Source organism: Fuscovulum blasticum DSM 2131 (assembly GCF_003034965.1).
Taxonomy (GTDB): Bacteria; Pseudomonadota; Alphaproteobacteria; order Rhodobacterales; family Rhodobacteraceae; genus Pseudogemmobacter; species Pseudogemmobacter blasticus.
The window spans coordinates 1-115343 of record NZ_PZKE01000007.1 but is presented as its reverse complement, the minus strand read 5'-3'; the positions used below and the strand labels follow the sequence as shown (position 1 = coordinate 115343).

At 63.8% G+C, this 115343-nt stretch carries 95 protein-coding genes, 3 tRNA genes, 4 pseudogenes, 1 CRISPR repeat array and 1 riboswitch (1 of these 104 running past the window's edge); of the genes and pseudogenes, 56 read left to right on the top strand and 46 right to left on the bottom strand.

The genetic code is table 11. The features are described from left to right. From C5F44_RS09150 to tnpC, 12 genes are all read left to right on the top strand, one after another. On the top strand, positions 1-878 hold the 3' portion of the coding sequence (locus tag C5F44_RS09150; RefSeq protein ID WP_107673223.1) for a D-amino acid dehydrogenase. Its footprint begins 421 nt before the window's first position; the window shows 878 of its 1299 coding nt (coding positions 422-1299); the start codon falls outside the window, past its left edge; its stop codon occupies positions 876-878. A gap of 126 nt (positions 879-1004) precedes the next feature. Then, positions 1005-2207 (top strand): GTP-binding protein, encoded by a 1203-nt coding sequence (locus C5F44_RS09145; RefSeq protein ID WP_107673222.1) that lies wholly within the window; start codon positions 1005-1007, stop codon positions 2205-2207. Continuing rightward, entirely contained in the window at positions 2204-2464 is a 261-nt protein-coding gene (locus C5F44_RS18085; protein ID WP_107673221.1) for a DUF6525 family protein, read from the top strand. Before C5F44_RS09145 ends, C5F44_RS18085 begins: the two co-directional genes overlap by 4 nt. Positions 2465-2613: 149 nt before the next feature. Then, complete coding sequence (locus tag C5F44_RS09135; RefSeq protein ID WP_107673220.1) at positions 2614-2814, top strand: hypothetical protein; 201 nt, start codon at positions 2614-2616, stop codon at positions 2812-2814. Between the two features lie 326 nt (positions 2815-3140). After that, entirely contained in the window at positions 3141-5588 is a 2448-nt protein-coding gene (locus C5F44_RS09130; protein ID WP_107673219.1) for a type I restriction-modification system subunit M, read from the top strand. Then, positions 5576-6817 (top strand): restriction endonuclease subunit S, encoded by a 1242-nt coding sequence (locus tag C5F44_RS09125; RefSeq protein ID WP_107673218.1) that lies wholly within the window; start codon positions 5576-5578, stop codon positions 6815-6817. Before C5F44_RS09130 ends, C5F44_RS09125 begins: the two co-directional genes overlap by 13 nt. A 35-nt stretch (positions 6818-6852) precedes the next feature. Next, the gene (locus C5F44_RS09120; protein WP_107673217.1) at positions 6853-9939 is read left to right on the top strand and encodes a type I restriction endonuclease subunit R; all 3087 of its coding nucleotides are present in this window, start codon (positions 6853-6855) and stop codon (positions 9937-9939) included. Further along, entirely contained in the window at positions 9926-10696 is a 771-nt protein-coding gene (locus C5F44_RS09115) for a M48 family metallopeptidase (RefSeq protein WP_107673216.1), read from the top strand. The genes C5F44_RS09120 and C5F44_RS09115 overlap by 14 nt, the downstream gene beginning before the upstream one ends. Before the next feature lie 118 nt (positions 10697-10814). Continuing rightward, positions 10815-11372 (top strand): metallophosphoesterase, encoded by a 558-nt coding sequence (locus tag C5F44_RS09110; protein WP_107673215.1) that lies wholly within the window; start codon positions 10815-10817, stop codon positions 11370-11372. Positions 11373-11523: 151 nt separating this feature from the next. Further along, a complete protein-coding gene (tnpA, locus tag C5F44_RS09105; RefSeq protein ID WP_235822586.1) occupies positions 11524-11934 on the top strand; it encodes an IS66-like element accessory protein TnpA in 411 nt (136 codons plus the stop codon). After that, positions 11931-12284, top strand: a complete 354-nt coding sequence (gene tnpB, locus C5F44_RS09100; protein WP_107673213.1) for an IS66 family insertion sequence element accessory protein TnpB — start codon at positions 11931-11933, stop codon at positions 12282-12284. The genes tnpA and tnpB overlap by 4 nt, the downstream gene beginning before the upstream one ends. Positions 12285-12407: 123 nt before the next feature. Next, complete coding sequence (tnpC, locus tag C5F44_RS09095) at positions 12408-13895, top strand: IS66 family transposase (protein WP_412917540.1); 1488 nt, start codon at positions 12408-12410, stop codon at positions 13893-13895. Here the strand turns inward: tnpC and C5F44_RS18165 are convergent. Beyond that, entirely contained in the window at positions 13877-14101 is a 225-nt protein-coding gene (locus tag C5F44_RS18165; RefSeq protein WP_235822585.1) for a hypothetical protein, read from the bottom strand. The genes tnpC and C5F44_RS18165 overlap by 19 nt on opposite strands. Positions 14102-14138: 37 nt before the next feature. Beyond that, positions 14139-14297 (bottom strand): annotated as a pseudogene (locus C5F44_RS18325) (hypothetical protein); the annotation flags it as partial. A 245-nt stretch (positions 14298-14542) separates the two neighbouring features. On the opposite strand from C5F44_RS18325, the gene C5F44_RS09085 reads away from it, so the two are divergent. Then, positions 14543-15751, top strand: a complete 1209-nt coding sequence (locus C5F44_RS09085) for an anti-phage deoxyguanosine triphosphatase (RefSeq protein WP_412917539.1) — start codon at positions 14543-14545, stop codon at positions 15749-15751. Between the two features lie 207 nt (positions 15752-15958). Here the strand turns inward: C5F44_RS09085 and C5F44_RS09080 are convergent, their stop codons facing one another. The 13 genes from C5F44_RS09080 to C5F44_RS09020 form a co-directional block, all read right to left on the bottom strand. After that, positions 15959-17317 carry a ubiquitin-activating E1 family protein gene (locus C5F44_RS09080; RefSeq protein WP_107673209.1) on the bottom strand — a complete coding sequence of 453 codons (1359 nt, stop codon included), beginning with the start codon at positions 17315-17317 and terminating at the stop codon, positions 15959-15961. Position 17318: 1 nt separating this feature from the next. Then, positions 17319-17840, bottom strand: a complete 522-nt coding sequence (locus tag C5F44_RS09075) for an MPN domain-containing protein (protein ID WP_146161923.1) — start codon at positions 17838-17840, stop codon at positions 17319-17321. Next, positions 17794-18279, bottom strand: coding sequence for a DUF7665 family protein (locus C5F44_RS09070; protein ID WP_107673207.1), 486 nt, complete (start codon positions 18277-18279; stop codon positions 17794-17796). The genes C5F44_RS09075 and C5F44_RS09070 overlap by 47 nt, the downstream gene beginning before the upstream one ends. Further along, positions 18280-18768: a hypothetical protein gene (locus C5F44_RS09065; RefSeq protein WP_107673206.1), complete on the bottom strand. Its 489-nt coding sequence runs from the start codon at positions 18766-18768 to the stop codon at positions 18280-18282. Between the two features lie 83 nt (positions 18769-18851). Beyond that, on the bottom strand, positions 18852-22211 hold the full coding sequence (locus C5F44_RS09060) for an ATP-dependent helicase (protein ID WP_107673205.1): 3360 nt from the start codon (positions 22209-22211) through the stop codon (positions 18852-18854). A gap of 2 nt (positions 22212-22213) precedes the next feature. Continuing rightward, positions 22214-22831 (bottom strand): hypothetical protein, encoded by a 618-nt coding sequence (locus C5F44_RS09055; RefSeq protein WP_107673204.1) that lies wholly within the window; start codon positions 22829-22831, stop codon positions 22214-22216. Beyond that, entirely contained in the window at positions 22828-23481 is a 654-nt protein-coding gene (locus tag C5F44_RS17825) for an RNA polymerase sigma factor (RefSeq protein ID WP_146161922.1), read from the bottom strand. Before C5F44_RS17825 ends, C5F44_RS09055 begins: the two co-directional genes overlap by 4 nt. A 344-nt stretch (positions 23482-23825) precedes the next feature. Beyond that, complete coding sequence (locus C5F44_RS09045; protein ID WP_107673202.1) at positions 23826-25076, bottom strand: AAA family ATPase; 1251 nt, start codon at positions 25074-25076, stop codon at positions 23826-23828. Between the two features lie 184 nt (positions 25077-25260). Then, positions 25261-25452, bottom strand: coding sequence for a hypothetical protein (locus C5F44_RS09040; RefSeq protein WP_107673201.1), 192 nt, complete (start codon positions 25450-25452; stop codon positions 25261-25263). A 33-nt stretch (positions 25453-25485) separates the two neighbouring features. Then, on the bottom strand, positions 25486-28863 hold the full coding sequence (locus C5F44_RS09035) for an error-prone DNA polymerase (protein WP_107673200.1): 3378 nt from the start codon (positions 28861-28863) through the stop codon (positions 25486-25488). Next, complete coding sequence (locus C5F44_RS09030) at positions 28860-30344, bottom strand: Y-family DNA polymerase (protein WP_107673199.1); 1485 nt, start codon at positions 30342-30344, stop codon at positions 28860-28862. The genes C5F44_RS09035 and C5F44_RS09030 overlap by 4 nt, the downstream gene beginning before the upstream one ends. Continuing rightward, positions 30271-30873 (bottom strand): ImuA family protein, encoded by a 603-nt coding sequence (locus C5F44_RS09025; RefSeq protein ID WP_235822584.1) that lies wholly within the window; start codon positions 30871-30873, stop codon positions 30271-30273. The genes C5F44_RS09030 and C5F44_RS09025 overlap by 74 nt, the downstream gene beginning before the upstream one ends. Beyond that, positions 30863-31543: an SOS response-associated peptidase gene (locus C5F44_RS09020; protein WP_107673198.1), complete on the bottom strand. Its 681-nt coding sequence runs from the start codon at positions 31541-31543 to the stop codon at positions 30863-30865. The genes C5F44_RS09025 and C5F44_RS09020 overlap by 11 nt, the downstream gene beginning before the upstream one ends. Before the next feature lie 389 nt (positions 31544-31932). On the opposite strand from C5F44_RS09020, the gene C5F44_RS18320 reads away from it, so the two are divergent. The 6 genes from C5F44_RS18320 to C5F44_RS08990 all read left to right on the top strand — a co-directional run bounded on the left by C5F44_RS18320 (position 31933) and on the right by C5F44_RS08990 (position 39032). Continuing rightward, positions 31933-32178, top strand: a complete 246-nt coding sequence (locus C5F44_RS18320; RefSeq protein ID WP_107673197.1) for a helix-turn-helix domain-containing protein — start codon at positions 31933-31935, stop codon at positions 32176-32178. 210 nt (positions 32179-32388) lie between these two features. After that, positions 32389-33084, top strand: coding sequence for a hypothetical protein (locus tag C5F44_RS09010; protein ID WP_107673196.1), 696 nt, complete (start codon positions 32389-32391; stop codon positions 33082-33084). Then, positions 33081-35255, top strand: a complete 2175-nt coding sequence (locus C5F44_RS09005; protein ID WP_107673195.1) for a DDE-type integrase/transposase/recombinase — start codon at positions 33081-33083, stop codon at positions 35253-35255. Before C5F44_RS09010 ends, C5F44_RS09005 begins: the two co-directional genes overlap by 4 nt. Beyond that, positions 35252-36238 (top strand): TniB family NTP-binding protein, encoded by a 987-nt coding sequence (locus C5F44_RS09000; RefSeq protein WP_181318232.1) that lies wholly within the window; start codon positions 35252-35254, stop codon positions 36236-36238. The genes C5F44_RS09005 and C5F44_RS09000 overlap by 4 nt, the downstream gene beginning before the upstream one ends. After that, the gene (locus C5F44_RS08995) at positions 36235-38022 is read left to right on the top strand and encodes a TniQ family protein (RefSeq protein WP_107673193.1); all 1788 of its coding nucleotides are present in this window, start codon (positions 36235-36237) and stop codon (positions 38020-38022) included. Before C5F44_RS09000 ends, C5F44_RS08995 begins: the two co-directional genes overlap by 4 nt. A 230-nt stretch (positions 38023-38252) precedes the next feature. Continuing rightward, complete coding sequence (locus C5F44_RS08990) at positions 38253-39032, top strand: OmpA family protein (protein WP_107673192.1); 780 nt, start codon at positions 38253-38255, stop codon at positions 39030-39032. Between the two features lie 51 nt (positions 39033-39083). On the opposite strand, the gene C5F44_RS08985 is transcribed toward C5F44_RS08990, so the two are convergent. Next, positions 39084-39740: a peroxiredoxin gene (locus C5F44_RS08985; protein ID WP_107673191.1), complete on the bottom strand. Its 657-nt coding sequence runs from the start codon at positions 39738-39740 to the stop codon at positions 39084-39086. 238 nt (positions 39741-39978) lie between these two features. On the opposite strand from C5F44_RS08985, the gene C5F44_RS08980 reads away from it, so the two are divergent. Both C5F44_RS08980 and C5F44_RS08975 read left to right on the top strand, forming a co-directional pair. After that, positions 39979-41433: an aldehyde dehydrogenase family protein gene (locus tag C5F44_RS08980; RefSeq protein WP_107673190.1), complete on the top strand. Its 1455-nt coding sequence runs from the start codon at positions 39979-39981 to the stop codon at positions 41431-41433. Positions 41434-41594: 161 nt separating this feature from the next. Next, entirely contained in the window at positions 41595-43574 is a 1980-nt protein-coding gene (locus tag C5F44_RS08975) for an oxidoreductase (protein ID WP_107673189.1), read from the top strand. On the opposite strand, the gene C5F44_RS08970 is transcribed toward C5F44_RS08975, so the two are convergent. Further along, the gene (locus C5F44_RS08970) at positions 43571-44614 is read right to left on the bottom strand and encodes an NAD(P)/FAD-dependent oxidoreductase (protein WP_107673188.1); all 1044 of its coding nucleotides are present in this window, start codon (positions 44612-44614) and stop codon (positions 43571-43573) included. The two genes, C5F44_RS08975 and C5F44_RS08970, sit on opposite strands and share 4 nt — an antisense overlap. A gap of 43 nt (positions 44615-44657) precedes the next feature. Here C5F44_RS08970 and mnmC2 point away from each other — a divergent pair, with 43 nt between their 5' ends. Continuing rightward, on the top strand, positions 44658-45350 hold the full coding sequence (gene mnmC2 / locus C5F44_RS08965; RefSeq protein ID WP_107673187.1) for a tRNA (5-methylaminomethyl-2-thiouridine)(34)-methyltransferase MnmC2: 693 nt from the start codon (positions 44658-44660) through the stop codon (positions 45348-45350). Positions 45351-45359: 9 nt separating this feature from the next. Here mnmC2 and C5F44_RS08960 read toward each other — a convergent pair whose 3' ends face one another. From C5F44_RS08960 to C5F44_RS08945, 4 genes are all read right to left on the bottom strand, one after another. After that, the gene (locus tag C5F44_RS08960; protein ID WP_107673186.1) at positions 45360-46994 is read right to left on the bottom strand and encodes a DUF4139 domain-containing protein; all 1635 of its coding nucleotides are present in this window, start codon (positions 46992-46994) and stop codon (positions 45360-45362) included. A gap of 111 nt (positions 46995-47105) precedes the next feature. Continuing rightward, positions 47106-47930, bottom strand: a complete 825-nt coding sequence (locus tag C5F44_RS08955) for an aldo/keto reductase (protein ID WP_107673185.1) — start codon at positions 47928-47930, stop codon at positions 47106-47108. A gap of 160 nt (positions 47931-48090) precedes the next feature. After that, complete coding sequence (locus C5F44_RS08950; RefSeq protein ID WP_107673184.1) at positions 48091-49113, bottom strand: aspartate-semialdehyde dehydrogenase; 1023 nt, start codon at positions 49111-49113, stop codon at positions 48091-48093. Between the two features lie 92 nt (positions 49114-49205). After that, positions 49206-50384 (bottom strand): MFS transporter, encoded by a 1179-nt coding sequence (locus tag C5F44_RS08945; RefSeq protein WP_107673183.1) that lies wholly within the window; start codon positions 50382-50384, stop codon positions 49206-49208. Positions 50385-50515: 131 nt separating this feature from the next. On the opposite strand from C5F44_RS08945, the gene C5F44_RS08940 reads away from it, so the two are divergent. Continuing rightward, complete coding sequence (locus C5F44_RS08940) at positions 50516-51565, top strand: DUF4424 family protein (protein ID WP_107673182.1); 1050 nt, start codon at positions 50516-50518, stop codon at positions 51563-51565. A 4-nt stretch (positions 51566-51569) separates the two neighbouring features. Here the strand turns inward: C5F44_RS08940 and C5F44_RS08935 are convergent, their stop codons facing one another. Further along, complete coding sequence (locus C5F44_RS08935) at positions 51570-52808, bottom strand: MFS transporter (protein ID WP_107673181.1); 1239 nt, start codon at positions 52806-52808, stop codon at positions 51570-51572. A 227-nt stretch (positions 52809-53035) separates the two neighbouring features. Here C5F44_RS08935 and C5F44_RS08930 point away from each other — a divergent pair, with 227 nt between their 5' ends. After that, positions 53036-54628 carry an alpha-amylase family glycosyl hydrolase gene (locus C5F44_RS08930; protein WP_107673180.1) on the top strand — a complete coding sequence of 531 codons (1593 nt, stop codon included), beginning with the start codon at positions 53036-53038 and terminating at the stop codon, positions 54626-54628. A 9-nt stretch (positions 54629-54637) separates the two neighbouring features. Here the strand turns inward: C5F44_RS08930 and C5F44_RS08925 are convergent, their stop codons facing one another. Genes C5F44_RS08925 through C5F44_RS08890 form a run of 8 tightly spaced genes read right to left on the bottom strand, consistent with a single transcriptional unit; the run spans position 54638 to position 63137 of the window. After that, entirely contained in the window at positions 54638-55117 is a 480-nt protein-coding gene (locus tag C5F44_RS08925) for an RNA pyrophosphohydrolase (RefSeq protein WP_107673179.1), read from the bottom strand. 7 nt (positions 55118-55124) lie between these two features. Beyond that, entirely contained in the window at positions 55125-56477 is a 1353-nt protein-coding gene (locus C5F44_RS08920; protein WP_107673178.1) for a S41 family peptidase, read from the bottom strand. A gap of 7 nt (positions 56478-56484) precedes the next feature. After that, on the bottom strand, positions 56485-57609 hold the full coding sequence (locus tag C5F44_RS08915; protein ID WP_107673303.1) for a murein hydrolase activator EnvC family protein: 1125 nt from the start codon (positions 57607-57609) through the stop codon (positions 56485-56487). Next, on the bottom strand, positions 57609-59132 hold the full coding sequence (gene gpmI, locus C5F44_RS08910) for a 2,3-bisphosphoglycerate-independent phosphoglycerate mutase (protein ID WP_107673177.1): 1524 nt from the start codon (positions 59130-59132) through the stop codon (positions 57609-57611). Before gpmI ends, C5F44_RS08915 begins: the two co-directional genes overlap by 1 nt. A 60-nt stretch (positions 59133-59192) precedes the next feature. Beyond that, on the bottom strand, positions 59193-60080 hold the full coding sequence (locus C5F44_RS08905) for a DMT family transporter (protein ID WP_107673176.1): 888 nt from the start codon (positions 60078-60080) through the stop codon (positions 59193-59195). After that, entirely contained in the window at positions 60077-60958 is an 882-nt protein-coding gene (locus tag C5F44_RS08900) for a DMT family transporter (protein ID WP_107673175.1), read from the bottom strand. Before C5F44_RS08900 ends, C5F44_RS08905 begins: the two co-directional genes overlap by 4 nt. 60 nt (positions 60959-61018) lie before the next feature. Next, a complete protein-coding gene (locus C5F44_RS08895; RefSeq protein WP_107673174.1) occupies positions 61019-62458 on the bottom strand; it encodes a sensor histidine kinase in 1440 nt (479 codons plus the stop codon). Next, the gene (locus C5F44_RS08890) at positions 62448-63137 is read right to left on the bottom strand and encodes a response regulator (protein ID WP_107673173.1); all 690 of its coding nucleotides are present in this window, start codon (positions 63135-63137) and stop codon (positions 62448-62450) included. Before C5F44_RS08890 ends, C5F44_RS08895 begins: the two co-directional genes overlap by 11 nt. 109 nt (positions 63138-63246) lie before the next feature. Between C5F44_RS08890 and C5F44_RS08885 the strand changes: the two genes are divergently transcribed. From C5F44_RS08885 to C5F44_RS17985, 5 genes are all read left to right on the top strand, one after another. After that, entirely contained in the window at positions 63247-64326 is a 1080-nt protein-coding gene (locus tag C5F44_RS08885; protein ID WP_107673172.1) for an ABC transporter substrate-binding protein, read from the top strand. A 156-nt stretch (positions 64327-64482) separates the two neighbouring features. Next, positions 64483-65424, top strand: a complete 942-nt coding sequence (locus C5F44_RS08880) for a Bug family tripartite tricarboxylate transporter substrate binding protein (protein WP_107673171.1) — start codon at positions 64483-64485, stop codon at positions 65422-65424. Continuing rightward, entirely contained in the window at positions 65421-65921 is a 501-nt protein-coding gene (locus C5F44_RS08875; RefSeq protein WP_107673170.1) for a tripartite tricarboxylate transporter TctB family protein, read from the top strand. Before C5F44_RS08880 ends, C5F44_RS08875 begins: the two co-directional genes overlap by 4 nt. Beyond that, the gene (locus C5F44_RS08870; protein ID WP_107673169.1) at positions 65918-67441 is read left to right on the top strand and encodes a tripartite tricarboxylate transporter permease; all 1524 of its coding nucleotides are present in this window, start codon (positions 65918-65920) and stop codon (positions 67439-67441) included. The genes C5F44_RS08875 and C5F44_RS08870 overlap by 4 nt, the downstream gene beginning before the upstream one ends. Before the next feature lie 171 nt (positions 67442-67612). Continuing rightward, positions 67613-67768 carry a hypothetical protein gene (locus C5F44_RS17985; RefSeq protein WP_164681919.1) on the top strand — a complete coding sequence of 52 codons (156 nt, stop codon included), beginning with the start codon at positions 67613-67615 and terminating at the stop codon, positions 67766-67768. Here C5F44_RS17985 and C5F44_RS08865 read toward each other — a convergent pair. Further along, positions 67765-68526 carry a DeoR/GlpR family DNA-binding transcription regulator gene (locus tag C5F44_RS08865; protein ID WP_107673168.1) on the bottom strand — a complete coding sequence of 254 codons (762 nt, stop codon included), beginning with the start codon at positions 68524-68526 and terminating at the stop codon, positions 67765-67767. The genes C5F44_RS17985 and C5F44_RS08865 overlap by 4 nt on opposite strands. 271 nt (positions 68527-68797) lie before the next feature. On the opposite strand from C5F44_RS08865, the gene glpD reads away from it, so the two are divergent. The 9 genes and pseudogenes from glpD to C5F44_RS08820 all read left to right on the top strand — a co-directional run bounded on the left by glpD (position 68798) and on the right by C5F44_RS08820 (position 79156). Then, positions 68798-70393: a glycerol-3-phosphate dehydrogenase gene (gene glpD, locus C5F44_RS08860; protein ID WP_107673167.1), complete on the top strand. Its 1596-nt coding sequence runs from the start codon at positions 68798-68800 to the stop codon at positions 70391-70393. Between the two features lie 10 nt (positions 70394-70403). Next, positions 70404-71492, top strand: coding sequence for an ABC transporter ATP-binding protein (locus C5F44_RS08855; protein WP_107673166.1), 1089 nt, complete (start codon positions 70404-70406; stop codon positions 71490-71492). A 2-nt stretch (positions 71493-71494) separates the two neighbouring features. Continuing rightward, the gene (locus C5F44_RS08850; RefSeq protein ID WP_107673165.1) at positions 71495-72571 is read left to right on the top strand and encodes an ABC transporter ATP-binding protein; all 1077 of its coding nucleotides are present in this window, start codon (positions 71495-71497) and stop codon (positions 72569-72571) included. Beyond that, complete coding sequence (locus C5F44_RS08845) at positions 72571-73443, top strand: carbohydrate ABC transporter permease (RefSeq protein WP_107673164.1); 873 nt, start codon at positions 72571-72573, stop codon at positions 73441-73443. The genes C5F44_RS08850 and C5F44_RS08845 overlap by 1 nt, the downstream gene beginning before the upstream one ends. Then, the gene (locus C5F44_RS08840) at positions 73443-74246 is read left to right on the top strand and encodes a carbohydrate ABC transporter permease (RefSeq protein ID WP_107673163.1); all 804 of its coding nucleotides are present in this window, start codon (positions 73443-73445) and stop codon (positions 74244-74246) included. The genes C5F44_RS08845 and C5F44_RS08840 overlap by 1 nt, the downstream gene beginning before the upstream one ends. Then, on the top strand, positions 74246-74650 hold the full coding sequence (locus C5F44_RS08835; protein ID WP_235822582.1) for a DUF2160 domain-containing protein: 405 nt from the start codon (positions 74246-74248) through the stop codon (positions 74648-74650). The genes C5F44_RS08840 and C5F44_RS08835 overlap by 1 nt, the downstream gene beginning before the upstream one ends. A gap of 84 nt (positions 74651-74734) precedes the next feature. Next, positions 74735-76456 (top strand): ABC transporter substrate-binding protein, encoded by a 1722-nt coding sequence (locus C5F44_RS08830; RefSeq protein ID WP_107673162.1) that lies wholly within the window; start codon positions 74735-74737, stop codon positions 76454-76456. Positions 76457-76534: 78 nt separating this feature from the next. Further along, a pseudogene (gene glpK / locus C5F44_RS08825) lies at positions 76535-78020 on the top strand (glycerol kinase GlpK). After that, positions 78017-79156 (top strand): iron-containing alcohol dehydrogenase, encoded by a 1140-nt coding sequence (locus tag C5F44_RS08820; protein ID WP_107673161.1) that lies wholly within the window; start codon positions 78017-78019, stop codon positions 79154-79156. The pseudogene glpK and the gene C5F44_RS08820 overlap by 4 nt, the downstream one beginning before the upstream one ends. A gap of 21 nt (positions 79157-79177) precedes the next feature. Here the strand turns inward: C5F44_RS08820 and C5F44_RS08815 are convergent, their stop codons facing one another. Both C5F44_RS08815 and C5F44_RS08810 read right to left on the bottom strand, forming a co-directional pair. After that, the gene (locus tag C5F44_RS08815) at positions 79178-80563 is read right to left on the bottom strand and encodes a bifunctional enoyl-CoA hydratase/phosphate acetyltransferase (protein ID WP_107673160.1); all 1386 of its coding nucleotides are present in this window, start codon (positions 80561-80563) and stop codon (positions 79178-79180) included. 98 nt (positions 80564-80661) lie between these two features. Then, positions 80662-80737, bottom strand: a tRNA-Arg gene (locus tag C5F44_RS08810). Between the two features lie 270 nt (positions 80738-81007). Here C5F44_RS08810 and C5F44_RS08805 point away from each other — a divergent pair. Then, positions 81008-82033, top strand: coding sequence for a LacI family DNA-binding transcriptional regulator (locus tag C5F44_RS08805; protein ID WP_107673159.1), 1026 nt, complete (start codon positions 81008-81010; stop codon positions 82031-82033). Positions 82034-82041: 8 nt separating this feature from the next. Here the strand turns inward: C5F44_RS08805 and C5F44_RS08800 are convergent, their stop codons facing one another. The 3 genes from C5F44_RS08800 to dapF form a co-directional block, all read right to left on the bottom strand. Further along, complete coding sequence (locus C5F44_RS08800) at positions 82042-82464, bottom strand: GFA family protein (RefSeq protein ID WP_219908673.1); 423 nt, start codon at positions 82462-82464, stop codon at positions 82042-82044. Between the two features lie 82 nt (positions 82465-82546). Further along, on the bottom strand, positions 82547-83812 hold the full coding sequence (gene mtaB, locus C5F44_RS08795; RefSeq protein WP_107673157.1) for a tRNA (N(6)-L-threonylcarbamoyladenosine(37)-C(2))-methylthiotransferase MtaB: 1266 nt from the start codon (positions 83810-83812) through the stop codon (positions 82547-82549). Then, positions 83809-84645: a diaminopimelate epimerase gene (gene dapF / locus C5F44_RS08790; RefSeq protein ID WP_107673156.1), complete on the bottom strand. Its 837-nt coding sequence runs from the start codon at positions 84643-84645 to the stop codon at positions 83809-83811. Before dapF ends, mtaB begins: the two co-directional genes overlap by 4 nt. A gap of 92 nt (positions 84646-84737) precedes the next feature. Between dapF and C5F44_RS08785 the strand changes: the two genes are divergently transcribed. Together C5F44_RS08785 and C5F44_RS08780 are read left to right on the top strand one after the other, a co-directional pair. Further along, positions 84738-84813, top strand: a tRNA-Lys gene (locus C5F44_RS08785). A 71-nt stretch (positions 84814-84884) separates the two neighbouring features. Then, positions 84885-84960: transfer RNA gene (locus C5F44_RS08780), tRNA-Lys, on the top strand. Between the two features lie 173 nt (positions 84961-85133). On the opposite strand, the gene C5F44_RS17820 is transcribed toward C5F44_RS08780, so the two are convergent. Genes C5F44_RS17820 through C5F44_RS18315 form a run of 3 tightly spaced genes read right to left on the bottom strand, consistent with a single transcriptional unit; the run spans position 85134 to position 86801 of the window. Continuing rightward, positions 85134-85595 carry a hypothetical protein gene (locus C5F44_RS17820; RefSeq protein ID WP_146161921.1) on the bottom strand — a complete coding sequence of 154 codons (462 nt, stop codon included), beginning with the start codon at positions 85593-85595 and terminating at the stop codon, positions 85134-85136. Further along, entirely contained in the window at positions 85582-86040 is a 459-nt protein-coding gene (locus C5F44_RS17980) for a hypothetical protein (RefSeq protein WP_181318240.1), read from the bottom strand. The genes C5F44_RS17820 and C5F44_RS17980 overlap by 14 nt, the downstream gene beginning before the upstream one ends. Then, a complete protein-coding gene (locus C5F44_RS18315) occupies positions 85935-86801 on the bottom strand; it encodes a TniQ family protein (protein ID WP_107673153.1) in 867 nt (288 codons plus the stop codon). Before C5F44_RS18315 ends, C5F44_RS17980 begins: the two co-directional genes overlap by 106 nt. A 126-nt stretch (positions 86802-86927) precedes the next feature. Between C5F44_RS18315 and C5F44_RS08760 the strand changes: the two genes are divergently transcribed. Genes C5F44_RS08760 through C5F44_RS08750 form a run of 3 tightly spaced genes read left to right on the top strand, consistent with a single transcriptional unit; the run spans position 86928 to position 88345 of the window. Beyond that, complete coding sequence (locus C5F44_RS08760) at positions 86928-87116, top strand: hypothetical protein (RefSeq protein ID WP_107673152.1); 189 nt, start codon at positions 86928-86930, stop codon at positions 87114-87116. Between the two features lie 9 nt (positions 87117-87125). Further along, positions 87126-88133, top strand: coding sequence for a metallophosphoesterase (locus C5F44_RS08755; protein WP_107673151.1), 1008 nt, complete (start codon positions 87126-87128; stop codon positions 88131-88133). Then, positions 88130-88345 (top strand): hypothetical protein, encoded by a 216-nt coding sequence (locus tag C5F44_RS08750; protein WP_107673150.1) that lies wholly within the window; start codon positions 88130-88132, stop codon positions 88343-88345. Before C5F44_RS08755 ends, C5F44_RS08750 begins: the two co-directional genes overlap by 4 nt. 217 nt (positions 88346-88562) lie before the next feature. On the opposite strand, the gene C5F44_RS08745 is transcribed toward C5F44_RS08750, so the two are convergent. The 5 genes from C5F44_RS08745 to C5F44_RS18150 form a co-directional block, all read right to left on the bottom strand. Then, a complete protein-coding gene (locus C5F44_RS08745) occupies positions 88563-89762 on the bottom strand; it encodes an IS256 family transposase (RefSeq protein WP_107673149.1) in 1200 nt (399 codons plus the stop codon). Between the two features lie 602 nt (positions 89763-90364). Next, positions 90365-92905: a S8 family peptidase gene (locus tag C5F44_RS08735; RefSeq protein ID WP_219908671.1), complete on the bottom strand. Its 2541-nt coding sequence runs from the start codon at positions 92903-92905 to the stop codon at positions 90365-90367. Then, a complete protein-coding gene (locus tag C5F44_RS08730) occupies positions 92832-93884 on the bottom strand; it encodes an AAA family ATPase (protein ID WP_107673147.1) in 1053 nt (350 codons plus the stop codon). Before C5F44_RS08730 ends, C5F44_RS08735 begins: the two co-directional genes overlap by 74 nt. 332 nt (positions 93885-94216) lie before the next feature. Further along, positions 94217-94417 (bottom strand): metallophosphoesterase family protein, encoded by a 201-nt coding sequence (locus C5F44_RS18155; protein ID WP_235822579.1) that lies wholly within the window; start codon positions 94415-94417, stop codon positions 94217-94219. Between the two features lie 72 nt (positions 94418-94489). Further along, complete coding sequence (locus tag C5F44_RS18150; protein WP_235822578.1) at positions 94490-94774, bottom strand: metallophosphoesterase family protein; 285 nt, start codon at positions 94772-94774, stop codon at positions 94490-94492. A gap of 1072 nt (positions 94775-95846) precedes the next feature. On the opposite strand from C5F44_RS18150, the gene C5F44_RS17815 reads away from it, so the two are divergent. The 3 genes and pseudogenes from C5F44_RS17815 (at position 95847) to C5F44_RS08715 (ending at position 98351) form a co-directional block, all read left to right on the top strand. Next, entirely contained in the window at positions 95847-96335 is a 489-nt protein-coding gene (locus C5F44_RS17815) for a hypothetical protein (RefSeq protein ID WP_146161919.1), read from the top strand. Positions 96336-96489: 154 nt separating this feature from the next. Continuing rightward, positions 96490-97205: pseudogene (locus tag C5F44_RS08720) on the top strand (IS5 family transposase). A 111-nt stretch (positions 97206-97316) separates the two neighbouring features. Further along, positions 97317-98351 carry a restriction endonuclease gene (locus C5F44_RS08715; protein ID WP_107673146.1) on the top strand — a complete coding sequence of 345 codons (1035 nt, stop codon included), beginning with the start codon at positions 97317-97319 and terminating at the stop codon, positions 98349-98351. Here C5F44_RS08715 and C5F44_RS08710 read toward each other — a convergent pair. Beyond that, a complete protein-coding gene (locus C5F44_RS08710; protein ID WP_107673145.1) occupies positions 98331-100256 on the bottom strand; it encodes an Eco57I restriction-modification methylase domain-containing protein in 1926 nt (641 codons plus the stop codon). The genes C5F44_RS08715 and C5F44_RS08710 overlap by 21 nt on opposite strands. Positions 100257-100391: 135 nt before the next feature. Between C5F44_RS08710 and C5F44_RS08705 the strand changes: the two are divergent. From C5F44_RS08705 to C5F44_RS08665, 9 genes and pseudogenes are all read left to right on the top strand, one after another. After that, positions 100392-101464, top strand: a pseudogene (locus C5F44_RS08705) (IS3 family transposase). Between the two features lie 196 nt (positions 101465-101660). After that, a riboswitch (cobalamin riboswitch) is annotated at positions 101661-101847 on the top strand. Positions 101848-101982: 135 nt separating this feature from the next. Then, positions 101983-103305, top strand: coding sequence for a cobyrinic acid a,c-diamide synthase CobB (locus C5F44_RS08700; protein ID WP_107673144.1), 1323 nt, complete (start codon positions 101983-101985; stop codon positions 103303-103305). Between the two features lie 95 nt (positions 103306-103400). Next, a complete protein-coding gene (locus C5F44_RS08695) occupies positions 103401-104876 on the top strand; it encodes a cobyric acid synthase (RefSeq protein WP_412917538.1) in 1476 nt (491 codons plus the stop codon). Next, positions 104873-106327 carry a cobyric acid synthase gene (locus tag C5F44_RS08690; protein WP_107673142.1) on the top strand — a complete coding sequence of 485 codons (1455 nt, stop codon included), beginning with the start codon at positions 104873-104875 and terminating at the stop codon, positions 106325-106327. Before C5F44_RS08695 ends, C5F44_RS08690 begins: the two co-directional genes overlap by 4 nt. A gap of 181 nt (positions 106328-106508) precedes the next feature. After that, positions 106509-107462, top strand: a complete 954-nt coding sequence (locus tag C5F44_RS08685; protein WP_268876920.1) for a proline iminopeptidase-family hydrolase — start codon at positions 106509-106511, stop codon at positions 107460-107462. 67 nt (positions 107463-107529) lie between these two features. Further along, positions 107530-109191 (top strand): ABC transporter substrate-binding protein, encoded by a 1662-nt coding sequence (locus C5F44_RS08680; protein ID WP_228156723.1) that lies wholly within the window; start codon positions 107530-107532, stop codon positions 109189-109191. A gap of 9 nt (positions 109192-109200) precedes the next feature. Beyond that, a complete protein-coding gene (locus tag C5F44_RS08675; RefSeq protein ID WP_107673140.1) occupies positions 109201-110241 on the top strand; it encodes an ABC transporter permease in 1041 nt (346 codons plus the stop codon). Position 110242: 1 nt separating this feature from the next. Beyond that, positions 110243-111214: an ABC transporter permease gene (locus tag C5F44_RS08670; protein ID WP_107673139.1), complete on the top strand. Its 972-nt coding sequence runs from the start codon at positions 110243-110245 to the stop codon at positions 111212-111214. Next, positions 111211-113043 (top strand): ABC transporter ATP-binding protein, encoded by a 1833-nt coding sequence (locus tag C5F44_RS08665; protein ID WP_181318231.1) that lies wholly within the window; start codon positions 111211-111213, stop codon positions 113041-113043. The genes C5F44_RS08670 and C5F44_RS08665 overlap by 4 nt, the downstream gene beginning before the upstream one ends. A 34-nt stretch (positions 113044-113077) precedes the next feature. Here C5F44_RS08665 and C5F44_RS08660 read toward each other — a convergent pair whose 3' ends face one another. After that, the gene (locus C5F44_RS08660) at positions 113078-114580 is read right to left on the bottom strand and encodes a leucyl aminopeptidase (protein WP_107673298.1); all 1503 of its coding nucleotides are present in this window, start codon (positions 114578-114580) and stop codon (positions 113078-113080) included. Positions 114581-114776: 196 nt separating this feature from the next. Then, positions 114777-115328: direct repeats of the CRISPR family, unit length 31 nt; unit sequence GTTTCGATCCGCGCCCCCGGGTGGGGGCGAC. Positions 115329-115343 lie beyond the last annotated feature (15 nt).

Here is a 115343-nt window from a genome sequence, read left to right as displayed (position 1 = left end):
TCCGCAGCGAAAAGCAGGTGGCCGCGGCCGAGAAGGACATCGCGGTGCTGAAGGCCGATGGCGTGCCGTTCGAGGTGCTGGATGCCGACGGCTGCATCGCCGCCGAACCGGGTCTGGCCGCGAACCGCGACAAGATCGCCGGCGGCCTGCGCCTGCCGGGCGACGAAACCGGCGACTGCTTCCTGTTCACCAACCGGCTGGCCGGCATGGCCGCCGAACTGGGCGTCACCTTCCGCTGGGGCGTTGACATCCGCCGGCTGGACAGCGACGGCCACCGCATCACCGCCGTTGACACCAGCGCCGGCCCGATTGCCGCCGATGCCTTCGTTCTGGCCCTGGGCAGCTATTCGCCCGCGCTGGCCCGCCCCTTCGGGATGCGCCTGCCGGTCTATCCGATGAAGGGCTATTCGCTGACCATCCCGATCACCGACGAAACCCACGCGCCGGTGTCCACCGTGATGGACGAAACCTACAAGATCGCCATCACCCGGCTGGGCGACCGCATCCGCGTCGGCGGTCTGGCCGAAATCGCCGGCTTCTCGAACAGCCTGCCCGCCCGCCGCCGCGCCACGCTGGAACTGTCGGTCTCAGATCTGTTCGGCAAGGGCGGCGATTTGTCCCGCGCTACCTTCTGGACCGGGCTGCGCCCGATGACGCCCGATGGCACGCCGCTGGTGGGCCGTTCGACCGTGCCTAACCTGTTCCTCAACACCGGCCACGGCACGCTGGGCTGGACCATGGCCGCCGGGTCGGGCCGCGTGCTGGCCGACATGATGTCGGGCCGCACGACCGAGATCGACACCTCGGATCTGGGCTATGCCCGCTACCAGCGCAAATCGGCCCGCCCCGCGCCCCGCGCGCAGGCCGTTCCGGCCTGAGAGCCATCCCCCTACTCTGACCGCGCCCGTCCTTCCCCACCGGAAGGGCGGGTGCTGTCTTGTGGGCTTGCTTCTGCTGTGCGCCCCAGATATGTTATAGTATAACATATCCAGCATAGGCCACCCATGCCCGACACCCGCCTTCCCGTCACCGTGCTGTCCGGCTTCCTGGGGGCCGGCAAGACCACGCTGCTGAACCATGTCCTGAACAACCGTCAGGGCCGCCGCGTGGCCGTCATCGTCAACGACATGTCCGAGGTGAACATCGACGCCGACCTGATCCGCGAAGGTGCCGAACTCAGCCGGTCGCAGGAAAAGCTGGTCGAGATGACCAACGGCTGCATCTGCTGCACCCTGCGCGACGACCTGCTGACCGAGGTCCGCCGCCTGGCCGCCGAGGGGCGTTTCGATTACCTGCTGATCGAATCCACCGGCATCGCCGAACCCCTGCCCGTCGCCGCCACCTTCGATTTCCGCGATGATCAGGGCCGCAGCCTGTCAGACCTCGCGCGGCTGGATTGCATGGTCACCGTGGTCGACTCGGTGAACCTGCTGCGCGATTTCTCCAGCCACGATTTCCTGGCCGACCGCGGCGAAACCGCGGGCGAAGGCGACGAACGCAGCCTTGTCACCCTGCTGACCGAACAGATCGAATTCGCCGATGTGATCGTGCTGAACAAGGTCACCGACGCCGGCCCCGCCCGGGTGGACGCCGCGCGCAAGATCCTGCGCGCGCTGAACCCCGACGCCCGCGTGATCGAGACCGACCGTTCGCAGGTTGCCCCCGAGGCGATCTTCGACACCGGCCTCTTCGATTTCGACGCCGCCCACCTGCACCCGATGTGGGCAAAGGAGTTGTACGGTTTCGCCAACCACACCCCCGAGACCGAGGAATACGGCATCTCCTCCTTCGTCTACCACGCCCGCGCGCCGTTCCACCCCGCCCGCATCCATGCCGCGCTGAACGGTGACCTGCCTGGCGTGATCCGCGCCAAGGGGCATTTCTGGATCGCCACCCGCCCCGACTGGGTGGCCGAGTTTTCGCTGGCCGGCGCCCTGTCCACCGTGTCGCCGCTGGGCCGCTGGTGGGCCAGCGTCCCGCCCGACCGCCTGCCCACCCACCCCGAGGCGCAGGCCGAAATCGCCCGCCACTGGGCCGAACCCTGGGGCGACCGGCGGCAGGAAATCGTGTTCATCGGCGCCGGCATGGACCGCGACGCGATCTGCGCCCGCCTGAACGCCGCATTGGTGCAGGCCGCCGATTTCACCCCCGCCGCCTGGGCCACCCTGCCCGACCCGTTCCCCAACTGGCGGCGCACCGCGGCATGACCAACCTCACCTCTCCGCGCGCGCGATGGCGGAACGTCGATCCCATGGCAGCCTATGATCGCCTGCCCCCTGATCTGCGGCGATGGCTGGCCGGGGCCGCTCTTCCGTGGAGCGCGGCCTCGGTCCTTCGCCTGTGGAAAAGGGCGCTGAAGGAAACCGGCTGCCCCCAGGCCGCGCGCGACCGATTGGCCCGTGCCGAACAAAAGATCCTGGCGCAGGAGGCGGCAAGGGTCTGGGGGGCAGCCTATCCTGCATAAACGGGCGACGGTCGCCAAGCTGTCGTTCACACCTCTCAGGGGGGCGGCTTGCGTGCAGGAATTCAAGATGCGCGAACGGGTCATTTGCCCTAAGGATAGGGGGGTTCTGCTTTGGCGTTGCTTGCCAAGCGCATTGTGAAAGGTTCGACATGTCTTTGCGCCATTGGAAACAAGCCCTGATCGGCGCCGTGATCAGCAGCTTTTCCTGCCTTGTCCTGGCAAGTTCGGCCACCGCCCAATCCTGCCCGGACTTGCCCGGCTTTGCCCCGCTGGACAGCCTGCCCGTCTATGACGGCGCCTGTCTTTTCGGGGCCGAGGATGCAGGCTTCACTGTCAGGCGACACGGGTAAGTATCGCAGCCGGATTCTCATGACATTGATATTAAATGACTTTATTCCTTCTGCGACATGGTGGGTTATCTCAAACGACATCCGAATTTATCTCAGTTTGGAGATTTCCTCAGTCTTTGGCCAATGCCACCGACTGAATCCTCGGAATTGGAGTTGTAACGGGGCGGCCGTGTCGTGGATGCGTAGACCCGCTCCCCGACTCCGCCCAAAGCTTACGCACCGTATCTGTGCGGATCATGCAGAAGCGATGGTTTTGCGGTCTGTCAATCCTGCCCTTGAGCCCGTATCAATCTGGAAACTTGCGGGAATTCGAGCGGGAGCCATCCATGGCCATCAAGAAGAGCGACATCTACCGATCTCTTTGGCAGAGCTGCGATCAGCTCCGCGGCGGCATGGATGCCTCGCTCTACAAGGATTACATCCTCACCCTCCTCTTCGTGAAATACGTGTCCGACCGTGCTGGCCAGCCCGACGCGCTGATCGAGGTGCCGCCCGGCGCGTCCTTTGCCGACATGAAGACCCTGCGCGGGTCCAAGAACATCGGCGAGGGGATGGACACGATCATCGCCCGCATCGCCGAGGAGAACGACCTCAGTGGCGTGATCGACCGGGCCTTCTTCAACGATGCCGAGAAGTTCGGACGCGGCCAGAAGATGATCAACACGCTGACCGCGCTGATTAACATCTTCAGCAGAGAAGAGTTGAACTTCTCGAAGAACAGGGCCGACGGCGACGACATCCTCGGCGACGCCTACGAATACCTGATGCGCAACTTCGCGACAGAGGCGGGCAAATCCAAGGGACAGTTCTATACCCCGGCCGAGGTCTCGCGTGTAGTCGCCGCCGTGGCGGGCGTCAGCCGCGCGACCAGCCCGAAACAGACGGTCTATGACCCGACCTGCGGCTCGGGCTCGCTGCTGCTGAAGGCCGCCGAGACCGCCCGCGTGCCGATCACCGTCTTCGGCCAGGAGATGGACATCGCCACCCGTGGCCTCGCGCGCATGAACATGATCATGCACAACCGCGCCACGGCCGAGATCGCGCAGGGCGATGTCATCGCCGAACCGCACTTCCTGGCCGACGCCCACAGCCTCCAGACCTTCGATTTCGTCGTCGCCAACCCGCCCTTCTCGGCCAAGGCCTGGGCTGCGGGGCTGACGGCCGAGACGAAATACGGCCGCTTCGACGATGGCGAGCCGCCCGCCAAGAACGGCGATTTCGCCTTCCTGCTGCACATCCTCGCCTCGATGAAGGCCACAGGCTCGGGCGCGGTCATCCTGCCGCACGGCGTCCTGTTCCGCGGCAATGCCGAGGCGAAGCTGCGCGAGAAGATCCTGAAACGCGGCTACATCAAGGGCGTCATCGGCCTGCCCGCCAACCTGTTCTACGGCACTGGCATCCCCGCCTCTATCATCGTGCTCGACAAGGCGCAGGCCACCGCCAACCGACCCGTTTTCATGATCGACGCGTCCAGGGGCTTTATCAAGGACGGCCCCAAGAACCGCTTGCGCGAGCGCGACATCCACAAGATCATCGACGCCTTCACGCGCGAGCAGCTGATCCCCGGCTATTCCCGCCTCGTCCCCTTCGACGAAATCGGGCGCAACGACTTCAATCTGAACATCCCCCGCTACATCGACGGGTCCGACCCTGAGGATCTTCAGGACATCACCGCCCACCTCCACGGCGGCGTGCCGGAGCGGGACATCGACGCCTTGGGCGAGTTCTGGGCCGTCATGCCCACGCTGCGCGCCACGCTGTTCGGGCCGAACCTGCGCCCGGGCTATGCCGATCCGCTGGTCGCACCCGACCAGGTCCGCGCGACCATCCGCAACCATTCTGATTTTGCGGCCTTCCGCGCGCAGGTCGCGGCCATCCTGGACGGCTGGATCACCGCCAACACCCCCCTCCTGATGGGCATCAGACAGGGCGACCACCCGCGCGACCTGATCCACACCATAGCCGAGGACATGCTGATCCGTTTCGACGCGACCCCCCTCGTCGACAAGTATGAGGCCTATCAGCGGCTTATGTCCTATTGGGCCGCCACCATGCAGGACGATGTGTTCATCATCGCGGGCGGCGGCTGGCTGGTGGCGCGTGATCTGCGCGAGGCGCGCAAGGAAACCAGCGACGACGGCAAGGTGAAATGGCTGGAAGAGGGCGACCTGACGGTGAACAAGGTCCGCCTTGTGGCCGACGTGATCCCACCCGCCCTAATCACGGCGCGCTTCTTCGCGGACCTGAAGGCCGAACTGGATCAGGCCACGGCCCGGGCCGAGGAGCTGGGGCGCGAGATCGAGGAGCTGGCCGAGGAACACGGGGCCGAGGGCGGGCTGTTCGAGGAACTGATGGCCGATGGGGCCAAGCTGACGGCGGGCGGGGTGAAGGCGCGGCTGAAGGACAGGGGCCTGGAGCCGGATGAGAAGGCCCTGCTGAAACAGGCGGCCCGGCGGTTCGAAGATGAGGCCGAGGCGAAACGCGCGGCGAAAGAGGCCGAGGCCCGTCTGACCGAGGCCGTGCTGAAGAAATACCCCACCCTGACCATGGGCGAGATCCAGAACCTTGTGGTGCAGGACAAATGGCTGGCCGACATCACCGCCGCCATCGGGGCCGAGGTCGAGGCGCGGACGGAGACGCTCACCGCCCGCGTGCGGGTGTTGACCGAACGCTATGGCCAGACCCTGCCGCAGATCATGCAGGATCTGGCAGGGCTGGAGGCGCGGGTGGCCGGGCATCTGGCGGCGATGGGGGTGGCGGGATGGTTGAAGTAAGCACGCCGCCGCCGCTTCCAAGGGGCTGGTCATGTCGTCATATCGGCGACGTTTGCACCATCTTCGGTCGGATTGGCTTTCGAGGTTACACGGTTGAAGATATTGTCCCAGAGGGTCAAGGCGCAATTTCGTTAAGCCCTTCAAACATCCAAAGAAGCACACTCATCCTAGAGAAATGCACTTTCATTTCATGGGAGAAGTGGGAGGAGTCACCGGAAATAAAGATTGAGAATGGCGACATTTTAATCGTTAAGACCGGTTCAACTGTTGGAAAGACGGCCCTCGTCAAAAACCTTACCGAGCCTGCCACACTGAACCCGCAGCTTGTTGTGCTAAAAAAGCGCCGTATCAACGAAACCTTCTTGGGCTACGTTGCAGCTTCTGAGAATTTTCAGAACCAATTGGCTTCCACAGCGGTTGGCGGCGCACTGCCAACTCTGTCTCAGAAGGAAATCGCTTCTTATGTCTTTCTATGTCCCAACGACCCCAACGAACAACAGGCCATCGCCGCTGCGTTGTCGGATGCGGATGGGGTGGTGGCGGGGTTGGAGCGGGTGATCGCCAAAAAGCGCCTGATCAAGCAGGGCGCGATGCAAGACCTCCTCACCGCCCGCCGCCGCCTCCCGGGGTTCTCGGGGGAGTGGGAGGCGGCCACCTTATCAGAACTTGCCGACATTCGATCGGGAGGAACCCCGAGCACGTCAGACGCGACTTTGTGGGATGGTGACATTGCGTGGGTCACCCCGACAGACATCACGGCCTTGGATGGACGAAAGTTTCTGAGCGGCACGACCCGAACCATCAGCCGTGCAGGTTTGCGCCAGTCCTCAGCCGAACTGCTGCCAGAGGGCACCATCGTGATGACTTCCCGCGCCACGATTGGGGAATGCGTCATTTCGGCGATCCCCCTGACTACTAATCAGGGCTTCAAGAACTTCATTCCCAAGGATCGCGCCGACCGGGATTTCCTCTATTACTTGCTGATGAGCCAGAAAAAGGGGTTCATCGAATTGTGCTCTGGCAGCACCTTCCTCGAAATCGGCAAGACGCAGTTAACCGGCTACACGGTTCGGGTTCCTGAAACCAAGAAAGAACAAGAAGCTATCGCCGCCGTCCTCTCCGACATGGACGCCGAAATCCAGACCCTCGAGTCCCGCCTCGCCAAGGCGCGGGCGGTGAAGGAGGGGATGATGCAGAATCTTTTGACAGGGCGGGTCAGGCTGGTCTGACTCAGGTAACAGTATTTTAAGGGGGGGGTATTTCCATGGCCATCGGCGATCCGGAACGCGCCACACAGAACCGCATGATCGCGCAGCTGTGCGGCGATACCTCTGGCAAGGTCGGCGGCCTCGGCTGGCGTTACCTTGGCGACTGGCACAAGCGCCCCGAAAAAACCGGACAAGCCAACGCCAATATCGAACCCTCCCTGTTGCGCCCCTGGCTGCTCGCCCGTGGCCATGACCCCGAGGTTGCAACCAAGGCCATTGCCGAATTGCAACGCGCCGCCCGGATGGACGGGCTGAAGCTGTATGAGGCGAACCGCGCCACCTATGACATGCTGCGCTATGGCGTGCAGGTCACCCCCGGCCCAGGCGAGGCCCCTGTTACCGTGCGCTTTGTCGATTGGGACAACCCTGCCGCCAATGATCTGGGCGTGGCCGAAGAGGTGGCCGTCACGGCGAAGAACCCCAAGGCCTACAGCAAGCGCCCCGATCTGGTGATCTATGTGAACGGGATCGCTATGGGCGTGGTGGAGCTGAAGAAATCCACCGTCGATCTGGGCGAAGGCATCCGCCAGACGCTGGACAACCAACGCCCCGAGTTCATCCGGCATTTCTTCACCACGGTGCAGATCACGTTCGCAGGCAACGACATGCAGGGCCTGCGCTATGCCGCGATCCAGACCCCGCAGCCCTATTGGCTGGCGTGGAAGGAAGAGAGCAAGATCGTCAATCCGCTCGACCGCGATGTGGCGCAGATGCTGGCGCCCGCGCGGTTTCTGGAACTGATCAACGATTTCATCCTCTTCGATGCGGGGCAAAAGAAGGTCGCCCGCCCCAACCAGTATTTCGCCGTGAAGGCCGCACAGGTGGCCGTGGTTGCGAAGAAGGGCGGGATCATCTGGCAGACCCAAGGCTCGGGCAAGAGCCTGATCATGGTGATGCTGGCCCGCTGGATCCGCGAGGCGCGGCCCGATGCCCGCATCCTGGTGGTGACGGACCGCAAGGAACTGGACGAACAGATCGAGGCGGTTTTCGGCAACACCGGCGACAAGGTGCGCCGCGCGAAATCGGGCGCCGATCTGTTGGCGGCATTGGCCGACCCAAAGGACCGGGTAGTTTCTTCGCTGGTCCACAAGTTCGGGCGGCAGGAAGAGGATGAGCTGGGTGCGATGATCGCCGACATCCAGCGTGGCCAGATCGGCGCACCGGTGGGCGAGTTCTTCGTCTTCATCGACGAGGCGCATCGGACCCAATCGGGCAAGCTGGCCCGGGCCATGCGGACGATTCTGCCGGAGGCGGTGTTCTTCGGATTCACCGGCACGCCGCTCCTTAGGTCGGACAAGCAGACGTCGCTCGAGGTGTTCGGCCCCTACATCGGCACGCCCTATCGCTTCAACGAGGCGGTCGAAGATGGCGTCGTGCTGGATCTGCGATACGAGGCGCGCGACATCGACCAGCGCGTGGCCTCACCCAAGATGATTGACGAATGGTTTGAGGCCAGGACCAAGGGCCTGACCCCTGTAGCCAAGGCAACCCTGAAACAGCGCTGGGGCACGCTGCAGCGCGTGCTGTCCTCAAAGGATCGCCTGGAACAGATCGCCAACGACATCATCATGGACATGGAGCTGAAGCCGCGCCTGAAGGCGGGCCGCGGCAACGCCATGCTGGTGGCGGGATCGATCCCCGAGGCGTGCAGGCTGTTCGAGATCTTCCGCAATTCCGGCTCGGACTTGGCCCAGAAATGCGCCATCGTCACGTCCTATACGCGCAACGCCTCGGAACTGACAGGGGAAGAGGCCGGTATGGGCGAGACCGAAAAACAGTTCGTTTATCGCGTCTATGACCGGCTGATGACCGATCTGGGCACGGATGAAGAGGCCTACGAGGCCGAAGCGCTGCGGAAGTTCCGGAAGGAACCGGCGCAGATGAAGCTCCTGATCGTTGTCAGTCGCCTGCTGACCGGCTTCGATGCGCCGACGGCGACCTACATCTACATCGACAAGCAGATGCGCGACCACGGGCTGTTCCAGGCAATCTGCAGGGTGAACCGCCTGGACGGCGACGACAAGGATTACGGCTATGTCGTCGACTACAAGGACCTGTTCAAGAACATCGAGACGGCCGTCGAAGACTACACGTCTGGCGCCTTCGACGCTTTCGATGCGGCCGATGTCGAAGGGCTGATTTCCTCGCGGGCTGAAAAGGCGGGCGAGGCCCTGATGACCGCGCGCGATGCGTGGTTCGGGCTGCTGGACCCTGTGGAACAGCCCAAGGGCGACGACCAGGTGCTGGCCTATTTCTCCAGTCCCGGAGGGTGGGAGACCGATCCGCAGGCCGATGAAAAGGCACGGCGGCGTCAGGCTCTCTACAAGCTGGCCGGGGCTTATGCCCGTGCCTTTGCGTCGGTGGCGGATGATCCTGCAGCCTCGGGGGTCAATGACCTGCAACTGGCGCAGTACCGCAACGAGGTGGAACGGGCGATTTCGATCCGCGATGCGGTGCGCCTACACAGCGGCGATGCAGTTGACATGAAGCAGTTTGAGCCTGCGATGCGGCACCTGATCGACACCTACATCAAGGCCGACGAATCCGAGGTGATTTCGCATCTGGACGACATCAGCCTGATCGATCTGGTGGCGAGCAAGGGAGCTGCAGTCGAGGGAGAGTTGCCGAGCTCCCTGAAGAATAAGCGGGAGAACGTGGCCGAAGCCATCGAGAACAACGTGCGCAGACTGATCATCGACGAAACGCCGGTGAACCCGAAGTTTTACGAGCGGATGTCGGAGCTGCTGACCGACCTCGTCAAGAAGCGCAAGGACGACGCCATCGCCTACGCGGAATACCTGGAAAAGATCGCGGAATTGGTCAGGGCGGTAAAGGCGGGGCACGGCAGCGAATACCCGTCCACCATAACCACGCCGGGGCGCAAGGCGCTCTACGACAATCTCGGTCAGGATGAAGCCGCGACCATGGCGGTTGATGAGGCAATCCGAAGCACGGCCCAGACGGGATGGCGCGGCAACAAGATGAAGGACCGGATGCTGCGGCGAAAGCTGCTCGAGATCCTCGACACGGAGGATGCGGTAGATAACATCATACAGATCATCCGGTCGCATGATGAGTACTGAAGTTATCGAGATCGCGGGTCTTTCTGTGGAACTGGTCCGCAAACCGATCAAGAACCTGCATATTGGAGTCTATCCTCCTGCCGGTCGCGTGCGGGTCGCTGCGCCTCCAGCAATCAGCGAAGACGCTGTCCGCGTCGCGGTAGTGACCCGGCTCGACTGGATCAAGAAGAAGCAGCGCGAGTTCGAAGGCCAGGCCCGGCAATCTGAACGCCGGTTTGTTTCTGGGGAAACCCATTACCTGTTTGGAAAACCGCTTCGACTTCTGGAAAAGCCGACGACAACGAAAAGTTGGATGATCCTGCCCGAAACGTCAGGTCGATTGACAATGGTTGTTCCCGAAGGGGCAACTGCTGATCAGAAAGCGCGGTGGTTTGCAGTCTGGTCACGGGAACAATTGAGAGAGCGGGCAGAGCCGCGCATCGCGAAATGGGCGGATCGGCTGAGCCTCCCAAGGCCCTGGTGGGGAATGAAGCAAATGCGAACAAAGTGGGGAAGCTGTAATCCTGACAAAGGGTTGGTTTGGATCAACCTAGAGCTTGCCAAAAAGCCGTTGTCTGCCCTGGATTACGTCATCTTGCATGAAATTGCGCATTTCATATCCCCTCGTCACGATGCTGCTTTCGTGAATCTTCTGGACCGGAACATGCCGGGATGGCGGCAGATCCGGGCTGATCTCAATGCTCTGCCTTTGCCTACCCAACTAAGCCAGCAACGCCGGGCATCACAGGTTGGGAGCGTTAATCTGGTAGGAGCATGATGGGCAGCACGAATGGCGTAGAAAGTGTGGCCTGATTCACGTCTGGCCAGAAACAAAACGAACCGGCGGCGAGCTAAAGCTGTCCCGGCAGAAGGCAGGCTCCGGCCTGATGTGAGTGATGGACCATTGGTACACCGCCGACCTGCATTTTGGTCACGACAGCATCGTCACGAACGCGCAGCGCCCGTTCCGCGACACCAGCCACATGGACTCTGTTCTTGTTGAGCGGCTTTGGGACAAAGTCGGCCCCGGGGATGACCTCTGGATCGTTGGCGACTTCGCTTTCGGCCCGAAGGCGAAGGACGAGGACTGGTTGCTGAGCCTCTTCGGCCAACTGCCCGGCGCGCGACGGCATCTGATCGTCGGCAATCATGATGGCCCGCTGACGCAGGCGCTGCCGTGGGACAGCGTCTCGTGGCTGGCCGAGGTTGATGATCCCGCAGGCGACAAGCCTGTCACGCTCTGCCACTACCCGATGATGACCTGGAACCACGCCCGGAAAGGTGCGCTGCATCTGTTCGGCCATGTGCATGGCAACTGGCAGGGCACCACCAACAGCGTGAATGTCGGTGTCGATGTCTGGGGCTTTTACCCTGTCACCCTGATTGACGCCGCCCGCCGCGCAAAATCCTTGCCGCAGCACAGACACTGGAAGGATGTGGAGCCGCGCGCCTAGAGAGCGGACTCAATTGATCGCAACCAGATCCTTGCGGAGGCGAGGGCGACGGCGGCGAGGAAGTTGGTCGCATGTTTGTCGAAGCGGGGTAAGCGTTTCCAGCCTCCCACCTTCCGGCTCTCATCCTGATCGGTTCTTTGGACTTTGGTGATTGTTGGAATGGATTTTCTCCATGGAGACTACATTGGAGGTTTTCCCGGTTGGCGGTCGCGGCCGTCGGAACCGGAAGTGGCCTGATGAGGTGAAGGCCCGGATCGTGGCGGAGACGCTGACGCCGGGTATCACGGTGAATTCTGTCGCGCGGCGTCATGGTGTTCCGGCGAACCACGTTTCGGCGTGGCGGACGCTGGCGCGCAAAGGGCGGCTGGTGCTGCCGGCGCCGGAGGATCCGGTGGAATTTGCATCGTTGATGATTGGCCCGGTTGGTGATGGACCGCGTTGTGCCGTGGGCGCCGCGGACCGGCCTGAGATCATCGCGGGCGCGGTGGCTATCCGTCTGGAAACCGGAGCCTCGGCGGAGCGGATTGCGTCGGTCGTGCGCGCCTTGGCTGCCAGCCCATGATGTTCCCGTCGAACCGGGTTCGGATCATGGTCGCGACAAAGCCCATCGACTTCAGAAAGGGTCATGATGGCCTGGCAGCGCTGGTGTCGTCTGTGCTGCGCAAGGATCCGTTCACCGGGGCGGTCTTTGTCTTCCGCTCGCGTAAGGCGGACAGGCTGAAGCTCTTATACTGGGACGGCACCGGCCTCGTGATGGCCTACAAAAGGCTGGAGGATGCGACGTTCACCTGGCCCGCGATCAAGGACGGGGTGATGGCGCTGAACCATGCCCAGTTCGAGGCGCTGTTTGCCGGGCTGGACTGGCGCAAGGTAAAGGCGCTGGAGGGGCGTCCACCGGCTGCGGCAGAGTGAACCAACCATTTGGTTTTGCGTGTTTTTGCGGGGATATTATGGTAGCTCCAGCCCATGCAAACCGCACCCGTCATCGACCTTTCCACCATCCCTGCCGCGCAACGTGCGGCTGTTCTGGCGTTGATGGAAACCGTGGCGGCGCTGACGGAAATCACCCGTCGGCAAGAGCATCTGATCGCTGAGTTGAACCATGCCCTGCATGGCAAGCGGTCGGAAAAGCTGTCTGAAGATGAACGGCAGTTGGCATTCGAGGATCTGTCCATCGCGCTGGCCGAGGTTGAAGCGGAAAAGGAAACCCGCGCCGCCAAAGCAGATGACAAGGCGAGCAAACCCGCCCCCAAGCGCACTATCGGCAATCTGCCGGCCGCGTTGCCGCGCATCGAAGAGATCATCGAACCCGCCAGCCTGATCTGCCCCTGTGGCTGCGGTGTCATGCACAAGATCGGCGAAGACCGCAGCGAACGGCTGGACATCGTGCCGGCCCAGCTGCGCGTCATCGTCACCGTGCGTCCGAAGTATGCCTGCCGGTCCTGCACCGACGGGGTGACCCAAGCCCCTGCGCCGTCTCACCTGATCATGGGGGGCCTACCGACCGAAGCGACGCTGGCCCATGTGCTGGTCAGCAAGTATGCGGACCATCTGCCGTTATATCGGCAGAGCCAGATCCTGGCGCGCGCGGGCCTTTATCTGCACCGCGCAGTCTTGGCCGACTGGGTCGGCAAGGCTGCGTTCCACCTGAAACCCATTGTCGACCGGCTGGCTGAACATCTGAAGCGGTCATCCAAGCTGTTCATGGATGAAACCACTGCCCCGGTGCTGGATCCGGGGCGCGGTGTGACAAAGACCGGATACCTTTGGGCGCTGGCCCGCGATGACCGACCGTGGGGCGGCGAGGACCCGCCCGGCGTGGTCTACTTCTATGCCCCCGGCCGCGCGGGAGAGAATGCCGAGACCTTCCTCACCGGCTTCGACGGCATCCTGCAGATTGACGGTTACACCGGCTACAACCGCCTGACCAAACCATCCCGCAAGGGCGGCGCGCCCATTCGGGTGGCCCACTGTTGGGCGCATGCACGGCGCAAACTCAAGGAAGTCTTTGACCGCGACGGATCGGAGATCGCCGCCGAGGGGCTGCGCCGCATCGCCGAACTCTATGCCGTCGAGGCCGACATCCGCGGCATCTCGCCCGGCCAGCGCCTCTCCGCCCGTCAGGCCCGCACCGCGCCGCTGGTGGCCGCCTTCGGCGACTGGCTGCAGGCACAACGCCGCAAGATCTCCGCCAAATCCCGGCTCGGCGAAAAGCTCGCCTACATCCACAATCACTGGGACGGGCTGCAAACCTTCCTGACCGACTGCCGCGTCGAAATCGACTCCAACAGGGTCGAAAACCTGATCCGCCCGATAGCCCTCAATCGCAAAAATACGCTCTTCGCCGGCCATGACGAAGGCGGCATCGCCTGGGGCCGCATCGCCTCGCTGATCGAAACCTGCAAGATCAACGGCATCGAGCCATTCGCCTATCTCAAGGCAACCCTGACCGCGATTGCCAACGACCATCCGCAAAGCCGCCTCGACGATCTGCTACCGTGGAACTACACGCCGTCAAGATAAGCTACCCGTGATCCCCAGCGAACGCTTACGAAGCGGGTGGCGATACGGCGGAATTGCTTGAGTTTGCAGAAGAACCGCTCGATCAGGTTGCGTCGGCGGTAGGGGTCCGGGGGCACGCTGCGTTGCAGGCGGACGCGGCTCTGGGTGGGGATATGCGCCGTGCCGCCGCGGGCCGCCACGGCGTTCGACCAGCGCGAGGCTGTCATAGCCGCGATCCGCGACCACGATGCCTAGCGGCAGGGCGTCCAGCAGGACGGGCGCCGCAGTCTTGTCCGATGCCTGCCCCGGCGTGAGGTGAAGTCGGACCGGCTGGCCGTCGAGGATCGCACGGAGCGTGGCATCGATGTAGTCGACCGGGTTAACCGCATCCCGCTTGAACTCGTCGCTGTGTATCGCTGCCATATCCGGTCTCCTTTATGGCGAGTATCGCTCTCAAAAGACCGGAACGAAACCGGTGCAGGTCCACTCCGGACGCTCGCCCGCAATAGAGATGTTGCAACGCAGCTTCCTCATCACTGCCATTGAAGGGATTTGCTATTCGATCTAGAATCTACCTCGAGTATTTGCTCTAGGACATCCCTATGACCTCTAATGTTGCCTTTTTCCAAGAACGTCTGCACGAAGATCAGCCCAACCGTTCAAACGATATGCGGTCACCATTTCAGAGGGACCGCGCGCGCATAATGCATTCGGCGGCATTTCGGCGGCTGCAGGGTAAGACACAGGTGATGGGTGCTGGCGAAGGTGATTTTCATCGAACTCGCCTGACACACTCCATCGAAGTGTCCCAGATCGGCTATGGTCTACTCGAAGCTCTAAATTTCAAGAAAGCCACCTTCTCCAAGGATGTGCAAGATTGGCTGCCTGCGCGTGATCTGATTGAAGCAGCGTGCCTCGCTCACGATCTTGGGCATCCGCCCTTCGGGCACAAAGGAGAACAAGCGCTGCACAGGGCCATGTTGTGCCATGGTGGATTCGAAGGAAACGGGCAGACCCTTCGCATTCTCACGAAACTTGAGAAGTACAAGGCGCGAGGGAAAGGGCTGTATCCGACGCGTCGTTTGGTTCTCGCGGTGCTGAAATATCCGCGCTCGATGAAATCTTTCAACCTCGCTGACTATGTGAAGAAGCCGCCTAAATCGTACCACGAAGACGAGGAAAGCGTTGTGGAATGGGCGCTTGATGGGTTTTCCGTTGCCGATCAAAAGCAACTGGTAACATCAGCCGACGGCAAAGGGGCCCATCATAGCCTTGACTGCAGTATTCTCGAACTCGCTGATGACATTGCCTATGGCATTCATGACATCGAGGACATTGTCGCGAGGCGTTTGGCAACTGAACGTGAAGTCAAAGAAGAGATAACCAAAGCGTTCAAAATTGACGGCAGTTGCCTGCCTGGACTTGATGCAAATGTGGTCTGCGAAGGCCTGCTTTCTGACAGCTTCCGCAGAAAGCAGATAATTGCTGAGCTTGTGAATCTGTTTATCACCAATGTGACGCTTACAAAGCACAGTTCATACGACCACCCGCTTTTGATGTTCAACGCGGCTCTTCCGGAGCCTCATGCAAGGCTGTTGGATGCCTTAAAGGGGCTGGCCTACGAACTCGTGATCCGGAAGGCGAAGGTGCAGCAGCTTGAGCGTCGCGGTCAAATGATCGTGGCGCGTCTGTTTGATACGTTGATCTCAGATCCAGAGAGACTCATTCCTCAGTCATCTTGGCAAGATGGGTGTCGGGAAAGCTCCACAGAGCGTCGTGTATGTGACTACGTCGCTGGGATGACTGACAGCTACGCCGAGCGTCTCTACAAGCGCCTTTTCCACCCGGGTTTTGGTAGTAGCGGAGACGAATTATGAACGCGTCTGGCTGGGTGAAGAAAGAGTGGATCGACCAGCCTACGGCCGATACACGACATCCTCAAGAGCGACGTCTGCTTCGCGCCGCCGTGCCGGCCTTATAGCCATAGGTCTGAGAGTCCTGAAAATCAGACATTTGCGCGGCGCTGTCCAAACTGCGCCTAAGCACTAAGAATGGAAATTGGTTGCTCCGTTTAATTTGCATGCTCAGCTTGCAGCTCGGCAGAAGGCGAATTCGTAGACTTTTGGCGTCCCGAAGCAAACCTCAATGTCCTCAAGGCAGTTAGTGGAACCAGCGATCACCTCGTAGGACGCCCCCCCATTCAGGCGGCGCAAAAGTTCTGAGATCACTAGCGTCGCGGCCACTAGGCCGACGAACGGAACTCCGACGGTTCGTGACGCCAGCTGCGCGAGGCCGCATGCATCAACGCCCTTGTCCTTGAGGTTGGCGTAGGCCGGCATGTGCGATACGTCCGGCGTTTCCACGGACAGCGTCGTCGGCCAAAGTTCACTTGCTCGGTGAGGCCCGGGAAAGGTGTGCATGGCAAAATTGCGGAAGCTCTGCGGGCCAGCACCCAACCCGGACTCGAAAACCAGGTCGAACCCCGCATCTTCCAGAGCGGCACGGGCGGTTGCGTTGTCCACCCCGCACAGCGCCACGGCGGGTTCATCGGCCTGACGCTGCGTCCAAGCGCCGAACCGGCGCTCTTCGAGATACGTCGTGAAACCCCGCGCCTCCAACCACTCCGCCCCGCGCCGCGTCTTCATCCCACCCAGAACATCTAGGTTGGTGAGAATGGAGGTGCTGTCATTGGAAAGGGCCAAGCGGTCGAAATCCTGCAACACTAGTTCCAGCCCGCCGGGCGGGTAAGGCAGGCAAGCCAAGAGCCAAGAATAGGCCTGACCGAGATTCCCCAGACCGATGAGCCACAATCGCGAGGGCAGGAACGCCAGAGCTGGCTCCGTCTCGTCGGCCTCGGTCCAATCGGATCCCGGACGCCAGAGCGAGAGACCTGAGGCGCGTTTCCCGGCCAGCGTGTGATCACCAGCATGAAATGCGAAAACCTCGGCCGCGCATACTGCCGACGCCAGGGCCGGCGCCAGCGGCATGACCACATCATCATTCATCGCCCAACCATCTCGGACGGGGACGACGCCGGCGCGCCAGCCCTGCCAGGTCACGCGCCAAGCGCGTGCCCGAGGCGTCTGCATTTCGACTGAACCAATGACCGCCACTGGCCAGTCGGACCGGGCATGCGACGCAATTCGCCCGCCAAGGTTCGATACCGCATGGGCCAGGCTGGTCTCCAGCGCGAGCCCGGTAAGGACCGGCGTATCGGCCAACCCGACGATCTCCACGCCCGCCAGGAACGTGCGACGCGCCAGGTTCACCAGGGTAAGCAGGGCAACCTGCGCGGCCTGGCTCGTCTGGATTTCGGGACCGACAGCGATGGTGAGCCCGAAGGACTTCAGGAGATCCATGGCCTCCTCGGTCGTCTGCACGCGCCCGCTGTCCATGAAATACTTGGCGGTGCGGTGCAGGGAGATGTGAAGCGGGTCAGTCATGTCAGCTCCATAGGCCGGTGTAGAAGAATCCACGGCGCACCCGTGGGGAGCGGTCGTGCCATTGGTGGTCGCCTCGGTATTCGTAGATACCCACCTGATCCCAGCGGATCGGCGCGATCGCGAAATCGGGCAGGATCAGACCGACATGGCCGGCACGGGCCACCATTGGGTTGGTTCTGTCCGCTTTGCTCTGGATCGCCCGCCCACCATGCGTGTGGACGTCAGCCACAACGGTAAGCTTGCGCTCCCGGCAGAGCGACCAGAGCTTTGCGAAAGCGGGGGCGTGCAGGACGCAGACGCCGGTCGAATACGCCTGCGGTTCGAGGTCATCGTAGAAGACGACATCGGTCACTTCCCGACGGTCACCGTTGGCGTGACCCAGAAGGAAGGCTCCTGCTTCATGGACCCGCTCTCCCCGGCGGTCGAGCTCGTGCGTTACCGCCTCCCACAGCCGCCGGGGGCAACTCACGCGGTGACTAGGCGCTACGAACGCCCGAATAGTCGCCTTGATGGAAAAGGTCATAGATTTGCTCCAGGTAACAGATGATCCCGCGGCGCGGCTGCCAGAGCCGACTGGGATGTTCGTTGCGCCAGTTGTCATGGCCTTCGATGGAGAGGCGGTCGCAGGGCAGGTAAAGGCACTGGCCGCCCTTCCAATCGGGCCGAAAGATGGACGGAAGGATTGCTCTGCCCGTCGGCCACTGGCTGAATGGCAGTGGCCGGTTAGCCAGGACGTCCCACGGCTGAGCCGTCGCCGGGTTCTGGCGATAGCCCGAACACTCGAAGCGGAACCCGTACTCGCCGGGCGCGCCAGGCCGTGCATCCGCAGTTACAGCGATGATCACCTGCGGCCAGGTGGTGGACACATGTCTCCAGCGGCCCTCGATCTCGCCGCACCGGAACTCCGGCGCGGCGAGATCTTGTTCGAGGAGCAGCCGGTCCGGTGAGACCGCGACGTTCATTTAGCCCTCGACGCGCTTTTCGGGGACGAGGTCGAAGCACACCGAGCTGGCCGAGGCCTTGGTCAGCTTGTGCAGCGGCGTGTCGGTCGCCGGCCGGTCCGTCGAGTTGCAAAGCTGGAGCACGTGCTCGGCGGCGTCGTGGTGGTTGAGTTTGAACTTCTCCACCGCCCAGGACTTAACCTTCTTGACCCGCGCGCCTGGGGCGAAGGTTCGCTCCTCGGTCTTGTCGAGGTAGTGCGCCGTCACATTAATCTTGCGGCACTTGGTGACGTGGATGCGGCAGCCGCGCTTGATGGGCGGCAGGGGCTCGTGTTGCTTGTGCATCAGCGGCTCTTCCTCCTCATCAACGAAGATGAAGTTGTCCTCGGCGAGTTCGATCCCGAGCGCGGCGATGGCGCGGTGCAGATGCTCGTGGGTCGGGTCCTGCGGCAGTTCGGCCTCGATGAGGCCTTCCCGCTCATGAACCTGGATGAAAACAATGGTCGCCATGGTCGATCCTTTCCGGCGCCTGGATGGCGTCCTGTGAAAGGAGCGAAGTCAGTGAGGAAAAACCGGAAGCAGTGCTGGCGGGCTCACGCGCCGCAGATGAAATAGCACTGGCAGTTCGGACATTGCCGCGCTTCGGGGGTCGCCGGGAACTCACCGCGCTCAATGGCAGTAATAGCCTCGGCATATTCCCGCAGCAGTTTATCGTCCCTCATGGCCGCCATCGGAACGCATTCGTCCGTGGCTGGATAATAGGCTCCTACCGAGATGGAGCGACCTGGATAACGCTGAGCGGCGCCCTTTCGGATCAGCGCATAGACGCGGTTGTCCTGCTCGGACTTCGTCTTGCGGCCAGTACGGATTCGCTGAACGCGCACCCGACCATCCGGCGCGATGACGACCCGGTCCGGCGTGTAGGTGATCGTCCTGCCATCGACTTGCACCGACCACGGCTCCCGGTCATACGTCCCTGTTTCGGAGGCTATCAAACGGGCGATGGACACCACCATCGTCTCCGCCGCGGCGCGGTAGTAACCCTCGAACCCGTGACCGCCAGGGCCGTGCTCTGCCCATTGGCGGGCGAGTTCCTGTAATGCCTGGTCGGGGCTCGCGGTCTGGCCTCTTTCGGCTTGCTGTTCAAGCCAGCCCATCGTGCGGTGGACGCAGCGATGGAACCGCAAATAGGCGGACGAATCCCGTCCCCCGCGCAAACCATCCAGTACCTCATAGCGATAGCGCGCCGGGCACCTCAGATAGACCTCGAGTTCCCTCTCGTCATAACCGTCGCGCGGGGCAAGAGGCGACCAGACCAGCGCAGCTTTGAGCGCAGGCACCGGACCACTGAAACGCCTCACCTGAAGATGACGAGAGACGGTGTCGAGAAACTTCGACCCGCTGGCATTGACTTGGGTATAGCGCTCGGCCCGGGTCAGGCAAAGATGATCTCGCGCACGCGAGAGGCCTACAAAGAACAGGCATTCCTCTTCTGCGTCGTGGTCCTCTTTCTGCATAGTGAGCTTGCCGAGTGTCGCCGGCGGGGGACAGCGCACCCATTGACGATTGGTCGGCATGTAGCGGGTCGCAAGCGCCGGGAGATGCACCCCGCGGAACTCCAACCCTTTGCTCCCATGGATCGTCATCACCCGCACCGCGTCGAAATCCGCAGCTTCCGAGACGACAGCCCGATACCGGCTGTCCTGGCTTAGCGCTTCAATGCGGCGGATGCGTTCGAGCAAGGCTTTGCGGCCCGGGTCGCGCAGATCGGCGTGTCCTTCGACATCATGTTGCTCGCTGCACACCTTGAGTAGCTGATAGATCGCGATCAGCTTCTGCTGCGCCTGGGCGTCCGGAGCCTCCAGCAAGGGCCGAAGATAGTTACTGCGTTCGAACAGCCAGGTCGTGAGCAGCACCCATGGCGAGGTGGTTGGACCCATGCCGGCAAGATGCTCCGCCAGCTTCCGCAGACCCGCGCGGCCGGTCTCGCTCAGGCCCTCAATCTCGTCCAGTCGAGCAAGAGCTTCATAGACGGTATGGCCTTGGTCCTGAGACCAGCGAATGACCACAAGTGCATCGTCCTTGGACGCCGCATACTGTGGCAGTTGTGCGACACGGACCAACCCAATGCCACCGAACTCGGCGTCGATGGCGACGAGGGAGAGTAGATCTCGGACATCGTCCCTTTCGAACAGGTCCCCAAGATAAAGGAGAGGAACGCCGAGCTGCTCCAGCACATCGGTGATGCGCGAAAGCGTGAGGTGGCTGCGCGCGAGGATCGCCTGATCTCGGTAGGCAATACCGCTCGCACGAAGGGCTTCGATCTGATCGCGGATGGCAGCAGCCTCTTCCGCGACCGTGCCTGCCACGGTGAGCGACACCTCGCCAAGCTCACCGCGGAACGCACCCCAGTTCGCCGCCGCGCCGGGGGCGGCCGCCATGTGGCGCGAGAACTCTGAGAACGCGCGCACCACCGGCCCGCCTGAGCGGTAGTTGCTGGCAAGCGATACCTTCGAACCGTTGAAATCCGTCTGGAATCGCTCGACGTTGGCCGGCGACGCTCCACGGAATCGGTAGATTGACTGACGCTGATCGCCGACCACCCACACGTCCTGGCAGCCGCCGGCCAGCAACTGCAATAGCCGTGCGCTCGCAAAGTTCACATCTTGATATTCGTCAACTAGGATGTGTTGGAAGCGCTGCTGGAACTCCACGCGGATGTCTTCGTGTTCCGCCATCAACTGCGCGGGCATCATGACGAGATCGCCGAAATCAACGGCGTCCGCCTCACGCAGTGCATCCTGATAGATTTTATAGATTTCGCCGATTTCGACCGCTTTCTCGGCAGCCTCGACTTCGTCAGGTGTCGCATTGGCAAGCGCGGCCCCCGCCTCGGCCAGATAGTTCTCCGGCGAGATCAGCTCATCTTTGCAGCGCGAGATTGCTTGGAGGACGTAGACCAGCTCGTAGGCGGGCTCGAACAGGTTCTGATAGTAGCGCAGCGGAAGGCGCGAGAGGTTCGCCTCGAGAAGCGCGAGCTGGGCAGTCTGATCGAGAATTTTGACGTCGGCCGTGCGTCCGAGACGGCCAGGCCATTTGGTGACCATCTCCAGACCGAAGCCGTGGAATGTCCCGACCCACATCTCGATAGCCGCGTCACGATGGGAGTCGGAAAGCCGCTCACGCATCTCTTCGGCAGCCTTTTTCGAAAAGGTGAGTGCCAGGATCGAACCTGAAAGGGCGCCCTGGGCGAGGACATGCCCGATCCGGTGCACGAGCGTGCGGGTTTTGCCCGTCCCCGGCCCCGCATCAACGAGCAGAGGTCCACCATCCCAGGTCGCAGCCTGCTTCTGGCTTTCATCAAGCTCGATCAGAACGGCCGGGCCACGCTCGCCCGGTTCGCGAAGGGGCGGCAGCAACAGGGCGCGAATGGCCTGGTTGAGGACGAGACCGTAGGGAAGGCCCAGCTCCTCGGCGACTTCCGAAGGGCGACGCGCCTTGTCCACAATTTCGGTGCGCAGCCAGTCGGCAGGGCACAGGAATTCGCCGGCAAAGATATCCGCCTGCATCTCCTTGCGCTCGCGCGGCGAGTAGCCCTCTACCACACCCGCGCCGCTGTCGATCGGGTCCCCGCCAAGCTGCGCTTGGACGTTTCGTACCTCGTTGCTCGGATCGTGATGGAGTTCCGAGTGACCGATCTCGTGAGCGATCACGACCACCTCGTCCTTCGGGTCCTGGCCACTGACAACGTACACGAGCCCATCCGCACGTTCGAAAGACCCGTGCACGCCAACTCCGAACACTTCACCGGGCTTGCAATAACGCAATTCCAGATCGGCATCTTTCAGGACGGCATCGACGAGAGCACGACTGCGGCGGTCACCCTGGGCGACACTCAACGCTTTTAAATGGCAAGCGCGTGCCTTCAGCCGAATGTCGCGCCAGGCGTCCATGGTTAGTCCTCCTCAAGCCAGTAGGACTTGCGCTCCGGAGACATGCTGCTTCGCCGGATGCTCTCCTCATAGCTGCACTGCACGATCGTGGGCTGCTGCGACGCCTTGGCGTGGCCCATGGAAGGATGGGACTGCGCATAGGCAAGCGCACGGTCGAACTGCACACGGGTCGCCTTAAGCTGGTCAAGCAACGCCTTTACCAATCGCGGCCCAATAGGGGGCGACATCCGCCCACGAAAAAGGTCTGACAGGACATCGCGGCCGATGTCGATGGCGCGGCCGAGCTGCCGTGTATCCAATCCCGCACCGGACAGCAGTTGGTCGAACGTCGTCTCCGGCGCAGCTTGAATGTTGTTCTGTTCGATCGCCTGAGCATTGTAGATGGCGTTGAGTGCACGGCTGCGGGCACGGTTCATCATCAGTTCGTCGAACACTTCCTCCTCCGCTTCTTCGTTAGCAGCCCAATCACGCATGACCCCGGCATGCGCGCGGATGTCGTCAGCGAACTCAGGGTAACGCTGCGTCCAGTTTATGATCTGATTTAGCGTCGGGATGGCGCATTCCCGGTGGAATGCGAACAAGACCTCGTCCCGCCTCGTGGCTTTGGTTTGGTCCGTCATGACTTAGCTCCAAGAATGGTTCTGATCTCTTCCTCTGTCTCCTTGACCCAGGTCTCAGCGGTCTTCGCGCTCACGCCAAGCGCCGAAGCGATAGACTCGACCTTAGTGGAGTTGCGTGGCACGCCTTCCATATGAAGACGGAAGGCGAGAACCTTCCGCGGATCGGAGATCCGCTTCAGCACGCTCTCGACGTGAGAGCGCTCCTCGTCATCCGTCCCCAGGGCCCTATGTCCATTCGGGCGCTGCTCTTCGTCCTCGGAATAGACGTACCGTTCCGAATGCAGTTGCTCACGGCGGATAGCGTCGGCGGCGCGGAGTTTGATTCGGGCAACAAACGCTGTCCGCATCCCAATGCCGTCTGCTGAGGTCGGCTTGAGGACCGCCTCGATCAGTTGGTGATGGACCTCTTCGATCATGTCCCACCCCTCGTTGCGATGGTTCTTGCCGATGTGCTTGCGCAGGATGCGCATCATGCGTTCGGCTATTTCATTCATGAGGGGATTGATAACGCGTGGATCGCCAAACGCACCAACTTGCTGAGCCGCAGCAACTAATTGGCGGCCCTGAATCTTTCCAAGCGACTGGTTCTTTATGACCTGCCGCCAGGCCGCAATATCGTCGGGATCAGGTCCCTCTTCCAGTTTGTCCATAGTCCTTCCCCAAGAGTCCTGGCGACGCGGTTCAGAGGTGAAGCGAAGCCAGATCGAAAAAACCGGAAGCGCTCCGCAAGATATATCTATCGTTAGTAGTCCGACCGAAATTAACATTGAAAAATCAGAGAGCGAAGGGGGCTCTATGAAGCTGGCTGTTCGTACGGCATGCGGAGAATCTGTTGTTTCGATCGTCTGTACGGCCGCGCAAACCCGCAATCATAGGAAAGCTCGTCTGCCATGAAGATCCCCATGTCGACGTTGCTACGTGTTCGGCTCGACTGCATCGACGCCCCAAATGGTGAGAATGGCGTCGGTAACTGAATGGCAGCTTACCGCCCTTATCATCCTCGCGGGGTCACCATGCAAACCGGCTGTAGTCCTTCGGCGCGGGCGGCCAGGGCGGGATCGTCGCGGTTGGCAAGCAGCCAGCCCTGAACTGCAGCCGGGCTGAGCCTTGCAGCGCCGAGCGTGCGCTCGAAACTTTCTGCCAGCGACATCTCCCCGGGAAAGAACCGTTCGTAAAGCCTGCGGGCAGCGAGGGCCGAGATCCGGGGCAGTTCGACATGCACATCCGCACGGCCGGGCCGGATCAGGGCCGGGTCCAGGCGTTCGATATGATTGGTCGTCATCACCAGGGCCCGGCCCTCCTGTGCCCCGACGCCATCAATGGCGTTCAGCAGGCCGGAAAAGCTGATGCCGCCGCGCGGATCACCGGCCTCGCGCTGGCTGAAGACCGCATCGACATCCTCGATCGCGATCAGGCAGCGCTTCGGTGCCGACATCATGGCCTCGCGCAGTGCGTCGTCGGTCAAGGATGCGCGGCCGATGTCCAGCGTGGCAATGTCGAGCTCCAGCTCCGAGGCCAGTGCCCGGATCAGGCTGGACTTTCCGGTGCCGGGCGGGCCATGGAACAGATAGCCCCGGCGCCACGGCACTCCGCGCTGGCCATACCAATCAGCCGCCCGGTAGAACCACCCCATGTCCTCGAGCACGCGGATGGCGCGATCATCTTCGGTCACCACGCTGTCGATCGCCCGACGCGGCACCTCGCCAATCTCTTCCCAATAGTCGCCGCGCAGGCAGTGCAGGACCGGGCCTTTGCGATCACGTAGTTCCGCGAGGCGGCGGCCTTCGCTGATCCATCCGCTCAGCATGGAGACGGTGCCAAACAATGCGCCGATCTCGAGCACCTCCATCGGGCGTTGGCTGCTCGCATTGATGACGCCTGCCTTGTCGCTGATCGAACGCTGAAGGCGGCACAGGTGGCCCTCGTGCCAGAACCAGTGTTTGCCAGGGGCGGGCGCGTAGCCTCCGCCCCCCGTTTCGTCCCAGTGGGCATCTGTCAGCCGCAACTGCCGGACATGGGCCAAGGCACCGCTCGCCTCCAGCCAGAGCGAAAGATGACGATAGGCGGGGGAACGGTTGTCGAGTGTGATCTGTGTCCAGAAGCGGCGACCCATGAGGCGGATGGCTGCACGGCCGGCGGCCCCGGCCGCAGCCATGGCAAGACCCAGACTCCCGAGCGCAAGACCTCCGGCGAATACATCGCTTTGTGATGCGTTGGCGATCCAGGATTGAAGGGTGGCAATCATGCTGCGTCCCTCCCGAGAGCGCGGGAGGGCGCGATGGTGTTATGCGCGATGCGGACGGCCCCCGCCGCACCTGCAGCCGGGAAACCCTCCAGGACGGGATAGTCCATGGACTTGCCTCGATAGAATTTGGAGAGGCCGATCCTGGATCAGCCCTTTGGTCTGCTGCCGCGCCGGAGGATCCGGTTCAGGCGGTGTGCCCGCGAAGGGCGCTGCGAATGACGATCATGAAGGCCCTCCTTTTGTTCGGGGTTGCAGAATGAGGCATTGCGCCGGGAGCGTTCGGATAGGGGACATCGACGATTCGCGCAAAGGGGGGCGTATCGGAGAGCCGGAGCCTGTTGCGGAATTGTTGCGCCTCGGCCTCGGTCTTGGCCATGTCTTGCGGCTTCGATGCGATGGCATGTCCCCCTCAATGGAAATCCCGGCTTGGGAACAGCTTTCTGGCCTGTTCGCGGGGGTGGCGGGCGGTTGGGCGCATGCTGGCGCCGACGGGGCGCTTTGCCTCATCGGCGCGGCCATCGTTGACGGAAATCACCACCGGACGGCCGAGGGTGGCCAGGAGGTGTGACAGATCCTCCACCCTCTCGGCGATCAGGTGGGTCACGGGGCCGTCACGTTCGATGCGGCCGGAGACGCGGATCAGACGGCCGCCGATCACCGCCTTGCGGAAGGTCTCGTAGACGCACTTCCAGACCACGATATTTGCGGTGCCGGTTTCGTCTTCCAGTGTCAGGAAGATCACCCCCGAGGCGGTGCCGGGGCGCTGGCGGGTGATGACGAGCCCGGTGACGCAGACACGGCCCTTCGCGGTGCCCAGCCGGTCGTGCGGCAGGCTTTCGGGCAGACGGGGGCGCAAAAGCTCCAGTGGATGGGCACGCAGCGACAGGCGCAGGGAGAGGTAATCCTCAATCACCTCCTGCCCGAGCGTCATCGGTGGCAGGGCGACGGCGGGTTCCGCGCCGCCCTCCCCATCCGGCCCGAAGAGCGGCAAGGGTGCGGGGGCCTTCAATGCCTTGGCGGCCCAGAGCGCGTCGCGGCGGGTCAGGCCAAGGGGGGCGAAGGCATCGGCTTCGGCCAGCCGCTCCAGCGTGTCGGGGGCCACCCCCGCCCGCCGCCACAGGCTTTCGACATCGGGATAGCCATTGCCACGGGCGGCAACGATCCAGTCGGCATCCTCCGCGCGCAGCCCCTTGATCTGGCGAAACCCCAGGCGCAGGGCCAGGGCCCCGTCGGGGCGGGGTTCCAGCGTGCAATCCCACGCGGAATGGTTAACCGAGACCGGGCGCACTTCCACGCCATGGTCGCGGGCATCGCGCACCAGTTGGGCGGGGGCGTAAAAGCCCATCGGCTGGGCGTTCAGCAGGGCGCAGGTGAAGATTGCCGGATGATGGCACTTGAGCCAGGCCGAGATATAGACCAGCCGGGCGAAGCTGGCGGCATGGCTTTCGGGAAAGCCGTAGCTGCCGAAGCCCTCGATCTGGGCAAAGCAGCGGCCCGCGAAATCGGCATCATAGCCGCGCGCCAGCATGCCCGACACGAAGCGGTCGCGGAACGATCCGATGGTGCCCATGCGCTTGAAGGTGGCCAGAGACCGGCGCAGGCGGTCGGCTTCGGCGGGGGTGAAGCCTGCGGCGACCACGGCAATCTGCATCGCCTGTTCTTGATAGAGCGGCACGCCATAGGTGCGGCCCAGCACCTCCATCATCGCCGGGCCAAGGTCTTCGACCTTCTCCTTGCCCTGACGACGGTTGATGAACGGATGGACCATGCCGCCCTGGATCGGGCCGGGGCGGACGATGGCCACTTCGCAGACGAGGTCATAGAAGGTGCGTGGCCGCATCCGGGGCAGGAAGTTCAACTGCGCCCGGCTTTCCACCTGAAACACCCCGATCGCATCGGCCCGGCAGAGCATGTCGTAAACGCCGGGATCTTCGGGCGGAACGCTGGCAAGGGTCAGGCGCTGCCCCCGATGGTCGGCCAGAAGGTCGAACGCCTTGCGGATGCAGGTCAGCATGCCCAGGGCCAGGATATCCACCTTGAGAAGGCCAAGGGCGTCGATGTCGTCCTTGTCCCATTCGATGATGGTGCGGTCCTCCATCGCGGCATTCTCGATCGGGCACAGCTCGTCCAGCCGCCCCTGGGTAATGACGAAGCCGCCGACATGCTGGCTGAGGTGGCGCGGAAAGCCGATGATCTCGCCGATCAGGCCGGTGGCCAGCCGCACACGGGCATCACGGGGGTCAAGGCCCGCATCGCGCAGCCTGTCCTCGCCAGGGGCGGCCGAGGACCAGCCCCAGATCTGCCCGGAGAGCCGGGCAATCACGTCCTGGCTGAGGCCCATGACCTTGCCCACTTCGCGGATGGCGGCGCGGGAGCGGAAATGGATCACCGTGGCGGTCAGCCCGGCACGATGGCGGCCGTAGCGGTCATAGATCCACTGGATCACCTCTTCGCGGCGTTCGTGTTCGAAATCCACGTCGATGTCGGGTGGCTCGCCGCGCTCCTTCGAGATGAAGCGCTCGAAGATCAGGGTGATGCTCTCGGGCGGCACCTCGGTGATGCCGAGCAGGTAGCAGACCACCGAATTGGCGGCCGATCCGCGGCCCTGACAGAGGATGCCCTTCGACCGGGCGAACTGCACGATGTCATGCACGGTCAGGAAATAGGGCGCGTAACTCACCTCGCGGATCAGGGTCAGCTCCGTCTCGACGCGGTGCACGATCCTGGGCGGCGGCCCCGAGGGATAGCGCCAGGTGAGCCCGGCACGGGCCAGCCGTTCCAGCCGTTCCTGCGCAGGTTCGCCGTCTTGCGCCTCGTCGGGATATTGATAGCGCAGGTCGTCCAGCCGGAAGGCGCAGCGGTCGGCTATCTCCACTGTGCGACGCAGGGCGGCGGGATGACGGTGGAACAGTCGCGCCATCTCGGCGCCCGACTTCAGGCGCCGCTCGCCATTCGGCAGCCGCCGCGTGCCGATGGTGTCGATGGTGCAGCCGGTGCGCAGGCAGGTCAGCACATCGGCAAGCGGGCGACGGGCGGCACGGTGCATCAGCACATCCCCCACGGCCAGCATTGGCAGGTTGACGGTCTGGGCAAGGGTTGCCAGCCGGTCCAGCCGCGGCTGATCGCGCCCGTCATAGCGCGGGGCGGCGCCCAGAAAGCACTGCCCGGGAAAGGCGCGGGCGAGTTGACGAAGATCGGCGCGGCTGGCCGTGGGGTTCGCCTCATCAAGTGGATCGGGCGGCAGCGCAATCAGGATCATGCCTGCCCCCCATTCCAGAAGGTCAGCCCGGTGCAGATGACATTCCCCCTTGGGTGCCCGGCGCTTGCCCAGTGACAGGAGCCGGGTCAGCCGCGACCAGGCGGCAAGATCGGTGGGCAGGGCAATCCAGTTGACCGCGGAATCGGTCAGAACCAGCCGTGCCCCCGCAATCAGCCTGGGCAAGGGCGTGCCTGATCGCGCCGGGGCCGGGCCTTCGCCGGTGAAATGCGGCACGGTCTGGCGGCTGGAGGGATCGGTCACCTTCTGCGACCGGATCGTGGTTCCTGGCGGTGCGCTGGTCTGACCGGTCTCGGCCTCGGCGCGCAGCCGGGTCAGTTCCTTCAATGCTGAAAACGCCCGCACCACGCCTGCCACCGAATTGCGGTCGGTGATGGCGATGGCGGTCAGGCCCAGTTCGGCGGCCCGCGTCACCAGTTCCTCGGGGTGCGAGGCCCCGGTCAGGAAGGTGAAGTTCGAGGTGACGCAGAGTTCGGCATAGGCCGTGTCAGCCGTGTCAGGGGCAGTCATGCGAACTCTCCCTGCACATACCAGTTGCGGCCAGCGCCCGGTGCCTGTGGCGTTGCAAACAGCCACAGTCTTGGCCCTTCGCGGGTCTCGATCCGCCAGTAGTCGCGCAGGCCAGAGCGCCAGGCCGGGTCGTCGAACCACCATTCCGGGGCGATCCGTTCCGGGCCGGTGGCGCGCAAGGTGGTGAAGCGCATCCGTCTCCAGCGGAAGCTGGCGGGCGGGGTGCCGGCCGTGACGGTTGCGGGTTCGGGCGGGAACAGCGTGATCGGGCGGGCAGGCCCGGCGCGTGACGGTCCGGGTTCCGCGTCGGCATAGGCGGCAGGCACGAGCAGGTAGCTGCGTTCGGGGATCAGGCTGTCGGCAGGTAAAAGCCGCTGGACGCGATCGAAGCCGATCCGGTTGCCAAGCGAGGACAGCAGATCGGCCAGAGCATCATCCTGGCGCAAGGCGGGACTGCCGCCGATCTGTTCCGGGGCCAGGGGTTCGGTCAGAGGGGCGCTCAGTCGCAGGGCGTCAATGCCGAAGCCGGCGTCGATCTCTTCCACGCCTCGGGCGAAGAGGGCTACCATCCGGGTCGGATCGCGCATCGGCCGGGCCAGCCCGATCTCGACCTGCGCCGCGCCGCTGTCCACCCGTCGCAGCTCCAGCCGCAGCCGGCGTGCGCCCCTTTGATGCAGGGCGAGGCTGGCGCAGAGCCGGTCAAGCAGCCGCGTCAGCCCTGCCATCACATCCGATTGCAGACCGATCGGTTCCGGCAGCGTCATCCTGACCCCAAAATGCGGGGCCTCGGCTTCTGCGGCCACCGGTTCGGATTGCACCCCCAGCGCCTGGTCAAGCCGCATCACCAGCCCCGGCCCGAACCGCCGTGCCAATGGCGCCCGCGGCAGCCCGATCAGATCGGCGATCCGCGACAGGCCCACCCGGGCCAGCGCCTCGGCCGTGTCAGGGTCAATCCGCAGCGCACTGACCGGCAGCGATCCGATTCCGTCTGCGATCCGGCCTTCGGCCAGGATGCCGCCGCCATGACGGGCCAGCGCATGGGCCGCGCCACGGGTTCCGGCAATGGCGCTGGCGGCAGTCAGGCCCGCACGTTCCAGTCGGGCATGCAGGTCGTCGCGCAAGGCGGCCTCGCCTCCGTAAAGATGCGGCACGCCGGAGATGTCGGCCATCAGCCCATCCACCCCGTCTCTTGCCACCATCGGTGCGTAGCGGCTGGCCCAGCGGCGCAAGGTGCCGAGAGCGGCCGCTTCGCGGGCCAGATCGGCGGGACGTGTCGCCAGATCGGGACAGATCGCCCGGGCATCGGCCAGCGCCATCCCGCGGGAAAGCCCCATCGCAGAAGCGGCCGGGTTGAGGCAATGCAGGTGATCGGCATTGCCCGACCGGTGGGTCAGGGCGAAAGGCCCGTCAACGGGCCGGCTCCGCAGGCTGATGTCGCTCGCCAGCCGCGGCAACCAGATCGAAAGCAGCCGACGCGCCATCCCAGTTCAAGACCCAGCTTCCGGTAGTTCCCTTTTTGTTCTTGTTAAGACTCCAACGATGCGGAGTCGAGTCCGCTGCCATCGCGGGAAGGGGCTCACACCTCCAGCGGGTCTCGGTGGCATTGCTGCCCGCATCGCGGCGGATAAGCAGCAGGCCGGTGGTGCGCCCGGCTTCGGCCGCCAGTTGCAGCCGGCGACCTGCGGTCAGCGACACCGGCTTCTCCGGCTCGGCAATGACAAGGCTGACAGGCGCGGAGCGCAGCGCCTCTTCCACGCACCACAAGAGATCGGTCTCGCCTTCGGGGCGCAGCAGATGCAGACGTTCGCCCACGCCTTCTGGCAGGCCGCGCAGCATTGGCCGTTCGGGAATGTGCGCAGGCAGGATCCAGACCAGCGGTCCCTTGTGCCGCGCCGCCTGGAACAGAGCAAAGGCGCGCCGGCCATGCCCTTCCGCCTCATGCACCCGCGCAGGGGCAAGGCTGAACGGCATATCCGCCTGGTTCGAATGCCGCAGCCGGTCATGCAACATCCTCGCGCGCCCCCTCCAACACGATCTCCAGCTCGCCATCCGGCAGGGGGCGCTGCAAAAGCAGGGCCTCCTCGACGGGCGCGGTCAGCCAGCGACGCCAGTCCTCGGGCCGGGTCAGGATCACCGGCATGGCCTTGGGGTGAACGGCCGCTACCTCGCGGTTGGGCGGGCAGGTCAGGAAGGCGAAGAGATCGGCCGTCACCTCGCCCTCCTTCAGCTTGCGCACCGAGGTCCATTCGGTGCGCAGACCGGCAAAGAAGCCCAGTGGCCGGTCAGGGCCAAGGGCGAACCAGATCGGATGATTGCGCGGAGCTCCAGGCCTGCTGTCGATCTCGGAAAAGCTGGTGAAGGGCACAAGGCAGCGATGTTCGACCCCCAGCCAGCGCCGCCAATGCGGCGAGGCGGTGTTGCGGATATTGGTCACGCCGGGATCCGTGCGCTTGCCTGCAAGAAACACCGGCGGCGTTGGCATGCCCCAGCGCGCCCGGCTGAACTGCCAGCCACCGCCCGCACGGCGCCGCAGGATCGGGGCGGGATAATCCGGGAAGATTCCCGGCATCGGCGGCAGGTTCCCTGCCAGATCCTCGACAACCTCACCCTCCGCGACCGCGTCATCAAACACACGCCGCATCGCATCCTGCGCCTTGGTCTGGGAGTAGAGGTTGCACATCGCTGTAACAGGACTCGCCGAATGGGTCGGATGGCCCGGAACATTGCCAGAACAAAGGGCTGCTGGGAAGGGGGGCGCCTTAGGCTAACGCGATGCCCAATTAGTTTTCAAACATGTCTCTACTGGCATTAGCCTCTCTACGGCGCGGTGAGGTTGGACGATCTGAAATAATGCCTAGATTGATCTTCTATTAAGGTATTGAGATGGAAGAAAGAAATTCTCATCAGAACAAAATTGGTTCACAGCAAAAGTTCAATACGATTGGCATTGGACAATGCCGCTTTGGTGTGGTTCTTTTTGCTGCAATATTAGTCAAAATATATTGACAGACTGATTCGTAAGAGCCTAGGCTTGCTGCATCTTGTGCGAACCAGCAAGGCTTGACCCAAATGTTCTTCTCTCCACTGCAGTCGAGCCACAGCCGGCGAGAGTCAATCAAATATGCGCTTCGCCTTCGAAGTGTAACGCTGAATGATGTTGCAAGAGAGCTGGGCGTTTCGAATGCAACTGTATCTGTTGTTATTTTGGGCCGCCGCCGCTCTCGCAGGATAGCTACACACGTAGCCAATTTGCTTGGTTCAAATTTGAATGAGCTTTGGCCCAACATGTACCCGGAGCCTGAGGTGCAAGAATGACCTGATACTACTATAAAATCAATAAATGGGTGACTGCTCGGCACAGCCAGGAAAAGAAAGCGGGACTAGAAGCTTCCAACAACTAGCCCCGCCATGGATCTCAGAAAGACCCTCTCGTCCTCTCTGAATCCCTCTTTTCCCAAGAAAAGTCAAGCCTCCGCAGGCGGTCTGCGGAGGGTGGCCAGACATTGTGATTGAAGGAGTTCCGAGATGCAGAACGCACTCGAGGCAAACGTCTTTGTTCCTCCGCTGAACACCACGACGACCCGCCGGATCAGCAAGCGATCACGGACCAGTGTCAGAAGTTTTCTGACTATTCAGGTGCCTGCGGACGGCGGGCGCGCGCGACGCGTTGAGTTGGAAAGCAAAGGGGAGGCAGACTGCCTGTTTCTGACTTTGGCCTCAGGAAACGTTTTCGATGTCCGTGAGCAGGCAGGGCCGGTCACCTATCAGTCATGGGACGGCGCCTGGCACAGCCACACGTTCGATCTTCTGTTCACGTTGATTGACGGCACCAAGATCGCGAAGGCGGTAAAGCCTTTTGAGCGGGTTATCGCAACTAGCTTCGACCGCGAACTCGCTCTGATTGCTCGGGCGGCAGTTCCATCTTTCTGTGACAAGGTGGTACTTTTTACTGATCGCGACTATGCGCCGGCCGCTGCGAAAGATGCGCGACGTCTCTACTATGCCAGTTTACAGTCCGACCCTGAAGCGGACGCTGTCCTCGCGCACCTGTGTACCAATCTCTACGGACGCGTCCAAATCCGTGCTCTGGCCGCGCAAGCGGCGGATGTCGGCGGGCGCCTGTTTGGTGCGATTCTGAGGGCGATTTACTCCGGCCAGCTCCGGCACTTGTCAATTGGGCAAGTATCGCCATTGTCCTTTGTAGGGCGGTCAGCGACATGACCCTTTCATACAAATTCAGCGCGAAGGACCGGTTCACGATTGGCTCCAAATCCTACCGGTTCATCAAGTTCGACGCGGCCACACACGACTACTATTTCACCGCTGAGGATCCTGACGGCTTCGTCGAAATCATCCCCGGCGAAAAACTATCTGAGCTCATGGCGTCGCCGGCGTGGCAGCACGATCCGGGGTACTTCGATCTCGATAATAGGCGTGGTGGGCGGACCTCTGAGATCAGGCTCGCACTCACCCCCACCCGACAACGCCATCGGACCGTCTTCAGTCACTATGTGGCCGGCTTACTTCACCTCGAAATCCAAAACAGAACAGCGACTCTGTCGGATGCATCGCTGACCGCATTCCGCTGCCGTCTTCAAAGGCAGTTTGCCGAGAATCCGACAGATCTTCGCCGAAAGCTTGGGCGCCTTCGCGCAGGCGACATTTATTCTGTGCCGAAAGTGCCCGGAATCAGCACGTTGCGCAAACACTACAGAATTTACATGAAATTTCAAGGAGATGTGCTCGCCCACAAACCGAAGCAGCCGCGTGTGCTGAAAATGCGCCGGGCTGCATGCTCCGAAGGGCTTGCCGTCACTCAAGACCTGATCCGCAAGGCTCTGACACCAGAAACGCGCGGTAAGGCGGCCCCGGCAAACGCGGTAGTATCTGCGATGCGGGCGTTAAATAAACAACGCGGAGCTGAGCGGTTGCCGAGCTTCTACGTCTATTCGGAGCGGCAGATCCAAAGAATGATCGCCAATTTGCCCCCCTTCGAGGTGGCCTGTGCGCAGCTCGGGATCGACAAGGCTCGACATCAATTCAGCTCTTACCTGAGCGGCTTGGCACCCGTCTGCTTGCTCGAACGGGTCGAAATTGACGATTGGGAGGTCGATCTGATCACCTGGTTCCGGATGCTAGGACTCACTGAGCTCCTTCCAATCGAAACGCTTGAGAAGTTGCCCATCGGGCGACGATGGATTTGTGTTGCTCTCGACGTTGCCTCGCGCTGCGTTCTGGGCTTGCGGATCGCTGCGGCTCCATCAGCGGAAGAGTTCCGGAAGCTCCTGGAAATGGTCATCTCAGACAAGACTGATCTTGCGCAGGCCTGTGGTGCTAAAGGAGCATGGGCCCAGTACGGACGACCAATGTCGATCGCCGCCGACACCGGCGCGAGTTTCATTGCTACGGCGACCACCGAGCGCGTGACCGACCTCAACTGCTGCATAGAACATGCCCCAGTGAAATGCGCCGAGTTGAGGGGCACCGATGAGAGATTCTTTGGCACTATCGGGAGGACTTTGATGCACCGCTTGCCAGGACACACGCAGTCCGGCCCCGAGAACCGGGGCGATTATGATGCGGGTGCGAATGCCTGTCTCGACGATGACGACCTGATCCGGATTCTGGTCTGCTACATCGTTGATGAGTATCATCGAAGTCCACATCGTGGCCTCGGCGGGCAAATGCCTGTCTCAAAGTGGAACGACTTGGAAAAAGAGGCTGGCTTTCTTCAGCCCCCAGTGGATCGCATGACGCGCTGCGCCGCGCTTGGCATTGATATCAATGCAAAACTCGGCAAGCAGGGCGTCCTTGTGTTCGGCAACCATTACAGTTGCGACGAACTGAGACAACGCTATGCCGAAGGTCGGAACCGCGATCTCAGGGTGCGGGTCGACACCGCTAATCTTGGATTGGTGGCCGTTGCAATCGACGAAAAGTGGGTGGCAGCCCGCCCGCATACGCGCGATATGGAGTGCATTTCTCTGTCGGAATGGGAGGAGCAGTGCGTTGCGCTGCGAACCCGGTTCAAGAATGAGGCCGATCTGTCGGCTGAATACCGAAGCCATGCAGTCAAAACGATCCGAGACGTCACCACGACCGCACGGGCGCGGCTGCGCCGCCAGCAGGCTACACCCTTTGGTCATTCGACTTCCTACGTGCAACACCTTCAGAATACGCTATTTTCGGGCTTTCGGTTCCGCGAGGAGGTCAAACCCACATTCGGACCGGCGCCAGACGGCCTGGGGCAGGAGATATTGCCTGCCCCCGACCCAGCACTGCCAGTTGCAGTAACAGACTTGTCAAGAGCTCCCGACGTCGATGACGAGAATCAATGGGACGATTGGCAGGAACAGCCAGAAGAAGAGTGGCGTCTGGAGGAAGAGAAATGACCGCAGCACAAGCTCGCGTCGCAGAGGCGGTGCGCGTCACCACCGCGCTAAAGGGCCACTTCTTCCCGACACCAACCTTCCGCGAGGTCCAGCGCGAGTTCGACCTTCTGTTGGCCGAACGCCGAGCCAACATTGAGGCCAGGCGTCAGAGGGAAACCCGCGGATTGCTGCTGGTCGGCGCGTCCGGGGCGGGCAAGACCACCCTTGTCGAGGCGGTCCTCCGCCAGCACACCACTGACCTAAGGATGCTCTCCAAAGAGCAGGAACAAGCTGATGTCATCAGCATGAAGGTCCCATCTCCGGCTACGCCGAAGGGGGTGGGGTTGGCAATGCTAGAGGCACTCGGCTATCACCTGCGGCGTGACCGATCGGCGCATATCATTTGGCAACTGATTAAATCGCAGTTTGCCGCTCGCCAAGTATTGTTCCTGCATCTCGACGAGGCGCAGGATTTCGGTCAACACAACAACCGAAGCGATCAATATGCGGTGATCAGCACTTTGAAATCCCTAATGCAATCGCCGGAATGGCCGGTTGGGCTAATCTTGAGCGGCATGCCCCGGTTGCTTGATTTGGTGAACATGGACACGCAACTGGCTCGAAGATTGAAGCCCGTCGAAGTCCACCCTCTGAAGGCCAGTGTTGATGGTCGCATGATCGTCAGTGCGCTCCGGCAATATGCAGTAGCGGCGCAGGTCGCCGTCGAAGATAGTTTGTACACACCCCGATTCGTGACGCGGCTGGTACATGCTTCGGATTACTGTTTTGGTATCCTCGCAGAATTGATCTGCGAAGCGATTGGCCAGATGCTCATGGCCGGAGAAGGCGAGCTTTCCGAAAAATCCTTTGTGGCCTGTTACGCACGGCGATCCGGCTGCCCGGAGGGGCTGAACCCGTTCATAGCGGAAAACTTTCGAGCGATTAATGTCCGTGAGCTTTTGCAACCTGCCCCAGGGCTAGGTGACATTCGGAGGCGGGCATGAGGCTTGGCCTGACCTTATCCATGCTGCCGCAGGAGACTCTGCCATCCTTTGTTTCGCACGTTGCCCAGAAGAACGGCTCGCGTTACGTGCAGGACTTTGTCCAAGATATGGGTTTATCCTGGAGCAGCATCTTGCAGCTGGAATTGGAAGCAGTCCAAGATTTGGCTGATTTAACCGGGGTCGATCCCGAGGAGCTGACTTCGCACAGCTATAAACCCCTCGGCTCGGGTTTCTTCGGCTTGATGGGCAACAGGCTTCCTGTTTCCTTCCTCGATCGTTCGAGGCTGAAGTTCTGCCCTGCCTGCTGTGAAGATGACATCGGCCATCAGGGCAGAACTTGGGGGCGCCCCTTATGGCAACTCGATTCGGTGAATTGCTGTCCGATGCACGGCTTGCTTCTTCATAGGCTTGCGATACCGTGCTATCCACGTAGCCCACATGACTTTGCAGGTCGGATGGCCGAATATGGTGGTATTGCAGCACTCCGCCGCGAACTGGGGTCACAGCCCTCGCAGTTTGCTCGCTATCTATCTGAAAGAATTTACGAAAATGCGCATGATATTCGCTGTGCGTGGCTGGATGATCTCTCAATCGATGTAGCCGCGCGGCTGTGTGAAAACGTTGGTGTTTTGCTGCTCAAGGGGCCATCTGTGCGATCAAACACACTGGATTCAATGACTTTGGCAGAAGCTTGTGGCGTCGGCTTTTCTGTCTGTGTCAAAGGGCGGGACGAGCTTCGGAATGCGTACGAATCTGTACGGTGTCGCTCGCAAAGTCGAAATGGTGGATTTTATACCGACTTTGGATTCTTTACCCGCTGGCTACAACGCCTAACTTACCCAGATCGCTACAGGACGGTGCTGGATCACTTTCAGAACTTTGTTCTTGCAAGCTACCCCATCGCGCCAGGACAAATGGTGCTCGGTCGGATGTGTGCCGAGCGGCGATGGTACAGTTGGAACGAACTTGGCAACGAATATGGTCTGACCCCAGGTCGGATCTCAAGGTTTCAACGTGCAATCGTAGTAGCTGATGACGAGCATCGGCGAGTTGCAAAGGGTTCTTACACGAAGGAACTTGAGGTCCTTGCGTCCGGCCTCGATCGAGTCGAAGCAAGCCGGAAGTTTGGAGTTCATGTCTCTCTTATCGACAGACTGGTTGACGCAGACCTGCTGCAATATTCGCTGTCATTGCCAGGCCTTGGCAAACTCTTTCGACGTGAAGATCTCGACGCGTTCTGGAACAGTGTCACTTTTCGTGCTCCCCTTGCAGATAACGTGCCAGCCGGAGCATTTGCCTTGCAACACATAGGTCGTAGGGCAAAAGTCCAGAGTGTTGAACTGCTTCACGCTTTGGCAAAAGGGACGTTCAAGAAAGCGTTTAGGCTTAGGGGCGCGAAAGGGTTTCGTGCGATTCATCTGGATCTGAACGAAGTGTTGGATGTTTTCGCAAGCCGGCCCGTCGAGGGCTTGAGTCGAAAGCAGGTTCGTAAGGCGTTGCACATAAACTGCCAGACCATCAGCGTAATCTTCCGTAAAAAAATGATCGAAAGCACCCGCGTTCGATCGCCGCGATCACGAAAGTGGATGTCAATCGTCGCGCCGGAACAACTTGATTGGTTCCTATCGCGTTATCTCCCGCTCGGATTGATGGCTTACGACATCGGGACACAAGCTAGGCATGTCTCCTCCAGGCTAGAGAGGGCTGGCATCCAACCGATCCCCCTTCCGCCGCAATGCAGCAAAATCTATCTGCGGGAGGAAGTTTCCCCCGTCATCGCGTGATCTGGTAAGCACCTCCGCCCTCCCCCGCCGGTCATTCGGCGGGGTTATCTTTTGTCATCTGAGATGCCGGCAGCAGCTCAGGCTGACGCGCAGACATCAGGGTTGAGATAGATTCGCATGTCGTTTGAGATAATCTCAGCGTCGTTTGCGATACTTACCCGTGTCGCCTGACATTCACCGCCCTTGACCTGATCACCGGCCCGCTGAAGGGCCGCGCGAAGGGCGACACTGTGGCAATCGAAGGCACACTGCAACGCAGGCTTTATGTTGGCCCCGAAGGGACCAGTGCGTTTGACCTGTTCAGCAACTACCGCAACGCGCTTGTGCAGGGCGGCTTCGACATCCTGTTCGAATGCGTCGAGCGCGCCTGTGGCAGCCCGAACGCCCTGCTTGGCAAGACGGTGATCTATGGTCCCGACCGAAAGCTGAAGAACCTGAAGGCGCAGTCAGAGTTCGCGCTGTATATCGCGGGAGAAGAGCATTATCTGGCGGCCCGTTCCGCCGATGGCACCCGTCATATCGCCGTCTATGTCGCTCAGAACCAGGAGAGTTCGATCTCGGGTCAGGCCGCAGGCCGCGCGGCGGTGCATATCGACCTGATCACCTCAGCCGCACTGGCCGAAAAGATGATCGACGCTGCGGCGATGGCAAAGGGCATCACGGACGAAGGGCACGTCGCGCTGGACAATGTATACTTCGATTTCGGCACGGCCACCCTGACGCCCGAAGCCAAGCCTGCCATTGCCGAAATGGTCAAGCTTCTGACCGAAAACCCGGGCCTGAAGGTCTATATCGTCGGCCACACCGACTGGGTCGGTGATCCCGCAACCAATCAGGCCTTGTCCGAACAGCGTGCGCAGGCGGTGGTCGCGGCGCTGGTTCAGGCCGGGATCGCCGGGGAAAGGCTGGGCGCGGCCGGGATGGGGCTTTACGCACCCCGCGCCAGCAACACAACCGAGGCAGGGCGCAGCCTTAACCGCCGGGTCGAGTTGGTCGAGCGCGCGGACTGACCAAAGCCCGCGCCAGAGGCCCGCGCCAGTCCAAGGCGCGGGCCGCCCGGTTCAGACCGGGCGCTTGGCGAAGCGCAGATAGGGCAGCTTGATGTCCAGCTCGCCATATTTCGCCCGCGCCTCGTCCGTCGGCACCGACAGGGCGACAATCACGTCCTGCCCCGGCACCCAGTTCGCGGGCGTGGCAAAGGGTACGCCATCGGTGGCCTGCACAGCATCCAGCGCGCGCAGGATCTCGGCAAAGTTGCGGCCCACGCTCATCGGATAGGTCATGGTCAGCCGCACCTTCTTGTCCGGCCCCACGATATAGACCGTGCGCACCGTCGCGGTGTTCGCCGGGGTGCGGCCTTCGGTCGGCAGGTAGTATTCCGCCGGCAGCATGTCATAGGCCTTGGCCACGGTCAGGCTGGTGTCGTCGATGATCGGAAACTCGGCCGGGGCGCCGCCAAAGGCCTCGATGTCGCGCTTCCACTTCTCGTGGTCGGCCACGCTGTCCACCGAAACGCCGATCACCTTGGTGTTGCGCTTGGCGAATTCGCCCGCAAGCTGTGCCACGGCGCCGAACTCGGTCGTGCAGACCGGGGTGAAATCGCGCGGGTGGCTGAAGATGATGGCATAGCTGCCGCCCAGCCAGTCATGGAACCGGATCGTCCCGGCGGTCGATTCGGCGGTGAAGTCGGGGGCGATGTCATTGATGCGAACGGACATGATGTTCCTCGGTCAGATTCCGGCCTTTCAGATAGACCATTCGGAACGCGGTTTCACCCCCCCCGCCGGAGTTGCCGGGAAAAGAGAACACTGTTCCGCCCAAACCCGCCAAGGCATCACGCCCGTTCCCGCAACCCCCCGGCCAATCCCGACGCGGCGGCGTCGGTCCCCGGCTTGCGAAAGCGGGGCTGACACGCCATGTTTGATCAAATCCCCTTCCCGCCCCCTCGAGGATGCCATGCTTACCAAGCGCGATTTCTATATCAACGGCCGCTGGGTCGCCCCGGCCAAGCCCCGCGACTGTCAGGTCATCAACCCCTCGACCGAGGAACCCTGCGCCGTCATCAGCCTGGGCGATCAGGCCGATACCGATGCCGCCGTCGCCGCCGCCAAGGCCGCCTTCCCGGCCTGGGCCGCCACGCCGCCCGCCGAACGCGCCCGCCTCGTGCGCGGCATCCTGGTGCAATACGAAAAGCGCCTGCAGGAATTTGCCGAAGCCATCAGCATGGAAATGGGCGCGCCCATCGACTTTGCCCTGTCCGATCAGGCGCCCTGCCTGCCCTGGCACACCGGCAACTTCCTCAAGGCGTTCGAGCATATCGAATGGATTCGCCCGCTTGACCCCAGCCTTCCGCGCGACCGGCCGCAACCGGCCGTGGCGCTGGAACCGATCGGCGTTGTCGGGCTGATCACGCCCTGGAACTGGCCGGTGAACCAGATCGCGCTCAAGGCCATTCCGGCCATGCTGGCCGGCTGTACCTGCGTGCTGAAACCGTCCGAGGAAAGCCCGCTGAACGCGATGCTCTTCGCGGAATTCTGCCATGATGCCGGCATCCCGCCGGGCGTGTTCAACCTGGTCAACGGTGATGGGCCGGGCGTCGGCACCCAGCTTTCCACCCACCCCGATGTCGAGATGATCTCCTTCACCGGCTCCACCCGCGCCGGCCGCGCCATCTCGAAGGCCGCCGCCGACACGCTCAAGCGCGTCACGCTGGAACTGGGCGGCAAGGGGGCGAACCTGCTGTTCGCCGATGCCGATGACAAGGCCGTGGAACGCAGCGTGCGCCGGATGATGGAAAACACCGGCCAAAGCTGCAACGCGCCCTCGCGCCTGCTGGTGGAACGGTCGGTCTATGACCAGACGGTCGCGAAGGCCGCCGAAGTGGCCAACAGCATCAAGGTCGGCCCCGCGCATGAACGCGGCCCCCATATCGGCCCGGTGGTGAACAAGCGCCAGTGGGACCAGATCCAGGGCTATATCGAAAAGGGCATCGAGGAAGGCGCCCGTCTGGTGGCCGGCGGCCCCGGCCTGCCCGATGGCTTCAACCGTGGCTTCTATGTCAAGCCCACGATCTTTGCCGATGTGAAGCCCGGCATGACCATCGAGCGGGAAGAGATCTTCGGCCCGGTCCTGTCGATCATCCCCTTCGAGACCGAGTCCGAGGCCGTGCAGATCGCCAATGACACGCCCTATGGCCTGACCAACTATGTGCAGTCCGGCGATCCCGCCCGCACCAACCGGCTGGCCCGCCAGTTGCGCTCGGGCATGGTGGAAACCAACGGCAAGTCCCGGGGCGCCGGCAGCTTCTTCGGCGGGGTCAAGCAATCGGGCCGGGCCCGCGAAGGCGGCATCTGGGGGCTTGAGGAATTCCTCGAACCCAAGGGGATCTCGGGCTACGATTTCACCCTGTAAGGCGGCTGCGCTGACGTATGGCTGTCTGCCATACGTCAGTCATACGCAGGGCAGACGTGCCGCAGACGCAAGTGATGGGCCTTTTGCGGCCATTCCATGCCGTTTTCGGGCAACCCCGCGGCACCCCCCGCGCTAGCCTTCGGACAAGCCGGAGGCCGCCCATGACCCAGCATCGCCACCTCACCTCGCCACTGTCGCTGCGCGGCCATACCCTGCGCAACCGCATCGTGTTCGGGGCCCATACCAACAACATGTCGGACATGGGCCTTCCCGGCCCGCGGCAGGGAAAATACCTTCTGGAACGGGCCCTTGGCGGGGCGGCCATGGTGGTCTGCGAACCCGTCCCGGCGCATCGCACCGGCGTTCTGACCCGGGGCAACCTTCTGCCCGAGTCTGACCAGATCATCCCGCATTTTCAACGCATTACCGATGAAGTCCGCGCGGCCGGGGCCGTGGTGATCCAGCAGATCTACCACGTTGGCGCCCATGGCGATTCCGACCTGTCCTTCCAACCGCATTTCAGCCCCTCGGGCGGCCCCTCCTACCATGACAGCGACGGCAGCCACCGGATGACTGTCAATGAAATCAACGAGGTGCTGGATGCCCACGTCGCCGCCGCCGTCCGCGCCAAGGCCTGCGGCTTCGACGGGGTCGAGGTCTGGGCAGCCTATCACTCCCTGCTTGACCAGTTCTGGACGCCCTGGTCCAACACCCGCGATGACGACTGGGGCGGCAGCCTTGAAAACCGCACCCGCTTCTCCCGCACCCTGATCGACCGCATCCGCCGCACCTGCGGCGAAGACTTCGTGATCGGCCTCGCCATCAGCTATTCCGAGGTGTTTTCCGAGGTCACGCTTTCAGCGGAAAACCTGTGTGAAATCATTGCCCTGCACGATGCCACCGGCCATGTTGACTATGTGACGGTGGGCGCCGGCAGCTACCTGGATTTCGAACGCATCATCCCGCCCTTCACCCATGCCGAAAAGCTGACCACCCCGCTGACGGCCCGGTTGAAAGGCATCGTCAAACACGCTCTCATCACCTCGGAAGCCGGCATCCGCACCCCGGACAACGCCGAAACCATCCTCGCATCCGGCGAGGCCGATCTTGTCTCCATCGTTCGCGGCCAGATCGCCGACCCCCACCTTGCCCGCAAGGTGATGGAAGGCCGGGCCGAAGACATCCGCGGCTGCATCTCCTGCAACCAGATGTGCTGGGGCCGCCGCTCGCGCGACTACTGGATTTCCTGCCTGATCAACCCCTCGGCCGGCCGCGAATTCGAATGGGGCGGCGACCGCTTCCCCCCCGCAACCCAAAAGCGCAGCCTTCTGGTCGTCGGCGCCGGACCGGCAGGGCTTGAAGCCGCCCGCGCCGCGGCCGAGCGTGGGCACAGCGTTGAAATCGTTGAGGCTTTGCCGGTGATCGGCGGGCAGTTCCGGCTGGCCGGGCAACAGCCGCGCCGGGCGCAGATCCTGGACCTGATGGAGTGGTATGAGCGCCAGTTCGCGAAACTGGGCGTCACCCTGCGGCTCAACACCTTCCTCGACGCGGACGAAATCGCCGCCCACCCCGCCGATACTGTGATCTTGGCCTCCGGCTCGCTGCCGGAGGAGGGCGGGTTCCAGCGCTGGCTCCCGCACGAACCCATGCTTCCCGGCCTTGAAAACGGCCATGTCCACAGCCCCGAGGCCATTCTGCGGCGCGAGGTGCGGCCCGGAAACGAGGTGATGCTGTATGACGAAGGCAGCAACTGGCGCGGCGTCGGCACCGCCTGGTGGTTGGCGGAACAGGGCCATCGGGTGACGATCGTCACACCGGAACCCTATGTCGGAAAAGAGATTTCCCGCACCGCCGCCGATGGCGCCGCCCGCCGGGCACTGGCCGCCAAGGGCGCGCGCTTTGTCACCGAAAGCCTGATCGCCCGCTGGCACGGCAACGGCGCCACCGTCCGCAGCCTGCTGACCGGCGAGGAAACCCAGATCCCCGCAAGCGCGCTGGTGATGTGCACCACCAACCGCAGCTTCGACCCGTTCCCCGAATCCTTCCCCGGCAAGGAAACCCACCGCATCGGCGATTGCGCCGCGCCCCGGCTGGCCGCCTATGCCTTCCACGAAGGCCGCAAGCTGGCGCTGGCGCTTTAGGCCAGCAGCGCCTCGATCCGCATCGCCTCGGGGATGCCGGTCTCGCGCCCGTCCAGCACCAGATCGGCCAGCACCTCGCCCACCTTGGGCGCGACGCCAAAGCCGATCTTGAAGCCGCCATTGGCGATGAAATGCCCCGCCCGCCCTGGCCATGCCCCCAGCACCGGCCCCCGCGTTTTGGCGCGCGGCCGCACCCCGGCCCAGCGTTCCAGAACCTCGGCCCCGGCCAGAACCGGCATCATCGCCACGGCACGGGCCAGAACGGCATCAAGCTGTTCGTCCGGCCCGTCCGTGGTCCAGGTATTCTCGGCGGTGGAACCTATGGCCACGGTGCCATCGGCATGGGGCACGGCAAAGGTTCCGGCGGCAAAGACCTGCGGCTGATCGCGGGCGTCGAACCGCAGGCGCAGCGCCTGCCCCTTGACGCCCGCCCCCAGCTTGCGGCCAAAGGCGGCGGACAGTTCGTTCAGCCCGGCCAACCCGGTGGCATGGACCACGGTGCCGGCCTCTTCCCCCTCCCCCAGCACGATCTCGGCCCCGTGCGCCCGCAAGGCCGCCTCAAGTGCCGCCGCCGCCCCGCGCGGCGACAGGCGCGCGGTCAGCGTGTCGCGCACCAGCCAGCCCGAGGGCGAGACCGGCTCCCACGCGGCGCCGGTGGCGGGCACCACCTGCCAATCGGCAAAATCGCCCCAGAACTGCGCCGCAGCGGCCACCCGGTCCCGTGCGGCGGCCACCGCGGCCTCATCCGCCAGCGGCTGCAACCGGCCCGACCGCAGATAGCCGGGGTCTTTCCCGCCCGCCTGCGCCACGGCCTGCCACCAGCCGGGCGCCAGTTTCAGCGCCTCGAACTGAAACTGCTTCAAGGGGTTCCATGCCTCGGGCGCGTGGGGCGCCAGCGCCCCCACCAGCCCGCCGGTGCAGCCACCGCCAATGCGCCCCGTCTCGATCAGCCGCACCCTTGCGCCACGCCGGGCGCAGGCCCAGGCCACCGACAGGCCAAAGATTCCACCGCCCCGCACCGTTACATCGACGCTTGCCATTGCCCGTCTCCTGCCGCATCCAAGGCGCCGAAGGACTAGGCCCATGCCCAACGAACCGCAACCGGAACTGGACTGGAAGGACGGGGTGATTCCCGTCGCACGCGCCTTCGACGACCCCTACTTCTCGCTTGCCGGCGGGTTTCAGGAAACGCGACATGTGTTCCTGTCGGGCAATGGCCTGCCTGACAGGCTGTGCGACGGGTTCCATGTGGCCGAACTGGGCTTCGGCACCGGGCTGAATCTGCTGACGCTGGCCTTGGCCTGGGCGCAAACCGGGCGGCCGGGCCAACTGCGCTTTACTACCTTCGAGGCGTTTCCGATGGCGGCCGAAGACATGGCCCGCGCGCTGGCGGCCTTTCCCGAAGCGGCGGCGATTGCCGCGCCGCTGATCGACGCCCGCCGCGCCGGAAAGACCGAGTTCACCCTTCCCGGCATCGCGGTGCGCATCCTGCTGGGCGATGCGCGCGACACCCTGCCCCGCTGGGAAGACCGGGCCGATGCGTGGTTTCTGGACGGGTTTTCCCCCGCGAAGAACCCGCAGATGTGGGGCGAGGATCTGATGGCCGAAGTGGCCCGCCACACCGCACCCGGCGGCAGCTTTGCCACCTATACCGCCGCAGGCCATGTGCGCCGGGCGCTGGCCGCCGCCGGCTTTGCCGTGGAACGTGCGCCCGGTTTTGCCGGCAAGCGCCACATGACAAAGGGGCGCCTTGCCGGCGCCCCCGAACCGGCCTGAGCCGCGCCGTTATTGCAGGATCATCCCGTCGGGCCAGCGCATGTTGTAGCCCAGGCTGATTTCCTGCTTGGCCCCGGCGGGAAGATCGAATTCCCAGGCCAGAATCCCGCGCTGGCCATCCAGATCGGTCTTGGTTGGCGCGGGCTTGGCATCGACCGAAATTTCAAGGTCTTCCTGTTCCGAATAGGGGATCTGGTCGATCACCCGCAGCGGCCAGGACTCGTCCCCAAGGTTTTCAACCTTCAGCACCGCCACTTCGCTGGCCTCGTTCGAGGTCGAGATGAAGCCGCGCTGCCCCGAATCGCGCACCGGCATGTCACGGCTGACCTGAACCGTTTCCAGCGCCCCGAAGGCGATCTCGGCTTCGGCGCCGGGGGCGACGGGTTGCAGCGACGTGCCGCCGACAAGCACGCCTTCGCGGAACAGCAGCGCCTCACCGGCCAGCAGCGGCTCGGCCGATGTGTTGACGAACTCGGCCACGACAAAGGCAGTGCTGTCCCAGCGGGGCACGGCAACCGCTGTCACGGTCGGTGCAGCCTCGATCCGGTCAAGCGACAGGCGCAGGTCTTCCACACCCGAGGCGACATCGACCGCGCGGGGGTAGTGATAGACCACCGTATCGCCTTCCATCCCGGCGGCGGCGGTCACCGGGGCCGGCATCGCTTCGGCCACCGGGGCTGCGGCTACGGCCTCATCCGCCGCCGTCATCCGGGCGCCCCCCTTGGCCAGTTCGCTTTCAGATTGCTCGGGCACGATCCAGCGCTGTTCGGGCCAAAGCGTGCTGGGGGCCGCCTGATCGGCGGGGCGGGATGTGGACAGGGTCAGATCGACCCCGGTCCAGTCTTCGCCCGTGGCCTGGCTGACCAGAACGCTGCGCTCGATGGTCAGCTTGTTGCCGCCTTCGCGGGTGAGGTTCAGGTCATAGAACGGCCGCCAGCTTGCGCCGGAAATGTAATGGGTGACGGTCAGCTTCGACTCGCCGGCGGCGGCATCCACCGCCACGGCCAGCGCGGTATAATCGGCATCGCGGGCGGGCAGCGCGTCAAGGGCGGCCTGCGCCTTGGCCAGGTCTTCCTGCGCCGTCTCCAGCGCCTTCTGGGCCGGCCACAGATCCAGCCGCGCCGCAGCCGCAGCCTCGCGGGCGGTGCGGGTCTCGGTCTCGATCATGTCGGCCATCGCCTTCACGCCCTCGGGCGTGGCATTGTCGGGCAGGCCGCCGTTGAAGGACGCCAGAAAGGCCGCGCGGGCATCGGCCGCGTCGATCCGGGCCTGAACCGCCTCAACCCCCGCCAGTGCCGTGCGCTCGGCGGTTTCCAGACGCTCGACCTCGGCCTTGGCGGCCTGCTGGTCGGGTGTCAGCGGGTCTTCACGCGGGGGCAGCCGGTCAGCCCGCAGGGAAAATGCGCCGAAGGTGGTGCCTTCGTCGCCTTGCAACCGCATCAGCCCCGGTTCGGTTGAGGCGGGCATGTCGGTGACCAGCAGCTCATGCGACCCGGCCGAAGGGGCGGTGAAGGTCACTTCGCGGGTGATCTTCGCCCCGTCGGGGTAAACGGTGACGGCAGTGATGGTGCTGGTGGCGGGAATGACATCGGCCAGCGCCGGCAGGGCGGTGGTGGCCAGAAGAACGGCAAGAAGGGCGCGCATGGCGATGGCCTTTGGTTGGGGTCCTGCGCGGACCCTAAGTCCGCCGCACGCATCGCGGCAAGGCGGGAAAACCCGGCCCAAGGATCGCGGGCCGGGCTGCGTCTTATCCGGTCAGACCATCTCGAACGTGGCCGGATCGGGGCCGCAGCGCACCCCTTCGTCCAGCGTGGCAAGGGCGGCCATTTCTTCGGGCGTCAGTTCGAAGTCGAAGATGTCTAGATTCTCGATCTGCCCGGCCTCTCGGGTGGACCGTGGAATGACCGAGACGCCGATCTGCACATGCCAGCGCAGGATCACCTGCGCGGGCGTCTTGCCGGCCCGTTGCGCCGCCGCCACAACGGCAGGGGCATCGAAGCTCTTGCCCTGCCCCAGCGGTGTCCAGCTTTGGGTGACGATGCCAAGCTGGTCATGCAGGGCGCGCAGTTCGCTCTGTTGCAGGCGGGGGTTCACCTCGATCTGGTTCAGCACCGGCACCACGCCGGTTTCACCGATCACCCGTTCCAGATGCGCCGCGTTGAAGTTCGACACGCCAATCGACCGGCAGTGACCTTCTTCACGCAGGCGGATCAGCGCGCGCCAGGTATCGACATACAGATCGCGCGCCGGGCAGGGCCAGTGGATCAGGCACAGGTCCACCTGATCCAGCCCCAGGCGGGCTAGGCTTGCCTCCATCGCGCGCAGCGTGTTGTCGTGGCCCTGATCGGCGTTCCAGATCTTGGTGGTGATGAACACCTGATCGCGCGGCAGGCCCGATTGGCGGAAGCCTTCGCCCTGCCCCACCTCATTGCCATAGATCGCCGCGCCGTCAATCAGCCGGTAGCCAAGGCGCAGGCCGGTGGCCACGGTTTGCGCCGTGATGTCGGCAGGCACCTGCCAGAGGCCAAGGCCGATTTGCGGGATCGTATTGCCATCGTTGAGGCGGAGACGGGTTGCCATGAGAAGGTCCTTTCGTTCGGGCGCGAGAAAACTCTGCCAGCGGGAAAGGTGCAAGGCGAAATCGCCGCAGTTTCAAATGCGCGAGATCGCCGCGTCGCAATGAAAAGGGTCTTGGTCACAGCCATGACCAAGACCCTTCCCGAACAGGGTTGAAGACCCCTTAGCCCTTTTTCAGCACCCGCTGACCCAGCACTTCCGCGATCTGCACCGCGTTCAGCGCCGCGCCCTTGCGCAGGTTGTCGGACACGCACCACAGGTTCAGCCCGTTCTCGACGGTCGAATCCTGGCGGACACGGCTGATGTAGGTGGCGAATTCGCCCACACATTCGATGGGGGTGATGTAGCCACCGGCCTCACGCTTGTCGACAAGCATCACGCCCGGCGCTTCGCGCAGGATGTCCTGCGCTTCCTGCCAGTCCAGCGGCTCCTCGAACTCGATGTTGATCGCCTCGGAATGGCCAACGAACACCGGCACCCGCACGCAAGTGGCGGTCACCTTGATCGCGGGGTCGAGAATCTTCTTCGTCTCGGCCACCATCTTCCATTCTTCCTTGGTCTCGCCCGAGTCCAGGAACACGTCGATATGCGGAATCACGTTGAAGGCGATCTGCTTGGAGAACTTCTTCGGCGGCACTTCCTGCACGGGGTTGTAGACCGCCTTGGTCTGATCCCAAAGCTCGTCCATGCCTTCCTTGCCGGCGCCCGACACCGACTGGTAGGTTGAAACGACAACGCGCTTGATCTTTGCCCGGTCATGCAGCGGCTTCAGCGCCACCACCATCTGCGCGGTGCTGCAGTTGGGGTTCGCGATGATGTTCTTGTTCTTGTACATGTGGATCGCATCGGCGTTCACTTCCGGCACGATCAGCGGGATTTCCGGGTCGTAGCGGTAGAGCGACGAGTTGTCGATCACGATGCAGCCGGCCGCTGCGGCCTTGGGCGCGTATTCCTTGGTCGGCCCCGACCCCACCGCGAACAGCGCGATGTCCCAGCCGGTGAAATCGAAGGTGGCCAGGTCCTTGGTCTTGATAGTCTTGTCGCCAAAGCTGACTTCAGTGCCCAGAGATTTGCGCGACGCCAGCGCGGCAATCTCGTCCACCGGGAACTCGCGCTCGGCGAGGATGTTCAGCATTTCGCGGCCCACGTTGCCCGTGGCACCCGCGACGACGACCTTATAGCCCATCGGGGTATCTCCATTCACCGTTCCCAAGGCGGGAACGGGCGGCTGTTAGCGTAATAGGGGGCGCGGGGAAAGGGCGGAATCGGGCCGCGCCCTCAGTCGGTGCGATCCTGTGACAAAAGATAGATGGCCAGCCCGACCGCGGTGGTGATCGCGAAGAAGGCGAACACCGCGGCAAAGGGCGCCGCAGGGGCCGGCTGGGCGGGCGTTGCGGCGAACAGATAGCCGGTGACATGCTGCGCGATGCCGACCGAGGCGATGCCGAACAGGTTGACCAGCGTCACCCCGCGCCCCACCAGATGCGGCGGGAAGAAGGCCCGCGCATGGGCAATGACGATGGGGAAGGTTGATCCGAACAGCCCCACGCCCACGAACATCAGCGTCGAGAACAGCGCCGATTGCTGCGGCGCCAGCCAAAGCGCGGTGATGAAGCACAGCATGGCCGCATTGCCGCCGAAGATCACCCATTTGCGGGTGCCCAGCCAGCGGTCCATCGGGCCGATGGCAAAACTGCCGATGACCATGGCAATCCCCATCCACAGGCCCGCCATGCCGACTTCGGGCCGGGAATAGCCCCAGACATCGGTGAAGTAGGGCCCCAGCCACAGCCCGCGCAACCCGCCCGGCGGGGCATAGCAGACCAGCATCATCGCCAGGATCGGCCAGATCGCCGGCATCTTCAGCAGCGTCAGAACCGAATCCTTCGGCCCCTCGGGCGTGGCCACGCGAACCGGGTCGCGCACCAGAACCGCCACCGCCGCCGCAATCAGCGCGGTGATGCCCGCCAGCGCCCAGACGGTTTCCCGCCAGCCGAAGGCTTCGGCCGCAGCGGTCAGCGGCAGCGAGGCGGCGATGTTGCCCAGACTGCCGATGCCGATCACCATGCCGGCCAGCGTGCCGAAGACCGCGGGCGAGAATTGCCGGGCGAAGATGTAGTAGCTGGCCATCAGCACGGGCGAGCAGCCCACCCCGATCAGCGCCATCGCCACCTTGATCACGAAGGGCGAGCCCGCCATGGCAAACAGCGCCGCGCCACCCGCGCCGATCAGCAGGCAGAAGGCGGCGGTCCGGCGCGGACCGATCCGGTCCAGCGCGATGCCGACGGGAATCTGCATCGCCCCGAAGGCCAGGAACCAATAGCCCGAGGCCGAGGCCAGATCGGCCTTGGTGGCACCAAGTTCGGCTTCAAGCACCGGGGCAAGCACCGCAAGGAAAGCGCGGTAGAACTGCGACAGCACATAGCCGGCGACCAGACTGGCGATGCCAAGGCGCATGAAATCCTCCCTTGTGACAAGGGTTTGTCGCAAGCCCGCACAGCGCCCGCAAGGTGGCGGGGAAGAAAAACCCGCCTTGCGCAAAACCCGGCACAGGCGTCTGATACCTTCATTCGGAACCGGAGGTTTTCATGCGCCCCTTGCTTGCCGCCCTGCTTGTCTCCACCGCCCTGCCGGCTGCCGCCAATGACGGGTTCGGCGGGCTGTCATCGACCGGGCTGACCTTCAGCCAGACCGATGCGGTGGCCATGCTGCAGGAAGACCTGTTCATCAGCGTCGACAAGGTTTCCGTCGATTATGTGTTCAAGAACACCACCGCCACCGATGTCACCGGCGAGGTGATCTTTCCCCTGCCGCCGGTTTCGGTCTGGGCGTCGTGGGAATCGATGATGAACCTGCCCGAAGACCTGACCAAGCCCGATCTGGTGGATTTCCGCGCCCTGGTGGACGGCAAGCCGGTTCAGGTGACCATCGACCGCATCGCCGTGATCGAGCCGCCCTATGACGAGACCCGCCCCGTCAGCGAACAGTATGACAGCCCCGGCCGCGATGTGACGGCCGATCTGGAACGGCTGGGCCTGCCGATCACGCTGGATGCCGGGTCGTTGCGCACCGCCCTTCTGGCCCTGCCGCCCGAGAAACAGGCCGAAGCCAAGGCCGCCGGTCTGGCCGATTTCTACGAAGGCGATCCGGCGCAGAACATCCCCGAGGATGCCACAGCCAGTTGGTCCATCGTCACCCGCTATCACTGGACCCAGACCTTCCCCGCCGGGGCCGAGGTCAAGGTTCACCATGAGTATGTGAACCGGCCGGCGGGCGGCATATTCTACTGGAGCGAGCCGCCCGAAGACTATCAGACCTATCTGGTCAATCAGTATTGCATCGACGCGGGCACCTCGAAGGCCCTGATGAAAGCCCTGTCTCGCACAGATGAGACGGGCGAGACCGCCGCCTATGGCACGGCTTTCAACATCGACTATGTGCTGCGCACCGCCAACAGTTGGGCCGGCCCGGTCGGCAAGTTCCGCCTGACGCTGGACAAGGGCGACTCGCGGAACGTCATCTCGCTTTGTGCCGACGGGGTGAAGAAGACCGGCCCGACGACCTTTGTCATCGAAAAGACCAATTACACCCCGGACAAGGATCTGGCGGTTCTGCTGGTCATGCCGATGACGGACTGACGGCTCAGGCCGGCTGCACCTGCATCGGGCGTTCGCGCACGGGCAGGTGCACCAGCGCCGAGAAGGCCCCGACGCCGACACCGATCCACCAGACCAGGGTGTAATCGCCGTTCAGGTCATACATCTTGCCGCCCAGCCAGACGCCCAGGAAACCGCCGATCTGGTGCGAAAGGAAGACAAAGCCATAAAGCGTGCCCATGTAGCGCAGCCCGTAGATATGCGCGACAAGGCCCGAGGTCAGCGGCACCGTGGCCAGCCACAGCGCCCCCATCACCGCCGAGAACACCAGAACCGAGGTCGGCGTGATCGGCAGCAGGATGAAGGCCGCCGCGGCAATGGTGCGGGCGGTATAGATGCCGGCCAGCAGGTATTTCTTGGTGTATCGCTTGCCCAACCAGCCCGCCGTGACGGTGCCCACGATGTTGAACAGCCCGATGGTTGCAATCGACAGCGCCCCAAGCGCGGATGTGGTGGTGATGCCGATCATCGACAGCATTCCGCCGGGGTCGATCGGTCCGCACAGTTCGGTCACGAAGGCCGGGAAATGGGCGGTGATGAAGGCCAGTTGATAGCCGCAGGAAAAGAAGCCCAGGAAGATCAGCGTATAGGACGGATCGCGGAACGCCCGCACCAGCACCTGACCCAGCGTTTCCTCAAGCTCGGCCCGGGTTGCCACGCGGGGCGAGCGGATGAAGGGCAGCGCGAACAGCGAGGCGAGGATCACCCCGGCAAAGACGATGAACACCGATTGCCAGGGCATGAACTGCATCAGGAATTCGGCCGCGGGGGCGCCGAACACCTGCCCGGCCGACCCGGCCGCCGTGCCGATACCAAGCGCCATGCTGCGGTGTTCGGGCGCGGCGGCCCGGCCCACGATGGCCAGGATCACGCCAAAGCCGGTGCCCGCGATGCCGAAGCCGACCAGGATCGCAAGCAGTTGATGCTGCCCCGGCGTCACCGCAAAGGCCGAAAGCACCAGCCCCGCCGCATACATCAGCGCGCCTGCGACAATCGCCTTCCGGTCGCCGAACTTCTCGGCCAGCATCCCGAACAGCGGCTGGCCGATGCCCCAGGCCAGGTTCTGGATCGCGATGGCCAGGCTGAATTCCGACCGGGCCCAGCCAAATTCCTGCGCCACCGGAATCTGGAACACCCCGAACGAGGCGCGGATGGCAAAGCCCAGCATCAGGATGATCGACCCGGCAATCAGCACGGGCGTAATCAGAGGGGCCTTGGCCTGCATCAGGGACTCCGGGTTTTACGCAAGGCGGCCAAATTGCGATGCCCCGCGACATAGGTCAAATGCCGTTTTGTGATGCACACAATCGCGGCGGCAGGGGCCAGCGGCGATAGGGGCTTGCGCCCGGTGAATCCGGCCGGGATGATCGGCCGCGCAACCGGGCTGGTCCCTGCCGTCTTCGCGGCGCAAGGGCCGGAACCGGAGCAAGTTGAATTCATGTGAGGGCGGGAATGGGTAACGACTGGTGGAAAGGCGCGGTGACCTATCAGGTCTATCCCCGGTCATTCCAGGATTCCGATGGAGACGGGGTTGGCGACCTGAAGGGGATCACCGCCCGCCTGCCCTATCTGGCCGACCTTGGGGTCGACGCGGTCTGGCTATCGCCGTTCTTCCGCAGCCCGATGAAGGACATGGGCTATGACGTGTCCGACTATACCGATGTCGATCCGGTGTTCGGCACCCTGGCCGATTTCGACGCGCTGGTCGCCCGCGCGCATGGCCTGGGCCTGCGCGTGGTCATCGACCAGGTGCTGTCGCATTCGTCGGATCAGCACCCGTTCTTTGCCGAAAGCCGCGCCAGCCGCAGCGGGCCGCGGGCGGACTGGTATGTCTGGGCCGACCCGCGCCATGACGGCACGCCGCCCAACAACTGGCTGTCGGTCTTCGGCGGCCCGGCCTGGACATGGGACGGACGCCGGCGGCAGTATTACCTGCACAACTTCCTGACCGAGCAGCCGGATTTCAACTATCACAACCCGGCGGTGCAGGACTGGGCGCTTTCGGTGCTGCGGTTCTGGCTGGAACGGGGGGTGGACGGGTTCCGCTTCGATACGGTCAACTACTTCTTCCACGACCCGCTGCTGCGCGACAACCCGGCCGATTACCGCGACAAGACCGAACCGGAAAGCAGCCCCTACGGGATGCAGTATCACCTGTTCGACAAGAACCGCCCCGAGAACCTGGCCTGGCTGGGGCGCATCCGGGCGCTGCTGGATGATTACGGCGCCGCCTCGGTGGGCGAGGTGGGCGAAAGCCACCATGCCATTCAGATGATGGGCGACTATTCGGCCCCCGGTCGCCTGCACCAGTGCTACAGCTTCGAAATGCTGGGGCGCGATTATTCCCCCGCCGTGTTCCGCGACCGGATCGAAGGCTTCTTCAAGGGCGCCCCCGACGGCTGGCCGATGTGGGCCTTTTCCAACCATGACGTGCCACGGCAGGCCTCCCGCTGGGCGGGGTTCGGCGTTGATACCGACACGCTGGCGAAGCAGGCGGCGGCGCTGCTTCTGTCCTTTGAAGGCTCGATCTGCCTGTGGCAGGGCGAGGAACTGGGCCAGACCGATACCGAACTGGCATTCGAGGAACTGACCGATCCGCAGGGCATTGCCTTCTGGCCGGCGCCGGTGGGGCGCGACAACACCCGCACCCCGATGGTCTGGGACAGCGGGCCGCAGGGCGGGTTCACCACCGGCACACCCTGGCTGCCGGTCAAACCGCCACAGGCGGCGCGCAATGTGGCGGGGCAAGCCGGCAAGGCCGGGTCAGTGCTGGAGTTCTATCGCGCGATGCTTGCCTTCCGCCGCGCCACCCCGGCGCTGCGCCAGGGCAGGACGCAGTTCCTGGACACCCCCGCGCCGGTTCTGGCCTTCCAGCGCGGCGAAGGGTCGGGGGCGGTGCTGTGCCTGTTCAACCTGTCACCGGAAACCGTGGCGCTGGCTTTCGAGGCCCCGCTGGTGCCGGCAGGGCCGCAGCAGAACGCCACGCTGGCCGACGGGGTGCTGACACTTGGCCCGAACGCGGTGATCTTCCTGCCCCTGCCCTGAACGGCAGGGTCAGGCGAGATAGGCCCGGAAGCTGCGGACCACTTCTTCATAGACCGCGCGCTTGAAGGGCACGATCTCGGTGATCATCCGGTCCACGTCGATCCAGCGCCAGGTCGAAAACTCGGGGTGTTCGGTCTGGATGCGGATCTGGTCGTCGCTGCCCAGAAAGCGGAACAGAAACCACTTCTGTCGCTGGCCGCGATACTTGCCACCCCAGACCTTGCCCAATAGCTCGGGCGGCAGGTCATAGGTTACCCAGCCATGGGTCTTGGCGACGAATTCGACCAGATCGGCCGTTACCCCGGTTTCTTCCCACAGCTCGCGCAGCGCGGCCGCCTTCGGCTTTTCATCGCCGTCGATCCCACCCTGCGGCATCTGCCAGGCGGGCGACGGGCTGTCGATGCGCTGGCCCGCGAAGACCAGGCCTTCGCGGTTCACCAGCACAACACCCACACAGGGCCGGTAAGGCAGATCCTTGTCCTGCGACATGGCCGCCTCAGGGCTTGGCATGGGCAATGGTCGACAGCCCGGTCAGAATGTCCACGGCATAGGCCAGTTGGTAATCCTCATCGCGCAGCTTGGCCGATTCCACGGCCCGGGCCTGTTCTTCCTGATAGACGCGCTTCTCGTCCTCGGTCATCGAGTCGTTCGAGATCGCGCCGCGCAGATCGGCCTCGGACCGCTCCTTCATCGCGGCCGATTCTTCTGCCTTCGCTTCGGTTTCAGCCGAGCCCGGGGTGGGCGGTTCGGGCTGCTTGACCACGATGTCGGGCGAAATTCCCAGGGCCTGGATCGACCGGCCCGACGGCGTGTAATACCGCGCCGTGGTCAGCCGCATCGCGCCGTCACCCTTCAGCGGGATCAGGGTCTGGACCGAGCCTTTGCCAAAGCTCTTGGTGCCCACGACGATGGCGCGGTGATGGTCCTGCAACGCGCCGGTGACGATTTCCGACGCCGAGGCCGAGCCGCCGTTGATCAGTACCACGATCGGCTTGCCGGCGATCAGATCGCCCGGAGTGGCGTTGAAGCGTTCACCATCCTGCGGGTTGCGGCCGCGGGTCGAGACGATTTCCCCTTTTTCAAGGAAGGCGTCCGAGACACTGATCGCCTCGTTCAGCAGGCCGCCGGGGTTGTTGCGCAGGTCGATGACCACGCCCTCGACATTCTCGATGCCGCCCAGTTCCTCGATGCCCTTCTTCAGCGCCTCTTGCACGCCAGAGGTGGTCTGGTCGTTGAAGGTGGTGATCCGCAGCACCACCGCCTTGCCGACAACACGGCCCTTGACCGCCGTCAGCTTGATGGTGTCGCGCAGGATCGACACGTCGAACGGGTCTTTGGTGCCTTCGCGCACCACGGTGATGATGATCTCGCTGCCGACCGGGCCGCGCATCATGTCAACCGCCTGGTCGAGCGTCAGGCCCAGGATCGATTCCCCGTTCACATGGGTGATGTAGTCGCCGGCCTTGATGCCGGCCTTGTCGGCCGGGGTGCCATCCATCGGCGAGATGACCTTGACGAAGCCTTCCTGCTGGGTGACCTCGATGCCAAGGCCGCCGAACTCGCCCTTGGTCTGCACCTGCATGTCCGCAAAATCCTTGGCGGACAGATAGCTGGAATGGGGGTCAAGCGAGGTGAGCATCCCGTTGATCGCGGCCTCGACCAGCTTGTCCGTCTCGACCGGCTCAACATACTGGGCGCGGATACGGTCGAAGATGTCGCCGAACAGATCAAGCTGTTCATAGACCGAGCTTTCCTTCGACGCTTCCTGCGCGATCAGCGGCCCGACCTGACTGGTCAGAATAACGCCGGCCAGTGTCCCGCCCGCGGCGGCCATCACGAGTTTCTTCATCGGTCTCTCAGTCTCCCGTTGCCGCGGTTGCGGCGAACCATTCTGTCGGGTCCACCGGCGCGGCCCCCAATCTCAGTTCCAAGTAAAGCGTTTCCGTGTCACGCGCGCCAGTGCCCTTGGGTTGCTCGCCAGCCAGTTCGGCGGTGATCGCCGCATCGCCCCCCATCAGCCCCAGCGGTGCCCCGGCAGCGACGACTTCCCCCACTTCTCCGTATAGTGTTCCCAAACCTGCCAACACCATGAGATAGCCGTCACCGGGTTCCAGCACGATCACATTTCCGTAGTCGAGCAGCGGGCCAAGATAGCGGATCGTCGCAGGCCAGGGCGCGGTGACCAGCGCCCGCGGGCGGGTGGCCAGCGCCATGCCGGGCCGGCGCACCCCGGCGGCATCGGGTTCGTCCGGGCGGCGGATCAGCGTTCCCATCGCCGGCAAGGGCAGCGTGCCCATCGAACTGGCAAAGGTGTTGTTGCCGCTTTCCGCCGTGCGCAGCGCCAAGCCGGCGGCAAAGGCCTCAAGCGTGTCCGAGGATTCGATCAGCCGGTTCAGCTCATCAGCATCCTCGGCAAAGCGTTTGGGCAGGTCGGTGCGGTCCGAGATCGCCTTCGAAAGCGCGGTGCGCGCGGCCTGCGCCTCGGCCAGCCCGCGCGACAGCATCCCCGCCGAAGCCGCCTGCAAGGCGCGCAGTTCGGACAGTTCCTGCAATTCCGCCTTCAGGGTTTCGACTTCGGCCTGAAGGGCGGGGGTGACATCGGCCAGCATCATGCCCGACCGCGCGGTGCCCACCGGCCCCGAGGGGTGCAGCAGCAGCATCGGGCCGGGCGATTTCTCCATCCGCTCCAGCACCACCAGAAGCTGGGCGATGCGTTCCCGCTTGGCGTTGAACTGCAACATCAGCGTGGTCTGCCGCAATTCGCCCTGACGCAGCGCCTCGCGCAGGGCGGCAAGGCCCGTCTCATAGGCGCGGATGGTCTGGGTCAACGCCGCCACCCTGTCGCGCGAGGTGTCGGCGGTCTGCAGGGCCTCGATCGCGGAATTGAGATCGGCCGAAGCCTTGGCCGCCTGTTCGGCCACCGTCGCCGCCGCCAGGGGCGCCGCCGTCAGGCACAGGACAAGGGCCGCCGTGCGCAGGATCATGCGATCAGGCTTTCCCCGGTCATTTCCGGCGGCTTCGGCAGGCCCATCAGCTGCAGGATGGTGGGCGCCAGATCCGCCAGCCGCCCGCCGCTGCGCAGGGTTGCCCCCTTCGGCCCGCCAAACAGGATGACCGGCACCGGGTTGGTGGTATGGGCGGTGTGCGGACCGCCGGTCACCGGATCGACCATCAGCTCGCAATTGCCATGGTCGGCGCAGACGATCATCGCGCCGCCCGCCTTTTCCAGCGCGGCCACGGCGCGGCCAAGCCCCTGATCCACCGCCTCGCAGGCCTTGATGGCCGCGGGCAGGCTGCCGGTGTGGCCCACCATGTCGGGGTTGGCATAGTTGACCACGATCAGGTCATAGCCCTTTTCGATGGCAGCCACGAACTGGTCGGAAACCTCGGGCGCGCTCATCTCGGGTTGCAGGTCATAGGTGGCGACCTTGGGCGATTTCGGCATGAAGCGATCTTCGCCCGCGAAGGGCACCTCGCGCCCGCCGTTCAGGAAAAAGGTGACATGCGGATACTTCTCGGTTTCCGCCAGCCGGAACTGCGTCAGCCCCTGCTTCGCCACCCATTCCCCCAGCGTGTTCACGATATCCTGCTTGGGGAAGACGGTGGTCATATAGGCGTTATGGGCGGTCGAATAATCCACCATCCCCAGCATCGCTGAAAAATGCGGCCGCGGTCCGGTTTCAAAGGCGGTGAAATCCGGGTCGCCAATGGCGGCCAGAATCTCGCGCGCGCGGTCGGCGCGGAAGTTGATGAAGAACAGGCCGTCGCCGTCCTTCATGCCGGTGTAGCCGTCAATCACCGTGGCGGGCAGGAATTCATCGGTCACATCCCGCGCATAGCCTTTGGCAATGGCTTCGGCCGCGCTGGCGGCGGTGGCAATGCCCTTGCCCTGCACGATGGCGCGGAACGCCTGCTCGACCCGTTCCCAGCGGTTGTCTCGGTCCATCGCGTAATAGCGGCCGGTGACGGTGGCGATCTTCGCCTGCGGCGGCAAGGCCGCCTCCAGCGCCGCCACCTGTTCCCCGCCCGACCGGGGCGGCACATCGCGCCCGTCGGTCAGCGCATGGATCAGCACCGGCACGCCGGCGGCGGCAATTACCCGCGCCGCCTCGACAATATGAGCCTGGTGGGAATGAACCCCGCCGGGCGAGGCAAGGCCCGCGATATGCGCCGTGCCGCCCGCCGCCTTTACCCGCGCGATGAAATCCTGCAACGCCGGTTCGCGGGCAAAGGTGCCGCGTTCGATGGCAAGGTCGATCATCCCCAGGTCCATGGCCACCACCCGGCCCGCGCCGATGTTGGTATGGCCCACTTCGGAATTGCCCATCTGCCCGGTCGGCAGGCCCACATCGGGACCGAAGGTCACCAGCGTGGAATTCGGGCAGGTCGCCATCAGGCGGTTGAAGGTGGGCACCTTCGCCTGCGCCGGGGCCGAATATTCGGGATATTTCCCGAGACCCCAGCCATCAAGAATGCACAGGACAACAGGCTTGGGCACAGGCATGGGAAATCTCCTCAGGGTGACGCCGCGGTTTTACGCCCGGCCACCGGGCGGGGCAACGCCCTAACCCCCGGCCGTCTGCTTTTCGCGCACCCGCTGCCGCCACAGCGTGAACAGCCCCGCCGCCACCACGATGGCCGCGCCGACCGGCACGTTCGGGCGCAGCGTTTCGTTGAACAGGAACAGCCCCAGGACTGACACGATTGGCAGTTGGAAATAGGCGAAGGGCTGGATGGCCGAGGCTTCGGCCACCGCATAGGCCTTGATCATCAGCCAATGCCCCAGTGCCGCCGAACAGCACAGCGTTGCCATCCACAGCCAGTCCATCGGCAGCATGGTCTGCCAGTGCCACAGCCCGATGGGCGTCATCACCACCGCGCCGACGATTCCCGTCCAGAAAAAGCTGACCGAGGCCGCATCCTTGCGGGCGACATAGCGGGTGAACAGGCCGTAAAGCGCGAACATCAGCGCCGAGATGAAGGGCACCAGCGCCCAGGGTGAGAACACGCCCGCCCCGGGGTTCAGGATGATCAGCACCCCGACAAAGCCCACCAGAATGGCCAGCCAGCGCCGCCAGCCGACCTTTTCCCCCAGCACCGGGCCGGACAGGGCGGCCACCAGCAGCGGATAGCAGATAAAGACCGCGTGGCTTTCGATCAGCCCAAGCGCCACGAAGGACAGCACCATCAGGCAGACCTCGGCCACCAGGATCACCCCGCGCGCGATCTGCAACAGCGGATAGGCGCTGCGGGTGGCCGCCCGCAGCCCGCCCGGCGCGCGGGCGGCCAGCAGCATCACGAAGACCGCGAAGAACCAGAAGCGGATCGTCACCACCATGTAGACGTTCGTCGCCTCGGCCAGATGGCGCGAGACGCCATCCTGCGCGGCAAAGACCGCCGCCGATGCGATCATCAGCCAGATTCCAAGGCGGGTGTTCTGCGGGGTGGTCATGGGGCGCGGCCTTCCGGGCGTCTTTCCAGCGACAGGGCGAAAAGCCCCGCCGCGATCACGATAGCCGCTCCAAGCGCGACAGGAAGCGTCAGCACCTCGTCATAAACCGAAATGCCGATGCCGGCGACAAAAACGATCTGCAGATAGGCATAGGGCTGCACCCGCGCCGCCTCGATCTGTTCATAGGTCTTGAGGATCAGCCAGTTCGACAGGATCGCGATGGCGCAATAGGCCGCCAGCGGGGCGATGTCGTCAGGGTGGACGGGTTCAAGGTTCGGCAGGCCGATCACGGTCATCAGCACAGCGCCGGCGATGGCGGGCCAGAAGAAGGCCGGGAAGGTTGGCTCGTCCCGCGTGGTTAGCCGGGTCAGGACCGAAAACAGCGCGAAGAGAAGGGCCGAAGACAGCGGCAACAGCGCGGCCCAGGAGAAAACGCCGGCGCCGGGGCGCAGCAGGACCAGCACCCCGACCATCCCCGCCGCCACCGCCATCCAGCGGGCGGGGCCGATCCTTTCGCCCAGAACAGGGCCGGACAACGCAACCACCAGCAGCGGGCAGATGGCGAACAGGGCATGGCTTTCGATCAGCCCGATCAGCGTGTAGCCCCAGACGATCAGGCAGATTTCGGCCACCAGCAAGGTGCCGCGCAGCAGATGGGCCGGCAGGCGGCGGGTGCGGGTGGCGGCACGCAGGCCTTCGGGGCGGCGCAGGGCGGCAACCAGGACAAAGGCCGCGAAGGCCCAGTAGCGGATCATCACCACCATCAGCGTGTTGTATTCCCCGGCCAGCCCGCGGGAAAACCCGTCCTGCGCCGCAAAAGCGGCGACCGAGGCGATCATCAGGAAGATGCCGAGACGGGGATTGCGCGAGCCGGTCATGGTGCCGGCTGGGTAGCACGGGCCTGACCGGGGCGACAGGGGGCGCGGCAGGACCTGTGCCTATGCCGCCCCGACCTCGGGCAGCCAGATCCGGGCGGACAGGCCCCGGTCCGACGGCCCGGCCGCAAGGTCCAGCCGACCGCCGAACAGATGCGCGATTTCCTGCACCACGGGCAGGCCAAGCCCCATGCCCGGGGCGTTTGCATCCGCCGCGCCCCGGTCAAAGCGCGACAGAACCCGCGCCCGCGCCGCCGGGGGGATACCCGGCCCGTCATCTTCCACCGACAGGCGGATGCCGCCTTCGGCCCGTTCCAGCCGAACGGTGACCACGGCGCCGGACCCGGCATGGATCACCGCGTTCGACACAAGGTTGTGCAGGGCTTCGCCGAACAGCATCGGTTCCAGCAGCACGGAAAACCGGGCGTCCGCGGGGCCGGCAATCTCAAGCCCCAGATCCACGCCCGCCTCGGCAGCGGCCGGAATGTGCCCGGCCACCAGATCGCGCACCAGGGGGGCCAGATCCATCACCTCTGCCTGCGTCACCCCATGGCCCTGCGCCGCATCCACCCGCGCCAGCGCCAGCAGTTGCGCCAGCACCCGTTCAGCCCGGGTCAGCGCGGCATCGGCGCGCTGCACGGCGGCGCGGGCGGTCGCGGTATCCTCGGCCCGCCCGGCCAGCGCCAGTTGGGTGCGGATCACCGTCATCGGTGTGCGCAACTGATGCGCGGCATTGCCGGTAAAGTTGCGCAATCCGGCCAGTGCCCCCTCCAACCGGCCCATCAGCGAGTTGACCGCCCGCACCGGCGCCCGCACCTCGGCCGGAACCGCAGTTTCCACCGGGCGCAGGTCGCCCGGATTGCGGCTGGCGATGGCTTCGCCCAACCGGGCCAGCGGGCGCAGGGAAACCGTCACCGAGATCCAGACGATCAGCGCCGCGCCCAGGATCATGCCCGCCAGCCGCAGCGCCGACCGCAGCAGGATGTCGCGCGCCAGCACCTCACGCGCCAGCGTGGTTTCGGCCATGGTCACGGTGAAGGGCACCTCGTCGATGCCGGTCGAAACCGCGCGGGCCAGACTGGCGATCCGCACGGGAACGCCGCGATAGACCACATCGGCAAAGGCCGGCCCGCCGCCGGGCGTTGCAGGGGCGACCGGCAGATCGCCATAGCCGGTGACCAGCCGGCCGCCCGCCGCCGGGCTGTCGATGCGATAGAACACCCGGTCCTGCGCGGCCGAGGTCAGCATTTCCAGCGCGCCATAGGGAATGGCGATTTCCAGCACGCCCTGCCCGTTCAGCGCCGCGCGTTCCGCAATCACCATCGCAGACCCGGCCAGCACCCGATCTGCCAGTTCGTCGGCGGTGCGCTGTGCCTCGGCCCAGGTGTCGGCCAGCGCCAGCGCCCCCATCAGCAGCGTCGCGATCAGCAGCCAGGCCAGAAGCCGCCGCCGGATCGACCAGACCCGCCCCGCCGTAACCGCCGCCTGCGGATCAGCCGGCATCGGCGGCCCCCGGCGGCAGGTGGTCCAGATAATAGCCGATGCCACGCGCGGTGCGCAGGGTCAGCCCCGCCGGCGCCAGCCGCTTGCGCAGCCGCGAGACATATTGCTCGATCGCATTGGCCGACAGTTCGTCCTCAAGCGAGGTCAGCGATTGCACGATCACCTCGCGCGCGACGACCTTGCCCGCCTTGCGGATCAGCAGTTCCAGAAGGCCCCGTTCGCGGGCGGGCAGGTCCAGCAGCGCACCGTCCAGCGTGAAGCTGCGGGTGGTCAGGTCCAGCACCAGCGGGCCGAAGCTGACGGTCGCGCTTTTCAGCCCGGCCTGCCGGCGCAACAGCGACCGCACCCGCGCCTCGAACTCGCCCACGTCGAAGGGCTTGATCAGATAGTCGTCGGCCCCGAGGTCCAAGCCGCGCACCCGGTCTTCGGGGGCGCCGCGGGCGGTCAGGATCATGACCGCCGCCGTGTTTCGCCGGCTGCGCATGGCGCGCAACACCGAAAGCCCGTCCATTTGCGGCAGATTCAGATCAAGGATCACCAGATCGAAATTTTCCGCCGCCGCGACGGCCTCGGCCGAGGCGCCGTCATGCACCAGATCGACCGCATAGCCCGACTGGCGCAGCAGCGTCATCAGCCCTTCGGCCAGCGACCGGTCATCCTCGACCAGAAGGATGCGCATGGCCTTTCCCCCCTCGTGGTGCCCCGTGCCGGCCAAAGACTAGAGGGCGCGGACCGGCTTGTGAACATCGCGCTTGTGCCGGGCGGGGGATTGACCGCAGTCTTGGGCCATGCGCGCGCGCCTTACCCATGTCCTGCTGCCGGTCCTGCTGCTGGTCGCCCCAGCCCTGCGGGCAGAGGTCACGCTGTTTCCCGCCGCCGACCCAGCGGCGCCGCCGACCGAGATGGTGGTCTATTCCTCGCTTGATACCGCGCTGGCAGCGCCGTTGCTGGCGGCCTTCCAGAAAGCGCACCCCGGCCTTTCGATCCGATACGAGGATCTGCTGACCGGCGAAATCCATGACCGCATCGTTGCCGAAAGCGATGGCCCAGGGCGCACGGCCGATTTCGTGTTCTCTTCGGCCATGGACCTTCAGGTCAAGCTGGTGAATGACGGCTACGGTCGCCGCACGGTAACACCCGACACCGCCGACTGGCCCGATTGGGCCATGTGGCGCGAAACGGCTTATGCGCTGACCTATGAACCGGCGGTCTTTGCCTGGCACCGCCCCAGCTTTGCCAACCACCCGCCGCCCGCCACCCGCGCCGATCTGATGCGCTGGATGGCCGACCACCCGGATGAGGCGCGGGGGCGCATCGGCACCTATGACATCACCCGGTCGGGTGTGGGCTATCTGTTCCTGGCGCGGGATCAGGATCTGTTCCCCGGCATCTGGCAGGTGATCGCCGCCATGGGGGCCTCTGGCGTGCAGCAATATCCCACTTCGGGCGACCTCCTCAGCCGCATCTCGACCGGAGAAATCGCGGTTGGCTACAACCTCCTCGGCTCATATGTCGCCGAATGGGCCCGCCAGCACCCCGATACCGTGGGCATGACGCTGCCGCGCGATTTCACCGTGGTGGTGTCGCGCGTCGCGCTGGTGCCGCGCGCCGCCGCACACCCCGATCTGGGCGAAGCGCTGCTGGCCTGGCTAATGTCACCCGACGGCCAGGCCGAGCTGTCACACAGCCTGCGTCTGCCCGCAGTCAGCCTTGAGGTTGCCGGCGGGCAAACCCCATCGGGCGCGCTGGATGATCTGACCGGGCTGCGGCTGAAGCCGGTTCCGGTGGGGCCGGGGCTGCTGGCCTATCTTGACCAGGCCACCCGCGCCCGCCTGATCGAACGCTGGCAACAGGCCCTTTCGCCCTGATGACAGGTTCGTGACAGCTTTCTGTGCTGATGTGCCTCATGCAGCCCCGGAGGAGGGGCGGCACGGGGACGGCTTTGGGAGAGGCCGGCACCCCTTCACACAAAGGCAAGACACAGGACACGGCCCCGACACGGCGCCGGTCCAGGGGAGGATGCAATGCGGAATTTCGCACTCGGGGCGCTGATGCTGGGCGCCATGGCGTTGCCGGCGGCGGCTGATTACACCATCATGGCGCCGGCCAATCCGGGCGGCGGCTGGGACCAGACCGCCCGCACCATGCAAGAGGTGATGCAGGCCGAAGGCATCTCGCCCACCGTGCAGGTGGTGAACGTGCCCGGCGCGGGCGGCACCATCGGCCTGGCGCAATTCGCCAGCCAGAACGCCGGAAACCCGGATGCGCTGATCGTCGGCGGCTATGTCATGGTGGGCGCCATCCTGACCAACGCCTCGCCGGTGACGCTGGCCGACGTGACCCCCATCGCCCGCCTGACGGGTGAATATGAGGCCATCGTGGTTCCCGCCTCGTCGCCGATACAGACGATCGAGGATCTGGTTGCCGCGCTGAAGGCCGATCCCGGCGCCGTGTCCTGGGGCGGCGGCTCGGCCGGTGGCACCGACCACATCGCCGTGGGCCTGATCGCCAAGGCGGCCGGCGTTGACCCGACCAAGATCAACTACATCGCCTTCTCGGGCGGTGGTGAGGCCCTTGCCGCCATTCTCGGCGCCCAGGTCACGGCCGGCGTCTCGTCGCTGGGCGAATTCCAGGCCCAGGTCGAAGCGGGCACCCTGCGCCTGCTGGCTGTTTCCTCGGCCGAGCGGATTCCGGGCGTCGAGGCGCCGACGCTCAAGGAAGCCGGTCTTGATGTGGTGCTGCAGAACTGGCGCATGGTTGCGGCCGCGCCGGGCCTGAGCGACGAACAGAAGGCCAAGGTTTCGGCCGACATCGAGAAGCTGGTGAAGTCGAAGGGCTGGCAGGACCAGCTTGCCCAGAAGGGCTGGGCCGACACCTACCTGTCCGGCCCCGAGTTCGATGCCCAGCTTCAGGCCGACATCGCCGCAACCGCGGCTGTCCTCAAGGACATCGGCCTCGTGAAATGAACGGGGATGATCTCCGCTTCCAGCGCCGCCCCGACCGGGCGGCGCTGGTCATCGCCCTGATTCTGGCCGGTCTGGGCGGTGTGCTGCTGTTCGATGCGGCCCGTCTGGCCGATGTCGGCGGCGGTTATTCCGGTGTTGGCCCGGCCAGTGCGCCGCGCGTGGTGGGCATCGGTCTTGTCCTGCTTGCCATCTGGACGGCGGTCGAGGCGGTGCTGGGCAAGTTTCCCGCCCGCCCGCGGCAAGACCCGGTGCCCCTGTTCTGGATCGTCGGCGGTCTGGCGTTCCAGCTTGTCACCCTCAAGATCGCCGGTTTCTCGATTGCAACCGGCGTCATGTTCGCCTTCACCGCCCGCGCCTTCGGCAAGCGCAACCTTGCCTTCTCGATTCCGGTCGGCATCGCCGCCTCATTCCTTGTCTGGCTGGTCTTCGCGCAGCTCCTGATGCTCAGCCTGCCCGCCGGCCCGCTTGAACATCTGTTCTTTCCGGGGGTGAAATGAGTTCCTTCGATTTCCTGATGCAGGGCCTCGGCGCCGCGCTGGACCCGATGCTGCTGCTTTATGCGCTGATCGGCGTCACGCTGGGCACCATGGTCGGCGTTCTGCCGGGCATCGGCCCGGCGCTGACGGTCGCGCTTTTGCTGCCCGTGACCTACGGGCTGGACCCGGCCGGTTCGCTGATCATGTTCGCCGGCATCTATTACGGCGGCATGTATGGCGGATCGACCACCTCGATCCTGCTCAACACGCCGGGGGAAAGTGCGTCGATCGTCACCGCGCTGGAAGGCAACAAGATGGCCCGCCGCGGCCGGGGCGGCCCGGCGTTGGCCACCGCGGCCATCGGCTCTTTCGTGGCGGGGCTGATTGCCACGCTGCTGCTGGCCTTCCTTGCGCCGCATGTGGTGAAGCTGGCGCTGGTCTTCGGCCCGCGCGACTATTTCGCGCTGATGGTGCTGGCCTTCGTGACGGTTTCGGCCGCCTTCGGCGATTCCACCCTGCGGGGGCTGACCTCGCTGTTCGTCGGGCTTGCGCTGGCCTGCATCGGGATCGACCAGTTGACCGGACAGGCCCGCCTGGCCTGGGGCGTGCCCGATCTGCTGGACGGGATCGAGGTCACCACCCTGGCCGTTGCCATGTTTGCCGTGGGCGAGGCGCTGGCCATTGCCGGCAACCATGCCGGCACCGATGACGAGGTGATTGCCGTCAAGGGATCGGTCTGGATGAACCGCAGCGACTGGAAGCGGAGCTGGGTGCCCTGGCTGCGCGGCACCTTCATCGGCTTTCCCATCGGCTCGATGCCGGCGGGCGGGGCCGACATCGCCTCGTTCCTCAGCTATTCGACCGAACGCAAGCTGGCCAAATCGCCGGGCAAGGAAGAGTTCGGCCATGGCGCCATCGAAGGCGTGGCCGGCCCCGAGGCGGCGAACAATGCCGCCGCAGCGGGCACGCTGGTGCCGCTTCTGACGCTGGGCCTGCCGACCACGGCCACCGCCGCAATCATGCTGGCAGGCTTCCAGCAGTTCGGGCTGCAACCGGGGCCGCTGCTCTTTGCCACCAATCCCGGTCTGGTGTGGTCGCTGATCGCCTCGCTTCTGATCGCAAACCTGATGCTTCTGGTGTTGAATCTGCCGCTGATCGGGCTGTGGGTCAAACTGCTCAGCATCCCGCGGCCCTGGCTTTATGCCGGCATCCTGATGTTCGCCACGCTGGGCACCATCGGCGCCAACCCGTCGGCCTTCGAACTGGGCCTGCTGCTGGTCTTCGGCATCATGGGCTATGCGATGCGGCTCTTCGGCTATCCGATCGCGCCGGTCGTGGTAGGCCTGATCCTTGGCCCGATGGCCGAACAGCAGTTGCGTCGGGCGCTGTCGATCAGCCAGGGCGACTGGACGACACTGTTCCAATCCGGCGTTTCGGCCACGCTGCTGGCCCTGTCGGCGATTGCGCTGCTTCTGCCGCTGGTCCTGCGCGCCATCGGCCGGGGCAAGGCGCTGTCACAGTTCGGGGGCGACGAGGACTGACCGCCCGACATGCTGCGGAAAGACCCGGCCCGCGACTGCCGCGCGCCGGGTCTTTTCTTGTGCGGGCCATGCGTCGGTGTCATGGCGGACATTCGCGTTGCTGCGTTGCAGCATGACGGTCAGCCCCCCATGTTGCAGGCAGAACGATCTGCAACCAGAAGGCCCTTGAAAATGCTCCGCCTGTTCCGCTTCCTCGGGAACGCCGCCTCGACCCTTGCCGCCGCCGGCGAAGCCAGCGCCGCGCTGCGCCAGCACCGGATGCCCGACGAGGCCGCCCTTGCCCGCCTGGGCATCCCGGCCAGCGACATGCGCGCCGTCCGGTTCTAACCGGCGACCACCACCTGCGTGCCCCAATCGGCACATTTCTGCGCCAGATCCGGCGGCAGCGGCTGATCGGTAAACAGGACCGTGATTTCCGACAGCGACGCCAGCCGCGCCGGGGCGGAGCGGTCAAGTTTTGAATGGTCGCAGACCAGGAACACCTTCCGCGCCTGCCGGATGATGGCCTTCGACACCCGCACTTCCGCAAGGTCGAAATCCAGAAGATCGCCATCCCGGTCCAGCGCCGAGGTGCCGATGACGGCAATATCGACCTTGAACTGTTCAAAGAACTGCGTGGTCAGTTCGCCCACAAGGCCGCCGTCCGACCGCCGCAGCGCGCCCCCGGCCACCATGATCTCGCAGCCCGGGTTGACGGCCAGAGAATTGGCCACGTTCATGTTGTTGGTGACCACCGTGATGTTGCGATGGGTCAGCAGTTCCTGCGCCACCGCTTCGGTCGTGGTGCCAAGGTTCAGGATCAGCGAACAGTTTTCCGGGATCGCCGCCGCGCAGGCCCGCGCGATGGCGGCCTTGGCCCCTTCGTTCATGCGGCGGCGTTGTTCATAGCCAAGGTTCGCAACCCCCGTGCGCGCCACCGCGCCGCCGTGCACCCGGTCCAGATGCCCCAGATCCGCCAGTTCCGACAGATCGCGCCGGATGGTCTGAAGCGTCACGTCGAAACGGTGGGCAAGATCCTCGACGACCACGCGCCCCTCGGCGCGGGCGATTTCAAGGATTTCGCTCTGGCGGAAGCTGAGCGCCATGGTGCGTTCCTTTTGCTTCGTTTCTGGTGGCTTACCTTCGGCCGCGCGGACCGCTGGTTCAAGGCAGAAAATGGCCTGCCCATCCCCTTGGAAAACATGCCGCAGCGCGGCATCTGGTCCTGTGCCCCATGGCCCCTCTCCGGGGCCGGCCCAACCAGAAGGCAGCGGCGCGTCATAATTCGTTTTATTTCATTTCGCGCATAAACGAAAGAAATGGATTGACCGGCTGCCCGGATTCGCTTCAACCTCTCCCCACTGGGAGGAGATTGGCGTGACTCAGACGACGCGGCCCGATGTGGCCGATCTGTTCATTATCGGTGGCGGCATCAACGGCTGCGGCATTGCCCGCGATGCCGCGGGCCGTGGTCTTTCGGTGGTGCTCGCCGAACAGGGCGACCTTGCGCAGGCAACCTCCTCTGCATCGACCAAACTGTTCCATGGCGGCCTTCGCTATCTGGAGTATTTCGAATTCCGCCTTGTCCGCGAGGCGCTGGAAGAGCGTGAGACGCTTCTGGTGGCGATGCCGCATATCGCCTGGCCGATGCGCTTCGTGCTGCCCTATCACCCCGACATCCGGTTCGAGGGGGACACGCCCATCGGGCGAACCCTTGGCCGCCTGATGCCCTGGATGAAGGGGCGCCGTCCGGCCTGGCTGATCCGGCTGGGTCTTTTCCTTTATGACACGCTTGGTGGCCGCAAGATCCTGCCGCCCACCCGCACACTGGATCTTACGCGCGATCCGGCCGGCAAGCCGCTGCAATCGCGCTTCCGTCATGCCTATGAATACTCGGACTGCTGGGTCGAGGATTCCCGGCTGGTTTCCCTGAACGCCCGCGATGCCCCACAGCGCGGGGCAACGGTGCTGACCCGCACCCGCGTGACCCAGGCCAGCCGCGCAGGCGCACTTTGGGAAATCATCACCGAAGGCCCGGACGGGATTCGGACACATCACGCACATGCCCTGGTCAATGCGAGCGGCCCCTGGGTGGAAGATGTGATCCGCAACGTGGTGCACATCAATTCGACCGAAGGCGTGCGGCTTGTCCGCGGATCGCATATCGTGACGCGGAAGCTTTACGACCATGACCGCTGCTATTTTCTGCAAGGGTCGGACGGGCGGATCATCTTCGCCATCCCCTATGAGCAGGACTTCACCCTGATCGGCACCACCGACAAGGACCACAAGGGCGCGGCGAAGGATGCGGTCTGCACCGATGAAGAGCGGGACTATCTGCTGAAATTCGCCAGCCAGTATTTTGCGCGCCCCGTCACCCTGAAGGATGTGGTCTGGACGTATTCCGGCGTCCGCCCGCTGTATAACGACGGTGCGAAATCCGCGACGGCCGCCACCCGCGACTATGTGCTTTCGCTGGATGGCAACGGCGCGCCGCTGCTGAATGTCTTTGGCGGCAAGATCACCACCTACCGCCGCCTTGCCGAAAGCGCGCTGGAAAAGCTGCACCCGTTCTTTCCGCAGGCCAAGGGCGCCTGGACGGCCCGGGTTCCGCTGCCCGGTGGCGATTTTCCGCATGATGGCGTGGCCGCCCTGACCCGACGCCTGAAGGACCGCTTCCCCTTCCTGACCGATTACTGGGCCGGTCGCCTGATCCGCGCCTACGGGTCCGAAGCGGAAACGCTTCTGGGCAAGGCCACCAGTGCCGCGGACCTTGGCCGCGATTTCGGCGCCACCCTGACCGAGGCCGAGGTGCGCTGGCTGATGGCGCGCGAATTCGCGCGGGCCGCCGCAGATGTGGTCTGGCGGCGCACGAAGCTGGGCCTTCGCATGTCAAAAGAACAGGTTGCCACGCTGGATGCCTTCATGGCCGAGGCGGCGAACCACGGGGCGATCAGCCCCGCGGCGGAGTGAAGGGGGAAGGATGGCACTGGAACTGCAAGCCGTCAGCCGGATCGTGAAGGGGCAGATGCAGATCAGCCCCACGACACTGACGCTGGAAAAGGGCACGATGAACGTGCTTCTCGGCCCCACGCTGTCAGGCAAGACATCCCTGATGCGGCTGATGGCCGGGCTGGATGTGCCAAGCGCGGGCCGCCTGAAATGGGACGGTGCCGACGTGACCGGCGTCCGCGTTCAGGACCGCAAGGTTGCCATGGTTTACCAGCAGTTCATCAACTACCCGGCCATGTCGGTCTATGACAACATCGCCTCTCCGCTGCGTCTGCTGGGCAAGGACAAGGCGGAAATCGACCGGGCGGTCCGGGCCACCGCCGAGATGCTGAAGATCACCGCGATGCTGGACCGCAAGCCACTTGAGCTTTCGGGCGGCCAGCAGCAGCGCTGCGCGCTGGCGCGCGCGCTGGTCAAGGAAGCCGGGCTGGTGCTGCTGGACGAGCCGCTTGCCAACCTTGACTACAAGCTGCGCGAGGAGCTGCGCGCCGAAATCCCACGCATCTTCGAGGAATCCGGCGCCATCTTCGTCTACGCCACCACGGAACCCGAAGAGGCGCTTCTCTTGGGCGGCAATACGGCAACGCTTTGGGAGGGCCGCGTTACCCAGTTCGGCCCCACACCAACCGTCTATCGCCAGCCCGCCGACGCCACGACCGCGCGCGTCTTCAGCGATCCGCCGATGAACTTTGTGTCCTGCTTCAAGGAAGGCCATCGCATGAATTTCGGCGGCCTTGCCAACAGCCCCGCCGACGGCGCCTTCGCGGCCTTGCCAGACGGGCGCTATACCGCCGGCTTCCGCGCCAATCACCTGCATCTCAACACACATTCCGGCCAGACCGTCGAATTCCGCTGCCTGCTGGGCGTGACCGAGATCACCGGATCGGAAACCTTCCTTCACCTGACCCACGGAAATGATCGCTGGGTGGGTCTGGTGCATGGCGTGCATGACCTGCAACCGGGAACCGAGGTCAGCGTCTGGCTTGACCCGGCGCATGTCTATATCTTCGATGCCGAGGGGCGGCTTGCCGCGCCGGCGGCCTATGCGGCGGCGGCCTGACCATGGCACAGATCACCCTCAGCAAACTGGCCCACAGCTACTTTCCGAAACCGCGCGGCGAACAGGATTTCGCCCTGAAGGAAATGGATCACGTCTGGCAGGACGGCGGCGCCTATGCCCTGCTTGGATCGTCGGGCTGCGGCAAGACCACGCTTCTCAACATCATCTCGGGCCTGCTGAAGCCCAGCCAAGGCCGCGTCCTGTTTGGTGACCGCGATGTGACCGATGCCGAAACGTCGGAACGCAACATCGCGCAGGTGTTCCAGTTTCCGGTCGTCTACGACACGATGACCGTGCGCGACAACCTGGCTTTCCCCTTGCGGAACCGGGGAATGGATGCGGCCTATATCAAGGCGCGCGTGAACCAGATCGCCGCCATGATCGGCATGGACGCCATGCTTGACCGCAAGGCGCGTGGCCTGACCGCCGATGCCAAGCAGAAGATCAGCCTTGGCCGCGGCATGGTGCGCGAGGATGTGAATGCCATCCTGTTCGACGAACCGCTGACGGTGATCGACCCGCATATGAAGTGGGAGCTGCGCACCCAGTTGAAGCAGCTTCACCGCGAGTTCGGCCATACGATGATTTACGTCACCCATGACCAGACCGAGGCGCTGACCTTCGCCGACAAGGTTGTCGTCATGTATGATGGCCGTGTGGTGCAGATGGGCACACCCGAAGATCTGTTCGAACGGCCCGCCCATACCTTCGTGGGTTACTTCATCGGATCGCCTGGGATGAACCTGCTGCCGGCCGACATCCGCGGCGACACCGCCTATGTGCAGGGCGCACCTGTCCCGCTGGGCGCCAGCTATGCGCCGATTGCGGGCAAGTCGCAGATCGGCATCCGGCCCGAATACGCCGTTCTGACCCGGGGCGACGGGCTGCCCATCACCATCCGCCGGGTCGAGGACGTGGGCCGCCACCGCATCATCAGAGGCGAGGTGGCCGGCACTTCGGTCAACGTGATCGCGCCGGAAGGCATGGCCGTCGATACCACGCTGACCCATGTCCGGTTCACGCCGGACCGCATCAATGTCTATGCCGACGACTGGCGCGTCGAAGGGGGGGCCGCCTGATGGACAAGACCCAGAACAACAAGGCGTGGTTCCTTGTCCTGCCGGTGCTGGTGATCGTGGCCTTCTCGGCCATCATCCCGTTGATGACCGTCGTGAACTATTCGGTCAACGACACCTTCGGGAATAATGAATTCTTCCTGGTGGGGCTTGAGTGGTTCGAGGAAATGGTTACCTCCTCGCGGCTGCACGAAGCCCTGGGCCGGCAGATCCTGTTCTCGGCCATCATCCTTGCGATCGAGGTGCCCCTGGGCATTTACATTGCGTTGAACATGCCGAAAAAGGGGTTTTGGGCCTCGGTCTGTCTTGTCCTCATGTCGCTGCCGCTGCTGATTCCGTTCAACGTGGTGGGGACGATCTGGCAGATCTTCGGGCGCGTCGACATCGGCCTTCTTGGCCACTACCTGTCCAAGATCGGCATCGACTACAACTATACCAACGACCCGCTGGATGCCTGGATCACCGTCATCGTGATGGATGTCTGGCACTGGACCAGCCTTGTCGCACTGCTGTGCTATGCCGGCCTGCAATCCATTCCGAACGCCTATTATCAGGCCGCGCGCGTGGATCAGGCCAGCCGGTGGAGCGTGTTCCGCTATATCGAGCTGCCCAAGATGGCGGGGGTGCTGCTGATCGCCATCCTGCTGCGCTTCATGGACAGCTTCATGATCTATACCGAACCCTTCGTCGTGACCGGCGGCGGCCCCGGCAATTCGACCACCTTCCTGTCGATCGACCTTGTGAAGATGGCCATCGGGCAGTTCGACCTTGGTCCCGCCGCCGCCTTCTCGCTGATGTATTTCCTGGTGATCCTGCTGGTGAGCTGGGTGTTCTACACCGTGATGACCAATCTTGACAAAGAGGAGGGCAAGTAATGCGGCTGCGTGGCTCTGCCCTGGTGATGACGCTGTATCTGCTGTTCCTGCTGGTGCCGATCTACTGGCTTGTGAACATGAGCTTCAAGACCAACACCGAGATCACCTCGACCTTCACGCTGTTCCCGAACAGCTTCACGCTGCGCAACTATGTGGTGATCCTGACCGACCCAAGCTGGTACATGGGCTATGTGAACTCGATCATCTACGTCACGATGAACGTGGTCATCTCGCTGACGGTTGCCCTGCCGGCGGCCTATGCCTTCAGCCGCTATACGTTCATGGGCGACAAGCACCTGTTCTTCTGGCTGCTGACCAACCGCATGGCGCCGCCCGCAGTCTTTGCCCTGCCGTTCTTCCAGCTTTATTCCAGCGTCGGCCTGTTCGACACCCATATCGCGGTGGCGCTGGCGCATTGCCTGTTCAACGTGCCGCTGGCGGTGTGGATTCTGGAAGGCTTCATGCGCGGCGTGCCCAAGGAGATTGACGAGACCGCCTATATCGACGGCTATTCCTTCCCGCGCTTCTTCATCAAGATCTTCATGCCGCTCATCGCCAGCGGCATCGGTGTCGCCGCCTTCTTCTGCTTCATGTTCTCATGGGTGGAACTGCTGTTGTCGCGCACGCTGACCAGCGTCAACGCCAAGCCCATTGCCGCCACCATGACCCGGACGGTTTCGGCCAGCGGCATGGACTGGGGCGTTCTGGCCGCCGCCGGGGTGCTGACCATCGTGCCGGGTGCCTTGGTGATCTGGTTTGTCCGCAACTACATTGCCAAGGGCTTTGCCCTGGGGAGGGTGTGATGATGACCGCATCCCGCTGGGCCACGATCTACGCCGCCCTTGCCGCCGTGATGGGCGCGGTTCTGGCCGCCCTGTGCTGGGCCGTGCCGGTCAAGGACGGCGCGAAAGACTGGGTTGCCCCACTGATCCCCGGCGGCTGGATGGCCTGGACCTTTCCGATTGCCCTGTTTTTCTGGGTGATTGCCTGCCTGCTGATCGTGATGACATTGCTTGCCATCCGCTGGCCCGAAACGCCCCGTGTCGGGATTCTGCGGATCGAAACCACCCGGGGCGACCGGCTGTTCATCACGCTGCTCGGGTCGGCCTTGATCCATCTGATCTGGCTTTACTTCATCGGCAGCCTGGGCTGGCCGCCGATGCTGATCTGCCTTGGCTATGCCATAGTGGTGTTCTGGCTGGTGTAGCAAGGAACAACGCTGGCGGGCGGCGGGATGAGGAGCCTGCCGCCGGTCCGACACGAACCAAATCTGTTCAATGGGAGGAACACGATGAGACTTCGCGCAACCGCAACCGCCATGGCGCTCGCGCTCATGGCCACGGGCCTGCCGGCCTGGGCAGACATGGAGGCCGCCAAGGCCTTTCTCGATGCCGAAATCGGCGACCTCTCGACGCTGAGCCGCGCCGATCAGGAAGCCGAGATGCAGTGGTTCATCGACGCGGCCAAGCCCTATGCGGGCATGGAAATCAAGGTCGTCTCGGAAACCATCACCACGCATGAATACGAATCCAAGGTGCTGGCACCGGCCTTCACCGCCATCACCGGCATCAAGATCACCCACGATCTGATCGGCGAAGGCGACGTGGTGGAAAAGTTGCAGACGCAGATGCAGTCGGGCGAGAACATCTATGACGCCTATATCAACGACAGCGACCTGATCGGCACCCACTGGCGCTATCAGCAGGCGCGCAACCTGACCGACTGGATGGCCGGCGAAGGCGCGGCCGTGACCAACCCCAACCTTGACCTTGCCGATTTCATCGGGGCCAAGTTCACCACCGCCCCCGATGGCAAGCTGTATCAACTGCCCGACCAGCAGTTCGCCAACCTGTACTGGTTCCGCTACGACTGGTTCAGCGACCAGAAGACCAAGGACGACTTCAAGGCCAAGTATGGTTATGACCTGGGGGTTCCGGTCAACTGGTCGGCCTATGAGGACATCGCCGAGTTCTTCACCGGCCGTGACATGTCTTACATGGGCGGGCCGGCGACCGGCGTCTATGGCAACATGGACTATGGCAAGAAAGACCCCTCGCTGGGCTGGCGCTACACCGATGCCTGGATGTCGATGGCCGGCATGGGCGACAAGGGCGATCCGAACGGTCTGCCGGTCGATGAATGGGGCATCCGCGTCGATGAAAACAGCCGTCCCGTCGGGTCTTGCGTGGCGCGTGGCGGGGCAACCAACGATGCGGCCGCGGTCTATGCCGTGACCAAGGCGATTGACTGGCTGAAGAAGTACACACCGCCCGAAGCGCAGGGTATGACCTTTGGCGAGGCCGGCCCCGTGCCCGCGCAGGGCAACATCGCCCAGCAGATGTTCTGGTACACCGCCTTCACCGCCGACATGGTCAAGCCCGGCCTGCCGGTGATGAACGAGGACGGCACGCCCAAGTGGCGCATGGCCCCCTCGCCGCATGGCGCCTATTGGAGCGAAGGCACCAAGATCGGCTATCAGGACGTGGGTTCCTGGACGCTGATGAAGTCGACCCCGGTCGACCGCGCGCAAGCCGCCTGGCTTTACGCGCAGTTCGTGACCTCGAAGACGGTGGACGTGAAGAAAAGCCACGTCGGCCTGACCTTCATCCGCGAGTCGACGATCCAGGACAAGAGCTTCACCGAACGCGCCCCGAAACTGGGCGGTCTGGTGGAATTCTATCGCTCGCCCGCGCGGGTGGCCTGGTCGCCCACGGGCACCAACATCCCGGACTATCCGAAGCTGGCCCAGCTTTGGTGGCAGAACATCGGCGACGCCATGTCGGGGGCCAAGACCCCGCAAGAGGCGCTTGATGCCCTGTGCGCCGAGCAGGAAAAGGTGCTGGAACGTCTGGAACGTGCCGGAGTTCAGGGCGACATCGGCCCGAAGATGAACGAAGAGCAGGATGCGCAGATCTGGCTGGATGCCCCCGGCGCGCCGGTGGCCAAGCTTGAGAACGAAGATCCCAAGCCGGAAACCATCAGCTATGACGAGCTGATCAAGTCCTGGCAGTAAACCGAACCGGACGGGCGGCCCAATCGGGCCGCCCGCCCCTTGCCCCGCACCGGGCACCCGCTGCAAAGGCCTGCCGCAATGTCCTACATTCTTGCCATCGACCAGGGCACCACCTCATCGCGCGCCATCCTGTTCGATGCCGTGCTGCGCCCCGTTGCCACGGCACAGGAAGAATTCCGCCAATCCTACCCGCAGCCCGGCTGGGTCGAGCATGACCCCGCCGATCTGTGGTCAACCGTTGCCGCTACCGCCCGCGCGGTCATTGAAAAGGCGGGCATCAAGGCGACCCGGATCGCCGCCATCGGCATCACCAACCAGCGCGAGACCACGATGCTGTGGGACCGCGCCACCGGCCAGCCGCTGGCCCCAGCCATTGTCTGGCAGGACCGCCGCACCGCCCCGCTGTGCAGCGCGCTCAAGGACGCCGGGCACGAGCCGATGATCACCGCCCGCACCGGCCTGCTGCTTGACCCCTATTTCTCGGGCACCAAGCTGAAGTGGCTGCTGGACAGCATCCCCGATGCCCGCGCGCGGGCAAGCCGCGGCGAACTGGCCTTTGGCACGGTGGATAGCTGGCTGATCTGGAACCTGACCGGCGGCAAGACCCATGCGACCGACGCCACCAATGCCGCCCGCACCCTGCTGTTCAACATCGCCACCAACACCTGGGATGCCGAAATCTGCGGCCTGCTGGATATTCCCATGGCCCTTCTGCCCGAGGTGCGTGATTGCGCGGCCAGCTACGGCACCACACGGCCTGATCTGTTCGGGCGTGAAATCCCCATTCTCGGTGTCGCCGGCGACCAGCAGGCCGCCACCATCGGCCAGGCCTGCTTTGCCCCCGGCATGATGAAATCAACCTACGGCACCGGCTGCTTTGCGCTGCTGAACACCGGCGGCGATCTGGTCCCGTCGAAAAAACCGCCTGCTGACGACCATCGCCTACCGGCTGGAGGGGCAGACGACCTATGCGCTGGAAGGGTCAATCTTCATCGCGGGGGCCGTGGTGCAATGGCTGCGCGACGGGCTGAAGATCATCCGTGAGGCGAAGGAAACCCAGCCGCTTGCCGAAGCCGCCGACCCGGCGCTGAACGTGGTGCTTGTGCCGGCTTTCACCGGGCTTGGGGCGCCCTATTGGCGGCCCGATTGCCGGGGGGCGATCTATGGCCTGACCCGCAACTCGGGCCCCGCCGAACTGGCCCGGGCCGCACTGGAAAGCGTGGGCTACCAGACCCGCGACCTGCTGGAAGCGATGCGCTCCGATTGGGGGGCAGCCCCCGACGGCATCCTGCGCGTCGATGGCGGGATGAGCGCGTCGGACTGGGCCATGCAGTTCCTGTCAGACATTCTTGGCGCGCCGGTTGATCGGCCCGTGGTGACGGAAACCACCGCCCTTGGGGCTGCTTACCTTGCCGGCCTGCAAGCCGGGCTTTGTGCCAGGCCCGAAGAATTCCAGAAATCCTGGGCACTGGACCGCCGCTTCACCCCGGAAATGGCACCGGAAACCCGCGATGCGAAATATGCCCGTTGGGGCCGGGCCGTCGCGGCCACCATGACGGTATGACACCCTTTTCGATCATCGCCCCGGGCCGCATCCTGTTCGGCCGGGGCGAGGCCGCCAAGGCACCCGCCGCCATTCGCGCCTTTGGCGGGCGCGGGCTGATCGTGCATGGCGCGAACCCCGCCCGCGCGGCCTGGCTGATGGACGGGCTTCGGGCCGAGGGGGCCGAGATCCTTGCCCTGCCCTGCGGACAGGAACCCACACTTGCCCTGCTTGAGGACGCCCTGCAAGCAAGCCGCCCGTTCCGGCCGCTGTGGGTGGCCGCCATCGGCGGCGGGGCGGCGCTGGATCTGGGCAAGGCTCTGGCCGCCCTTGTTCCCGCGCCGGGCGGCCCGGTGCCGCATCTTGAAATCGTCGGGCAGGCGCTGCCGCTTGCCGCGCCGCCGCTGCCGTTCATCGCCCTGCCCACCACCGCCGGAACGGGGGCCGAGGTAACGCGCAACGCGGTTATCGGCCTGCCTGACCATGGCCGGAAGGTTTCGCTGCGCGATGACCGGATGCTGGCCCGGCTGGCAATCATTGACCCGGGCCTGACGGACCACACCCCGCGCAGCATCACGCTGGCCTCGGGGCTGGATGCGATCACGCAGGTCATTGAACCCTATGTGTCCTGCAAGGCCAATGCCTTTACCGATGCCATCACGGCCCCTGCCATTGGTCAGGGGGTGGCCGCCTTGGTCCGGCTGATGGAAACCGAAGATCCGCAGGCGCGGGACGCGCTGGCCTGGGTCAGCCTGACCGGGGGGCTTGCCTTGACCAACGCCGGTCTTGGCGCGGTTCACGGGCTGGCGGGCGTGATCGGAGGGTTCACCCCTGCCCCGCATGGCGCCATCTGCGGGGCGCTGCTGCCGGCGATCATGCGGCTCAACCGCCGCCATGCGACCGGCGACACCGCCCGCCGGCTTGATCTGGTTTTTGGCTGGATTGCCGACGCCCTTGTCGGGGCGGCGGATGCCGCGCCCGAAACCCTTGGCGCATGGGTGCGGGCCGCCGGCCTGCCGGGGCTTGCCGCACAGGGCCTTGCCCCCGCCCGGCACTTGGAAGTGGCCGAAGCGGCCCGCGCCAGTTCCTCAATGCGGGGCAATCCGGTCGTTCTGCCGGTCACAGACCTGGTTGCCGCCCTGCAAGCCGCATCCTGAGGTTCAGCGCGCGCTGCCCGATCACCGCCGCTTGCCCTGCTGCGCAAAGTGATGGATGGCCGCCACCGCGCAGGAGGCCAGCCGAGACATCGGGCTGTCCGAGCGCGAGTTCAGGATAACCGGCACGCGCGCGCCCAGGACCAGACCGGCGCCTTCGGCATGGCTCATGAAGGCCAGTTGCTTGGCCAGCATGTTGCCCGCATCCAGGCCCGGCACCACCAGGATGTTCGCCCGGCCGGCGACGCCCCCCTTCAGCCCCTTGGTCCGCGCCGCCCCGATGTCCACCGCGTTGTCCATGGCCAGTGGCCCTTCGACCAGCCCGCCGGTGATCTGGCCGCGATCCGCCATCTTGGACAGCAGCGCCGCGTCGATCGAGGACTGGATCGCCGGGTTCACCGTCTCAACCGCCGACAGCACACCAACGCGCGGCTCCATCCCCAGCGAAAGTGCCAGATCAATGGCGTTCTGGCAGATGTCGACCTTGGTTGTCAGATCGGGGGCGATGTTGATCGCCGCATCGGTCACCATCACGGGTTCGGGCTGGCCGGGAACATCCATCACGAAGACATGGGTAAACCTGCGTCCGACCCGCAGCCCAAGATCCTTGTCCAGCATGGGGCGCAGCAGATCGTCGGTGTGCAGGTGCCCCTTCATCACCGCCGCCACGCGCCCTTCGCGCACCATCGCGCAGGCCATTGCCGCCGCGGCCGTGTCTTCGGCAACATCCACGATCTCGACCCCGGTCAGATCGGCGCCCGTCTCCTGCGCCACGGCCTGAATTGCCGCGGCCCGGCCAATCAGCACCGGGGTGATGATCCCCTCCTCAGCCGCCAGCAACGCCCCCTGCAACGAATTCGGATCGTCCGGACAGACCACGGCGGTTGGCAGCGCAGGCAAGGGGCGGGCACGGGCCAGAAGCGCCTCGAAATGACGGTGGCGTTCCACGATCAGGCCCGGAACCTCGATCCCGTCATGGTCAAACTTTTCGGACGGGGCCTGAACCACGGCTTCGCCAGTCAGCACGGGCACGCCATCGCCCGCGCGCCTGACCGATGTGGCCAGCCGAACCGCGCCATCCGCCAGTTTCTCCAGCACCTCGACCCGGGTAATCATCTCTTCACCGGCATGAACGCGGGCATGGAAATCCAGCACCTGCCGGCGATACAGCGTTCCCGGGCCGGGCAGTTTCATCCCCAGAACCGCCGAGATCAGCGAGGCCACCAACATGCCCGGCACGACACGCTCGGTCTGGCCATCGCCGTCCAGATCGCTGTCGGTCAAGTGCATCGGGTTGTGATTGCCCGAGGCGACGGCGAAGATATAGGCATCATCCGCCGTGATCAGCCGCCGCATCTCGGCCACATCGCCCGGGGCAAGTTCGTCGAAGGTGCGGTTGACCAGGTGCATTCAGGCGTCCTTTTCTTGCCAGGGCCGTGTCCAGGTCTGGCGGAAGGTGGCCCCTTGCCCGGCAGACCCTTCCCCCACACCAGCACTGACAGGCTATCTGGTGACCCCGGCAGGACTTGAACCTGCAACCTTCCCCTTAGGAGGGGGACGCTCTATCCGTTGAGCTACGGGGCCGCCGCCGCCTTCAATGCACAAACTGCCACGGCAAGGCAACTCTGCCGCATTGGCCCGCGATGAATTTTGCCTGAAATGGTAAGGGGGAGCGATTTTTGGCCCACCACTCCCCCTCATTTTTCCCTTGCGCCACCGTCTGAGAGCTTGCGGACGCAGGGGTATCGCCGGCGCGGGTGCCGTTAGCGCTATCGGTAGCAAAGGATTGCACCTTGGACAAGGCCTTCCTTTGGCGCTAACAAGATTCCAGTGCCCTTTCGGAAGCCAGGTCCAGTGTCAAAGCCGCCGCCAGATCCCCGCCGTCCGCTGACGCTACGCGATGTTTCAGAAGCCTCGGGCGTCAGCGAGATGACCGTCAGCCGGGTTCTTCGCAACCGCGGTGACGTGTCCGACACCACGCGCGAACGGGTGCTGGAAGCGGCGCGTTCGCTTGGCTATGTGCCGAACAAGATTGCCGGCGCGCTGGCCAGCCAGCGGGTCAACCTTGTCGGCGTGATCATCCCCTCGCTGTCGAACATGGTTTTCCCCGAGGTGATGACCGGTATCTCCGAGGTGCTGGAAGACACCGGCCTGCAGCCCGTGGTCGGCGTGTCGAACTATGACGCCGACCGGGAAGAGCGGGTGATCTACGAAATGCTGTCCTGGCGGCCTTCGGGCATCATCCTGGCCGGGGTGGAACATTCCGACGCCTCGCGCGCGATGCTGGCCCAGGCCGGAATTCCGGTGGTCGAGATCATGGATACCGACGGCACGCCGGTCGTCTCGGCCGTGGGCATTTCGCATTACCGCGCCGGCCGCAAGATGGCCGAGGCGATCATCGGCGCCGGTTATCGCCGCATCGCTTTTCTGGGCACCCATATGCCCGTGGCCGACCACCGCGCCCGCAAACGGCTGGACGGGTTCCAGGAGGTGCTGTCCCGCGCCGGCCTGTCGATCGTTGACCGCGAATATTACACCGGCGGGTCATCGCTGCTGAAGGGCCGCGAAATGACCGAGGCGCTGCTGAAACGCAGCCCGGATGTCGATTTCCTCTACTACTCGAATGACATGATCGGCGCCGGCGGCCTGCTGTGGTGCCTTGACCATGGCATCGACGTGCCCGGCAAACTGGGCCTTGCGGGCTTCAACGGGATGGAACTGCTGGACGGCCTGCCGCGCAAGTTGGCCACGATGGATGCCTGCCGGCTGGAAATCGGCCGCCGCGCGGCCGAGATCATTGCCGGCAAGCGGTCACCGGGCGCGCCCGAGATCATCGAGCTGGAGCCGACGCTGGACCTTGGCGACACCATTCGTCGCTGATCCGTCCGTCAGTCGGGCTGCGGTTCATAGCGCAGGATGCCGGCCACCCTGGCGCTGCCGCCAGAGTCGGCCGGGTGCGACACGCCATCCATCACCGGCACCTCGGCAAAATCGAACGGGCTGACCCCGGCCAGACAGGCAGCGTTGATGCCGAACTGGCTGGGGTCGGACCGCCGCTGGTGGTGGGTGTAGATACCGCAGGTCTTGCAGAAGTAGTGCTTCGCCGTGCGGGTGTTGAACTGGTAAAGCGTCAGGTTTTCCGCGCCGGCCAGAAACTCGATGTCGTCCAGCCGCGCCGAAACCGCGACGGCCCCCCGCATTCGGCAATACGAACAGGTGCAACGGCGCCGGCTGTCGAACCCATCAGCCAGCCGGACCCGGAAGCGCACGGTTCCACAGTGACAAGCCGCGTCATGCACCTTTTGCGTCATCTCTCCGTTCATGGTCGTGGTCTCCGCCGCTGAACCGCTCCGCTCAGGCTGGCAGAGGGGCGGCGCACCGGCAAGATCACCATCAGACCGGCACTGCAGTCAGCCGCCCGTCTTTCACCCCCGTCATCCGCGCCGTCACGATCCGGCCCTCGGGCTGATCTTCGGCAAAGCTGACTTCGGTGAACTGTTCGGTCCGGCCCATCCACGGCGTCTCGGTCAGCACCCGATGCACCTGCCCGACCTGTGCCGCCAGATGCCGGGCCAGCGCCAGATCGCCCGCCCCCCGCAACCGTGCCGCCCGCTCGCGCACCTCCGGCCCCTTCACCGCCGGCATCCGTGCCGCCGGGGTGCCCTTGCGGGCGCTGTAGGGAAAGACGTGCAGGAAGGTCAGGTCGCAGTCTTCGACCAGTTTCAATGAATTGTCGAACATCGCCTCGGTTTCGGTCGGGAAACCGGCAATGATGTCGGCCCCGAAAACCATGTCAGGGCGCAGGCGGCGGGCCTCTTCGCAGAACCGGATCGCGTCGTCGCGCAGATGGCGGCGCTTCATCCGTTTCAGGATCATGTCATCGCCCGATTGCAGGCTCAGATGCAGATGCGGCATCAGCCTCGGTTCGGTGGCGATGGCAAGCATCAGATTCTCGTCCGCCTCGATGCTGTCGATCGAGCTGATCCGCAGCCGCGCCAGATCCGGCACCAGCCGCAGGATGCGCATCACCAGATCACCCAGCCGTGGTGTTCCGGGCAGATCGGCGCCCCAGCTTGTCAGATCCACCCCGGTCAGGACAACTTCAAGAAACCCCTTGTCCACCAGCCGCCGGATCTGTTCGACCACAACCCCTGCCGGCACCGAGCGGGAATTGCCGCGGCCATAGGGAATGATGCAGAAGGTGCAGCGGTGGTCGCAGCCGTTCTGTACCTGGACATAGGCCCGCACCCGGCCGAACCCGTCAATCAGGTGGCCGGCGGTTTCCCTGACCGACATGATGTCGTTGACCTGAACCTTCTCGGTCACGCCAATCAGATCAACCGGCGCGGCCAGCCCGGTCCAGGTTTCCGCCTGCATCTTTTCGTGGTTGCCGATGACCCGCGTCACCTCGGGCATCGCCGCAAAGGTCTCAGGCTCGGTCTGCGCCGCGCATCCGGTGACGATGACCGCCGCACCGGGGTTTTCGCGCGCCAGACGGCGGATTTCCTGCTTGGCCTTGCGCACCGCCTCGGATGTCACGGCACAGGTGTTCACCACCACCGCCCCATCCAGCCCCGCCGCCATGGCAAGTTCCTTCATCGCCTCCGTCTCATAGGCATTCAGACGGCAGCCCAGCGTGGCGAAAACCGGCGGCTTCATGACAGCGCCGCAAGAAAACCGGCCGAAAACCGGCCTTCGAAGACATAGGTCACAGGCCCGGTCAGCCAGACGCCATCCTCGCGCCAGTCAACCACCAGCGTGCCGCCATCCAGTTCCAGCACCACCCGCCGTCCGGTCAGACCCCGCAGATGCGCCGCCACCGCCGTGGCACAGGCGCCAGACCCGCAGGCCAGCGTGATGCCGGCCCCGCGCTCCCAGACCCGCATCCGCAGCCGGTCAGGCCCGATCACGCTGGCAAATTCGACATTCGTCCGCTGGGGGAACAGCGGATCGTGTTCGTAGACCGGGCCCTTTGCCGCAAGATCCACCACCTCGGCATCCGCGACGAACATCACGCAATGCGGATTACCCATGCCAAGGGCCACCGGATCACCGGGCAGGGGCAGGTGCAGCATATCCGCCACCTGCGCCAGCGGCACCGCCTGCCACAGGCGCTGCGGATGGCCCATGTTCACATTCACCCGCCCGTCGGCCAGCCGCTCGGCGCGCAGCAGGCCACGGCTGGTGCGCAAGGTGACGGCACCCTTGCCCAGCCCGCGCATCACATGATCGGCCACGCAGCGGGTGGCATTGCCACAGGCCCCCGCGCGGCTGCCATCGTTGTTCCAGAAGTCCAGCGCGAAATCGGCATCGTCCGCGTCGCGAATCTCGGCAAGCTGGTCAAAGCCGACGCCGCGGTTCCTGTCCCCCACCGCGCGTGCCAGCGCTGCCGTCGTCACCGCCGCCCGGCCGCGCGAATCAATCACGACAAAGTCGTTTCCGGCCCCGTGCATCTTGAGAAAGGGCAGATCTGTGGGGGATGCGTGCGTCATCCCCCGCATATACGCCTGGACCCTGCAGATTTCCAGCCGGTGTCGATAGCCCTTGACCCCCGCCGCAAGCCCCCTTAAAGGCACCCGTGTGTGGGCCGTTAGCTCAGTTGGTAGAGCAGCTGACTCTTAATCAGCTTGTCGGAGGTTCGAACCCTCCACGGCTCACCACACATCCCTTAAGAAACCGCGGCATTAAGGGCTTGACGCCAAAGGCGCCTTGCCTTAGCCAGCCGCGGCGTGGGCCCGTAGCTCAGTTGGTAGAGCAACTGACTTTTAATCAGTGGGTCACAGGTTCGAATCCTGTCGGGCTCACCACTTTTCAGATTGTCAGGCGACACGGGTAAGTATCGCAAACGACGCTGAGATTATCTCAAACCGCATGCGAGATTAACTCAACCCTCTTTTGTCGGGGCGTTGAGAGCGTTTTGCGGTCATGAGAAAGCCCCGCCGATGGGATCGACGGGGCGCAGTTCTGCGATGCTTCGGTTTTAGATCGCGATGACGGGCGCGGCCTCTGCGCGAATATAGATCATGCTACAGCGGTCCGGCAAAGGAATGGGCCGGACCTCGGCCTTGTCGAGCCGGGCGGAGACATGTTTTGCCTGCGTGCCAAGATCATGGGCCATTAGGCCGAGCGGCAGGTAGGTCGCGATGAAGCGATCCACCGCCTCGGGGGCGATCAGCGACAGGCTCTGGCGGGTGCGGGGATTGGTGGCCCGCGTGCTGTCGATCATGCGCCGGGATAGTAAAAGGCTGACGGTCGAGCAGTTGATATGCAGTCGTTTGTTCAGATCGGTTCGTGTGAGGCCAGTGAGCGGCGGCGCCTCGAAGGCCGACTTGACCTCAGCCAGATCCAGTCTGAGGGCAGGCAGGCCGTCGAGGTGGCGCAGCCGCCAGGCAGCTTTCAATCGGCCGTTCTGGACGGCACGCAGCAGATCAGCATGTTGCAACTTGGCCTTGTTGGCGATGCTGTGCAGGGGAAACGCCCCCCTCTTGCTCGTAGTCCACAACCATCGCCCTGTCGAAGATCGAAGCCATGAACCGGTCGAGATCGCGCCCTAGGAACAGCCTGTCCATCTGCGGCAGGGCGATGGCATGCCGCAGGACCCCGACCTCGGCAAAACGGTCGATGGCCGAGGGATGAAGGTTCAGGCGCCGAGCGGCCTGCTTGCGATCAAGACCCGATGCCAGGGCGGTCAACTCGTCTTCATGCTGACCGGGCGCCACCCGCCGTAGATCGTTCCCTCTCAGGCCCTTGGCATTCTGGAAGCGGGCAATGCGCCCGGTGCTCAGCCCGTGCCTGCGCCCCAAATCGGCCCAAGAGAACCAGCGCTGCTCGGTGCGGGGCTTCCCCAACACCTCCTGCCCCGGCGTGAGAGGGTAGCTCTCCAGCACGAAGGTCCGGAAGTGATCGAGGACCGGACGGTGACGGTCCGGCTGCGACAGGCGTTGCAGCCAGCGGGTATAGAAGCCGAAGTCGGTGTAGAACCCCCTCTGTCGCTGGAGGACTGGTGGCGGATGCCGTCATAGGCGTCTCTCAGTGCCTCCGGGCCGTTGGCACAGATGGCAAAGCCTGTGGCATTAGCTTGGACGCGGGCTTCGCGATCCAAGGCCTTCAGTTGCGCGGCTGGGCCGTGCAGCATCAGAATGCCGGCATTCTCGCACAGCCGCGCGGCGACATCGATCGGCAGGGCATCCAGCCACGCGGAGGTTTCACCATGGGAAGGCCGAAGGAGACGATCAGACAGGTAACGCGCAAAGCGCCAAGCCTGTGGCCCTGCTTGCACCAACAATGCCCCCTCGGCCATCCTGCCCGCAAAGTCATGCGGGCAGCGCGGATAGTCCGGCAGTGTCAGCGCTTGGAACAGAACGCCATGGACCGGACAGACATTGAGCAGATCAATCTGCCATTCTGCCCGACCGCCGGTTCGACGATGATCCACAATGTCAGCCTGCACGCAGCGCGGGCAGAGCTTCAGTGTGGAGCGGTCGAGAAAGGCTCGGGGGAGATCGCGGCCTCTGAACTGGAAGCCGCCCGCGCCCGTTGGCATGCAGCTGTGTGCTGCGAAGTCGTCCGGATCCGCCCCGGTGAGATCGGCCAGATCCTGCAGGGCCTCGGGCTCAAGTTGCAAGATGCGGCGCCAGGACAGCCCCATGACCGATTACAATCTGGTCGAGCAGGACCGCAGCGCCGCGAATGCCCAGATCGATGAAAAGCTGAACGCCCAGCCCCAAGCCTCGGACATCAAGCTATGAATACAGCGCCAGACCGGACTCAGAGCATGACCACCTGGCTGGAATTCCTGTGGGCGAACCCGGAGAGTGACTTCGAGTCGGTGATGGAGCTGCATGTCCCGATGAGCGTGCAGATTGAGGTCATGCGCCGGGCCGAAGAGCTGGGCGTGACCCGGGTCGATGTGATGTTGTCCGCGCTGGCGACGTCCGGCATCGTCACAGAACTTGCCCTGTGAACGGATGGCATGGCGCGGTTTCTGGTCTGGAGCGATCTGCATGACGAATTATGGGAGGGCTTTGACCTTCCGGACCCGAGCGCACCTGTCGACGGCGTGCTGATCGGTGGCGACACCCATACGCGCGGACGCCATCTCGACATTCTGGCGGCATCCGCCCGCAAGTATGACTGCCCGGTCGTCCTGATCTGGGGCAATCATGAGGCCTCTGGCTCCGTCTGGTCAGACCTCCTCGCCGAGGAGGCCCACCAACTCGCGGCCCTGAAGGCCGAGGGGCTCGACATTCGCGTCCTGCATGGGGCGGTGACGGAACTTGCCGGAGTGCGGATCATCGGCGCCACGCTGTGGACCGACTTCCGGCTTTATCCCGGGCTGGAGGCTCTCGCCCGGACCGTGGTGCCGCGCCTGCTCAACGACTATCACGCCATACGCACCGCGCCCGGTCGACGCTTTACCGGGGCCGATATGTTGGCCTTGCACGCGGAACAGAAGGCGGCGGTGTTCGAGGCCTTGGCGCAGCTCTATCCCAGCGCAACGATCGTGATGACCCAGCACCTGCCGGTGCGGCAACTTATTCACCCGGCCCGCGAGATTGGCCGCGATCAGGATCGCGCTCTTAGCGCCGGATTTGCCAGCGACCTCTGGGAAGAGATCAAGGCGCATCACATCCACAGCTGGATCTGGGGGCACATAGAAATCTACCAGAAGGTGGATCGGTCGACCCGCCAGCGGGAGGTCGATGGCCATCGCTTAGCCAACCCAGACCATTACCGGCTGTATTTCAGTCTTATTAGGCCTACTCATGCGATTACCCAGTCGGAATTCGATATTTTCTGGGCAGTGGTCGATGCTGGCCCGGACCCAACGGCTCAGTTTCTCTTGGACCTCCATCACCAAAAGGCGCTTGGATCGCTGCGGAAAACGGAAATCTTACTTGAGCGACTTCGAGAGCTCGAGGAAGGCTTTGGACCAGCCAAAGAGCCCGAAATCTTCTACTCGGCCTTGGGCACGTCATGAACGATGCCTATTGCCTGAACCCCGGCGAAGAGAGTTTTATCGTAGATAGTTGGGATCGCGTGGATCGTTTGGTTCCCATCCTTTACGCCCATATGGCCAAGGATGAACGCGAAGTCATCAACAAGCAGTTCTTCGCAGAAGGGCGGGCGCTTGGCTGGTTGACCTCCATTTTGCGCCGAGAAACGTTCGCGCACGGTAAGTACGGGGAATAGGAGAAGCGACGCGAAGATTGGTGGTTATCCGAAAATGAGTTCGAGGCCGCGTACCAGATCATGATCGACCACTATCGCTCGACCGACCTCACGACGATGATAGATACGCCTCGTCCGATAAGTCTTTTTCGCTTGGCGTCAGGCAGGCGATGCTGTCCTGTGGAGTGGTGTAGCTGGCGCTGATCGTCACCGTGATGCTCGGCGCGGGCCAGGTTGATCAGGATGCCGCAGCGGGCAGACTGATGACGGTATTTTCGCCCATCGGTGCGATGGTTTCCAGTGTCATGTAGCGGGCGCGCTGGACGGCCCACTCATCATTCTGTTCGAGAAGCAAGGCACCGACGAGGCGGACGATGGCGTCGTCGTTCGGAAAGATGCCGACGACGTCTGTGCGACGCTTGATCTCGCCGTTCAGCCGCTCGATCGGGTTCGTCGAGTGCAGCTTGGCCCGATGTTCCTTCGGGAAGGACATGTAGGCCAGCACGTCGTGCTCGGCGTCATCCATCAGCGCGGCCAGCTTGGGCACCTTGGGCCGGATCTGGTCGGCCACGGCACGCCACTGGGTGCTGGCGGCCTCGGCGGTGTCCTGGGCGAAGGCTGTGGCGATAAAGGCGGAGACCACCCTGCGCCCGCTCTTTCCGGCATGTGCCAAGGCGTTGCGCTGGAAGTGGACGCGGCAGCGCTGCCAGGTGGCGCTGAGAACCTTCGCGACGGCGGCCTTGATGTCTTCATGGGCGTCGCTGATGACCAGCTTGACCCCGCGCAGCCCCCGGCGGGTCAGCTTGCGCAGGAACTCCGTCCAGATCGGTTCGGCCTCGGATGTGCCGATCTCCAGGCCCAGAACCTCGCGCCGTCCGTCCGTGTTCACACCGATGGCGATGATGACGGCCACCGAGACGATCCGCCCGCCGCGCCGAACCTTGAGGTAGGTGGCATCGATCCAGAGGTAGGGCCAATCGCCTTCGAGCGGGCGGGTGAGGAACGCCTTCACCTTGCCATCGATCTCTTCGCAGAGCCGCGAGACCTGGCTCTTGCTGATCCCCGACATGCCCATGGCCTTGACCAGATCGTCGACGGAGCGGGTGGAGATGCCCTGGACATAGGCCTCCTGGATCACCGCGGTCAGCGCCTTCTCGGCCATCCGCCGGGGCTCGAGGAAGCCGGGGAAGTAGCTGCCTTTCCGAAGCTTCGGGATGCGCAGCTCGACGGTTCCGGCGCGCGTCTCCCAATCCCTGTCGCGGTATCCGTTGCGCTGCGCCCGTCGCGCCGGATCCTTCTCGCCATAGGCCGCGCCAGTCACGGCGCCGACCTCCAGCTCCATCAGCCGTTCGGCGGCAAAGCCGATCATCTCGCGTAGCAGATCGGCATCAGGGGTCTTCTCGACGAGGTCGCGCAGGTTCATCATGTCGGTGGTCATCGGTGGTCCTCTCGGTCCTGGGTTGGCGTAAGCAACCAGACCCTAACCGAACATCCCCGGTGACCACCTCAGCCAGAACCTACACCACGGTCAGGGACAGCATCAGGCAGGCTATGAGGACGGACCTACTAGCGTCCTTGCCCTGGTTACCAAAACTGACGATGGTCTAGTCAGTGCCCTAGGCATGTTTGTGTCATCTGTCGATAGTAGTGACCGAGGTCGCTACTTCGTCCTCAAGCGCGAAAACGTCGGTACCTTCTTGGACTTCGAATCTGTCATGAAGCGGCTGGCAGAAATCGCGGCGTCCGGCCCACCTGAACTTCGGGTCAGAGCGATGGAATTGCTCGCCATGGCGAACATGGAACGCCATTAGATCGGCGCTGCAGCCTCGAAGCGAACGGGCGGATAGAACTTCAGGGGGGTCAAAATTGGACGCCAATAACCCTCCTTAAGGGGTCAATTTTGTACGCCGAAACACACACATAATGCGCGAAGAACTGGAAGGCTGCAGCGCGGCATGGCGCCCGCAGCGTCTCGCAAAGGTCGTTAATTACTCAACGCGTGGCGCTCAAGGCACTGGACCTGCCATCAATATTCCGCTGCTATCTGACATGTGTGCGCTGCGGATCACGCAAGCGATCACGCACTTGGTCGTAAATTTCGTTCACGCCGGGCATTGTGATCGTAACGGCCAAGCCAAAGGTGACCGCCTCGTCTAGGCGGGTTCCTTGATCTGGCTCACGCTGAACCCACAAGGGCAAACTCATGTCGGCCGCCACAACGGCGGCCCCATCGCCGCGCCAAGAGCGAGTATAGACGCTGCCGCGATTGGTTTGGTTTAGATCGGGCTGATCGCCATGCGCTTTTACGCTAAGGCGGTCGATGTCGTCAGGATCAAGGATCTTCATCCTTACCGTTCGATAGGATCGGCGCCCGGCGAGGACCGGCGTGAACCATGCTAGGGTTGCGGACAAGGAATGCGGCATGGCTTTACCTCCATAGGCAGCCGGTATCGGCACTGAAACTGCCAAGCGTTGCTCCGGGCCCAATTCACCCGTTGCCCAGAACGTCGCCCGATCCGCAGCACATGTGACGGCCTCATCGGGGTCGACGGATCCATATCCGACGAACCGACGAATATTGTCTTTTTGCCTCGGGGCCTGCCCCCTGCCATGCGGCCCGAGGAGTCGACGTACGAAGGACGCCGTGGCGTCCGGCCATCTGGCCGGGTGTACCAGGAGCGCCTTTAGCAATACCGCGCGGTTTCGTGGGGGCAGATACAGAAATGCTTCGCCATATGCTGCTTCCAGTGCATCATGGATCCGATGTGCGGTTCTCGATGCTACAGAGGTCGCAGCGCTCGTGCCATTGGTGTAGCTCTCGGCGCCTTCCAATCCTTGACTGGACGGAGGTGCGGCAACCTTAAGTCCGGCTCCCCGACCCGGACGACCCGGTGCAACCCGGATCGCCGCTCCACTGCCGCTGGCTGTAACGCGCAGATGTTCTCGCGCACCGGGCATTAGAATGTCGGGCTTTACGGAACCAGCGAAGCCGGGTCCCAGTGCGCTGGAAGGATTTGATGTATCCAGCCAGGGATAGGGATCAACATTTGTCCGCGCGAACACACGATCCGCAGCCGAGACGCAGTCTGAATTCTTGGCACCGATAGTTAGTCCGTTGACGGTCTCCCCTGGAGCCAGCAATCGGCGATCTGCCTGAATATTCGCGAGCGCCTGTATAAGCGCCGACGACCGGGCATCCGGCGTTGCTCCCTCAAGATCTACGCTTGTCGTGTAACCTGGGATTTCAAAATCCCTGATGATATTTCCTGCGCTGACCAGAAAGAGAATCCCGAACCTATACGCAAGCCGATCAAGGAGCCTCGCCCAGGGCGACATCTGGCCCTGAAACTGTCGATGTCGATTTCCCAGTGACAAATTGACGATGATGACGTGGCGAGCGGTAGGTTCCGCCGATTCCCGCATATGTAGGATTGCCTGATAAATGACATCGACAATCAGCCTGTCTTCCGGAAACGCGTCAGCGGCTCCGAGAACTGGGATGCAGTGAATACGGCGGGGCAACGGTGCCTCAGGCCGATTGCGGTCACCATGAATGATAAGGGAGGCCATCGCGGTGCCATGCACACGCTGGTTCACCATTGCTTCGGGTTCCAAACCAAAGAGGTCTTCGACGATCAAGTGCTGTCGCAAGAGCGGATGAGCCGCGACAGGAACTCCGTCGAGCAAGGCCAGGATGGCATCGGGCGAAAGCTCTTCGCTCTGTGCGACTGCCCCAATGGGCAGCATATCTTCCACATCCAACGCTGTCGCCACGCTTTGCGGGCGGATATGCATAACAGGATCGAGACCCGCGACGCTTGACTGAGCGCGATCTATGATCGCGCGGATTGCGTTTACGGGCAGGCGCGCCAGAAGGGCGTGATAAGCGATGTCGTCGAGCCTTGCCCGGCTGATGATATTTCCGCCGCGCGACTGGATTGCCGTTTCAACCTCAGTTTCGTTCGACCTTCCGGCTTTGGCCTGCGCGCGGAAGACCAGCTCAATTTCAAGTGTGATCAGTTCGTCATCAGCGCGCTCGGCGATCTGCGCACTCAGGATGTCACGATCAGTGCCCTGAACCCTGTCGGACGGTCCCCATGGCCGTAGATCGCGCAGGCAGTCAAACACGTTGCGCCATGGGGTGAAGCCCGTAGGAACTTCCCCGGTTTCCAACCAGATAGACCAAAGACGTAGTATTTGCTCCAAGGCCTTGGCGTCGGGTATCAGCAGATAGGCAACAGGCTGCTTGTCCTCGTCGGAGGGCAGATCTTCCTCATCGATCAGCTCAAGGCCCACCACCTTCGTGATCGCGCGGGCAAAGTCTTGAATGCTTCCACGCACTTCGAAGACGAGTAACCGTTCCGGCGCGAGTGCTGTGGGATCTTGCTTGAGTTCAAGTCCAGCAGGATCCCGAGCAAGCACATCGGCCAAACGCTGGAACTTGGGTCCGTGTCTCTGTCCCTGCGCCTGCCGCTCGAACTTCTCGGGCCCCTGCGGGAAGCCGGGATTATCCCTTGTCAGACGTCCCTGCGGTTTTCCGGGCTCGAGCCGAAGAAGTGGTTTTCTCGGGTCGCTGACCATCCAGTAGTGCCTCCGGCCTCACTCGGGAGGTCCAGAGATCGAGTTCGATCTTCAGCGCCGTGTCGACAGACACCTCTCCCAGTCCCAATATCTGCCTTCGACGCACGCTCTGACAGAAATCGAGCGCTTCGGCATAGCTTACCGCCCCAAGCTTTCCGGCAATGGAGCGGATCGTGAGGCTTGGTCTATCTGGCCAATGAGCGATCACGCGGTCAAGATATTCTTCGACTCGGGCCCTGTCCGGCGCTGGAAAATCGAGACGCAGCTGGAATCGTCGCCACACTGCTTTGTCCAGCAGTTCGCCGTGGTTAGTCGCAGCGATAACAATCACATAGCTCGGCAATTGATCGAGCTGCATCAGTAGGAACGAAACAACCCGCTTTATTTCTCCGGTTTCATGCGTATCGCCCCGCTCTTTGCCAATTGAGTCGAACTCATCAAAAAAAAGGACGCTTGGCCGGGTTCGGACATAGTCGAACAGTTTGCGCAGGCGCGTATTTGTCTCACCCAGATAGCTTCCGATCAACGCATCGTAGCGTACCATGAGGAACGGAAGGCCGAGAGCTTCGGCCACGGATTCGGCAAAAGACGTCTTTCCGTTGCCGGGAGGTCCAGACAGGAGAACACGGTGACGAGGCTCATATCCATGAGCGCGCAGCACATCGGCTCTGACATGCTCCTGCACCAGCTGACGGCCATTTTCCTGGACAGGGAGCGGCAGAAGTAGCTGCTCCATCCTGGTCTGCGGTTCGATTTCCAGAATGGCGTCTTTGCCCGCCCCGGACTGCAAAGAAGCCGAGGTCAGCGTTGGTGGTGAGACCGGGACATTCGACATCGCCCTCTCGAGCCGATCAGCAACGATGTGATGGTTCTGAGCGCGCTCCTCGGCCACCAAGGCCTCGGTCGTTGACCGCAGCATGTCCCGATCACCGACTGCACCGGCGCGCACAAGAGCTATCAGGAGGTCACTTCTCGCCATTGTTCAATCAATCAGAGTTCGCGCTGCTTCGGTGAATCCTACAAGGAATTTGCTGAAGTGTCTTGCCCACAAATGGACCGATGGCCAGATACTGCTGCTGCCTAGGCATCTCAAGATGCTGCGAACGGCTGCTTCGGGAATGCTGCAGTGCTGCACCCGAAGAACTCGACCGACGGCAAAGGGCCGTCTTCACTACAGTGGCTTGGCGTCGCACGTTGGTGTGGAAACAAGCAGCTGAAACCGACCGAGGCGGACGTCTGGGAAGCTGGGGCATTACCGCCCTTCGAAGAAGCCCCTGCGTGTAGGAAAGGCCTGTGCCCGGCCATATCTGCCTAGGCGCGCGGCTCCACATCCTTCCAGTGCCTGTGCTGCGGCAAGGATTTTGCGCGGCGAGCGGCGTCAATCAGGGTGACAGGGTAAAAGCCCCAGACATCGACACCGACATTCACGCTGTTGGCGGTGCCCTGCCAGTTGCAATGCACATGGCCGAACAGATGCAGAGCCCCCTTACGTGCGTGGTTCCAGGTCATCATCGGGTAGTGGCAGAGCGTGACAGGTTTGTCGGCCGCCGGATCATTCAGCTCAGCGAGCCATGCTGCGCTGTCCTAGGGCAGCGCCTGCGTCAGCCGGCCGTCATGGTTGCCGACGATCAGATGCCGCCGCGCGCCGGGCAACTGGCTGAAGAGGTTCAGCAGCCAGTCTTCGTCCTTCGCCTTCGGTCCAAACGCGAAGTCGCCCACGATCCAGAGGTCATACCCGGGGCCGACTTTCTCCCAAAGCCGCTCGACCAGCACAGAGTCCATATGGCTGGTGTCACGGAACGGGCGCTGCGCGTTCGCGACGATGCTGCCACAACCAAAATGCAGGTCGGCAGTGTACCAATGGGCCATCAATCACATCAGGCCTAGGCCTGCCTTCTGGCGGGACGGCCACACACCGCCGCTGGGTCGTTCTTTGGGGCCTAACGTCCATCAGACCACGCACTCTGCACCAAGGGAACCCCTCATTGTCCGGAATTTCTCATACGAACCGAAAGGCGCCAAATCTGTAATAAAGGTGAAGATGACGTGAAGTGAGATAAATTCAGATGTCGTTTGAGATAACCCTTCATGTCAAAAAACGAAACAAATCTATTTTAAATTAATGCCATGCAACTTTGATTGAGATACTTACCCTTGTCGCCTGACACGGATTGTCAGGCGACAAGGGTAGTCCCGCCAAGATGCCACGGAGGTGACGATGAGAAGAGACTTGGGTCCGTCGCGTTGAAAACCGCCCGGCGCGGGTGACCTTAAACAGGAAAAGCTAAACCCTGGCAGGTTTGGCTTCCCATATAGGTGAACATCATAGCGGGCCGAAGCCCGTGGACATCCTCGATTCAACAACTTGAGTGTTCCACAAATTTCGGCCCGCATCAAGCGAAACCCTCTTCCCAAGAAAGGAGAAGGGCATGACCTGACATATCTGGATCAGGCGTTATACGCGCCGTCGGTTCGGTTGCATCGAGCATGTCTGCGCCCATTGGCGCAGCTTGCCGACGTAACCTTAAGGCGAGCGTGGTCTGTCGCGCCATGCGTTAGCGGCACGGCAGGCGAAATCTTTGTTAACCAACCTAGGCGGCACCGCGGTGCCGCCTTTTACAGTAGATGTTACCGGAAGCCTGTTTGACGTGCGCAGTGTAGCTGACGGGTTGATCTGGATTCCCATTTTCTTTCATCGGCTTACGGATGTTTCACGCGATACGACGCCGACGTTGCTGACCTGAAAATCGGCTAAAATCGGAAAAGACGCGGATATTCCGGACGCTTGGGTAGCTCTCATAACCTGAAGGCCGCAGGTTCAAATCCTGCCCTCGCAAAAACTACAAGTCTTATCAAAGACTTCAAAGCCGATCATAACGCTCGGCTTTCGTCGTTCCAAATTCTTGTCAACACTTGGTCAACGGTTTACGAGCCGTAAGCGTTGCATCTGACCCCGCCCGCAGGCTCTGAAGACGGGTCTGCGCCCGTGCTATGCTGCCCCGAACCCGGAGGACAGCATGGCCGAAGACAATCCCCCTTCCAGCCATTCGGCTTCACGATTCCCATCAGCTCGACCGGGCGCCACATCTGGCCGCCTGGTTTCAATAATTTCATCATTGAAAAATTGGACGCTGGCGAATTGGCTGTCCAGCAAGTCGAACCGGAGGGTCAGCTTGCGCGATCTCTCATCTATAAATGGTGGGCAAAGAGCAATTCCGACGAAGAAGCCGAACGACCGATCAATTCCTTCGCTCAGGTCCGTATTGAGGAAGCTCCGATAGGAAACGCGGCCCCTGCAAGATCACCATCCTCGGCGGACATACGCTGCATTCATGTCCACGGCGCGGTCAGTAGTCTGGTCCTGCTCGCAGACTATCCCATCAAAAATCTGATCCAGCTCGTCAAGGCGATGGAAGTCGCGGCATGTTGATGACCGATACGCCATACCACGCATTCAGCAGAGCAATGGAAAGGGGCCCAAGATGATATCCCCCTCAGGCAATTTTAGGATTTAGCTTGCGACTGGGCCGGTGGATTTTCGGATGGACATGGACGGGTTGCCATGTTTCGCAGGGAGGTGAGTCATGTCGGCGGGATTTTGGCTATCGGGCCGTGCTTGGGCGGCGATTGAGCCGCTGTTGCCCTCGAACCAACCGGGCGCGCGGCGGGTGGATGACCGGCGCGTCATCAGCGGCATCATCCATGTGCTGCGGGTCGGCTGCCGGTGGGAGGATTGCCCGGCCGATTACGGCCCTTCCACTACGATCTACAACCGTTTCAACCCATGGAGCCATCGCGGCCTCTGGGGCCGCATCTTCGCAACCCTTGCGGCGCAGGCGGAACTGCCGGGCGATCTCAGCATCTACAGCACCGCCGTTCGCGCGCATCGCTCCGCACACGGCGGAAAAGGGGGGCGAAAGTTCAGGCCATCGGGCGCTCGCGTGGCGGTCCAACCACCAAGATCCATGCCCTGACAGATGGTTGCGGGCGGGCCGTGGCCTTCACCCTCAGCCCCGGAAACCACGCCGACATTTCCGAAGCTCCGACGCTTCTGGACAAATGCCCCGCGCCGAACCGTCTTCTCGCCGACAAGGGGTATGACGCGAACAGCCTGCGAGACCGTCTGGCCGCAGCCAAAACCGAGGCCGTCATCCCCTCGACCAAGTCACAAAAACTCCCTATCCCCTACGACACCCAAGCCTAACGAGACAGGAACCTGATCGAACGGGCCTTCTGCCGTCTCAAGGACTGGCGACGCATCGCCACCCGATACGACAAACTCGCCATCAACTTCGCATGAGCCGTCGCAATCGCAGCCGTCATCATCTGGTGGACTTGATTGAGTCTGGAACCTAGAGGATCACTGATCCAACTGCTAGCCTTCTAAAGAACTTGAGAATGTTGAGGCACGATGAGTCAGGATTACGCGCGAGCAATCGCCGATAGTGCTCTTACGATTTACGATCCCATTGAAATTGGCGACCCCGACCTGTGGATACCCACACCCGAACTTGAGGGGCTGCTGGACGAGCGGCTACGGGGTATCAGCCTGGCCGGCTTGGCCCTCCGGACACGATCAAAGGTGATCAAAGAGAACGTCTGTCGCGCTTTGGGCTACCCTGTGCCCCCAAGCTTCAAGAAGACCCAACCCCGCTTTGTCGGCCAGATGTTCGACACCTATGCCCAGAAGTCTAACAACCTCCAAGTCTGGAACGAGGAGCTCTCCCCGACGCGCCGCTATGTCATCCTGCGTGTCGATGACGCAGACCAAATCGTACGGGTAAAGGTCGTCAACGGCGAGGAGCTGGCGCAGCTCGACACCACTGGCACCCTGACACAGAAATATCAGGCGAGGCTGATCCCGGGGTTGGCATCCGAGGAGTTGACCTCCCCGACCGACACCGACTCCCTCCTGCCCCACACCCGGGCCTGGGCGAACCTAGCCCAGACCGTGAGCCCGATACACCATCCCGCACACGGCCTCCTCCTGCCAATTGGCGAAGTTTTCGAGAGGTTGCGCGGCGCGGTTGGCCAGTCCTTCCCTGATGCGGGTTGGGATCAGGAGCGTAACAGGGGCGCCGCGCTGCACCGCATCGTCTGCGAGCTTCTGGGCTATGCCGATTACCGCGACGATGGGCGCTTTCCCGATGTTCGGAACCAGTTGCTGGAGGTCAAGCTACAGACCTCACCAACCATCGACCTTGGCTTGGTGAGACCGGCCAGTGAGGAGCCTCTGGACGTTCCGCAGATCGCCGGAACGCAGGTCCGCCACTGCGACGTTCGCTATGCCCTGTTCTATGCCCATACTAACGGGGCTGAGGTCACTCTGACGCACCTGTACCTGACGACAGGGGCTAGCTTCTTCTCTCGCTTCCCGCAGTTTGGCGGAAAGGTCCTCAACAAGAAGCTCCAGATACCGCTGCCGTCAGACTTCTTCGACAGGTAGTCCGAACGCTGCCCACACCATTCTGTCAATACGCTGCTCAAGCGCTGGGTCTGGGCCATCGGCCATCCGGGCGTACAGGTCACGACAGGCAGTCACAATCTCTCGTGCGCCGCTGCTGGCGGGGTCAGGGAGGGGGAACTGCTCGACATACTGCGTGATGAACCGCCGCCGCCCCGCATAGAGCTTGTTATTGAAGCGGAGGTCATAGAAGCGCTCGATGAAGGTGGAGTTGGCCACGCCCACCGCGAGCCACAACAGGTCCTCATCGCCGGTCAGCCAGTAGCAGTCGCCATTCACAACCGTCCCCTCAAGGTCCATCCAGAAGGTGGGCTGCTCGGAAATATCTCGGAACACCAGCTTCGGCCCGGGCCAATCCGCCGGGTTCTGCGGTACCCAGATTTCATACCACTGTCGCCCGGCCTCAATTACATAGCTGCGGTCCTCCAGGGTCCGCCGGTGCTGCTCAAGGTATGTGAGGCTGGCCGGGTACTGTGACAGGTCCACGGCTTGCTTTTTGCCATCAACCGCGTGGTGCGGGTACAGGACCAGCCGGTTGTGTGGCTCGGGCCGAAAGCGCCGCGCGTTGTGGTGCGTCGTCAGAGGTCGGTGCAGCTCAAGCTCGCGTTCCCATTTCTTGGGCAGGAACACCTTGTCGGCGCACGTCTTGATCCCGACCCTGATCTTGCCAATGTCGCGGAAGGTGCCCCAAGTGTGCCTTTCCACGGTTGCCAACCAGCTTTCCACGCCTGCCGACGCCAGACGCCACACCCCGGCGGGATCCCCACCCGTGTCCAGCGTCCCGTGTTGAACGAGGAAGGTCCGGCCATCGGGAACAGCCACCGCGCCTTGTTTCCCAAGGGCTTCTATCGGGTCAGCGGCCGTATGCGCAGGCTCGTCTTTTGTCTGGTAGATTGTCAAGAAGGACGGCGCGGCAGCCTCCACACCTGCGCCACGAGCGATAAGCACGGCAGGCAGCACTGCAGCATCGAACAGCTTTGTGTCGCCTAAGTCATAAACTTCGCGCAGCCTGAGGCCAGTCATCATCTCGGCGCGCGCGGATGCGCCGCCCTTTGTCGTCATGAATCGGTTTGAAACGATGAACCCCGCCGCACCTTCGGGTGCCAAAACTGTCGCCATGCCAAGCAGAAAGGCGTGGTACAGGTCGACGCGCCCGGTCAGCCCAAACTGCTGGGCGAGTTGCTGCGCACGGTCGGCACCCATGATTTGTGTACGTACATACGGTGGGTTGGCGATGATGATGTGATAACGTTCCGGGCTGCCGAACAGCCCGTCCGTGAAGTCGTCAAGCACATGGTCCAAGAAGCTGCCAAGGCGAAGGTTTAGGGCAGCCTGTGGATGTTCGCGAGACAGGCGCCTGCGAGCCTCAGCCAACGCCAAATGGTCTGTCTCAAATCCGAAGACTTCGACAGGCCCATCAATTCGGTCCAGTAGAGCGAGGAGCAACTCGCCGTGTCCTATGGCAGGGTCAAGAACCCTTATGGCCCGTCCAGATGCAAGGTCGGCGGTTGCTAGGATGCGGGCGGCCACGAAGTCAGCAAGAGCTCTGGGTGTGTAGGTTGCCCCGTCAGATTTGGCCTTCCCAACGTCGCCATAGCGTTTCGTGAACCTCACAGCCTCTGTCACTGGGTTATCCTGTTCTTTTATTGTTCTCAGCAAACTTACATCGGAACGTTTGAGAGTTCCACTTCGAACCAGGCGTAAGCAAATCCATTTGCCGCCTTCGCTTTGAATATGTGTGATGGCGCCTTTATACAGTTGTCGAGCATGTTTCTTGGCGTACCAAAACCCTTTTGCGCGGTCAGCCAGTGGAGACGAGTTATCCCATACATGCAGAACGGATCGTCGTACGCATGGGCTGCACTGGTACGCCAGCCCTTCCCTCATGAGCTCCCCCCGAAAATCGGACAGTGACGGAAGCTATGATCTGACGGCTGCTGGTCTCCAAGAACGAGGAGATCAGGGCATGAAGAAACGCAGGAACCATGCGCGGGATTCAAGGCCCGCGTAGCGCTAGAGGCCGTGAAGGGCGAGCGCACAGTGTCGGAACTGGGCGCCGAATACGGCGTGCATCCGACGATGATCCACCAATGGAAGAAAGCTTTGCTGGACGGCGCGGCGGACATCTTCGAGCGGGGCGGCAAGAAATCCCCTGAGGTCGACGAAGATACGGTGCGAGCGCTGCACGCGAAGATCGGGGAGCTGGCTGTGGCCAACGATTTTTTGTCACGAAAGCTCAAGCCTTGGATCGGCAAGTGAGTCGCGGGATGGTCGACAAGAACCACCCGAGCCTGTCAGTCGGGGCGCAATGCCGCCTGCTGTCGATCTCGCGGTCGTCGTTCTACTACGAACTGATGGGCGAGACGGCCATGAACCTCGACATCATGGTGGTGATCGACAAGCAGTTCTTCGAGAAACCGTTCTACGGTGTACAGCAGATGACATGGCATTTGCAGAACGAGGGCCATGTTGTGAACGACAAGCGCATCCGGCGACTGATGCGCCTGATGCCGATCTACCAGAGGCCTGACACCAGAAAGCCCGCGAAGGACCACAAGACCTACCCCTATCTTCCGGGCGGTCTGCGGGTGGAGCGGCCCAATCAGGTCTGGTGCGCCGATATCACCTACCTGCCCATGCGTCGGGGCTTCCTCTATCTGGTCGCCATCATGGACTGGCACACCCGGAAGGTTCTGGCCTGGCGCATCTCGAACACGTTGGAAGCCGACTTTTGCGTCGAGGCGCTGAACGAGGCAGTCCACAAGTTCGGCCCGCCCGAGATCATGAACACCGATCAGGGATCGCAGTTCACGTCCTTCGCCTGGACCGACCGACTGAAACGGGTCGGCACCCGGATCTCGATGGACGGCAAGGGGCGCTGCCTCGACAACATTTTCATCAAGCGTCTCTGGCGGTCCCTGAAGGATGAATGCGTCTATCTGCACGCCTGGGAGACCGGCTCGCAGGCAAAGGCCGGCGTAGGCCGATGGATCACCTTCTACAATCACCAGCGGCCCCACGCCGCCCATGGCGGACAGCCGCCCGCCGTGTCTACTTCAACACAATCGAAACCGATCAGCAGGTGCAGGCCGTAGCTTAAATCAGCCGGAGAACTGTCCAAGGATCGAGGAGGAGCTCAAGCTTAGCCGGCATGGCGACCTCAGCACAGGACCGCGCGCGGTCGCCATTCTCGCAGGATCAGCCGCCTGCAGCCGGGCCGGATTGCGGCCAATTGCTGCGGCATCCGGGGCGGGCTTGACAACCTGAACGCGACGGGCGCATCACCGCCCGGCTGGTGCCTGTCTTCATGACAGGTGAAAAGGGAATGTGTCCGTGGCCGCCTGGCCCAGAACACAGCCGCCCCCGCGACCGTGACCGGACAGGTCACCCACCGCCACTGGCCTGACCGGCCGGGAAGGCAGGGTTACCGCCAGGGGCAAGCCCCCCCTGAGATCCGCAAGCCGGGAGACCTGCCAGCGCCGAACGACGCTGACCGGACGGGGTGTTCCGGTGTCGGGTCTGGCCGTGGCTGCACCCGCCCTTCCACCTTGTCCCTGAACATGAGGGACGACATGCCGCCTGAAACTCTTTCGCCGGTTCCTGGGCTTTGGCCATGACGGATTGGCCCGGGGGGCTGGTGATCGCGGCCCCGAATTCGGGCGCAGGCAAGACAACCGTGACGTTGGGCCTGTTGCGGGCCTTGCGTGATCGGGGGCTTGTCGTGCAACCCTTCAAGAACGGTCCCGATTACATCGACACCGCCTTTCACGGCCTGGCAGCCGGACGGCCGTCCTTCAACCTTGATTCCTGGGCGATGGACCAAAGCCTGATGGATGCGGTCCGGCATCAGGCCGATGGCGCCGATCTGGTGATCGCCGAAGGCTCTATGGGTCTTTACGACGGCACCTCGAAGGCCGGACGCCGCGGCCGCGGCTCATCCGCCGAAATGGCCCGGATTTGCGGTTGGCCTGTAGTTCTGGTGCTGAACGTCGAAGGCCAGGCACAATCGGCCGCGGCCGTTGCGCTGGGGTTCGCCCGCCACCCCGATGCGCCGCCGCTGGCGGGCGTGATCCTGAACAACGTCGCCGGTGCCCGGCATGAGGTGATGGTCCGCGAAGAGATGGCGCGACTGGACATTCCCGTGCTGGCCGCCCTGCCCCGCCGCAGCGATCTCAGCCTGCCGGAACGTCACCTTGGCCTGGTGCAGGCAGACGAACATCCCCGGCTTGAGGCGCTGATCGCCCGGCTGGGGGCCTTCGTGCGTGACCATGCCGATCTGGCCGCGCTGATCGGTGCCGCCCGGTCAGCCGGCCCGCCCCCGGCCGGGGCCTGGCCCCTGCCGCCGGCGCAGCGCATCGCGCTGGCGCGCGACGTGGCGTTCTCTTTCGTCTATCGCCATCTGCTGGAAGGCTGGCGCCGGGCGGGGGCCGAAGTGCTGCCGTTCTCGCCTCTCGACGATCAGGCCCCCGATCCCTCGGCCGATCTGGTCTGGTTGCCCGGAGGGTACCCCGAGTTGCACACCGGGCGGCTGGCGGCGGCCGAAACCTTCCTGTCCGGCCTGCGCCGACATGCGCAGACCAAACCCGTCCATGGCGAATGTGGCGGTTACATGGTGCTGGGCGAGGCGCTGGTGGATGCCTCGGGGACCAGTCACCGGATGGCGGGCCTTCTGGGGCTGGTTACCAGCTACCAGGTCCGCCGCCTGCACCTTGGCTACCGCCGCGCCACGCTGGTGGCCCCGATGCCGGGCCATGCCCCCGGCACCGCGCTGCGGGGGCATGAGTTCCACTATTCCTCGATCCTGGCCCAGCCCGACGCGCCGCTGGCACGGGCCACCGATGCCTCGGGAAACCCGGTGCAGGAAACCGGCAGCACGCGGGGCCATGTCTCGGGCAGCTTCTTCCACCTGATCGCCACCGAAGGCGCCGCCACATGACCGCCCCCCAGCCGCCCGACGATGCCCTGCCGCCGCTGCCCAAGATCGAGGTGCCCCTGCTGGACCCGCCGCCGCCGCGACGGGGCCGCGCGCTGATGATCCAGGGCACCAGTTCGGACGTGGGCAAAAGCCTGCTGGTGGCGGGCCTGTGCCGCGCCTATGCCCGGCGCGGGCTGAAGGTGGCGCCGTTCAAGGCGCAGAACATGTCGAACAACGCCGCCGTCACGGCCGACAGCGACCTGCCGCCCGATGCGGACGGAGCGCCCCAGCGCGGCGAAATCGGCCGGGCGCAGGCGTTGCAGGCACGGGCAGCGGGGCTGGCGCCCTCGGTCCACATGAACCCGGTGTTGCTGAAGCCACAGGCGATGGTCGGCTCTCAGGTGGTGCTGCGGGGGCGCGCGCTGGGGAACTGGCCGGCGCGGCATTACCACGGGCTGAAACCGCTGCTGCTGCCCGCCGTGCTGGACAGCTATCGGCGGGTGGCGGCCGAAGCCGATCTGGTGCTGGTCGAAGGCGCCGGATCGGGCACCGAAACCCATCTGCGGCGGTCCGACATCGCCAACATGCTGTTCGCCGGGGCTGCCGACTTGCCGGTGGTGCTGCTGACCGACAATGACCGCGGCGGCGCCATGGCGGCGGTGGTCGGAAGCTGGCTGCTGCACACGCCCGCAGAACGCGCGCGCATCCGGGGGTTTCTGGTCAACAAGTTCCGGGGCCAGTTTGCGCTTTACGAACCGGCCTGCCGCACCATGACAAATGTCACCGGCTGGCCCTTTCTGGGTGCCGCGCGCTGGTTTGATGCGGCGGCGCTGCTGCCGGCCGAAGATGCGCTGGCGCTGGAACGGCCGGGGCGCAGCGCGGGCGGGGGGCTGGTCGTCGCCGTGCCGCAAATCGACCGGGTGGCGAATTTCGACGACCTTGATCCGCTGTCAGCCGAGCCGGGGGTGGACCTGCGCTGGGTAAAACCCGGCCAGCCGATCCCGGCCAATGCGGATGTGGTGCTGCTGCCCGGGTCGAAGACCACGCGGTCGGCGCTGGAGGCGCTGCGCAAACAGGGCTGGGACATCGACATCCTGGCGCATCACCGCAGGGGCGGCCGCGTGGTGGGCATTTGTGCCGGCTTCCAGATGCTGGGCCGCGTGGTTCGCGACCCCGAGGGGCTGGAAGGGCCGGCCGGCGAAACCGCCGGCCTGGGGTTGCTTGAGGTGGAAACGACCATGACCCGCGACAAGAAGCTGGTTGAGGTCGTGGCGACCGATGCGCGATCAGGCACCCGCGTCACCGGATATGAGATGCACATGGGCCGCACCACCGGCGCAGGGCTGGACCGGCCCTGGCTGCGGCTGGATGGCGTGCCCGAGGGTGCCATATCGGCGGATGGGCGGGTGATGGGCGGCTACATCCACGGCATCTTCGGCGCCGACGGCTATCGCCGGCACTGGCTGGCCGCGATGGGCGGGCGGGCATCCGGACTTGACCATGAGGAGCAGGTGGACCGCACACTGGACGCTTTGGCCGACCAGTTGGAAGCCGATCTGGACCTTGATGCCCTTCTGGCCCTGGCGCGATGACCGGGCGGCGGCTCATGGTGCTGGGCACCGGCTCGGACGTGGGGAAAAGCCTGCTGGTGGCGGGACTGGCCCGTGCCTTTTCCCGCCGTGGCCTGAGCGTGGCGCCGTTCAAGGCACAGAACATGTCGAACAATGCGGCCGTCACGGCGGACGGCGGCGAGATCGGCCGCGCGCAGGCCCTGCAGGCGCGGGCGGCGGGACTGGCGCCAGTGTCAGACATGAACCCGGTGCTTCTGAAACCGGAAACCGATGTCGAGGCGCAGGTGGTGGTGCAGGGCCGGGTTCTGGGCCGCTATTCGGCCGCGGCCTATCAGCGGCTGAAGCCCGGGCTTCTGCCCGCCGTCTGCGCCAGCCTGTCCCGTCTGGCCGACCGTCACGATCTGGTGCTGATCGAGGGCGCGGGCAGCGGGGCCGAGCGTTATCTGCGGGCGCAGGACATTTCCAACATGGGTCTGGCCGAAACGGCCGATCTGCCGGTGGTTCTTCTGGGCGATGATTCACGCGGCGGGGTAACGGCGGCGGCAATCGGACATTACCACCTGTGGACGGCTTCGGAACGCGCCCGCTGCAAGGGCGTGATCGTCAACAAGTTCCGCGGCGATCCGGGCGTGTTCGCCCCCGCCGCCCGCGACATACGGAACGAAACCGGCTGGCCGGTGCTGGGCCTTCTGCGCTGGTCGCAGGTCGCGCGCAGCCTGCCCGAAGAAGATTCCCTGGGCCATGGCCGCCAGACGGGTTCGGGGCGCGGACTGGTGATTGCCGTGCCGGAACTGCCCCGGCTGGCCAATGCCGATGACATTGATCCGCTGGCGGCAGAGCCGGGGGTAGACCTGCGCTGGGTCCGGCCCGGTCGGCCGATCCCCGGCGATACGGATGTGGTGCTGCTTCTGGGGTCCAAGACCACCCGCGCGGCGCTTGCGGGCCTGCGGGCCGAGGGTTGGGACATCGACATCGCCGCCCATCTGCGCCGGGGCGGCCGGGTGGCGGGCCTCTGCGCCGGGTTCCAGATGCTGGGGCGGCGCGTCGCCGACCCGGACGGGATCGAGGGCCCGGCGGGCAAGACCGCGGGCCTGGGGCTGCTGGAGGTGGACACGGTTCTGACCGCCGACAAGCGGCTGGTGCAGATCGAGGCAACCGATGCCCTGACCGGCACGACGCTGCGGGGATACGAGATGCACATGGGCCGGACCAGCGGCGAAGGCCTGTCGCGCCCCTGGCTGCGGCCGAACGGCCGGGCCGAAGGCGCGGTCTCGCCCGATGGCAAGGTGATGGGCTGCTATCTCCATGGCCTGTTCGCGGCGGATGGCTTTCGCGGCCAGTGGCTGACCGCCATGGGGGGCACCGTCCCCGCGCAGGATCAGGCGGCCCGGCTGGACCGGGCGCTGGACACCCTTGCCAGTGAAATCGAGGCCGATCTCGACCTTGACGCGCTGCTGTCCCTGGCGCGGTGATCCGCCGCCCGGCCCCGGCCTGCACCGCATGAAACCGGCCTTCCGGCTTGCCGACGGGCAGCGGCGGCGGGTGTCATTTTCGGAGAAAGCGATCAAGGCCTTGCAACTGCTGGGCTTCCGGCAATGATACGGGAACCGGGCACCTGGGGGCCCGGCACCAATCTCTCGACAGGGGCGCAATGTGATTCTGACTCAGGCAGGGGTAACCGAGGGCCGTGCACCTTTTGGTGAATATCAGACATGGTATCGCATTACCGGCGACATGGCGTCCGGGCGCGCGCCCCTGATCGTTGCCCACGGCGGCCCGGGCTGCACCTGGGATTATGTCGAAAGTTTTGCCGCCCTGGCCGGGGACGGCCGCGCGGTAATTCATTACGATCAGATCGGGAACGGAAACTCGACCCGGTTGCCGGACAAGGGCGCGGATTTCTGGACGGTCGACCTGTTCCTTGCGGAACTGCGGAACCTGATCGCCCATCTTGGCATCGAAGGCGGCTACCATCTTCTGGGGCAGTCCTGGGGCGGGATGCTGGGCGCGGAACACGCCGTCACCCGTCCGGCGGGGCTCAGGGCGCTGGTTCTGGCGGACAGCCCCGCGTCCATGCCGGTCTGGATCACGGAAACCGCCCGGCTGCGCAACGCCCTGCCCGCAGAAACCCGCGCGGTGCTTGATCTGCATGAGGCGGCGGGAACCACCGACCATCCGGATTACGAAGCCGCAACAAAGGTGTTCAATGCGCGCCATGTGTGCAGGCTGAACCCCGCGCCCGATGGGGTGCAGCGCACCAACCGCGCCATGGCCGCCGATTCCCATGTGTACAACCTGATGATCGGCCCGAACGAGTTTCACATCACGGGCACGCTGAAAGACTGGGACATCAGCGACCGTCTTTCACGGATCAATGTGCCGGTCCTGCTGATCTCGGGCGCATTTGACGAGGCCACGCCCGCCACGATACAGCCCTTTGCCGACAACATCGAAGATGTTCGATGGCATATCTTTCCAAACTCCAGCCATATGCCGCATGTTGAGGAGTTTGACGACTGCATGAAAAAGGTTGGAGCGTTTCTGGCCGAATGTGATGCAGGTACCGAGTGCGTTCAGAGCTTTGCCACGGTTCGGACCGGGCAATAACCACAGCGGCAAAGACCGCAATCTCATCCTGAGGGAGTCCCTAGAAATGTGTGAAACACGGTCTCTGATGACCAGGCTGCGTGGCCATATCCTGTGTGGCGCGGCGGCACTGGCACTTGGCACCGCCTTCCAGCCGGCCTTTGCGGATGACGGCCACTATGGCGGCACGCTGAAGCTGCTCGGCGTTTCGTCCGAAGGCACGCTCGACCCTCAGATCAACTATACCGCGCGCTACTGGCCGCTGTTCATCTGGACGCATGACGGCCTGATGGCGTTCAAAAAGGTCAATGGCCCGGAAAGCGCCGAAGTGGTGCCGGATCTGGCCGAGGACATGCCGGTGCTGTCGAATGACGGCAAGACCTACACGTTCAAGCTGCGCCAGGGGATCAAGTTCTCGAATGGCAAGGATCTGACCGTGGACGACGTGGTCGCGTCTTTCCAGCGGATCTTCAAGATTTCCAGCCCGACCTCTGGCAGCTTCTATAATGGCATTGTCGGCGCGGACAAATGCCTTGCCGAAGCCGCCACCTGCACGCTGGAAGGCGGCATTGTGGCCGATGCCGCAACGAACACCATCACCATCAACCTCGTCGCCCCGGATGCCGAATTCCTGTACAAACTTGCCGTGCCGCACGCCTCGATCGTGCCTGCCGACACGGTGATGAAGGATGCCGGCAATGAGCCGATCCCCGGCACCGGCAGCTACATGTTCGAAAGCTATGACCCGAACGCCTCGCTCATCATGGTGCGCAATCCGCATTTCCAGGAGTGGAGCAAGGAAGCCCAGCCCAAGGGCTATGTCGACCGGATCGAGTACACCTTCGGTGGCACCGAAGAGGCTGCGGTCAATGCGATCCTGAACGGCCAGGCAGACTGGATGTATGAGCCGGTCCCGACCGACCGTCTGGCCGAACTCAGCGTCTCGAACCCCGATCAGTTGCGCGTCTCGCCGCTGGTGGCGTGGTGGTATGCGCCGATGAACGTGAACATCGCGCCGTTCAACAGCCTTGAGGCGCGCCAGGCACTGAACTACGCGGTTGACCGCGATGCGCTGGTGTCGATCTTCGGCGGCCCCGCACTGGCCACCCCGGTCTGCACCATCCTGCCGCCCGACATGCCCGGTCATGTTGACCGTTGCGACTACACCGCCGATCCGGGCGAGCTTTGGTCCGCCCCCGACATGGACAAGGCACTGGCGCTGGTCGAGGCTTCCGGCACCAAGGGGCAGAAAGTCACCGTCGTGACCGATGATTCCGTCACCTCGCGCGGTGTTGGCACCTATCTGCAGACCGTGCTCAGCGATCTCGGCTATGACGCGACCGTCCAGTCGATCTCGGGCGACATCCAGTTCACCTATATCCAGAACACCAACAACAATGTTCAGATCTCGGTGACGCAATGGTATCAGGATTACCCTGCCCCCTCGAACTTCCTGAATGTCCTGTTCGGCTGTGACAGCTTCACGCCCGGATCTGACAGCTCGGTGAACATGTCGGGGATCTGCGACAAGGGCCTTGATGACCGCATGAAGGCGGCGATGGTTCTGGGTTCGACCGACCCGGAAGCCGCACTGAAGGAATGGGGCGACATCGACTATGACATGATGAAGCTGGCCCCCGCTGTCCCGATGTTCACGCCGAAGGACGTTGACCTGATCTCGACCCGCGTCGGCAATTACGAGTTCACGAGCCAGTTCCACTGGCTGGTCGGCACGGCCTGGGTTCAGTGATCTGACGTGATGACGCCTGACTCTGACAACAGCGCTCTCTCCCCGGTGGTTCCCGCCGGGGAGGAGACGGGCGCGCGGCGCGGCCCCTGGAAGCGTGTCTTCCAGGGGCTGATCGCCAGCCCGACTGCAATGATTTCTGCAGGGCTTCTGATGCTGATCGTGGTCGCAACGCTGCTTGCGCCGGTCTATGCTAAACATGTCGCGGGAACAGACCCGTTCCGGTCCGGGCTTTCGGCAAAGATCAAGATCGACGGCAAGCCCACCCCCGTGATGCAGCAGTCAACCGAAGGGCTTGGCCTTGGCGTCACGCCGATCGGCCCGACCTGGGGGCCGCAATACATGCTGGGCGCCGATGGCCAGGGCCGCGATGTGGCGGCCAGGATGCTGTATGGTGGCCGCAATTCGCTGCTGATCGCCGGGGCGTCCACGCTGATCTGCCTGTTCTGCGCCGCGATCATCGGCATCGCCGCCGGCTATTCGGGCGGCATGGTGGATGGCGTCCTGTCCAACCTGATCGACATGATCTGGGCCTTCCCGGTCTATCTTCTGGCGATCTCGCTCTCGATCGTGATGATCGGCAAGAGCTTCGCGCTTGGGCCGTTCGAAATATCATCGGGCAGTCTGATCGTGCCGATCCTGATCATCGGCCTCGTCTATGTGCCTTACGTTGCGCGGCCCATCCGCGGGCGCGTCATGGCAATCAACCAGTCCGAATTCGTCATGGCGGCGCGGGGGCTTGGCATCCGCCGCTGGAAGATCCTGCTGCGCCATATCCTGCCCAATGTCTCGACCACGCTGATCGTGTTCGCGCCCATGCTGATGGCACTGAACATCGTGACAGAAAGCTCGCTTTCGTTCCTGTCGGTCGGTGTGCAACCGCCGAATGCCAGTTGGGGAACAATCCTCCAGGACGGGCAGACGCTGCTTTACTCCCGCCCCTGGGTGTCACTGGCGCCGGGTCTTGCCATCATGGTGACGGTGCTTCTGCTGAACCTGTTCGGGGATGTGCTGCGCGACGTGCTTGACCCGAAATCGGCACGGGGGCGCTGAAATGCTGGCAGCCATCCTTTCGCGGCTTTTGCGCATGGTCGTGGTGATGTTCGGGATCTCGGTCATCACCTTCCTGATCTTCTTTGCAACGCCCTCTTCCGACCCGGCCGCCCGCATCGCGGGCAAGAACGCCGCCCAGGAAACCATCGAGGCGGTCAGGAAGGACTTTGGCCTCGACCGCCCGCTTTACGTTCAATACGGGCTGATGATGCAGCGGCTGTTCATCAGCCAGGACCTGACCTCTTTCGCCAATCGTGGCCAGAAGATCATCCCGACCGTGATGGCCGCCGCCCCTGCCACGCTGTCGCTGGTCTCTGGCGCCGCAGTCCTGTGGATGCTGGGCGGTATCCTGACCGGCATCACCGCGGCGGCCTTTCGCGGGCGCTGGCCCGACAAGATCCTGATGGGTCTTTCGATGATGGCGGTCGCGATGCCGGTCTTCTGGGTGGGCGAGATGGTGAACCTTGTCACGCAGAACCGGCTGCATGACACTTGGGCCTTTTCATGGGTGCCGGCACTTGGCTATACGCCCTTCTCGCAAGACCCCGGCCTCTGGTTCCGCTCGATGGTCTTTCCGTGGCTGACGCTCGCCTTCCTTTACATCGGGCTTTATGGCCGGATGCTGAGGACCGGCATCATCGAGACCTATCAGGAAGATTTCATCCGCACCGCCCGCGCCAAGGGGCTGACCGGCCGCAAGGTGCTGCTGAAACACGCCACCCGTTCGGCCATCATCCCCATCGTCATCATGTTCGGAATGGATTTCGGCGTGCTGGTCGGTGGCGCGGCCGTGCTGACCGAGGTGGTCTTCGGCATCAACGGGGTCGGACGGCTCACCTATCAGGCGCTAAAGGTGCTTGATCTGCCGATGATCATGGCGACGGTCCTCTACGCCTCGTTCTTCGTGGTGATCGCCAATGCCGTGGTTGACCTTCTTTGCCTGCTGATCGACCCAAGGATGCGCCGCGCATGAAAGAACCTGCTGAAATGACCGCGCCGATCCTGAAGATCGAAGACCTGTCGGTCGCGTTCCTTGGCGCGCGCAATAGCTGGAACCGCGTGATCGAGGGGCTTTCCTTCGACATCCGCCCTGGCGAGACGGTGGCGCTGGTCGGTGAATCCGGCTCTGGCAAAAGCGTGACCTCGCTTTCGGTCATGGGCCTTCTTGACCCGGCAACCAGCAAGGTCGAAGGCCGCATCCAACTGGCCGGGCATGAGGTGCTGAACCTCGATGAGGCGGGCAAGATCCGCCACATTCGCGGCCAGGCGGCGGCCATGATCTTTCAGGAGCCGATGACCTCTCTGCATCCGATCTATCGGGTCGGCGATCAGATCACCGAGGCGCTGACCTCGCATCGCGATCTGCCGAAGGCCGAAGCCCGCAAACAGGCGATTGCCCTGCTGGAGCGCGTCCGTATCCCCAATGCGGCGCGGCGGATGGAGGATTATCCCCATGCGTTTTCGGGGGGGATGCGCCAGCGCGTGATGATCGCCATGGCGCTGGCCTCGCGCCCGAAGCTGCTGATCGCCGATGAGCCGACCACGGCGCTTGATGTGACGGTGCAGGGCGAAATCCTTGATCTGCTGAAAGATATTCAGGCCGAATACGGCATGGCGATGCTGTTCATCACGCACGACATGGGGGTCGTTGCGGAAATGGCGGATCGCACCGTCGTCATGCTGCGCGGCCGCACGGTCGAACAGGGGCCAACGGCCGAGATCTTCGCCCATCCGCGCGAACCCTATACCAAGGCATTGCTCGCCTCGGTCCCGGTGCTGGGCAGCATGAAGGGCAAGCCCGCGCCCCTGCGCTTTCCGCTGGTCGACATGAAAACCGGCGTCGCCGGAGAGGCGCTGCCCTTGCAAAGCAGCCCCGACCTTTCGAAGCCGATCCTTGAGGTGCGCAATCTGGTGACGCGCTTCGATGTGCGGGGCGGCCTGCTGAACCGGCGCGTGGCGCGGGTTCATGCCGTCGAGAATGTCTCGTTCCGCATTTTTCCAGGCGAGACCCTCTCGCTGGTCGGCGAATCCGGTTGCGGCAAATCGACGACGGGGAAGTCAATCATCCGGCTTACCGACCACGCGACCGGCTCGGTCGCGATGGCGGGAGATGAGCTGTTCACCCTGCGCCCCGAAGCGTTGCGCCTGAAGCGGCGCGAGATCCAGATGATCCCGCAAGACCCGCTGGCAAGCATGAACCCCAGGATGACCGTGGGGGATGCGCTGGTCGAGCCGTTCACCGAACACCGGATGGGAACGGTCCCCCAGGCGCGCGAAAAGGCCGCAAGGCTGATGGAACAGGTCGGCCTGACCCGCGACATGCTGGAGCGCTATCCGCACGAATTTTCCGGCGGTCAGCGCCAGCGCGTCTGCATCGCACGGGCGCTGATGCTTGACCCGAAGCTGATCATCGCCGACGAATCCGTTTCGGCGCTGGATGTCTCGGTCAAGGCGCAGGTGGTGAACCTGCTTCTCGACATCCAGGACCGGCTTGGCATCGCGTTCCTCTTCATCAGCCATGACATCGCCGTGGTGGAACGTGTCAGCCACCGGATCGCGGTGATGTATATGGGCGAAATCGTCGAGATCGGCCCGCGCGCGGAAATCCTGGAACGCCCGCGCCACGCTTATACGCGCCAGTTGATCGGCGCGGTCACGGTGCCGGACCCGGGCCGCCGCCACCTGCGCCGCAACCAGCAGATCAAGGAACTGAAAACACCGATCCGCCCGCTGGATTTCAGACCGCCGGCGCGGCATTACGAAGAGGTGGCGCCCGGCCATCTGGTGATGGTCGAGGCGTAAGGAAAAGGGCGGCCTTTCGGGCCGCCCTTTTGTTTCAACCGCGGAACTTCGTCGCCGCGCCCGAGGTGATCCATTCCTCAAGAAGCTGGACACCAAAGCCCGCCCCACCCGCGCGGGCATGAAGGCGATCCTGGTCGATCAGCTCTTTTCCGGCAATATCAAGATGCACATAGGGCACGCCTTCCGCGAAGGTCTTAAGGAAGGCTGCCGCCACCGGGGCATCCCCATCTTCCAGATCGCGGCCATGCTGGCGCAGATCGGCAATCGGCGAGATCAGGTTTTCCTCATAGGCCGGGTCCAGCGGCAGACGCCAGAAGCGCTCGCCCGTTGCCTCGCCCGCGGCAAGCAGGCCATTGGCCAGCTCGTCATGGGTGGCGAAAAGGCCGGCAAAGGCATGGCCAAGGCCGCGCATCACCGAATAGGTCAGCGTGGCAAGATCGACGATGGCTTTCGGCTGGAACCGGGTTGCGGTGTAATGCAGCACATCGGCCAGCACCATCCGGCCCTCGCAATCGGTGTCAAAGACCTCGACCGTGCGGCCGGACATGGTGGTGACAATGTCGCCCGGCTTGTAGGAACTGCCCGAAAGCATGTTCTCGGCCACGCCCAGCACGCCGACGACATGCACCGCCGCCTTCTGCCGCGCCAGCGCCAGCATCGCGCCGATGACCGCCGCCGCTCCGCCCATATCCCCCTTCATGGTGAACATCTGCGGCCCGGTCTTGATGCAAAGCCCGCCCGCGTCAAAGCACATGCCCTTGCCAACCAGCGCCAGGGGCTGGCCTTCCGCCCCCTTGTAGCGCAGCACGATCACCCTGGGGCCCCGCGCCGACCCGTTCCCCACGGCCAGGATGGCCCCCATGCCAAGGCGCTCCAGTTCCGCCTTGTCCAGCACCTCGACCGCAATTCCGGCCGCCTGCAGCGGCTCAAGATAATCGGCGAAGTTGTCCGGGTTCAGATGGCTTGCCGGATAGTTCACCAGCGTCCTGGCCAGCGCGACACCGTCAGCCACGGCCTCACTGCGGACAAGCGGCTTGGCCTCGGACTCATCATGTTCCAGCGTCAGGGTCAGATCGAACGCCTTCTCCGTTCGGGCCATCAGGCCAAAGCGATAATTCCTGAGCCGTATCCCCAGCAGGATCTGGGCAAGAAGGTCATTCCCCGCCAGCGCGGCACCCGCCGGGGTTTCGAACAGAACCAGCGCCGTCTGTTCCCCTTCGTTTTCCAGATGCCGGGCCAGCGACGACCCCGCCCTGCTGGCCGAAAGCGCCGTCAGCGCCGCCGGGTCCCCCAGATCCAGCACGACCACGCGGCGTGCCTTCAGCCCCACCGGGGCCAGAATATCAATACAGTCGCCCGACTTGCCGCTGAACCGCGGTGCCGACGCCGCCCGACCGGCAGCCCCGCCGATGGCCTGATCCACGGCCCGGGCCTTCGGACCGAAACCACCATGCCCTGCCCTGAAAATCACCACCGCACCGTCAGTTTCCCAAGCGGTCGCCGCACTCGAACGAATGGTATGAGTTGAGATAGCCATCGAGCGATTCCATGATTTGATCATTTCCCACCGTTCTAGATTGCCCGTCCCGCGGTGAATAGAGCAGGTTCGGAAAATCTGAACAGCCAGACCAAGCGCCCCCCACGCCACCGAGAAGACGGCCATACCCGGCCCACCGCGCCGCTCCCGCGTGGGGGCGACTCTATTCCGCATGAGCAAGCGCCCCGCTATCGGGGTTTCGATCCGCGCCCCCGGGTGGGGGCGACAGCAGTCGGTCTACCGGCGGAAGTGGATTGACGAGTTTCGATCCGCGCCCCCGGGTGGGGGCGACCTTCGGGCGTGCGCTGCATGCCGCCGCTGACGGTGTTTCGATCCGCGCCCCCGGGTGGGGCGACGTGGTCTACTCGGAATGGTCTTTGCACCGCTTATGTTTCGATCCGCGCCCCCGGGTGGGGGCGACAACTCGCGAAGGCGCGCGGAATCGCAGCGCAGCATGTTTCGATCCGCGCCCCCGGGTGGGGGCGACCGGCCGGCGGGCAAACCGCCTGTGTGCGGATTGAGGTTTCGATCCGCGCCCCCGGGTGGGGGCGACGATGGGCTGGGCGAATTACCTGGCGGGCCATGAGGTTTCGATCCGCGCCCCCGGGTGGGGGCGACGGGGTTCTGGGTGCCCGACTGGCTGCGCGCGCGCGGTTTCGATCCGCGCCCCCGGGTGGGGGCGACGATCAATGGAAGCGTCGCGGGCGCATCGTCTTTGTTTCGATCCGCGCCCCCGGGTGGGGGCGACGCGCCCATTGCCCTC

Excerpts from the sequence above, each read along its gene's own strand:
- C5F44_RS08880 (WP_107673171.1), top strand. The coding sequence starts at position 64,483 with ATGCGGAATTTCGCACTCGGGGCGCTGATGCTGGGCGCCATGGCGTTG.
- C5F44_RS08875 (WP_107673170.1), top strand. The coding sequence starts at position 65,421 with ATGAACGGGGATGATCTCCGCTTCCAGCGCCGCCCCGACCGGGCGGCG.
- C5F44_RS08660 (WP_107673298.1), bottom strand. The coding sequence starts at position 114,580 with ATGGCTATCTCAACTCATACCATTCGTTCGAGTGCGGCGACCGCTTGG.
- C5F44_RS08760 (WP_107673152.1), top strand. The coding sequence starts at position 86,928 with ATGACCACCTGGCTGGAATTCCTGTGGGCGAACCCGGAGAGTGACTTC.
- C5F44_RS08675 (WP_107673140.1), top strand. The coding sequence starts at position 109,201 with ATGACGCCTGACTCTGACAACAGCGCTCTCTCCCCGGTGGTTCCCGCC.
- C5F44_RS08940 (WP_107673182.1), top strand. The coding sequence starts at position 50,516 with ATGCGCCCCTTGCTTGCCGCCCTGCTTGTCTCCACCGCCCTGCCGGCT.
- C5F44_RS09145 (WP_107673222.1), top strand. The coding sequence starts at position 1,005 with ATGCCCGACACCCGCCTTCCCGTCACCGTGCTGTCCGGCTTCCTGGGG.
- C5F44_RS08950 (WP_107673184.1), bottom strand. The coding sequence starts at position 49,113 with ATGGGCTATAAGGTCGTCGTCGCGGGTGCCACGGGCAACGTGGGCCGC.
- C5F44_RS08980 (WP_107673190.1), top strand. The coding sequence starts at position 39,979 with ATGCTTACCAAGCGCGATTTCTATATCAACGGCCGCTGGGTCGCCCCG.
- C5F44_RS09010 (WP_107673196.1), top strand. The coding sequence starts at position 32,389 with ATGCAGAACGCACTCGAGGCAAACGTCTTTGTTCCTCCGCTGAACACC.
- C5F44_RS08885 (WP_107673172.1), top strand. The coding sequence starts at position 63,247 with ATGCGCGCGCGCCTTACCCATGTCCTGCTGCCGGTCCTGCTGCTGGTC.
- C5F44_RS18165 (WP_235822585.1), bottom strand. The coding sequence starts at position 14,101 with ATGACAGCCTCGCGCTGGTCGAACGCCGTGGCGGCCCGCGGCGGCACG.
- tnpB (WP_107673213.1), top strand. The coding sequence starts at position 11,931 with ATGATGTTCCCGTCGAACCGGGTTCGGATCATGGTCGCGACAAAGCCC.
- C5F44_RS09040 (WP_107673201.1), bottom strand. The coding sequence starts at position 25,452 with ATGGCCAAGACCGAGGCCGAGGCGCAACAATTCCGCAACAGGCTCCGG.
- C5F44_RS08835 (WP_235822582.1), top strand. The coding sequence starts at position 74,246 with ATGATGACCGCATCCCGCTGGGCCACGATCTACGCCGCCCTTGCCGCC.
- C5F44_RS08895 (WP_107673174.1), bottom strand. The coding sequence starts at position 62,458 with ATGCCGGCTGATCCGCAGGCGGCGGTTACGGCGGGGCGGGTCTGGTCG.
- C5F44_RS08745 (WP_107673149.1), bottom strand. The coding sequence starts at position 89,762 with ATGACCACCGACATGATGAACCTGCGCGACCTCGTCGAGAAGACCCCT.
- C5F44_RS09020 (WP_107673198.1), bottom strand. The coding sequence starts at position 31,543 with ATGTGCAACCTCTACTCCCAGACCAAGGCGCAGGATGCGATGCGGCGT.
- C5F44_RS08930 (WP_107673180.1), top strand. The coding sequence starts at position 53,036 with ATGGGTAACGACTGGTGGAAAGGCGCGGTGACCTATCAGGTCTATCCC.
- C5F44_RS17825 (WP_146161922.1), bottom strand. The coding sequence starts at position 23,481 with ATGGACAAACTGGAAGAGGGACCTGATCCCGACGATATTGCGGCCTGG.
- C5F44_RS08755 (WP_107673151.1), top strand. The coding sequence starts at position 87,126 with ATGGCGCGGTTTCTGGTCTGGAGCGATCTGCATGACGAATTATGGGAG.
- C5F44_RS08710 (WP_107673145.1), bottom strand. The coding sequence starts at position 100,256 with ATGAGGGAAGGGCTGGCGTACCAGTGCAGCCCATGCGTACGACGATCC.
- C5F44_RS08840 (WP_107673163.1), top strand. The coding sequence starts at position 73,443 with ATGCGGCTGCGTGGCTCTGCCCTGGTGATGACGCTGTATCTGCTGTTC.
- C5F44_RS08680 (WP_228156723.1), top strand. The coding sequence starts at position 107,530 with ATGACCAGGCTGCGTGGCCATATCCTGTGTGGCGCGGCGGCACTGGCA.
- C5F44_RS09115 (WP_107673216.1), top strand. The coding sequence starts at position 9,926 with ATGATGAGTACTGAAGTTATCGAGATCGCGGGTCTTTCTGTGGAACTG.
- C5F44_RS09060 (WP_107673205.1), bottom strand. The coding sequence starts at position 22,211 with ATGGACGCCTGGCGCGACATTCGGCTGAAGGCACGCGCTTGCCATTTA.
- C5F44_RS08960 (WP_107673186.1), bottom strand. The coding sequence starts at position 46,994 with ATGCGCGCCCTTCTTGCCGTTCTTCTGGCCACCACCGCCCTGCCGGCG.
- C5F44_RS09025 (WP_235822584.1), bottom strand. The coding sequence starts at position 30,873 with ATGTTGCATGACCGGCTGCGGCATTCGAACCAGGCGGATATGCCGTTC.
- C5F44_RS09055 (WP_107673204.1), bottom strand. The coding sequence starts at position 22,831 with ATGACGGACCAAACCAAAGCCACGAGGCGGGACGAGGTCTTGTTCGCA.
- C5F44_RS08955 (WP_107673185.1), bottom strand. The coding sequence starts at position 47,930 with ATGGCAACCCGTCTCCGCCTCAACGATGGCAATACGATCCCGCAAATC.
- C5F44_RS08970 (WP_107673188.1), bottom strand. The coding sequence starts at position 44,614 with ATGGCAAGCGTCGATGTAACGGTGCGGGGCGGTGGAATCTTTGGCCTG.
- C5F44_RS09125 (WP_107673218.1), top strand. The coding sequence starts at position 5,576 with ATGGTTGAAGTAAGCACGCCGCCGCCGCTTCCAAGGGGCTGGTCATGT.
- C5F44_RS08890 (WP_107673173.1), bottom strand. The coding sequence starts at position 63,137 with ATGCGCATCCTTCTGGTCGAGGATGACCGGTCGCTGGCCGAAGGGCTG.
- C5F44_RS09080 (WP_107673209.1), bottom strand. The coding sequence starts at position 17,317 with ATGACTGACCCGCTTCACATCTCCCTGCACCGCACCGCCAAGTATTTC.
- C5F44_RS09135 (WP_107673220.1), top strand. The coding sequence starts at position 2,614 with ATGTCTTTGCGCCATTGGAAACAAGCCCTGATCGGCGCCGTGATCAGC.
- C5F44_RS08855 (WP_107673166.1), top strand. The coding sequence starts at position 70,404 with ATGGCACTGGAACTGCAAGCCGTCAGCCGGATCGTGAAGGGGCAGATG.
- C5F44_RS08800 (WP_219908673.1), bottom strand. The coding sequence starts at position 82,464 with ATGACGCAAAAGGTGCATGACGCGGCTTGTCACTGTGGAACCGTGCGC.
- C5F44_RS09045 (WP_107673202.1), bottom strand. The coding sequence starts at position 25,076 with ATGATTGCCACCCTTCAATCCTGGATCGCCAACGCATCACAAAGCGAT.
- C5F44_RS08945 (WP_107673183.1), bottom strand. The coding sequence starts at position 50,384 with ATGCGCCTTGGCATCGCCAGTCTGGTCGCCGGCTATGTGCTGTCGCAG.
- C5F44_RS08695 (WP_412917538.1), top strand. The coding sequence starts at position 103,401 with ATGATCCAGGGCACCAGTTCGGACGTGGGCAAAAGCCTGCTGGTGGCG.
- C5F44_RS08920 (WP_107673178.1), bottom strand. The coding sequence starts at position 56,477 with ATGAAGAAACTCGTGATGGCCGCCGCGGGCGGGACACTGGCCGGCGTT.
- C5F44_RS08700 (WP_107673144.1), top strand. The coding sequence starts at position 101,983 with ATGACGGATTGGCCCGGGGGGCTGGTGATCGCGGCCCCGAATTCGGGC.
- C5F44_RS08735 (WP_219908671.1), bottom strand. The coding sequence starts at position 92,905 with ATGGTCAGCGACCCGAGAAAACCACTTCTTCGGCTCGAGCCCGGAAAA.
- C5F44_RS08905 (WP_107673176.1), bottom strand. The coding sequence starts at position 60,080 with ATGACCACCCCGCAGAACACCCGCCTTGGAATCTGGCTGATGATCGCA.
- C5F44_RS17985 (WP_164681919.1), top strand. The coding sequence starts at position 67,613 with ATGCTCCGCCTGTTCCGCTTCCTCGGGAACGCCGCCTCGACCCTTGCC.
- C5F44_RS09085 (WP_412917539.1), top strand. The coding sequence starts at position 14,543 with ATGCGGTCACCATTTCAGAGGGACCGCGCGCGCATAATGCATTCGGCG.
- mnmC2 (WP_107673187.1), top strand. The coding sequence starts at position 44,658 with ATGCCCAACGAACCGCAACCGGAACTGGACTGGAAGGACGGGGTGATT.
- C5F44_RS09075 (WP_146161923.1), bottom strand. The coding sequence starts at position 17,840 with ATGACCTTTTCCATCAAGGCGACTATTCGGGCGTTCGTAGCGCCTAGT.
- C5F44_RS09035 (WP_107673200.1), bottom strand. The coding sequence starts at position 28,863 with ATGACTGCCCCTGACACGGCTGACACGGCCTATGCCGAACTCTGCGTC.
- C5F44_RS08850 (WP_107673165.1), top strand. The coding sequence starts at position 71,495 with ATGGCACAGATCACCCTCAGCAAACTGGCCCACAGCTACTTTCCGAAA.
- C5F44_RS09110 (WP_107673215.1), top strand. The coding sequence starts at position 10,815 with ATGGACCATTGGTACACCGCCGACCTGCATTTTGGTCACGACAGCATC.
- C5F44_RS09005 (WP_107673195.1), top strand. The coding sequence starts at position 33,081 with ATGACCCTTTCATACAAATTCAGCGCGAAGGACCGGTTCACGATTGGC.
- C5F44_RS08870 (WP_107673169.1), top strand. The coding sequence starts at position 65,918 with ATGAGTTCCTTCGATTTCCTGATGCAGGGCCTCGGCGCCGCGCTGGAC.
- C5F44_RS08750 (WP_107673150.1), top strand. The coding sequence starts at position 88,130 with ATGAACGATGCCTATTGCCTGAACCCCGGCGAAGAGAGTTTTATCGTA.
- C5F44_RS08975 (WP_107673189.1), top strand. The coding sequence starts at position 41,595 with ATGACCCAGCATCGCCACCTCACCTCGCCACTGTCGCTGCGCGGCCAT.
- C5F44_RS09030 (WP_107673199.1), bottom strand. The coding sequence starts at position 30,344 with ATGGCGCGTCGGCTGCTTTCGATCTGGTTGCCGCGGCTGGCGAGCGAC.
- C5F44_RS08995 (WP_107673193.1), top strand. The coding sequence starts at position 36,235 with ATGAGGCTTGGCCTGACCTTATCCATGCTGCCGCAGGAGACTCTGCCA.
- dapF (WP_107673156.1), bottom strand. The coding sequence starts at position 84,645 with ATGACGCACGCATCCCCCACAGATCTGCCCTTTCTCAAGATGCACGGG.
- C5F44_RS08815 (WP_107673160.1), bottom strand. The coding sequence starts at position 80,563 with ATGCACCTGGTCAACCGCACCTTCGACGAACTTGCCCCGGGCGATGTG.
- C5F44_RS18315 (WP_107673153.1), bottom strand. The coding sequence starts at position 86,801 with ATGGGGCTGTCCTGGCGCCGCATCTTGCAACTTGAGCCCGAGGCCCTG.
- C5F44_RS08865 (WP_107673168.1), bottom strand. The coding sequence starts at position 68,526 with ATGGCGCTCAGCTTCCGCCAGAGCGAAATCCTTGAAATCGCCCGCGCC.
- C5F44_RS09000 (WP_181318232.1), top strand. The coding sequence starts at position 35,252 with ATGACCGCAGCACAAGCTCGCGTCGCAGAGGCGGTGCGCGTCACCACC.
- C5F44_RS08845 (WP_107673164.1), top strand. The coding sequence starts at position 72,571 with ATGGACAAGACCCAGAACAACAAGGCGTGGTTCCTTGTCCTGCCGGTG.
- C5F44_RS18155 (WP_235822579.1), bottom strand. The coding sequence starts at position 94,417 with ATGATGACCTGGAACCACGCACGTAAGGGGGCTCTGCATCTGTTCGGC.
- tnpC (WP_412917540.1), top strand. The coding sequence starts at position 12,408 with ATGGAAACCGTGGCGGCGCTGACGGAAATCACCCGTCGGCAAGAGCAT.
- mtaB (WP_107673157.1), bottom strand. The coding sequence starts at position 83,812 with ATGAAGCCGCCGGTTTTCGCCACGCTGGGCTGCCGTCTGAATGCCTAT.
- C5F44_RS18150 (WP_235822578.1), bottom strand. The coding sequence starts at position 94,774 with ATGGCCCATTGGTACACTGCCGACCTGCATTTTGGTTGTGGCAGCATC.
- gpmI (WP_107673177.1), bottom strand. The coding sequence starts at position 59,132 with ATGCCTGTGCCCAAGCCTGTTGTCCTGTGCATTCTTGATGGCTGGGGT.
- C5F44_RS09070 (WP_107673207.1), bottom strand. The coding sequence starts at position 18,279 with ATGAACGTCGCGGTCTCACCGGACCGGCTGCTCCTCGAACAAGATCTC.
- C5F44_RS18320 (WP_107673197.1), top strand. The coding sequence starts at position 31,933 with ATGTTCTTCTCTCCACTGCAGTCGAGCCACAGCCGGCGAGAGTCAATC.
- C5F44_RS18085 (WP_107673221.1), top strand. The coding sequence starts at position 2,204 with ATGACCAACCTCACCTCTCCGCGCGCGCGATGGCGGAACGTCGATCCC.
- C5F44_RS08820 (WP_107673161.1), top strand. The coding sequence starts at position 78,017 with ATGACACCCTTTTCGATCATCGCCCCGGGCCGCATCCTGTTCGGCCGG.
- C5F44_RS08715 (WP_107673146.1), top strand. The coding sequence starts at position 97,317 with ATGAGTCAGGATTACGCGCGAGCAATCGCCGATAGTGCTCTTACGATT.
- C5F44_RS08900 (WP_107673175.1), bottom strand. The coding sequence starts at position 60,958 with ATGACCGGCTCGCGCAATCCCCGTCTCGGCATCTTCCTGATGATCGCC.
- C5F44_RS08925 (WP_107673179.1), bottom strand. The coding sequence starts at position 55,117 with ATGTCGCAGGACAAGGATCTGCCTTACCGGCCCTGTGTGGGTGTTGTG.
- C5F44_RS09065 (WP_107673206.1), bottom strand. The coding sequence starts at position 18,768 with ATGGCGACCATTGTTTTCATCCAGGTTCATGAGCGGGAAGGCCTCATC.
- C5F44_RS08830 (WP_107673162.1), top strand. The coding sequence starts at position 74,735 with ATGAGACTTCGCGCAACCGCAACCGCCATGGCGCTCGCGCTCATGGCC.
- C5F44_RS09120 (WP_107673217.1), top strand. The coding sequence starts at position 6,853 with ATGGCCATCGGCGATCCGGAACGCGCCACACAGAACCGCATGATCGCG.
- C5F44_RS08730 (WP_107673147.1), bottom strand. The coding sequence starts at position 93,884 with ATGGCGAGAAGTGACCTCCTGATAGCTCTTGTGCGCGCCGGTGCAGTC.
- C5F44_RS08985 (WP_107673191.1), bottom strand. The coding sequence starts at position 39,740 with ATGTCCGTTCGCATCAATGACATCGCCCCCGACTTCACCGCCGAATCG.
- C5F44_RS08665 (WP_181318231.1), top strand. The coding sequence starts at position 111,211 with ATGAAAGAACCTGCTGAAATGACCGCGCCGATCCTGAAGATCGAAGAC.
- C5F44_RS08935 (WP_107673181.1), bottom strand. The coding sequence starts at position 52,808 with ATGCAGGCCAAGGCCCCTCTGATTACGCCCGTGCTGATTGCCGGGTCG.
- C5F44_RS09130 (WP_107673219.1), top strand. The coding sequence starts at position 3,141 with ATGGCCATCAAGAAGAGCGACATCTACCGATCTCTTTGGCAGAGCTGC.
- C5F44_RS08690 (WP_107673142.1), top strand. The coding sequence starts at position 104,873 with ATGACCGGGCGGCGGCTCATGGTGCTGGGCACCGGCTCGGACGTGGGG.
- C5F44_RS08670 (WP_107673139.1), top strand. The coding sequence starts at position 110,243 with ATGCTGGCAGCCATCCTTTCGCGGCTTTTGCGCATGGTCGTGGTGATG.